This window comes from Streptomyces sp. KL109B, from assembly GCF_030766935.1.
In the GTDB taxonomy this organism is placed as follows: Bacteria; Actinomycetota; Actinomycetes; order Streptomycetales; family Streptomycetaceae; genus Streptomyces.
This window is the reverse complement of the sequence record NZ_JASERL010000018.1, coordinates 111310-224070: the sequence shown is the minus strand read 5'-3', so window position 1 is coordinate 224070 and position 112761 is coordinate 111310. Positions and strand designations below refer to the sequence as shown.

Genomic DNA, 112761 nt, shown 5'->3' with positions numbered 1-112761 from the left:
CGCAGTGGTGGGCGCGGGCCGTGGAGTGCCAGTCAGGTCGTGCTGACGTTGGTCGGGGTGGTTGTCGCGGGGGTGTTCCTTTCGCCGTTGGCGTGGGCCCTGTTCACCTCGCTCAAGTCGGAGACCGAGGCGGTGGCCGTGCCGACGCACTGGCTGCCGGAGGTGTGGACCGGGCAGGCGTGGCGGGCCCTCTTCGAGACCGGGAACATCACCAACTGGTTCGTGAACTCCGTGGTGGTGTCGGTGTGTGTGACGGCCGTCGTGCTGGTCGTCGCGGCGCTCGCCGGGTACGGGTTCGCGCGGACGGAGTTCCGGGGCAAGGGGGCCCTCATGGGGGTGGTGATGGCGGGGTTGATGATCTCGCCGGCCGTGCTCGGGGTGCCGTTGTTCACCACGGTGCAGCAGATGGGGATGGTCGACACGTACTGGGGGATGATCCTGCCGCAGTGCGCTCCGGCCGCCATGGTCTACATCCTCTACAAGTTCTTCCAGGGGATTCCGCGGGAGTTGGAGGAGGCCGCGTTCATCGACGGGGCGGGGCGGTGGCGGGTGTTCTTCACCGTGGTCGTCCCGTTGTCGCGGCCTTCGCTGGCGGCGGTCGGGATCTTCACCTTCATCAGCTCGTGGAACAACTTCCTGTGGCCGTACATGGTGACGAACAACCCGGACCTGATGACGATGCCGAACGGGATCGCGACGGTCATGAACTCCTACGGGATCCAGTGGGCGCAGCTGATGGCCGGGGGCCTGATGGCGGGGTTGCCGCTGATCGTGGTCTTCGTCTTCTTCCAACGGCAGATCGTGGCGGGCGTCGCCCACACGGGCCTGGCCGGCCAGTAATCGCCGCAGGGGCTTGAAATGCCCACCTGTCCTGAGGAGTGCACCAGTTGAAGGTCAGATTCGTGGCGGCCGCCGTAGGCGTACTGCTGGCCGCGTTACCCACCACCGCGCAGGCCGCCGAGGCCTACCCCGATCCCCAACCCATCACGGGCCAACAGATCATCCACGACCCCACCGTCATCAAGCTCAAGGACGGCCGCTACGTCGCCTACTCCACGGGTGGTGTGATCGGCGCCCGGCTGTCATCGAACCGCGTCGACTGGACGGATGAGGGGAACGCCTTCGCCGAGCCGCCCAGTTGGTGGTTCGAGTACAACGACACCGGCGACCCGTGGGCGCCCGACATCTCGTACCGGGACGGCAGGTACTGGCTGTACTACGCCGTGTCCTCATGGGGGACGAATCATTCGGCGATCGGGGTGGCGACGTCCACCTCCGGGCTTCCGGGGACGTGGACCGACCACGGCAAGGTGTTCTCGTCCGAGACGACCGACACCTGGAACGCCATCGACCCGGCCGTCGTCCGCGCCGACGGCCGGCTCTGGATGAGTTTCGGGTCGTACTGGAGCGGGATCCGGATGATCGAGATCGATCCCCGTACGGGGAAGGCCATTCGCGGCGCCACCGTTCATCACCTCGCCACCCGGCCCGACGCCCCGTACGCCGTCGAGGGCCCGGCCGTCACCAAGCACGGCCGCTACTACTACCTCCTCGCCTCCTACGACACCTGCTGCGCCGGCGTGAACTCCACGTACAAGATCCGCGTCGGGCGGTCGACCTCGGTCACCGGGCCGTACGTCGACAAGGACGGCAAGCCGCTGCTGGACGGCGGCGGGAGCCTGCTGCTCGCCGGGCACGGCCGGTACGTCGGCACCGGTGGCGAGTCCGTCTTCCGGGACCGGGGGCGCGACGTCCTCGCGTACCACTACTACGACGCCGATGACGCCGGCACCCCCAAGCTCGGCCTGAACGAGCTGAGTTGGGGCAAGGACGGCTGGCCCTCCCTGCGGGCCCCGCGGCCGTGACGACCACCCCCACCGAAAGGACCACCTTGCGCACCGCACGCTTCACCCTCGACCCCGCCTTCTCCGTCGGCCCGGTCAACCCCCGTATCTTCGGCTCGTTCGTGGAACACCTCGGCCGCTGCGTCTACACCGGCATCTACGAGCCGGGGCACGAGCACGCCGACGAGGCCGGGCTGCGGACCGATGTGCTGGAGCTCGTACGGGAGTTGGGGGTCACGGCCGTCCGGTACCCCGGAGGGAACTTCGTGTCCGGGTACAAGTGGGAGGACTCGGTCGGGCCAGTCGATGAGCGGCCCGCCCGCCTCGACCTCGCCTGGCGCACCACGGAGTCGAACCGCTTCGGCCTCTCCGAGTACATCGACTTCCTGCGCAAGATCGGCCCGCAGGCCGAGCCGATGATGGCCGTGAACCTCGGCACGCGCGGCGTCGCGGAGGCGATAGAGCTTCAGGAGTACGCGAACCATCCCGCCGGGACCGCGCTCTCCGACCTCCGCGTCGCGCACGGCGACAAGGAACCCTTCGGGATCCGGCTGTGGTGCCTCGGCAACGAGATGGACGGGCCCTGGCAGACCGGGCACAAGACGGCCGAGGAGTACGGGCGGATCGCCGCCGAGACGGCGCGGGCCATGCGGCAGATCGACCCGGGCGTGGAACTCGTCGCGTGCGGCAGCTCCGGGCAGTCGATGCCGACGTTCGCCGAGTGGGAGGCGAAGGTCCTGGCCGAGACGTACGAGCTGGTCGACCACATCTCCCTGCACGCCTACTACGAGGAGCACGACGGCGACCGGGACTCCTTCCTCGCCTCGGCCGTCGACATGGAGTCGTTCATCGAGAACGTGGTGGCCACGTGCGACCACGTGGGGGCGCGGCTCAAGTCGTCGAAGAAGATCAATCTCTCCTTCGACGAGTGGAACGTCTGGTACATGTCGCGGTCGGAGGCTCATGTCGCGGCTCTCGACTGGCCCGAGGCGCCGCGCCTGTTGGAGGACGTCTACTCGGTCACCGACGCCGTCGTCTTCGGCTCGCTGCTCATCGCGCTGCTGCGGCACGCGGACCGCGTCACGGTCGCGTGCCTCGCCCAACTCGTCAACGTCATCGCCCCGATCATGACCGAGCCGGGCGGCCCGGCCTGGCGGCAGACGACGTTCTACCCGTTCGCGGCGGCGTCGAAGTACGGGCGGGGCGAGGTCCTCGACGTACGGGTGTCAGGACCCACGTACGACACGCGGCGCCATGGCACGGCCGACCTGCTGCACGCCACGGCGGTCCGCGCCGAGGACGGCACGGTCACGGTGTTCGCGGTGAACCGCAGCCAGAGCGACCCCCTTTCGCTTGAAGTGCGCCTGAACGGAATGGAGTTGGGGAAGGTCGTCGAGCACAGTGCGTTGTCCGACGCCGATCCCGACGCGCGCAATACGCTCGCGGAGCCGGAGCGGGTCGTTCCGCATTCGGTGGCGGGCACGGCCGTGGAAGGCGGAACGCTAAAGGCTTCGCTCGAACCGCTCTCGTGGAATGTCATCCGGCTTGCGTGAGTGTCGAGTTGATCGCGAAGTTGTGAAAAAGCTGCGACGGAATGGGGGAAATTCCGGGACTGAATTCCGGGGATAAAGCAAAGGGGGCGTGGTTGTCATCGGCCGAACCGGCCGATGACAACCACGCCCCCGTGGCGGTGTTACCCGAAGTTACTTGCCGAGCTCGTTGTCGAGGTTCTCGAAGGAGTCGGCGGCCTTCTCCAGGTACTGCGCGAGGCCGTCGAGACCCTCGTTGGTCTTCGACATGCCCTGCTTGAACTCCTCGAAGTCGTGGCCGAACTTCTTCGAAGCCTGCCTGGTCACGAAGCCGTTCTCGAGCAGGCCGTCGATGTAGCTCTTCAGGTCGTGGAGCTTCTCCTCGATCCGCTCCTTCTCGCGGTTCATCTTCTTCGCGGCGGACCGCATGTCCTCATAAGTGACCGCTACGTCCCTGCCCATGGCAGCTCCCCTTCCCTCCGTGAGCGCACTCATTCAGCACGCCGCCAGCACCCTAGTGGGTATGCGCAATTGGCGCACTCGTGTGCCCTGAATGCACACATCAACTGCCCTAAAGCTGGACATTGTTGATGAGCGTCGTGCGCGTGCACCTTGTTTCTCGGACGGATAGTCTCTTCTGCTTGAAGAGGCATTCCGATGAGGAGCGTAAGTGCGTTTGAAGCTGACTGTCGTCGACCCGTATGCGAACGCCAGCCAGGACCTCGTGCTCGATGTCGACCCGGAGGCCCGTATCGACACCGTGGCCCACGAGTTGGCCGCACGGGTGCGAGGCGGGTACGGGCAGGGTTCGCTCGCCGGGCAGCCGGCACCCACGCTCCACATCGACAGCCAACCGGTGAACCCCGCCCACACCGTGGCCAGTTCGCCGCTGCGCGACGGCGTCGTGGTGAGCCTCGACGACCCCGCGGGCAGCCTGCCGGGCGAGCAGCCGGGCGTCATCGAGGTCCGGGTCTCCGGCGGCCCCGACGCGGGCGCCGTGTACCGGCTCGGCATCGGGCGGTACGACATCGGGGCCGGGGCCGGCTGCCAACTGCGGTTCCAGGACCCGAGGTTGCCCGAGCGCGCGCTGACGCTCTACGTGGTGTCCGCCGAGGACCTCCGGCTCAGCGTGCACGGCGGCTGGCTGGACGGCGCGGCGGCGGGGCAGCCGAGCGACAAGCTGCGCGTCGACGACAAGCCGTACGAGGGCCAGCAGTTGCGGGTCGGCTCCCAGGTCGTCGTCGGCGACACCCTCCTCGACATCGCCGCGTACACGCCGCCGGACGCCGCCCTCAAGTGGTCCGACGACGGCAGCGCGCTCGACTACAACCGCCCGCCGCGGCTGCGCGCGCCCGAACGCACCACCAAGTTCCGGCTCCCGGCGCCGCCGAAGGAGTACGAGGGCCGCCCGCTGCCCTGGCTGATGGCGGCGTCGCCGCTGGTCATGGGCGTCACCATGGCGCTGGTCATGGGCCGCACGACGTACCTGCTCATGGCGGCCTTCAGCCCGCTGATCATGATCGGCAACTACTTCTGGGACAAGAAGCACGGGCGTAAGAACCACGACAAGCAGGTCAAGGAGTACGAGGAGCACAAGGCGCGGATCGAGCGCGACGCGCAGGAGGCGCTCGTCCTGGAGCGCGGCGACCGCGGCCTCGACCACCCCGACCCCGGCACCGTATGGGCACACGCCACCGGGCCGCGCACCCGCCTGTGGGAGCGGCGCCGCAGCGACGCCGACCACCTGCTGCTGCGCGTCGGCACCGGCCGGCTGCCCTCCGCCGTCGTCCTCGACGACCCCGAGCAGGACGACCACCGCCGCCAGGTCACCTGGGAGATCGCGGACACCCCCGTCACCCTGCACCTGGGGAAGCTCGGCGTCATCGGCTTCGCGGGACCCGAGGAGAGCGCGCGCAGCATGGCGTGCTGGGCGGTGACGCAGGCCGCCGCCCTGCACAGCCCGCTCGACGTCCAGTTCTACGTGTTCACCGAGTCGCACACCCGGGACAGTTGGGGCTGGCTGCGCTGGCTGCCGCACGCCAAGCCGACCGCGCAGGACGCCAACGTACTCATCGGCAACGACGCCGAGACCGTCGGCGCCCGCATCGGCGAACTCACCCAGATCCTGGAGGCCCGCCAGAAGGCGGCCAAGGACAACAAGGGGCAGGCGGGCTTCGCCGACCCCGACATCGTCGTGGTCTGGGACGGCTCGCGCCGGCTGCGCTCCATGCCGGGCGTCGTACGCCTCCTCGCCGAGGGTCCCGCCGTGTCCATGTACGCGATCTGCCTCGACGCCGAGGAACGCTTCCTGCCCGGCGAGTGCAAGGGCATCGTGATCGCGGAACCGCGCGACGCCCGGCACGTGAGGCACGAGAAGCAGGTCGGCGGCGGCGCGAACAACGCCGTCGAGGTGCTGCGCCAGGCCGCCGAGGACGAGCAGCGCAAGCGCGCGGCGGCGGAAGGCGGCGGCGGGCGCCGCAAGAAGAAGGGCAAGCAGCAGGCCGTCGGCGCCTCCTCGCCCGAACTCACCAACACCGCCGCCGTGATGCTCTCCCTGGAGAACCAGGGCGGCGTCCCCTCGCCCGCCACCCCGACGGCCGCCGAGCAGGTCGACCCGCGCGTGCTGCGGCTTCGCGTGCAGCAGGCCGGCGAGTCCAAGATCCTCGGCGTCCGCCCCGACTTCGTCTCCCCGGCCTGGTGCGAGCGCGTGGCCCGCTCCCTCGCCCCGCTGCGCGACATCAGCGGCGAGGCCACGGACAGCGCGCTGCCCGACGCCGCCCGGCTCCTCGACGTGATGCAGATGGAGCCGCCGACGGCGCAGGCGGTCGTGGGCCGCTGGCAGTCCGGCGGCCAGTCGACGCTCGCCATGGTCGGTGAGTCGTACGACGGACCGTTCGGCATCGACATCCGCAAGGACGGCCCGCACGGCCTGATCGCCGGTACGACGGGCTCCGGCAAGTCGGAACTCCTCCAGACGATCGTCGCGGCGCTCGCCGTGGCGAACACGCCGCAGAACATGACCTTCGTACTCGTCGACTACAAGGGCGGCAGCGCGTTCAAGGACTGCGTGCACCTGCCGCACACCGTCGGCATGGTCACCGACCTCGACGCGCACCTCGTCGAGCGCGCCCTGGAGTCACTCGGCGCCGAACTGCACCGCCGCGAGCACATGCTGGCGCAGGCCGGGGCGAAGGACATCGAGGACTACCAGGACCTGGTCCGCCGCAACCCGCAGACCATGGCCCCGCTGCCCCGACTCCTGCTCGTCATCGACGAGTTCGCGTCGATGGTCCGCGACCTCCCGGACTTCGTCACGGGCCTGGTCAACATCGCCCAGCGCGGCCGTTCCCTCGGCATCCACCTGATGCTGGCGACGCAGCGCCCCTCGGGCGTCGTATCGCCCGAGATCCGCGCGAACACGAACCTCCGCATCGCGCTCCGCGTCACGGACGGCGGCGAATCGTCGGACGTCATCGACTCGCCCGAGGCCGGCAACATCTCCAAGAACAACCCGGGCCGCGCGTACGTCCGCACGGGCGCCGCCTCGCTCATCCCCTTCCAGTCCGGCCGCGTCGGAGGCCGCCGCCCCGGCACGGTCGACCCGGCGACGCTCGCCCCGTGGGCGGGGGAGCTCGACTGGACCTCGCTCGGCCGGGGCGCGCTCGCGAAGCCCGCGGCGGCCAAGGGCGAGGAAGAGGAGATCACCGACCTGAAGGTGCTTGTCGACGCGATCCGCGAGGCCAACGGCTACCTGGGCATCCCGCAGCAGCACAGCCCGTGGCTGCCCGCCCTCACCGAGACGGTGCTCCCGCAGGACCTCCCGCAGGTGCGCCCCCTCGGCCCGCTGCCCGCGGCGGTCTACGGCATCGAGGACCTGCCCGCGAGCCAGTCCCGCCGCCCCGTCGCGGTCGACTTCGCGACCTTCGGCCACCTGCTCATCGCGGGCGCCCCGCGCAGCGGCCGCTCCCAGACCCTGCGCACGATCGCGGGCTCGCTCGCCATGAACCTCTCCACCTGCGACGTCCACATGTACGGCATCGACTGCGGCAACGGCGCCCTCAACGCCCTGTCGAAGCTGCCGCACTGCGGGGCCGTGGTGGGCCGCAACCAGAGCGAGCGCGCGATCCGCCTGATCCGCCGCCTCTCCTCCGAGGTGACACGCCGTCAGGAGCTGCTCGCCCAGGACGGCTACGCCGACATCGGCGAACAGCGCGCCGCGGTCCGCCAGATCCACCGGCTCCCGCACATCGTGCTCTTCCTCGACCGCTGGGAGGGCTGGGTCACGTCGCTCGGCGAGCTGGAACACGGCGAGCTGACCGACGAGCTGCTGACGCTGATGCGCGAGGGCGCGAGCGTGGGCGTCCACCTGATCATCACGGGCGACCGCCAACTCCTCACCGGCCGCATTGCGTCGTTGACGGAGGACAAGGTGGCCCTCCGCCTCGCGGACCGCACGGACTTCTCCATGCTCGGCATCAACAGCCGCAAGGTCCCCGACGACATCCCGCCGGGCCGCGCCTTCCGCAACGAGACCGGCCGGGAGATCCAGTTCGCCCTCCTGAACGAGGACGCCAGCGGCCAGGGCCAGAGCGCTGCGCTCGCCGCGATCGGCGACATGGCGACGCCGCGCGACGCGAACGTGCCGAAGACCCTGCGCCCCTTCCGCGTCGACTCGCTGCCCAGCCGCATCTCCTTCGACCAGGCGTGGCAGCACGTCGACGGGCAGGCCGCCGCGTCCCCGCTGTGGGGCCTGGTCGGCGTCGGCGGCGACGACCTCACGGCCTTCGGCCCCGACCTGGCGTACGGACTGCCGGGCTTCGTGGTGGCGGGCCCGGCGAAGTCCGGCCGCTCCACGGTCCTGATGAACATGGCGCGTACGTACCTGGGCCGCGGCACCCGCGTCGTGGTGTGCGCCCCGCGCATGTCGCCGCTCCGCGAACTGGCGGGCATGCAGGGCGTGTTGGCGATGTTCACCGGCAACGACATCGACGAGGACGAACTCCAGGAGGCCGTGTCGACGGCATCCCGGGAGAACCCGGTCGCCATCCTCGTCGACGACGCCGAGGCCCTGGAGGACTGCGACGCCGAGGACGAGTTCAAGCGCCTCATCGCCTCCGGCGCCGACCGCGGCATCGGCATCGTCGTCGCCGGCGACGAGGACGACGTCTGCTCCGGCTTCAGCGGCTGGCAGGTCGACCTGAAGAAGTCCCGCCGCGGCCTGCTCCTCTCCCCCCAGGACACCTCCAGCGGCGACCTCGTCGGCATCCGCCTCACACGCAGCGCGGTCGGCGGCCCGGTGAACCCGGGCAAGGGGCTGCTGCACCTCGGCAGCGGGGAGGCGTTCGCGGTGACGGTGCCGGTGGGGTAGCGCCGACGCGGGTGAATTGCGCGTAACGAGGTCGCGGCCGTTGGTGAGTTGGGGCGCGGCCCTGGTCGGGTGCTGCGTGGGATTCCCGTCCCCGGACTCCGCACTGTGACGCAAAACCGCAAAGGTGTTGCGGTTTTGCGTCACAGTGCGGAGTCATCCGCCTGGCCAGGAAGACGAATCCGTACATGTTGCCTCAGCGGGCACGGAGAGGATCCACGCATGAGCCGCCCTTCGAGCCGCACGAGCCGAAAGGGGACCACCAAACAGAACGCTCCGTTCCTGGGCTGTCTGGCACTGATTCCGGTGGCGCTATGGGTCGGTGACGATCTGTGGGCGCTGTCCCGGTTCTGGCCGGCCGGCGACATCGGATTCGGTGCCACCGTCGGCGTACTGCTGCCGATCGCCGTCACGAACGCCAAGCGCGCCTTCCGGCGGGCCCGTTCGGCCGAAGGCGAGAGTGAGAGCAAGGGCCGTGGCCCGTCCGTCGGGGTAGGCGTCGCGTGCACGGCCGTGGCCGTGATGTGCGGGCTGGCCGTCGCGCGGACGATCCCCGGAGGGCGCTCCTCAAGGCGGATCTGCTCCGGCGAGTGGGCGCCGTGCTGGGTGCCCGAGCATTATCCGGCGGGCACATTGACGGCCATCGTCAGTGCCGTCGCGATGGCGGTCCTCGTGACCTGGGGCCGGAAATGGATCCAGAAGTCGCGTACGCTCCTGCGGCGGCCGGCGCCGAAGCCGGCGCGTCGAGGCTAGGTTTCCGCAGGAACGCAGAGCCAGGCAGGCCTCACAAACCCCACACCACACCGCGACACTCCGGTTACTGCGCGTGTGATCGGATGACGGTGGCGGGGGAGCGCCCCCTGAAGACACATGACCCACGGGAGCGCGGCATGAGTATTTCGTACGGGCTCGACTTCGCTGATGAGGATTTGTTGGACGCGTGGCTCGCGGTCCCGATCCTTGAGGGGAGAGGGGCAGGGCGGACGCGGCGGAAGTGGGCGAAGACCGTCTCCGCGTTGCACTGCGCTCTGCTCTCCGGTGCGGAGGGGCGCAGCAAGGCGCAGGTGAAGGAGTACGCGCGCGTGCTGGAGCGGATATCCGAGCAGTTTCCGCAGCGGATCCCCATGCAGCACCTGTTCGCGTATGCGCCGGACTTGGACAGGACCCCGTTGCCGTTCTTCTTCTACGCGGTGGAATCCGCGGGGCCGGTGGAACCGGTCCTGGATGCGTTGGTGCAGCGCAACGAACCCGGCGCCATGCAGGATCCGCACATCGTGGACTTCAGTACGGAAAGCCTCGGCAGGGGCTTGCGGTCCGTTCGCCGGTTCGTGCACAAGGCGAGCGGGGCACCGGGCATTTCCGTCAACTATGGGTGGCGGGTCGATTCGCTCGGCATCGACCTGTCCTTGCGTACCGTCAGCGACGAAATCGACTGGGTGTCCGCGAACATCGGCGCCTTCGACGCGTTTGTCCGCAACTTGCGATTGGTGCGACAGGGCGCCGGTGCCGTCGTCTGAGGACACGTACATGCGCACGTACAGCTATAGGAATCAGGGTGGGGGAGCGTGCAGAACACATCGGTGCACGGCGGCGGTGCGTTGAGCGGGCCCGGCGGGCGGTCGGTGTGGAAGCGGGCGCGGCGGCGGGTGACTTTCGCGTGTGCCGGGTGGGCAGTTGGGCTGTTTGTGGTGCCCGTGGCCGTGCAGGCGGCTGTGGAGCCGGCCGCGGGAGCCGGGCCGGCCTGGGGTGTGGCGGGGGCCGTCCTGGTGTGTGCGTTGGTCGGGGTGTGCGCGGCGGCGTTCCGCGATGTTCAGCAGCGGAGGATGCGGCCGGTCCTGACCGCGTACGAGTGGCAGGAAGTCCCCGCCGACACGTCCAAGCGGCACAAGGCCGCCGTCAAGCACGCCGCCGCCCACTTCACGCTTCCCGACCCGGACCACCCGGAGCGCCGCGTCGGTGTCATCGCGCGCCGCGCCCCCACGATGTGGCTGTCGTGGAAGCGCACCCTGGAGGGCGCCAGGAGGGACGGGTTCTGGTTCGCGGGTGACCCTCGCTTCGGCGGCGTGATCGCACCCCGCCACCGCCCCCACCTCCTGCTCATGGTCCGCCCCAAGCGGGACGACGCGTTCCTGACCAGCGCCGAGCGCCCGGACGACGTCAGCGAACAGGCCTGGCAGCGGGCTGTGCGGGCGAAGGTGAGTCGGCCCGTCGAGGCGACTTGGACGATGTGACCGCGCCAACAACGTCGGGCGTCCCGGGCTCGACTCAGAGCGCGACGCGCAGGCAAACCGGGGGCCCGGCTTGCACGGACCCTGGATCGAATTCGCCGTCGGCGACGGCGACTTGGTGTCATCGGCGGCAACTCCGGCCCCCACCCGCGGCAACCAACAGGTGCACCCCCCTCAGGCACCCCTTCAGGCACCCCCCCGTTGGAAAGGCCCCGCCATGTCCAAGCACCGCAGCACCGCACTCCAACGCAACCGTCGCCGCCTCGTCGCCCTCGCCACGGGTGGCGCCGCCGCGGCCGCGCTCGGCGTGCTCCCCGTCGTCCTGCCGTCGGCCGGCGCCGCCGAGACCGGGCCCGTCGGGTACGGCGCGGGCGCGACCGGCGGCGGGAACGCGACGCCCACCACCGTGACCTCGCTCGCCGCGTTCGAGGACGCCGTGGCGGGGGACGAGGCGAAGGTCGTGAAGGTGGAGGGAAGCCTCGCCCTCGACGGGCAGGTGGACATCGGCTCCAACACCACCGTCCTGGGGGTGGGTTCGGCGTCCGGGATCACCGGCGGCGGGCTCCGGATCAAGGAGGCCACGAACGTCGTCGTCCAGAACCTCAACATCAGCAAGCCCCTCGCCCCTTCCGACGGGATCACCATCCAGGGGGCGAAGGACGTGTGGATCGATCACAACTCCTTCGCCGCCGACCGCGAGCACGACAAGGACCACTACGACGGGCTCCTCGACATCACGCACGGTTCGGACGACGTCACCGTCTCCTGGAACACCTTCAAGGACCACTTCAAGGGCTCACTCGTCGGCCACAGCGACGACAACGCCGCCGAGGACACCGGCAAGCTGCACGTCACGTACCACCACAACCACTTCGCCGACGTGTACTCGCGCATCCCGTCCCTGCGCTTCGGCACCGGCCACTTCTACGACAACTACGTCCAGGGCGCCGACACCGCCGTGCACGCACGGATGGGCGCGCGGATGCTCGTCGAGAACAATGTCTTCCGGGACACCAAGGTGGCCGTGACGACGAGTCGTAGCAGTGACGAGGACGGATACGCCAAGCTCAGCGGGAACGACCTCGGCGGCGCCGCCACCGAGGTCTCGCAGGAGGGCGACTTCACGAAGGCGCCCTACGACTACACCTTGGCCCCCGCCTCCGATGTCGTCTCGTCCGTCACCGACGGCGCGGGCGCCGGCAAGCTCTGAGCGCCGCCGCCCCGAGCCACGACCGACGAACGGCGCCGGCCGCGCAGCGTCACCGCCACCCCCACCGCCGCGAACACCGCGCACGTCAGCAGCAGCGGCGTACCCGAGACCCCCCACATCGCCAGGCCCGACCCGGCCAGCAGCGTCACCAGCGCCCACCGCAGCGCCGGGCCGGAGATCCGGGTCGAGAGGAGGGCGCCGCCCACGACGCCCGGGATCGCGCCGATCAGCAGCGCGCCCGCCATGCCGAAGGCGACGTCGCCGAAGAGGACGTGGCCGAGGGCCGCCGCCGCGACGACCGGGATGGCCTGGACGAGGTCGGTGCCGACCAGGTGGTTCGCCTTCAGGCGCGGGTGCGCCAGCATCAGCATCACGATGATCAGCGAGCCGGAGCCGACGGATGTCATGCCGACGATGAAGCCGCCGATCAGGCCGATGGCGAGGGTGGCCAGGGGGCGCACTGCCACGTGCGCGTCCTCCGCCTCCTCCGCACCCGTGCCGCGCCGCCCGTCCAGCCACATCCGGCCCAGCATCCCGAGGACCGCGAGGACGAGCGCGCCCCCGATGACGTACTTCACGCGTTCCTGGAGTTGCTCCCCGTCACCGAGCAGCCCCAGGCAGAGCGCGCCGAGCACCGCCGCGGGCATCGCCGTCGGCAGCAGCCACCGCACGATGTCCCAGCGCACGGTGCCCGCCCGCTGGTGCACCGCCGCGCCGAACGGCTTCATGAGGACGGACGTGGCCAGGTCGCTGCCGATCGCGGCCGTCGGGTTCACGCCGAACAGCATCACCATGATCGGCGTCATCAGGGCGCCACCGCCCATACCGGTGAGGCCCACCGCCACACCGACGAAGGCGCCCGCGACGACTATCGCCCATGAGAAGTCCATGACGGCGACTGTACGCACCATCCCTATGGGAAAGGTAGGGATAACGTGTGCGTCCCAGATGCTGGAAGATCCACGCCTGTCCACCACAATGGCCGCATGAGGATCTCCGCCCGCGCCGACTACGCCGTACGTGCCTGCCTGGAACTCGCCGTCCACGCCGAGGGGTACGGGGCGCCGATCAAGGCCGAGGCCGTCGCCGCGGCCCAGGAGATTCCGCACAAGTTCCTGGAGGGCATCCTCAGCGACCTGCGGCGTGGCTGCATCGTGGTCAGCAAGCGGGGCGGGAACGGCGGCTATCTGCTGGCGCGGCCCGCCGACGAGATCACCGTCGCCGATGTCGTACGCGCCGTCGAGGGCCCCATCGTCTCCGTGCGCGGCGAGCGGCCCAACGCGCTCAGCTACACAGGACCCGCCGAACCGCTGCTCCCGCTGTGGGTGGCGCTGCGCGCCAATGTGCGCAAGATCCTGGAGGGCGTCACGCTCGCCGACCTCGCGCACGACCGGCTGCCGGAGCCGGTGAAGGAGCTGGCCGAGGACCCCGCCGCCTGGCGCAACCCGTAACCCCCGACAGGCCCCCACGTCCCAGACCCCCACGTCCCAACCCCGCACGCCGGCCGGTCGTCGGCAAACCCCACCGTCACTCCCTCCGGCTCCAACGAGCGCCATCGACCCGAATTCGCCGACCGGGCCCTACGTCGACAAGGGCGGCGTACGGATGACGGAGAACGGCGGCACCGTGGTGCTCGCCACCCGAAAGCGGGGAGAGCACGAGCGGCCGGGACCCCGCGGGGCCCCGGCCGCTCACGCGCTCACACCGGTGTCACACGCCGAACGAGTGCACCGTCGTCGTCCGGTACGTCTCGCCAGGACGCAGCACCGTCGAAGGGAACGACGGCTGGTTCGGGGAGTCCGGGAAGTGCTGGGTCTCCAGGGCGAGGCCGTCGCCCTGCCGGTACGTGCGCCCCGACTGGCCGGTGAGCGTGCCGTCGAGGAAGTTGCCCGAGTAGAACTGCAGGCCCGGCTGGTCCGTGGCGATCTTCAAAGAGCGGCCCGACGACGGGTCGCGGAGCGTCGCCACGAGGACCGGCTTCGCCGTGATGCCCTTGTCCATCACCCAGTTGTGGTCGAAGCCCTTGGCGAGGATCTGCTGCGGGTGGGCCGCGCGGATGTCACGCCCGATGGGCTTCGCCTTGCGGAAGTCGAACGGCGTGCCCGCGACCTTCGCCAGCTCCCCGGTCGGGATGAGGCCCGCGTCGGTGGGCGTGTAGCGGGAGGCGGCGAGCATCAGCTCGTGGTCGTAGATGGTGCCGCTGCCCTCGCCCGCGAGGTTGTAGTAGGTGTGGTTGGTGAGGTTCACGACGGTGGGCTTGTCGGTCGTGGCCTCGTAGTCGATGCGCCAGTCGCCGCCCGCCGTGAGCGTGTACGTGATCTTCGTCTGCAGCGTGCCGGGGTAGCCCATCTCGCCGTCGACAGAGGTGTAGTGCAGATGCAGGCCGACGTCCGGGCCGGAGGTGAACGGCTCGATGTCCCAGACCCGTTTGTCGAAGCCCTTGGCGCCGCCGTGCAGGGAGTTCTCGCCGTCGTTGACGGAGAGCTGGTAGTCCTTGCCGTCGAGGGTGAACTTCCCCTTGGCGATGCGGTTGCCGTAGCGGCCGATGCTGGCACCGAAGAACGTGGTCCCGGCGACGTACTCCTCGATCGTGTCGTAGCCGAGGGACACATTCACGTACTTGCCGTGGCGGTCCGGGAGTTCGAGCGACTGGACGGTGCCGCCGTAGTTGAGGACCTTGAGGCGGGTGCCGCCGTTCTCCAGGGACCAGCGGTAGATCTTGGTGCCGTCGGCGAGCTTGCCGAAGGGTTCCTTCACGGGCTTCCGTCCTCCGGACGCGGATGCGGACGAGGATGCGTGTGCTGTGCCTCCGAGCGCCGTCGCTGCCACACCGGCTGCGGCGGCGGAGGCCATGACCGTACGTCTGCTCAGTTCCATCTGTGCGGCTCCCTAAGAAGACTTACGAAGAGGACTTACGAAGAAGACCTACGAACCGGACTTGCGCTTGTTCCACACGTCGAAGCCGACCGCGGCGAGCAGGGCCAGGCCCTTGATCACCGACTGCCAGTCGGAGCCGACGCCGAGCAGGTTCATGCCGTTGTTGAGCACGCCGAGGACGAGGCCGCCGATGATCGCGCCGAGGATCGTGCCGACGCCGCCGCTCATGGAGGCGCCGCCGATGAACGACGCGGCGATCGCCTCGAGTTCGAAGTTGAGGCCCGCCTTCGGCGAGGCCGCGTTCAGCCGGGCGGCGACGACCAGACCGGCCAGGGCCGCGAGCACGCCCATGTTCAGGAAGACGTAGAAGGTGACCTTCTTGTCCTTCACGCCGGACAGCTTCGCCGCCGGGAGGTTGCCGCCGATCGCGTAGATGTGCCGGCCGAAGATCGAGTTGCGCATGACGTAGCCGTAGCCGACCACCAGGGCGCCGAGGATGATCAGCACGATCGGGGTGCCCTTGTAGCTGGAGAGCAGCAGCGTCACGACGGCGATCGCCGCGACGATCGCTACCAGCTTGAGCACGAACAGGTTGAAGGGCACCACGTCGAGCGAGAACTCGCGCTGCCTGCGCCGGTCGCGCAGCTCCTGCCAGACGACGGCGGCGGCGAGCAGGACGCCGAACAGCAGCGTCAGGTTGTGGTAGTTGGTGTTCGGGCCGACCGCGGGCAGGAAGCCGTTGCCGATCTTCTGGAGGCCGTCCGGGAACGGGCCGAGGGTCTGCCCCTCAAGCAGGATCTCGGTGAGCCCGCGCCACACCAGCATGCCCGCCAGGGTCACGATGAACGACGGTATGCCGCCGTACGCGATGAGCCAGCCCTGGATCGAGCCCGCGATGCCGCCCATCACCAGGCACAGCACGACGGCGAGCTGCCACGACATGTTGTGACTGACCGTCAGAACGGCGGCCGACGAGCCGACGAACGCGGTCAACGAGCCGACGGACAGGTCGATATGGCCCGCGATGATCACCAGCATCATGCCGATCGCGAGGATCAGGATGTAGCTGTTCTGGAGGACCAGGTTCGAGACGTTGCGCGGCAGGATCAGGTCGCCGTCCGTCCACACGGCGAAGACGGCGACCAGCAGGCCGAGCGCGATCAGCATCCCGTACTGGCGCATATTGCGCCGCATGCCGTCGACGACGAGTTGGAGCAGACCGCCTCCGGCCGCGGACCCGCCGGCCTTGCGCGGTGGCGGCGGTGGCGCGGCCGCCGGGATCTTGTCCGTCACGTTCGTGCTCATCGCGCTACCTCTTTGTCCTTCGTCATCAGGCGCATCAGCGATTCCTGCGTCGCCTCGGCGCGCGGCAGCTCGCCGGTGAGGCGGCCCGCGGCCATCGTGTAGATGCGGTCGCACATGCCGAGCAGCTCGGGCAGCTCGGAGGAGATGAAGACGACCGCCTTGCCCTCGGCGGCCAGCTTGTCGATGACCGTGTAGATCTCGTACTTGGCGCCGACGTCGATGCCGCGCGTCGGCTCGTCGAGGATCAGCACATCGGGACCCGCGAAGATCCACTTGCTGAGGACGACCTTCTGCTGGTTGCCGCCCGACAGCTTGCCCGCCGGTTCGAAGACCGTCGGGGCCTTGATGTTCATCGACTTGCGGTAGCCCTCGGCGACCTGCCGCTCCTCGTGCTCGTCGACGACCCCGCGCCTGGCGACCTTGCCGAGGGCGCTCATCGTGATGTTGCGGCCGATGGTGTCGATGAGGTTGAGGCCGTAGTGCTTGCGGTCCTCGGTGACGTACGCGATCCCGTGGCCGACGGCGTCGGCGACGTGCCGGGTGCTGATCTCCGCGCCGTCCTTCAGGACCACGCCGCCCGCGTATCTGCCGTACGTCCGCCCGAAGACGTTCATCGCCAGCTCGGTGCGGCCCGCGCCCATCAGGCCCGCGATGCCGACGATCTCGCCGCGGCGCACGGTGAGCGAGACGTCGTCGACGACCTTGCGCTCCCGGTCGATGGGGTGGTGCACCGTCCAGTTGCGGATCTCCATGGCGGGCGCGGCGCCCGCCTCCGGGTGGTGCGGGGTGCGGTCGGGGAACCGGTTGTCGAGGTCGCGGCCGACCATGCCGGAGATGATCCGGTCCTCGGTGGTCTCCGGGGCCCGTACGTCGAGGGTCTCGACGGTGCGCCCGTCGCGCAGGATCGTCACCGAGTCGGCGACCTTGCGGATCTCGTTCAGCTTGTGCGAGATGATGATCGAGGTGATGCCCTGGTCCTTCAGCTCCAGGATCAGATCGAGGAGCGTGTCGGAGTCCTCGTCGTTCAGCGAGGCCGTCGGCTCGTCGAGGATCAGCAGCTTCACTTCCTTGGCGAGCGCCTTGGCGATCTCCACGAGCTGCTGCTTGCCCACCCCGATGTCGGCGACGCGGGTGTTGGGGTTCTCGTTCAGGCCCACCCTGCGCAGCTGCCGCGTCGCGTGGCCGAGCGTCTCGTGCCAGTTGATGAAGCCGCGGCTCGCGTGCTCGTTGCCGAGGAACATGTTCTCGGCGATCGACAGGAACGGCACGAGCGCCAGCTCCTGGTGGATGATGACGATGCCGCGCTTCTCGGACGCGTTGATGTCCTTGAACGCGCAGTGCTCCCCGTCGAAGAGGATGTCCCCCTCGTAACTTCCGTGCGGGTGGACGCCGGAGAGCACCTTCATGAGGGTGGACTTTCCGGCGCCGTTCTCCCCGCAGATGGCGTGGACCTCGCCGGGACGGACGCTCAGGGAGACGTCCGACAGCGCCTTGACGCCGGGAAAGGTCTTGACGATCGAGCGCATTTCCAGGACGGGTCCCGCCATGGTCGTGCCCTTCTCTGAGATCTCTGGGACGTGTACCGGTACCTGTCCGGGTTACTTCAGGCCCAGGTCGGACTTGGTGTAGTAGCCGCTGTCGATGAGCGTCTTCTCGTAGTTGGTCTTGTCGACGCTGACCGGGGTGAGCAGGTACGAGGGCACGACCTTGGCACCGTTGTCATACGTCTTCGTGTCGTTGACCTTGGGCTTCTTGTCGTTCAGCACGTCGTCGACCATGTCCACCGAGACCTCGGCGAGCTTGCGGGTGTCCTTGTAGACCGTCGCGTACTGCTGGCCCGCGATGATCGACTTCACGGAGGCGACCTCGGCGTCCTGACCGGAGACCACCGGCAGCGGCTTGGCCTTCGTGCCGTAGTCGTCGGACTTCAGGGCGGACAGGATGCCGATGGAGATGCCGTCGTACGGCGAGAGCACCGCGTCGACCTTGTTGGTGCCCTTGTACGTGGAGGTGAGGATGTCGTCCATGCGCTTCTGCGCGGTGGCGCCGTCCCAGCGCAGCGTGGTGACCTGGTTGAGCTTGGTCTGCCCGGACTTCACGACCAGCTGCTTCTTGTCGATGTACGGCTTGAGCACGGACATCGCGCCGTTGAAGAAGTACTTGGTGTTGTTGTCGTCGTTGGAACCGGCGAACAGCTCCAGGTTGAACGGGCCCTTCTTGCCCGCGTCGAGCCCCAGCTTCTTCACGATGGCGCCGGCCTGCAGCTCGCCGACCTTCTCGTTGTCGAACGTCGCGTAGTAGTCGACGTTCTTCGAGTCGAGGATCAGCCGGTCGTACGCGATGACCGGGATGTTCGCGTCCTTGGCTTCCTGGAGGACGTTGTTGAGGGACTTGTTGTCGATCGCGGCGATGATCAGGGCGGAGACGCCCTGCGTGATCATGTTCTCGATCTGCGAGACCTGCTGGTCGGGGTCGTCCTCGCCGAACGCCAGCTTGGTCTTGTACCCCTTCGCCTTCAGCGACTTGACGACGTTGTTGCCGTCGGCGATCCACCGCTCGGAGGACTTCGTCGGCATCGCGATGCCGACGGTGGAGCCCTTCGCGCTCTTCTTCTCGTCCTTGCTTCCGCCCTCACTGTTCTGGCCGCACGCGGACAGGGTGAGCGCGAGGGAGGCGGAGGCGGCTATCGCGGTGAGAACGGCTCGGCGGTTTCGCATGGTCATCATCCTTGATGTGTGAGTGCACAAAAGCGGGTGGTGCGAAGTCCGTTGCGCGGGGTCGGTGCGAAGTCCCGTGCGCGGCCCGGAGGTTGACCGGGGTAGACCGAGTGGAGATGCGTTGGATTCTGCGCGGCCCTGTCCAGTTCTGGGAAGTTGCGTGCGCGGAACGTTATTCGCCCGTGTCGAACCGGCTCAGCGTCCCGGGCAGCCGCGAGCCCAACGGAGACATCCCGCCGTCGGCCCCGTGCCGTGCCAGCAGATCGAGCGCGAGCCGCCCCCGGCGCACCCGCTCGCGGGCGGTGTCCAGGGTGACGTCGCGCAGCTGGGCCCCGTACGGATAGATCGCCGGCGCCTTCGCGAGCCCGAACTTCAGGTACAACGGGGCGCCGCGCCTGATGAGTTCGGCGATCTCGTACATCCGGACATAGCCCCCGAGGTCGTCCGGCGCCTCGACGTACATGTCCATCGGCGCGGCGGACACCCTCCGGATCTCGGTGAGATGCGCGAGCGTGAGATCGCTCGGCACGTTCAGCGAGTCGGCCCCGAGCCGCTCGTACACGGCGTACGAGGCCGGGTTCACGGGCCCGACGAGCGCGGACACCTTGAGGGTGGTGTCGGCGGGAATGACGCCCTTGGCGCGCGCCCGGTGCAGCGTCCACAGCACCCCCTCGTCGGCGACGAGCAGGCACTTGACGCCCAACTCGGTTGCCCGCACGGCGTCTTCGACGCACCCGGCGACGGCGTCGTGCCCCCGCGCCCGCAGCCCGGCCCCGCCCGAGTCGGTCCGCACGGAGGCGCCGGTGTCCCAGGTGCCGCGCGGCCCGGTGAACAGGCACAGCTCGATGTCCCGCTCGGCGGTCGCCTCGACCATCTCCACGATCTCGGCGTCCCGCAGCATCCAGATGCCGCTGCCCTGGCTGATCCGGTGGATCGGCACGTCGAGCCGGGACGACTCCTTGAGCACGGTGGCGAGCGCCTCCGGCCCTTCGACCGAAGGGATCTCGGTACGCCAGGTGCCGCCGTCGGGAAACGTGTGGGGCGAGGCGTCGGCGGGGTCGGGCTCGGGGGCGCCGAGGCCGAGCGAGGACAGGGCGGGTTCGCCGGGACGGCGGGGTGAGTAGTCGCTCACGGTGTTCCTTTTCGGATCGTTCGACATTTCGGATGAGGTTCGGTCCATGGGAGCCCCTGCGGCGATTGAGCAGCGGGGCCCGGGGCAGAGCCCCGAGGCGTCACCCCCGGCGCGGAGCGCCATTTCGGGAAGGGGCGGGGCTTGGGGGAAAGGCCCGCCGCAGGCGCCCACTTACGGCCGCAACAACACCTTCCCCACGGCTGGATCACCCGCCCCCACCCACTCGATGGCCTCGGCGAACCGCCCCAACGGCACCTCGTGCGTCACCAGCGGCACCGGATCCAACAGCCCCGCCCCGAACATCCGCACCGCATGCGCCCAGGCGTCCGGCGCGGCCCCGAACACGGTCCGCACCTCCACCTGCCGCACCACCAGATCCGTGGGATCGAGCCCCTCCGCCGCCCCGGCCGCCGGAATCCCGGTGAGCACGAGCCGCCCGCCCCGCCGCACCATCGCCGCGGACGTACGCGCCGCGGACGCGGACCCGGCCGTCTCGATCACGACGTCGAGATCGTCCGGCAGCACATCGGTACGCAGCAGAAACTCGCTCGCCCCGAACCGCCGTGCCAGAGCGGCCCGTTCGCCCCGCGTCCCCACGCACACCAGCTGTGCCGGAGACGCCGCCGCGAGGAACTGCACCGCGAACATCCCGAGCGTCCCGGTCCCCACCACCCCCACCCGCTGCCCCGGCAGGGCCTCCGCCTTCAACGCGGCGGCGGCGATGCACGCGGCGGGTTCGAGCAGCGCGGCGGCGGTGAGGTCGGCGTCGTCGGGCAGCGTGTGCAGGAGCCGCGCGGGCAGCGTCAACGTCGTGGCCATGGCGCCGGGTTGAGTGAACCCGGTCTCCTCGTAGCCGTGCGTGCACAGCGTCGTCTCACCGGCGTGGCACCGCTCGCACACCTGGCAGTTCCGGAAGCCCTCGCCGACGACCTTCCGGCCGACCAGCGCCTCCGGCACCGCGTCGCCGACCGCCTCCACGACGCCGGACCACTCGTGGCCCGGCGTCAGCGGGTAACGCACGTACCCCTCGGGCCTGTTGCCCTGGTAGACCTCGCGGTCGCTGCCGCAGATCCCCACGGCGTGCACCCGCACCCGCGCCTCGCCGGGGCCGGGCGCCACGGGCTCGTGCGGCACGACCCGGTGCCGCCCCGGCGCGTCGACGACGACGGCGGAACCAGCGGCAGCGGAACCAGCGGCGGCGGAACCCGCGACGGCGGAACTCACGTCGCGGCCTTGGTCGCCGATGGGTCGCGCTTCTCCCAGCCCTCGGCCCACAGGTCGAACCGGGCCTGCTGCTGCGGGAATTCGGCGGCGGCGTCGACATCGAGCTCGACCCCGAGCCCCGGCTCGTGCGACAGCTCGAAGCACCCCGTCTCCGGGTCGACCTTCGGCGCCCCCTTCACCACCTTCTTGATCTCGGCGTCCGCGAAGTCGTTGAAGTGCTCCAGAATCTTGAAGTTGGGCGAGGTGAAGCCCACTTGGAGCGACGCGGCCGTAAGAACAGGCCCACCCACATTGTGCGGCGCGACCAGCATGTAGTGCGTCTCCGCCGTGGCCGCCAGCTTCCGCGTCTCCCAAATGCCGCCGATATGGCCGACGTCGGGCTGCAGAATGTCCACGGCCTGGCTCTCGAACAGCTCCCGGAACTCGATCCGGTCGTGGATCCGCTCACCGGTCGCCACCGGCATCTCCACCTTCGCGGCCACCTTCTCCAGCGCCTTGAGGTTCTCCGGCGGCACCGGCTCCTCCAGCCACGCGGGCCGGAACGGCGCGAGGTCCTTGGCCAGCCGGACGGCGGTCGCGGGGGAGAAGCGCCCGTGCATCTCCAGCATCAGCTCGGCGTCGGGCCCGATGGCGTCGCGCACCGCCTCGATCAACGACACGGCGTACAGGGACTGTTCGTGGTCCAGCTCGAAGTGCCCGGTGCCGAACGGGTCGATCTTCAGCGCCTTGTACCCGCGCTCCATCACCGCCTGCGCGGCCTTGTGGTACGCCTCCGGCGTGCGCTCGGTCGTGTACCAGCCGTTCGCGTACGCCTTGACCCTGTCGGTCACCTTCCCGCCGAGCAGCTGCCACACCGGTACGCCGAGGGCCTTGCCCTTGATGTCCCAGCAGGCCATCTCGATCACCGCGATGCCGGACATGACGATCTCGCCGGCCCGCCCGTAGTCGCCGTACTTCATTCGCCGTACGAGATCCTCGACGGCGAACGGATCGGAGCCGACAATGTGGTTGGCCTCGGCCTCGTGCAAGTACCCGATGAGCGCGTCGGTGTGTCCCAGCATCCGGGTCTCACCGACACCTGTGAGTCCTTCGTCGGTGTGCACCTGTACGTAGGTCAGGTTCCGCCACGGAGTCCCGACCACATGTGTGCTGATTCCCGTGATCCGCAAGGCAGTTGCCCCCTGTGCTGTTCGAAATTTCGTCCCACGTTCGAAATGCTGGCGAGACAGTAAGTCGGGCCCACAGGGGTGTCAATGGGTCTGCACCAGTCGGCGAACGGTCGGCGAACGGTCGACCCAGGTCATGTTCCGTACAGAAGTTTCACAGGACAGGCTTTTCCCTCCATCGGTCCGCCGCCTAGCCTCCGTTGGTCATGGACGATTACTGCCATCCATGCCGCAGACACCTCAACGGCGCCCTGGCCTGCCCGGGTTGCGGCACCCCGGTCGCCGCCGTGCGCGCGCACGGGGAGTGGATCGCCGCTCAGGAGGCGGAGGTTGACGAGACGTCAGGCGGAGCCGCCGCGCCGGTACGGACCCGTCGCCGACGCACCTCGCACCGTTCCGCGCGCCCCCGGCGGCGCGGCCGGGTGCTGCTCGGCGTGGCCGGTCTCGCGGTCGCCGTGACCGGCATCGGGCTCGGCGTCGACGCGGTCCTCGGCGACCCCCCGGACAGCGCCACCACTCGGGCGGCACCGGACACGTCCGCCGCCGCGACGCGCGACGCCGACCCCGCATCCCCGTCCGCCACGGCCGAGCGCTCCACCCCACCGGCGTCCCGCGCCTCGCGTACGTCACCGGCCCCCGCCCCGACGTCGCCGCGGCCGGACCGCACGCGGGGCTCCACACCGGAGGACGCCGCCGCGACCCACCACCGGCCGACGCCGGCCCCGGCCACCTCCGAAGGCCGTACGTCCCCGAGCTCCCGCCCGACGCCCGCACCGACCCGCTCGGCCTCCACCACGCCCACCGCGCAACCGAGCCCGTCCGAGACGTGCGAGCGCCTGCTGTGGTGGTGCACCTAGGCCCTTTCACCGGACCGGACCGGAGTGGGCCGGATCGGACCGGACCGACGCGAACCGGATCGGACCGGAGTGGACCGGACCGGCCTCAGTCGACCCCGAGCATCCGCCGCAACATGTCCCGGAACAGCACCCGCTCCTCCTGCGAAAGCCCCGCCAGCGGCTCCCGCGCGAAGTCGAGCGACTCGCGCAGGGCCCGCGCGATCCGCCGCCCCTCCGTAGTCGTGGCGGCTACCTTCACCCGCCGGTCGCCCGGCGAGGGCTGCCGCTCCACGAGGCCCCGGCCCTCCAGGCGGTCCACGATCCCCGTCACGTTCGACGGCTCGCACTTCAGGCGCTGCGCCACCTGCCGCATCGGCAGCGGTTCGAGCGAGAGCAGCCCGAGCACCCGCGCCTGCGCCCCGGTCAGTCCGTGCCGCGAGGCGACCTCCTCGTACTCCTGGTGATAGCGCGCGACGATCTCCCCGATCAGCTCGACGACCTCAAGGGTGAGCGGATCGGTGCGGGGGGTACGCGTAGCGGCCATGCTCACCAGCGTACCCAGTTGCTTGACATCATGAAATATTCAGGAGCATGGTTGTTTCAGGTACTGAAGTATTTTCGCTGATGCTTCGGCCTGGCGCTTCCACCCTCTCGACAAAGGATCAACCGCATGACCGCCGACACCCCCCAGATCCCCGCCACCGGCCGCGAGTGGGCCCTGATCAGCCGCCCCGTCGGCTGGCCCAAGCCCGAGGACTTCGAGCTGCGCGAGGCCCCGGTGGCCGAGCCGGGCCCCGGCCAGGTCCTGGTCAAGAACCTGTACGTCTCCGTGGACCCGTACATGCGCGGCCGCATGTCGGCGGCGAAGTCGTACGTCGCCCCGTACGAGCTGGGCAAGGCCATGCAGGCCGGCGCCGTCGGCGTCGTGCTCGCCTCGAACGACGAGGGCGTGGCCGTCGGCGACCACGTGCTGCACTTCTTCGGCTGGCGCGAGTACGCGACGTTCGACGCGAAGCAGGCCGTGAAGGTCGACCCGGACGCCGCGCCCCTGTCCACGTACCTCGGTGTCCTCGGCATGACCGGCCTGACCGCGTACGCGGGCCTGCTGCGCACCCTCTCCTTCAAGGAGGGCGACAGTGTCTTCGTGTCCGGTGCGGCGGGCGCGGTCGGCGGCCAGGTCGGCCAGATCGCCAAGCTCAAGGGCGCCTCGCGGGTCATCGGCTCGGCCGGATCGGACGAGAAGGTCAAGCTGCTCCTGGAGGAGTACGGCTTCGACGCCGCCTTCAACTACAAGACGGGCGACGTCCACACGCAGCTGAAGGAGGCCGCCCCCGACGGCATCGACGTCTACTTCGACAACGTCGGCGGTGACCACCTGGAGGCCGCCATCGCGCGCCTCAACCGCGACGGCCGCATCGCCATCTGCGGCGCCATCTCCGTCTACAACAACACGGAGCCGGCCCCCGGCCCGCGCAACCTCTCCCGCCTGATCCAGACCCGCGGCCGCATCGAGGGCTTCCTCGTCGGCGACCACTACGACCTGCAGCCGCAGTTCGTGCAGGAGGTCGGCGCGTGGGTGCGCTCCGGTGAGCTGAAGTACCGCGAGACGGTCGTCGAGGGCATCGAGAACAACCTGGAGGCGTTCATGGGCGTTCTGCGCGGCGACAACACCGGAAAGATGGTCGTGAAGCTCTGAGGCTTCTGAGGCTTTCGCCGGGGGAGTGGCCCGGGTGGGGTGACCCCCGCCACACCGGTTGATTCCATGATTCGGTAACCTCGTTCCGCAAACCGAAAGTCGGCTTAACAGCCACGTGCGCGAAACGAGGGAGCCGGTCATGGCCATCACGCAGTCCGACGTCGTCTACACCGCCACCGCCACCGCCGAGAACGGCCGCGACGGCCGCGTCTCCACCAGCGACGGCAAGCTCGACCTCGTCGTCAACCCGCCGAAGGAGCAGGGAGGTTCGGGCGAGGGCACCAACCCCGAGCAGCTCTTCGCCGCCGGTTACAGCGCCTGCTTCCAGGGCGCGCTCGCCGTCGTCGCCCGCCAGGAGGGCGCCGACGTGTCCGGTTCGACCGTCACGGCCAACGTCGGCATCGGCAAGAACGACGACGGCTTCGGCATCATCGTCGAGATCTCCGCCGCCATCCCGAACGTGGACGCGGCCACCGCCAAGTCCCTGGTCGAGAAGGCCCACCAGGTCTGCCCGTACTCCAAGGCGACCCGCGGCAACATCACGGTCACGCTCTCCGCCTGAGCTTGTTCCGATGTCGGGCCCGTCCCGTAGGGTTGCGCCATGCGTGATCTCGGGGCGGGCTTCGGCTATCTGATGAAGGGGCAGCGTTGGGTTGCCCAGCACGGCAAGAAGTACGGGTGGAGCCTGCTGCCAGGCCTGATCACCCTCGTCCTGTACGCGGCGGCGCTGGTCTGCCTCGGGGTCTGGGGCGACGACTTCATCACCTGGACCACCCCGTTCGCCGACGACTGGACGTCCCCGTGGCAGGGCCTGTTCCGCGGCTTCCTCACGGCCGTCCTGTTCGCGCTCGCGCTGCTGCTCGCGGTGCTGACCTTCACCGCGGTGACCCTGCTGATCGGCCAGCCGTTCTACGAGTCGCTGTCGGAGGACGTCGACCGCGCCGAGAGCGGTGGGCACGCCCCCGAGTCCGGCCTCTCGATCGGGCGTGAACTGTGGATCTCGGCGCGTGACAGCCTCCGGCTGCTCGTGCGCGCCGCCCTGTGGGGCATCCTCCTCTTCGCCCTCGGGTTCATCCCCTTCGTCGGCCAGACCGTGATCCCGGTCATCGGCTTCTTCGTCACCGGGTACTTCCTCACGGAGGAGTTGACGTCGGTGGCGTGGCAGCGCCGCAATCGCGAAGTCCGCGAGCGCCTCGCCGTGCTGCGCTCCCGCAAGGGCCTCGCGTGGGGCTTCGGCACGCCGCTCGCGCTCGTGTTCCTGGTGCCGTTCGTCGCGGTGTTCCTGATGCCGGGGGCGGTGGCGGGCGCGACCCTGATGGTCCGCGAACTGGAGGGCGAGGCGGGGGAGCCGTCGGAGCCGGCGTCCGCGCAGGGCCCGGGTGGCGTACAGGCGCAGGGCGTCGCGCAGGGTCCGGGTGCGGCGGCGCAGTGGCCGGGACCGTACGGGCAGAGTCAGCCGGCGCAGTGGCCCAACGCGTATGGCCAGGGGCAGGGGCAGGGCCAGGGCCCGGGGTACGGCCAGGGCCAGGACCACGGCCCCCGCTGGACCAACTAGCCTTCCCCGCCCAACCCCCGCTGGACCAACTAGCCCTCCCCGCCCAGCAGTTCCAGGAAGTCACGCACCGCGCCCGGCATGTCCACGGCCTCCGGGTCGAGCAGCCACTGGTACTGCAACCCGTCCAACACGGCGACCAGCAGCGGCGCCGCCCGCTCAGGCGTGAGCCCGCCCGGCAGCCGCTCCCCGTACTCGGCGCGCAGCACCTCGGCCATCGACTCCCGCACGCCCACATAGCGCTGCGTGAAGAACTCCCGCGCCGGATGCCCCTCGGTCACCGACTCACCCAGCAGTGCCGAGAAGGTCTGCACGATCCCGGGCCGCATCGCGTTGTACTCGACCAGCGAGCCCAGCAGATCGAGCCGCCACTGACTGCTCGGCACGGCGTCCCACTGGTCGCGCTCCTCAAGGACGGCGACCAGCAGCGCCTCCTTCGTGGGGAAGTGGTGCAGCAGCCCCTGCTGCGTCAGCCCCACGCGCTCGGCGACCGCCGCCAGGCTCGCGCCCCGGTACCCGCGCTCGGCGATCACTTCGAGCGCCGCCCGCAGGATCTCGGCCCGACGCTCGTGGCTCCTGGCGGTCCTCACGGCCCTGGTGCTGCTCATGCGGTCACCGTACGGCACGTCCAGGACGCCACCGCACACGTCGTATAACGGCCAAGTAACGGAACCTACCGCCCGATCGGCCCCGGGTGCAGGATGGAGGCGCCCAGGCTTCGACGAGGAGGTACCGGCATGGCACGGCAGGCGGACGCAGGTCAGGGACGGATACGGCGCGAGGGCGAGGCCGACCGGGCGCGCGAGGCGGTGGTCGAGGCCGCGCTCGGCAAGCTCGACCTCGACACCAAGACCCGCATGCTCGGCGGCCAGGACATGTGGTCCCTGCCCGCGGTCCCGGAGATCGGCCTCGCGTCCCTCGTCATGTCCGACGGCCCGATCGGCGTACGCGGCGTGCGCTGGAGCGCCGACGACCCGTCGATCGCGCTGCCGTCCCCGACCGCGCTCGGCGCCACCTGGGACCCCGAACTCGCCCGCCGCGCCGGGGTGTTGCTGGCGCAGGAGGCCCGCCGCAAGGGCGTCCACGTGCTGCTCGCCCCGACCGTGAACCTGCACCGCTCCCCGCTCGGCGGCCGCCACTTCGAGACGTACAGCGAGGACCCGTACCTCGCCGGGCTCATCGGCAGCGGCTACGTACAGGGCGTGCAGTCCGGCGGCGTCGGCACGACCATGAAGCACTACGTCGCGAACGACGCCGAGACCGACCGCTTCACGGTCAACAACCTCGTCTCCGAACGCGCCCTGCGCGAGCTCTACTTGGCCCCCTTCGAGGCCATCGTCGCCAACGCCCGCCCGTGGGGCGTCATGACCGCCTACAACGCGGTCAACGGCACCTCCATGACCGAACACCACCACCTCGTCAACGAGATCCTGCGCGACGAGTGGGGCTTCGACGGCTTCAACGTCTCCGACTGGATGGCGGCCCGCTCCACCGTCGGGGACATCAAGGGCGGCCTGGACGCGGCGATGCCGGGCCCGCGGACGGTGTACGGCGCCGCGCTGGCGGCGGCCGTCCGCTCCGGCGAGGTCGACGAGTCCGAGGTCGACGCGGCGGTACGCAACGTACTGCGCCTCGCGGCGCGGGTCGGAGCCCTTGAGGGCGCGCAGCCCGCCGTTTCCCCCGCCGAACTGCCCGCGGAGGTCGACGGCGAATCCCTGGCCCGCGAGACGGCCCACCGCTCCTTCGTCCTCCTGCGCAACTCCGGCGTCCTGCCGCTGCGTTCGGACACCCGCGTCGCCCTCATAGGCGCCGCCGCCCGCGACGCCCGGATCCTCGGCGGCGGCTCCGCCACCGTCTTCCCGCCCCGGATCGTCTCGCCGCTCGACGGCCTGAGCGCCGCGCTGCCCTCCCTGACCTACGACGTCGGCGCCGACCCGAGCGACGAACTCGCCGTCGCCGACAAGGGGTTCACCCTCCGCGCGGTCTGCCGCGCCGCCGACGGCACCGTCCTCGGCGAGGCCGCGCTCCCCAACGGCCAGGTCCAATGGCTCGGCGCCGACCTCCCCTCCGGAGTCACCCACGAGGCGCTCCACAGCATCGAGGTGACCGGCACCTTCACCCCGCGCGAGAGCGGCGACCACGCCTTCGGAACCCGCGGCCTCGGCGCCTACACCCTCACCGTCGACGGCACGGTCCTGTACGAGGGCGTGCAGGCCATGGGCCCGGAGTCCGACCCCTTCGAGGCGTTCTTCGGTGCCCCGGCGGAACGCGGCACGGTGTCCCTGACCGAGGGGCAGCCCGTCTCGGTCTCCCTCCTCCACAGCCCCGACAAGTCCCTCGCCACCCCGCTGCCCGCCGTCGTCTTCAGCCTCGTCCACCTCGACCCGCGCCGCGACGAGGACACCCTGCTCGCCGAGGCCGTCGCCGCCGCGCGCGAGGCCGAGGTCGCCGTCGTGGTGGTCGCCACGACGGACCGCGTCGAGTCCGAGGGCTTCGACCGCACCGACCTCCGCCTCCCCGGCCGCCAGGACGACCTGGTACGCGCGGTGGCCGCCGCCAACCCGAACACCGTGGTCGTCGTCAACTCCGGCTCCCCGGTGGAACTGCCGTGGCGCGAGGAGGTGGCGGCCGTCCTCCTGTCCTGGTTCCCCGGCCAGGAGGGCGGCGCGGCCCTCGCCGACGTACTCACCGGAGCCGAGGAACCGGGCGGCCGCCTCCCCACCACCTGGGGCTCCCTCGCCGACGCCCCGGTCACCCAGGTCGTCCCGACCGACGGCGAACTCCCGTACACCGAGGACACCTTCATCGGCTACCGCGCCTGGGAGAAGTCCGGCGCCACCCCCGCCTACCCCTTCGGCCACGGCCTCGGCTACACCGACTGGACCTACGAGTCCCTCGAAGTCCACGGCACCACGGCCACGGTCCACATCCGCAACACGGGCCCCCGCCCCGGCCGCGAGGTCATCCAGCTCTACCTCGCCCCGACCGCCCCCGACCCCTCCCGCCCACCCCGCTGGCTCGCCGCCTTCGCAACGGTCACCGCGGCCCCCGGCGAACGTGTCTCGACCACCCTCGACATCCCCCGCCGCGCCTTCGAAACCTGGGACCCGACCACCCACACCTGGACCCCGGCCCCGGGCCCGTACGAGCTCCTGTCAGGCCGCTCCCTCACCAACATCCACCTCTCAACCCCTTGCGCGGGCCCACATTCCAGCCCCTCCGCCACCCCCTCAAGCCCGTCCGGACCACATTCAAGCCTCTCCGGCGATTGAGGAGCGGGGTCCGGGGCAGAGCCCCGCGCCGTCAACCCCGGTTCCCGAACCAATAAACCGTCTCCGACCGATACACCTCACCCGGCCGCAACACCGTCGACGGAAACCCACCCTGATTCGGCGAATCCGGGAAGTGCTGCGTCTCCAACGCCACCCCATCGCCGGAGGCAAACGGCAACCCCTCGCCGAAGTGATCCGAGGTGTACAGCTGAACCCCCGGCTCACTCGTCGCCACCCTCAACACCCGCCCCGACGCGGTATCCCACAACTCGGCCACCTCAACGGCAACCTCCCCCACCCCCTTGTCCAACACATAGTTGTGGTCGTACCCCGCCCCCACCTTCCGGCTCTCCCGGAAGTCGAACCTCGTCCCCTCCACATCCACCAACTCCCCGGTCGGAATGAGCCCCTCGTCGACCGCGGTCACCCGCCCCGCGTCGATCCGCAACTCATGCCCACCGACCGCACTCCCGGAAGCCGCCCCACCCAGATTCCAGTACGTGTGGTTCGTCAGGTTCACCACCGTCGGCGCGTCGGTGACGGCCTCGTACGAGATGCGCAGCGCCCCACCCGCCTCCAGCTCATACGTCACCGAGACCTCGACCCGCCCCGGGAACCCCTCCTCACCGTGCGGCGACACCCGGCTCAACCGCACCCCGTACTCGCCGACGCCCTCCGCGTCCCACACCCGCTTGTCGAAGCCGCACTCGCCGCCGTGCAGGGAGTTCGCCCCGTTGTTCCGCGCGAGGTGGTAGATCCGGTCGTCGAGCGGGAACCGCCCGCCCGCGATCCGGTTCGCGTACCGCCCGACCACCGCGCCCAGATACGGCTCCGGGTGCGCCAGATACCCGTCCAGATCGGCGAACCCGAGCACCACGTCGGCCACGGCCCCGTCCCGGTCGGGCACCTCCACCGACTGCAGGATCCCGCCGTACGTCAGGACACGTACCCGCACCCCGTCCCGTTCCAGGGTCCAGCGGTGGACGGGGGAGCGGTCGTGGTCGGGCAGATTGCCGAAGAGTTCGCAGCGCATGATCGGGACCCTACGCCCGCCCTCTCCCGCGGCTACTTCGCGGTCACCCCGCGATACGCGAGCGCGGCCAGCCTGGCCTGCCCGTTCACGCTCGGGTGGAACCAGTCCCACTCGCTCAACTGCGCCTGCCCGAACTTGTACCCGAACACCGCCCCGCCGTCGTAGCGGCACTTCTTGTCCTTCGCGCAGACCTCGCGCAGCACCTCGTTGTACGCCACCACGCGCGCCTGCACGGAGTTCCGCCGCTCGGTGGCCGCGGCGTCCAGGTCGTCCGGGTCGGCCAGCATCGACGCGCAGATGCCGAGCTTCCACACCTGCTTGCCCAGCGGATTGGCCCGCCCCTGCGACCAGAGCCGCTTCAGGTCCGGCACGCTCAGCACGTACACCTGCGCCTTGGGTGCGGTGCGCCGCAACTGCCGCAGCGCCTCCTGGAAGTCGGCCCGGAAGTCCGCGACGGGCGTCATCCCGGCGACCGACGGCCGGCACGCGTCGTTCGAACCGGCCATGACAGTCACGAGATCCGGCTTCTCCGCCGCCGCCCGGCTCATCTGCCCCGGCAGGTCGGCCATCCGCGCCCCCGTCTGCGCATGGTTCCAACTGTGCGTCTTGGCGCGCCCCTTACCGAGCAACCGCACCGCGAGACTCTTGACCGACTTGTGCGTCCCCGTCGCCCACGACACCTCGGGGCAGTCGGAGAGCACCGAGCACGCGTCGAACCCCCGCGTGATCGAGTCACCCACCGCGGCAACCGACCGCGGGCTCGTGTCCCACGTCGGAGTGGGCTTCGGCGACGGCTTCGCGCTCGCGGAACCCGAAGGGCCACGGGAGTTGTCGCCCGAGGCGTCACACGCGGCGAGCGAGGCGACACCGAGCGAGGCCGCCACCGCGGCGGCGACGGCACCCCGAACGGCGAACGTCCGCACCCCACGCACCCGCATCAGCCCTCCCTGTCCATCGCCCAGTCTGACGTCGCCTACGCACGGCGGGTTGCGTCCCGCCGGGTGAAAGGTCGGTGTTTGTGGGCCTCGGGACCGACAGTACGTCACACTCCTTGCACCGCTGCGCGATAGCCTCGCCCCGGGATCCTCGGTCGACCCACTGGGGCCCCGCTGTACCGGTTCCGCTAAATTACAACACGTCAGATGTGTCCCTTTTTGTCTGGACCTTGTCGTTCCGGGCAACGGGGAAGAAGGCTCGGCACGGGCGCGAGGCCGCTGGGGAAGGCGAACCTCGACCCACACTGGAGGTCCCGGTGACGACACGTGGAGTTCTGTACGTGCACTCCGCTCCGCGCGCGCTGTGCCCGCACGTCGAATGGGCGGTCGCGGGCGTACTCGGCGCGCGCGTCAGCCTCGACTGGATCAGGCAGCCCGCGGCGCCCGGCACGTGGAGATCGGAGTTCTCCTGGCGCGGCGAGGTGGGCACGGCCGCGAAACTGGCCTCCGCGCTGCGCGGTTGGCAACTGCTGCGCTTCGAGGTGACGGCCGAGCCCTGCGCCGCCGCCGAGGGCGAGCGCTACAGCGCCACCCCCGAACTCGGCATCTTCCACGCCATCACCGGAATCCACGGCGACATCCTCATCCCTGAGGACCGCCTGCGCGCCGCCCTGACCCGCTCCAAGGCCGGCGAGACCGACCTCGAAGCCGAACTCGCCAAACTCCTCGGCAAGCCCTGGGACGACGAACTGGAACCCTTCCGCTACGCAGGCGAGGGCGCCCCCGTGAGGTGGCTCCACCAGGTGGTGTAACTCTTCGGCGGGGCGCGGGGGGAAGCTTCGGGGACGCGGGGAACTGCGCAGTTTTTTTTGGGGGGGGCGCGGGGAACTGCGCAAACCACAGCGGACCCGCACCCGCGAGCGGCAATCACGGAACACGCAACCAGGCGCAAAACGGAGTGGGCCCGCCCAGGAACCCCGGGGCGGACCCACTCCCACGTTCAGCGGAGCGTCAGGACGCGTCAGACCGTGCGGAAGGCCAACACCACGTTGTGCCCACCGAAGCCGAACGAATCGTTCAGCGCGGCGATCCGCCCGTCGACCGGCAGCTTCCGCGCCTCGCCACGAACGATGTCCGCGGTCGACTCGGCCTCCGGGTCGATCTCGTCGACGTTGATGGTCGGCGGAGCAAGCCGGTTGTACAGCGCGAGCACCGACGCCACGGACTCGACGCCACCGGCGCCACCGAGCAGATGCCCGGTCATCGACTTCGTACCGGAGACGGCGATGTGGTCGGTGTCGTCACCGAACACCTTGCGCAGCGCCTTCAGCTCGGCGATGTCACCGGCCGGCGTCGACGTCGCGTGCGCGTTCGCGTGCACGATCTCCGACGGGTCCAGGTCGGTGTTGTCCAGCAGGTTCTGCAGGGCGGCGGAGATGCCGCGGCCCCCGGGCTCCGGCTGCACGATGTCGTGGCTGTCGGCGGAGATGCCCTGGCCGACCGCCTCGACGTAGACCCGCGCGCCACGCTTGGCGGCGTGCTCGGCGGACTCGAGCACCAGCACACCGGCGCCCTCACCGAGGACGAAGCCGTCCCGGCCGACGTCGAAGGGGCGCGAGGCACCCTGCGGGTCGTCGTTGTTCTTGGACATCGCCATCATGTTGCCGAACGCGGCGATGGGCAGCGGGTGGATGGCCGCCTCCGTGCCACCGCAGACGACGACGTCGGCACGCCCTGTGCGGATCATCTCGATGCCGTAGCCGATGGCCTCGGCGCCCGAGGCGCAGGCGGAGACCGGCGTGTGCACACCCGCGCGGGCGTTCACGGCCAGGCCCACGTTGGCCGAAGGGCCGTTGGGCATCAGCATCGGCACGGTGTGCGGGGAGACGCGGCGTACGCCCTTCTCCTTCAGCACGTCGTACTGGTCGAGGAGCGTGGTCACGCCCCCGATACCGGACGCGATGACGGCGCCAAGACGGTCCGGGTCGACGGACGAGTCGTCGCCCGCCTTGTCGGTGAAACCGGCGTCGGCCCATGCCTCCTTGGCGGCGATCAGCGCGAACTGCGCGGAGCGGTCCAGCTTGCGGGCCTGCGGGCGGGGGATGACCTCGCCCGGCTCCACGGCCACCGGAGCCGCGATGCGAACCGCCTGGTCGGCGGCCCACTCCTGCTCGAGGGGCTTGACGCCGGAACGTCCGGCGACCAGTCCCTCCCAGGTGGATGTCGCGTCGCCACCCAGCGGTGTGGTTGCGCCGATACCGGTGACGACCACGGTGCGATTGGTCGAGCTCACAGGAATTCTTTCTCCAACGGATGCGAGGGATTCAGCGGCGCCACCGCCGGGTGGCGGAGCGACTGTGACCTTGAGGTCCGGAGCCGGTGGCTCAGGCCTGGTGGTCGAGGATGTACTTCGTGGCGTCGCCGACGGTCTTGAGGTTCTTGACGTCGTCGTCCGGGATCTTCACGTCGAAGCGCTCTTCGGCGGCGACGACGACCTCGACCATGGACAGCGAGTCGACGTCCAGGTCATCGGTGAAGGACTTGTCCAGCTGGACGTCCTCGGTGGGGATCCCGGCGATCTCGTTCACGATCTCGGCGAGACCGGCGACGATCTCTTCCTGAGTGGCGGCCATTGTGGCGCTCCTTCGGTGTGTATCCAGAGGGTGTGGCGGCACCTTCCCGGATCCGAAGATCCGGACAGGATGCCTAGGGGAGGGTAACGACCGTGGCGGCGTACACGAGACCCGCCCCGAAGCCGATGACGAGCGCGGTGTCGCCGCTCTTCGCCTCGCCGGTCGCCAGAAGCCGCTCCATCGCGAGCGGAATCGAGGCGGCCGACGTGTTGCCGGTGGTGCGGACGTCACGGGCGACCGTGACGTGCTCCGGCAGTTTCAGAGTCTTCACCATCGAGTCGATGATCCGCTCGTTGGCCTGGTGGGGAATGAAGACATCCAGGTCGTCCGGGGTGATCCCGGCCGCGTCCAGCGCCTGCTGGGCGACCTTCGCCATCTCGAACACGGCCCAGCGGAACACCGCCTGGCCCTCCTGCGTGATCGCAGGGAACTTGACGTTGCCCTGGGAGTCCAGCGGCAGCCGCGAGACATCCCCGAGCCGGAACTCGTTCCACGGAACGGTCTGCTTGATCGTGCCGGCCTTGTCGCCCTCGGAACCCCACACGGTCGGGCCGATCGCGGGCTCCTGCGACGGGCCGACGATCACGGCACCGGCACCGTCACCGAACAGGAAGGCCGTCGCCCGGTCCTCCAGGTCGGTCAGGTCGGACAGCCGCTCCACGCCGATGACCAGCACGTACTCCGCGCTGCCCTCGACGATCATGCCCTTGGCGAGAGTCAGCCCGTAACCGAAACCGGCACAGCCCGCGGAGATGTCGAACGCGGCCGCCTTGTCCGTGCCGAGCTTGTCCGCGATCTCCGTCGCGATGGCCGGCGTCTGCGCGAAGTGCGAGACGGTCGACACAACCACGGCACCGACCTGCTCCGGCTGGATGCCCGCGTCGGCGATGGCCTTGCCGGACGCCTCGACCGACATCATCGCCACGGTCTCCTCGTCACTGGCCCAGTGACGGGTGGCGATGCCGGAGCGCGAGCGGATCCACTCGTCGGACGAGTCGATCTTCTCGAGGATCACCTCGTTCGGCACGACCCGCGTCGGGCGGTAACCGCCGACACCGAGAACGCGCGCGTACGGGGCACCCTTGCTGGGCTTGATCTTCGACATGCTGCTCGGATCTCCTTGTCAGGCCGTGGCTGCTGCGGCTTCTTCGGCGATCAGGGCGCGGGCTGCGTCGAGGTCGTCGGGGGTCTTCAGGGCGAGAGTCTTGACGCCGGGCAGAGCGCGCTTGGCGATCCCGGTGAGGGTGCCGCCCGGGCACACCTCGATCAGTGAGGTCACGCCGAGCTCCTGGAACGTCTCCATGCACAGGTCCCAGCGGACGGGGTTCGCGACCTGGCCGACCAGGCGGGAGACCACCTCGGCGCCGGACGCGACGGCCTTGCCGTCCTTGTTCGAGACGTACGTGACCGCGGGATCGGCCGGAGCCAGCTCCTTCGCGGCCTCCTCCAGCTTCGCCACGGCGGGCGCCATGTGCCGGGTGTGGAACGCGCCCGCCACCTTCAGCGGCACCACGCGGCGCACGCCCTCGGGCTTGTCGGCCTCGAGCGCGGCCAGCTCCTCCAGGGTGCCGGCGGCCACGATCTGACCCGCGCCGTTCACATTCGCCGGCGTCAGACCCAGCTTCTCCAGGTGCGGGACGGTGACCTCGGGGTCGCCGCCGAGCAGCGCCGACATGCCCGTCTGCGTGATCGTCGCGGCCTCGGCCATCGCCACACCGCGGGTGCGCACGAGCTTCAGCGCGGTGGACTCGTCGATCACCCCCGCGAACGTAGCGGCGGTGATCTCACCGACGCTGTGCCCCGCCACCGCGCCCGGCGCGACATCGCCGAGGGCGGCGGCCGAGAGCAGCCCGGCCGCGACAAGGAGCGGCTGGGCCACGGCCGTGTCACGGATCGCGTCCGCGTCGGCCTGCGTGCCGTAGTGGGCAAGGTCGAGGCCGATGGCGTCGGACCACGCGGCAAGGCGGTCCGTGGCACCGGGGAGTTCGAGCCAGGGGGTCAGGAAGCCGGGCGTCTGGGCGCCTTGGCCGGGAGCGACGAGTACGAGCACTCTCACACTCTCTCTTGGGGACGGGTCGGGCCGCCCGTGGGGACAGGGACGAAGAACCGAAGGGGGAATTGTAGGCCCCCGACAAAAGCCTACGACTGGGGATCGGCCTCGGCCAGACGCCCCAGGATCAGGGCGATGCGCAAGGTGAACGCCGAGCGGACATCCGAGGGCGACCAGCCGGTGACGTCGGTCACACGTCGAAGCCGGTAGCGGACGGTATTCGGATGCACGAAGAGCATCCGGGCCGCGCCCTCCAAGCTGCTTGCCTGTTCCAGGTAGACGCTGAGTGTCTCCAGGAGCGCCGAGCCGGCCTCTTCGAGCGGTCTGTAGATCTCCTCCACCAACTGGTCTCGCGCGGCGGGGTCCGAGGCGATCGCGCGCTCCGGAAGCAGATCGTCCGCCAGCACCGGACGCGGAGCGTCCTGCCAGGCCCCGCACGCCTTGAGCCCGGCGGCCGCCGCCTGTGCGGACCTGGTGGCGGCGAGCAGGTCCGGCACCACGGGACCGGCGACCACAGGACCCGCGGCGAACGGCCCGATCAGCGACTTCGCCACGGCCAGCGGATTGTCGCTGCCACCCGCGATCACGACGAGCCGATTGCCGAGCACCCCGGTCAGGACCTGCAGCTTGGCGTGCCGGGAAGCCCGCCGGATCGCCTCCACCGTCAGCTCACTGTCCCCGTCTGGCGCCGTACCGAGCACCACGCACACGTGCTCGGGGGAGTTCCAGCCGAGCGCCGCGGCCCGGCTGACCGCCCCTTCGTCGGCCTCCCCGGACAGCACGGCGTTCACCACGAGCGACTCGAGCCGCGCGTCCCACGCGCCCCGCGCCTCCGCCGCCTGCGCGTACACCTGCGCGGTCGCGAACGCGATCTCCCGCGCGTACACGAGCAGCGCCTCCCGCAGCACGCTCTCGTCGCCCGGCGCCGCCACCTCGTCGATGGCGGACTCCATGACCTCGATCGTGGTGCGCACCATCTCCACGGTCTGGCGCAGCGTGATCGCCCGGGTCAACTCCCGCGGCGCCGTGCCGAACACATCCGTCGAGATCGCCTGCGGGGCGTCCGGGTGCCGGAACCACTCGGTGAACGCCGCGATGCCCGCCTGCGCCACCAGGCCGATCCACGACCGGTTCTCCGGAGGCATCGCCCGGTACCAGGGCAACGTCTCGTCCATGCGCGTGATCGCCTGCGCGGCGAGTGCCCCGGAGGATTTCTCCAGGCGCTTCAGGGTCGCCGAGTGCGGGTGAGGATCCGCGTGACCGCCTTGGTGGTCCGCTGGTTCGTTCGCTGAGGGCTGCTCTGATTCCGATTGGGGCACGGGGACAAGACTGCCTTATCGGGACGCCTCAGCGGAGTGGAGGGTCCGAGGTGAGCCGGTCGCAAGGCCGAAAACGCGGGCTACCGTGTACCGCGTGATTGATGTACGCCGCTCCGGCGACCGCTATGTCGGCGGCGAACCCGAGGCGGGGATCGAATCCCGCCACGCGTTCTCCTTCGGCCCGCACTACGACCCGGACAACCTGCGCTTCGGCGAGATCCTCGCCTGCAACGAGGAACGCCTCGCGCCCGGCGCCGGCTTCGACGAACACCCGCACAGCCACACGGAGATCGTCACCTGGGTCGTCACCGGCGAACTCACCCACCGCGACTCCACCGGCCACGAATCCGTGGTCCACCCCGGCGACGTACAGCGCCTCAGCTCCGGCGGCGGCGTCCGCCACGTCGAACGCAACGACGGCGCCGAGCCCCTCACCTTCATCCAGATGTGGCTCGCCCCTCGCGACCCGGGCGGCGACCCCGTGTACGAGGTGGTGCACGGCATCGCGGACTCGACCCCGTACGACGTCCCCGCGGCGGGCGCCATGCTGCACGTCCGGCGCCTCGCGTCGGGCGAGCGCGGCGAGGTACCGACCGCCCCGCATGTCTACGTCCACGTGGTGCACGGCGAAGTACGGCTCGCGGACACGGAGTTGACCGCCGGGGACGCCGCCCGCGTCACCGCGGAGAGCGGCCTCGAGGTACTGGCGGCGACGCAGGCGCAGCTGCTGATCTGGGAGATGGGCGGGTAATCGCAACGGTGCCCCCGAGGAAGGGACGGCACCATCGTGCGAGCCGCCGCAGTGCGGGCCGCCACCGTGTGAGCCGCCGCAGTGCGGGCCGCCGCCGTGGTGGGTGGCCTGAGCCGGAGGCCCCGGCCGCCCGAGCCCGGGTCCGGGCCTGCGGTCAGATCTCCGCGAGCACCGCGTCGGTGAACGCCGGCCACACCTCGACCGCCCACGGCCCGAACGCCCGGTCCGTCAGCGCCACACCGGCCACCCCCGCATCCGGGTCCACCCAAAGGAACGTGCCCGACTGCCCGAAGTGCCCGAACGTCCGCGGCGACGACGAACCGCCCGTCCAGTGCGGCGACTTGTGGTCCCGGATCTCGAACCCGAGCCCCCAGTCGTTCGGGTTCTGGTGCCCGTACCCCGGAAGCACTCCCTTCGTGCCCGGGTACTGCACCGTCATCGCCTCGGCCACGGTCCGCGGGTCGAGCAGCCGCGGCGCCTGCACCTCCGCGGCGAATCGCACCAGGTCGTCCACCGTCGACACCCCGTCCTTGGCGGGCGAACCGTCGAGCGCCGTCGCGGTCATCCCCAGCGGTTCGAGCACCGCCTGGCGCAGGTACTCGCCGAACGGGATGTCCGTCGCCTTCGCGATGTGGTCCCCGAGCACCTCGAATCCCGCGTTCGAGTACAGCCGCCGGGTCCCCGGCTCCGACGTCGTCTTGTGCTCGTCGAAGGCGAGCCCACTGGTGTGCGCGAGGAGGTGCCGGACCGTCGCGCCCTCGGGGCCCGCCGGCTCATCGAGCTCGATCGCCCCTTCCTCGTACGCCACCAGCGCCGCGTAGGCCGCGAGCGGCTTGGTGACCGAGGCCAGCGGGAAACGGTGGGCCGTGGGTCCATGGGTCCCCAGCACCGTGCCGTCCGCACGGACGACGGCTGCGGCGGCGGTCGGTACCGGCCAGTTCTCGATCAACGCGAGGCTCTGCATGCGTACGAGCCTAATTCCTCGCCGAAGACGTCAGAGCGTCAGCCTCATCGCGGGCGCGGGAGTGCGGGCGAAGCCGAGGGAGGAGTACAACGGCTCGCCCTCGGTGGACGCGTGCAGATCGACCCGGCGGACCTCACGCTCCTCGAACCAGGCGAGCAGCGCCTCCATACAGGCCCGCGAGTAGCCGCGACGCCGGTACGCGGGATCGGTGCAGACATTGAAGACGTGCCCCGAAGTCCCCTCGGGGTTGCCGGGACTGCCCAGGCTGAGGTTGATCGTGCCCGTCGCGCAGGCCGCGAGCGTGCCGGGAACGTCCGGCGCGTCGACCACGAACACCGCCAACGGGCCGCCTCCGTCGGCCAGATGAGACCGTAGGGTCTTCGCCGCATGCGGCTGCCACTCCACGTCGTCACTGGGTCTCATCGCATCCAGCATGATCTTGCGCAGGCGGACCAGTTCCTCGGCGTCGGCGGGCGTGGCGCGGCGTACGACAGTCATGGCTCCGCACCGTAACCGGGCCGTCCGCGAGGCGTCGTCCCGATTTCTTCTGCCGTGCTTGCTTGGAGTGCACTCCAAGGTTCTAGCGTGGGGGCCATGACGGTGATGGAGACCACGCCCCGCTCCCGTGCGGCGACCAGGAAGACCCACAGCTGTGCCTCGGCGCCACCCCCGCACCCCCGCCCCGAAGGCCAGGATCACTACACCATCAGCGAGGTCGTCGCCCTCACCGGACTGACCGCTCACACCTTGCGCTGGTACGAGCGGATCGGCCTGATGCCCGACGTCGACCGCTCGCACACCGGGCAACGCCGCTACAGCAACCGTGACCTGGACTGGCTGGCACTCGTCGGCAAGCTCCGGCTCACCGGGATGCCGGTGGCCGACATGGTGCGCTACGCCGAGCTGGTGCGTCGGGGCGAGGAGACCTTCCACGAGCGAAGGGAACTGCTCGAGGCGACCCGCCGCGACGTCCTGAACCGGATGGCCGAACTGCAGGACACCCTGGCCGTACTGGACTACAAGATCGACATCTATGCGGGCGCCCGACCGGCGCCGGAGAGGGCGTGAACCGCATGAGCAGCACGGAGCGGACGCCACGGCAGGGCGAGCAGCGGCGCATTTCCACTGTTGAGTTGGGAAACAACGGGCCCGTGGTGGGCATTCAGGGCCTCGGCTGCATGGGCATGAGCTGGGCCTACGGACCGACGGACGCCGACGAGGCACGGGCCACCCTGGAGCGGGCCCTTGAACTCGGCGTCACCTTGTACGACACCGCCGACGCCTACGGTGCCGGTGAGAACGAGAAGTTCCTCTCTCCTTTCGTCAAGGCGCATCGGGACGAGATCGTCCTGGCGACCAAGTTCGCCATCGGGTCCGATCCGAGCGACCCGTACAAGCGCGTCATCACTAACGACCCCGCCTACATCAGGACCTGCATCGACTCCAGCCTCGGGCGCCTGGGCATCGACTCGGTCGACCTGTACTACATGCATCGCCGCGATCCGAAGGTGCCGATCGAGGAATCGGTCGGCGCGATGGCCGAACTCGTCGCCGCCGGCAAGGTCAAGCACCTCGGTCTGAGCGAGGTCACCGCCGCTGAACTGCGCGCCGCCCAGGCCGTCCATCCGATCGCGGCCGTCCAGTCCGAGTGGTCGCTGTTCAGCCGTGACATCGAACGCTCGGTCGTGCCCGCCGCCGCGGAACTCGGCGTCGCACTCGTCCCGTACTCCCCGCTCGGCCGCGGCTTCCTGACCGGAGCCTTCGTCTCCGCCGACAAGGAACTCGCCGCCGACGACTTCCGACGCCAACAGCCCCGGTTCACCGGGGACAACGCCGCGACCAACGCGGCTCTGCTGGAGCCGGTCCGGCAGGTCGCCGAGGCCCATGGCGCCTCACTCGGCCAGGTCGCCCTGGCCTGGGTGCAGCAGCGCGCTCAGGCCTTCGGCCTCGGTGTCGTCCCGATCCCCGGCACCCGCAAGCGCACGCGCGTCGAGGAGAACACCGCGGCGACGCACATCGTGCTCACCGAGGAGGAACTGGCGCTCCTCGAACCGATCGCCTCCAAGGTCTCGGGCGACCGCTACGCGGACATGACCTTCACCTCGGCGGGCCGCGAATAGCCAGTACGCCACCGGCGCCACCTTCAGCGCCGGTGTGCGTCACGCCAGCCCCAGTGCGAACACCGCGAACCCGGCGGCGAGCAGTCCGGCCAGCGCCCGCCGCGCCCGACTCGCCCGCTTCCACGGTGACTCGAAGCCCCGCGCGTAGCGGCCTATCAGGATCAGCAGCGCCGCGAACAGCGGTAGCCACGCGAGGCGTATCGCTATCCAGGCGAGCACGTCCGGCGCCGTGGTGAGTCCGGGTATCGCGCCGGCGAACGAGCCGGGTATCGCCGCCGCGAGCAGCGCGGTCTGGTGCCAGCAAAGGATCGTCATCGCCGACAGGTTGATGACCACGACCGGTGCCCACAGAGCGGGGCGGCGCAGCAGCTTGCCGATCCGGTCCCGCAGCAGTATCGCCGCGCCGCTCTGTGCGGCCGCCAGGGCGAGGACCAACAGCGAAGGCGGATGCGAGTTCGTCCTCGCCTCGCCGGGCACCCCGACCATCGACGCCGGGTAGTGGAAGAGCACCAAGAGGGCCGCGAACAGCGCCGTACCGCCGACGAGCAGCACCCAGGCGACGCGCTTGCCGAGCCTCTTCTCACCCCAGCAGACACCGAGTTGGTAGGCGAACAGCCAGCCCGGCAGAAGATTGAGCAGGCTCAGCCACGATGGCATGGCCGAGGCGAAGGGGCCGTAGCGGAGGAAGTCGACGAGGGCGACGGACCCGATCAACGGAGCCGCGGACCAGGCACCGAGCCGGTGCGCCGCCTTGATGCACCACGGTGTGAGCGCGGTGATCACGGTGTAGATGCCGACGAACCACAGCGGCTGTATCACCAGGGTGGAAGCCGTGCGCAAGGTCGCCATCGGCACGCCGAGGGCATTCAGCAAGGGGGCCATCGCGGCCCAGACCGCGGTCACGCCCAGCACCGGGCGGCCCAGACGGGCAAGCCTGCCGCGCAGCCAACCGGCCGTCGACGTGCCCCGCTCACGTGCCCGCCGGTACGACAGGACCGACGCGTACCCGCCGACGAGGAAGAAGACCCCGAGCATCTGCAGAACCCAGCTGAGCGGCGCGAAGAAACCGAAGCTGCTCAGCGGGCTCGCATTGTGCAGGGCGCCCTGGGAGTCCAGCGTGAAACCCGCGAGCAGCCAGTGACCGGTGGGCACGGCGAGCAGCGCCAGCGCCCGCAACCCGTCCACCGCCCGATCCCGGTGGGCCGGGGTTTTCGCGTCGATCGAGGCGATGGCCGAGGACACGGAGGCGCGCAGAGAAGTGGCGGTCATGATGCCGCTCCCGTGGCGATGTCGGCGAAGGCGCGCAGCGAATCCGTGCCCGGCGCGAAGTAGCCCGTGTGTCCCTGAGCGTGTTCGGCGGGCACGCGCCGGGCTCCGAAGTCCGGATCCGTCGGATCGGTGCCGTGTCCCAGGCCGAACAGCTCGACGTTCGGCACCTTCGAGATCCAGTCGCTGTCGTTCCGCGCCGCCCACACCCTGGCGTGGGTGTGCAGCCCGGCCACCGTGTCGGCACGCAGCCCGGGCGAACCGAGGGCCACCAGGTCCGACGCGGGAAGCCGGGAGGCGGCGATCCCGCACACCACGGACCCGTAGCTGTGGCAGAAGACCGTCGGACTCGGGGCACCGGCCGCGGTGAGGCCCTGCACGAAGCGGGCCAGCCTGGGGGCTCCCGCCTCGGCGAGCCGACCGGTGGCCGCGTCCGGGCCCAGCCCCACCGGCGTGGTGTAGCCGACCCACGCCACCGTTGCCGTCTGTCCGCTCGTCGCCCGATGCAGGGAGCGCGCCATCCCGGCGGGCGTCCCGTAGACGTCCTTGGCCCGGTCGAATGTGCCCAGGTCGATGTCGGAGCCCGGCACGATCACGGAGACATGACGTGCCGTGTCCAAGTCGCCGTACACCTCGGCGACTTGACCCCGACCGCGAGGATCGAAGGTGAGTATCCGCCGCCCCTGCTCAAGCAGTTGGGAGCAGCGGTCGGCGCGCGCACGCGCCGAGTCCCGCTGTCGCTCGGTAAGTCCGGGGTCCTTGGCTTCGGCGCGAGCACGGGCCTGCTCCATCCGCAGAGAGATCGCGTTCGCCTCGTACCGCAGGGCGATCGGGGCCCCGTCCAGGTTGCCGACGACCGAGGGATGCCGCGCGACCAGCTCGTGCTGATCCGCACCGGTCAACCCGCGGAAAAAGGCGGCTACTTGGGCGGGTTCCGTCGTCGCGGGATCGGGAAGTCGGCCGCCCAGTGAATCGTCCGCGCGCCACGAAGCGGTGCCCGGGGGAGGGCCGGTGAGCGGGCGCTGCTCATGGCCCGATGCCCAACCCGCCGTGCCGGACACGGCGATTGCCGTGAGCGCCGCGGTTGCCACGGCGCGCCGGCCGCGTTGTTTCCAAGAGCTCAGGCCCATCGCCCGTCTCCCCTCCGTCCAGTGGTGTGACGAGGGGAAGGTAGAAGGACGGACGCGGCCTGCACGTCACACTGCGGAGCCAACTCGCCCTTGATACCTGGGTATCCGCGACTGATACCTCAGTAGGGGGTCGGAGGCCTCAAGCGCGGCGATTCACTGTTCGCCGGGCGAGACAAGACCGGATTCGTACGCGAAGATCACGGCCTGCGCACGGTCACGCAACCCCAACTTCGCCAGCACCCGGCCGATGTGGGTCTTCACCGTCTGCTCGGCCAGCACCAGCTTCTCCGCGATCTCCTGGTTCGACAGGCCGCGCGCGATCAGCTCGAGGACCTCCGACTCACGCGGCGTCAGGCTCTTCAACAGCGGGGAGTGCTTCTTGCGCTGCGCGGGACGGGTCTTGGCGAAGTCCGCGATGAGGCGCTTGGTGACGGTCGGTGCGAGGAGTGCCTCACCGGCAGCGATCACACGCACCGCGGCGATCAGATCGGCCGGCGGCGCGTCCTTGAGCAGAAAGCCGGAGGCCCCCGCCCGCAGCGCGGCGTACACATAGTCGTCGACGTCGAACGTCGTCAGCATCAGGACCTTCGGCCTGTGCACCACACCGGGCGGTGGGTCCAGCAACTCCTGCGTCGCGGCCAGCCCGTCCATCTCGGGCATCCGCACGTCCATGAGGACCACATCGGGATGCGTGGAGCGGCTCACCTGGACGCCCTCCCTGCCGTCAGGGGCCTCACCCACGACGTCGATGTCGCTCTGCGCGTTCAGCAGCGCGGCGAAACCCGCCCGCACCATGCTCTGGTCGTCCACGATGATCACGCGGATGGTCATGCGTGCCGAATTCCTTTACACCGTCGGGGAGTCGGGCACGGTCAACGGGAGCCGGGCCGCGACACGGAAACCACCGTCGGGCAGCGGTCCCACGTCCAGCGTGCCGCCGACCAACCGTACGCGTTCGTTCATGCCTATCAGCCCGTGTCCGGTGCCGGGGGAGGATTCGACGGGCGACAGCGGTTCGGTGGCCGGCCCGTTGACCACGACCACCAGCAAGGCGTCGTCGTCGAGGCTGACCGAGATCTCGGTCCGGGCACCCGGAGCGTGCCGCACCACGTTCGCCAGAGCCTCCTGCACGATGCGGTACGCGGAGAGGTCCACCGCCGGTGGCACGTCGGCCAGTTCACCGACGAGGGCCAGCTCCAGATGGGACAGGCTGGCAGGGACCCCGCCCCGTATGGTCGCCTCGACCAGCTGGTTCACATGGGCGAGTCCGGGCTGCGGCATCAGGTCACCCTGCTTCTCCTCGCTGCGCAGGACCGCGAGGAGACGCCGCATCTCGGTCAGCGACTGGCGCGCACCCTCCGCGATCGACTCGAACTCCTCGCATGCCTCGTCGGGCAGGTCCTGCAGGCGGTAGGGCGCAGAGTCGGCCTGCACGGTGATCACCGACATGTGGTGTGCGACGACGTCGTGCAGCTCGCGCGCGATTCTGGCGCGCTCCTCGAGCAGGGTCCGGCGGGTCCGCTCGGCCTCGCTGATCGTCTCCTGTGCGACGAGCTTGCGTCTCGTCTCACCACGCTCCCGCAGCAGGGCGCCCAGGAGCAGCACCCCTCCGCTCAGGACGATGAGGAGCACGGTCGTGTTCTGACTGGTTTCGTCGGAGAACAGGCCGAGCGCGATGCTCGCGCCGACGGTGACCAGCCAGATCCCGACGAGAGTGCGACGGCTCTCCCGCAGGGACAGCGCGATGCACAGCACCAGGTAGGCCACGATCACCATGGCGGTCCACGGCGACGGATTGTGCGCGTCCCCTTGGAAGAGGGGGATCGTGCCCAGCACATCCGCGGTGATCATGATGCACCAGGCGGCCAGTGGGCGGCTCACCGCGAGGACCAGGGGAGCGGACTGTGCCACGCCGATCGCGCCGGCGAGGCCGCCGCCGACCCCATAGTCGTTCGACAGGATCTGGGTCGTGGTCGGAATCAGCGCCGCGGTGAAACCCAGCGCGACAAAGTAGGGCAACAGCCGCATCCAGCGGCGGGGAGCCTGTGCCAGCAGGGGGTCCGAGCGGTCGTCGCCCACGGCCGCCATGAGCGTCTCCCCGGCCCAGGCCATTCGATCGCCCAGCCGCCGCACCGCTCCGGTCACGTGTCGGGAGCCCGTCCGGCCGGATTCTTCGTCCGGTGGGCGGGGCGTGGGCCGCGGGGAGGTCGGTGCAGTGCTCATGGCCAGTTCAGCGTATGCATCCGGGGCCGATCGCGCCGTCATACCGGAGTGCTCAACCGCACCTCATACCCAGGTATTACGGATCCGGCTTCCGGGCGCGGCCCGGTGCCGGACACCGCGGTCGGCGGTCACAGTTGCGCGAGCAGCTCGGCCTTCTTCGTCGTGAACTCGGCATCCGTCACCAGGCCCGCCTGGTGCAGCTCACCGAGGTGCCGGATGCGGTCGGCGATGTCCGCGGGATCGCGCCTGGCTGCCGCCGTCGAGTCGGCGCACAAGGTACTGGCCTGCGGCGGCGCGGGACCGGACGCACGTACGGCCGCCAGCACCGAGGCGGCGAACGGCAGTGACTCGTGCACCGGGCCGTAGCCGAGCCCGAACACGACAGCGGCCGGATCCTGGTCGGCCTGTCCCGGCTGCTCCCCGGCGGCCTCACGGGGCAGGAGTCGCAGATGTCCCTCGAAGAGTTCGGGCGAGCGCCATTCGACGCCGCTCAGGTCCGCTATCGGGAACGTCTTGTCCCCGGCCTTCCACTTCGCAGACGAGGCGCCGGTCCAGAACCAGCGGAAGGCCACCGAGGTTCCGTCGAAAGAGGCCTTTCCGTCGTAGGCCTTGAACTGGCGCGGCGGCTCAGGGGCAGCCACCAGATAGCTCTCCGGGCGCACGCCCTCGTGGTCGGTGAGCCGCTCGCGCAACTCGTCCGCGTAGTACTCGCCGAGCGTCTCCCGCTCAGCGGGCAGCACGAGGCGGTACGGGTCGCTGCCTTCCTTGAGCTGGCCCGCCGCAGCGTCCATCAGTGGATCCGCGCCCGGTCTCGGCACCGCGTGCAGCACGACGGTCCCGCGTTTTCCGGGCGTCAGGGCCACCGCCGCGATCGCTTCCAGTGGGATGCGGCGTTCGCCCAGCGCCTGAAGGAGCTTGGGCGTGCGGATCCCCCGTTCGAAGCGGATGAGCACGGAGTCGGACTCGAACTCCCAGGCGGCATGAAATCCGGCCAGTACGTCACCCATGTGGCTCATCGTAGGCGGAGCGCGCGTCTCCGTCGCCTATCGCGTCAGACCGCGGTTCCACCACTTTCTACGCGCGTCAGGCGGAGACGTTGCCGGAAAAACCGCCCAGGCACCCCTCGCCCCCGCCCGCACAGTGGACCGTCTTGTACGAGCCAGTGCCGATGTCGGCGAAGTTGGCGAGGCTCTCGGTACCGGGCACGAAGTAACCGGTGTGGCCCTTGGAGCCATCCGCTGCCATGACGCGCGCGCCGAAGGCGGAGGAGACGGGGTCCGCTCCGTGGCCGAGACCGCCCACCTCCATGTAGGGAATGTCCTGGATCCAGTCGTCCCTGTCGCGGGTGGCCCACACGCGCGCGTGCGTGTTCAGACCGGCGGCGCTCTGGGCGCGCATACCGGGGCTGCCCGCCACCGCGATGTCGCTGACCCGGTCGGGCAGGCGGTGCGCCGCGACGCCGCACACCACGGAGCCGTAGCTGTGGCAGTACAGGGCGACGGAGGAACGGCCGGGCAGCGCGCGCAGCATGGCGTTGAGCCGTACCGCACCCTCCTCGGCGCGCATCGCCGTGGCGGCGTCCACGCCCAGGCCGGCCGGAGCGGTGTAGTCGGCCCACGCGATGACCGCGGTACGTGTGTGCGGGCTCGCGCTGTGTTCAGCGCCGTACAGGGAGCGCGCCATGCCTACGGGGGCCGAGTACTGGCGGGATGTGCGCTCGAAGGTGAGCACGTTCGTGTCGACGCCCGGCACTACGACGGACACCCGCTGGGCCTTGTCGAGGTTGCCGAAGACCTCGGCGACCCGGCCGGCGCCCAGCGGATCGAAGGAGAGGATCTTGCGGTCGGGCTTCGACAGCGACGCGAAGCGTTTCATGCGCTTCTTCGCGTCGGCGTGACCGACGGACGACAGACGGTTGTCGTACATGCGTCTGTGCTCGACCTGACGGGCCTGGTCGAGCGCGATGCGGTTGGCGCGGTAACGCAGCTCTACAGGAGCGCCGTTCATGTTGCCGACCGCGAGCGGATACCGGTCGGCGAGCTCACCGCGCTGGTGTGCGCTCAGTGAGCTGAAGAAGTGCGCGAGTCGGGTGGGGGAGCCGTTCGGCGCGGGCAGGGCATGTCCGTTCATCCGGCCGTGCTCCCAAGCGGTGAGCGCGGTCTGGAGCGGCGATGTGACGCCTCGCTGATGGCGCACCGCGGTCCAGCCGGTGGTGGCCAGCATGACGAACACGACGACCAGCGCAAGCAGTGCGCGCCAGACGTTGAGTTGGGGAGAGGTATCGAAGGAAGTCACTGCGGGACACCCTAGGAGAAGCGCATGGGGCACCGTGAATGAGGTGAGGCGGATCACGTTTCCCAGGGTGTATTTGGGTAAAACCGGACGTACTTGCAGCGATGGCCTCACTCTGTGTGAGGGAGGCCGCGGTGCCATTGCCCGGCCAGCGAGGGTCTCAAGTGGTCGAGGTAGGACTCGGTGAGGAGGCGGATGGACTCGACGCTCGCGTCCTCGCCCGCGCTCCACAGGCGTCCGGTCATCCGCATGACGCCACCGAACGCGGCCACGGCCACGCGCGGGCGCGGATCATGGTCCACGTCGAGCCCTTCGCGTTCGGCGACCACGCGCGCGAGTTCTTCCTCCAGTTCGACGGAGCGGCGCAGGTGGGCGGAGAGCAGGGCGGGGGTGGACTCGATCATCTGGTAGGTGCGCATGTGGAGTTCGAGCGGTACGACCTCCTCCACGACGCGGCTCATCGCGTCCCAGGTGCCGAGCACGGTCCGCCGCAGAGCCTCGAACGGGTTCTCTTCCAGGGGGCGTTCGCGCAGCGCGGCGACGAAGCGTTCCTCCACCATCTGCTGCACAGCGAGCGCGGCCTCTTCCTTGTTCGCGAAGTACCGGAAGAACGTGCGTTGGGACACCTCGCAGGTCTCGACGATCTCGTCGACCGTCGTACGGTCGAACCCCTGGGTCGTGAAGAGCTCAAGTGCGGCTCGCAGCAAGGAGTTTCGGGTGCGTTGCTTCTTGAGTTCACGCAGGTTGATTCGATCCGTCATGGTCCTCTTTCTCGCTGTTTGTGCAGCTCACCATAGTGTGAGCGACGTGACAGTTACCGACTTGTGAAATGGTTCGTCAACTGTCAGTCGCTGTCATTAGCCTCGAACGCATGACTAGTCAGACCACTGTCGACAAGGCGGATCGGATTCCGGAGCCCGAGCCCGTCCCGACACCGGCCAAGGGGCTGCGCGGTCACCCCTGGTTGACACTTTTCTCCGTCGCGATCGGCGTCATGATGGTCGCCCTCGACGGCACCATCGTCGCCATCGCCAACCCGACTATTAAGAACGACCTCGGCGCGACCTTCGCCGACGTCCAGTGGATCACCAACGGCTACTTCCTCGCCCTCGCGGTCACGCTGATCACCGCGGGCAAGCTCGGTGACCGGTTCGGCCACCGGCAGACCTTCCTCATCGGCGTCGTCGGCTTCGCCGCCGCGTCGGGGGCCATCGGCCTGTCCGACAGCATCGCCCTCGTCATTACGTTCCGCGTGTTCCAGGGCCTGTTCGGCGCGCTGTTGATGCCGGCCGCGCTCGGCCTGCTGCGTGCCACGTTCCCCGCCGAGAAGCTGAACATGGCGATCGGTATCTGGGGCATGGTCATCGGCGCCTCGACCGCGGGCGGCCCGATCGTCGGTGGGCTGCTCGTCGAGCATGTCAGCTGGCAGTCGGTCTTCTTCATCAACGTCCCCATCGGCGTACTCGCCCTGGTCCTGGGGCTGTTCATCCTCCTGGACCACCGTGCCGAGAACGCGCCGCGGTCCTTTGACCTCCTCGGCATCGTGCTGCTGTCCGGCGCGATGTTCTGCCTGGTCTGGGCGCTCATCAAGGCCCCGACGTGGGGCTGGGGCGACGGCATGACCTGGGCGTTCATCGCTGGTTCGGTGCTGTGTTTCGCGGTGTTCGCGCTCTGGGAGACCCGCGTCGCCGAACCGCTCATCCCACTCGCCCTGTTCCGCTCAGTGCCGCTGTCGGCCGGTGTGGTCCTGATGGTGCTCATGGCCATCGCGTTCATGGGCGGACTGTTCTTCGTCACGTTCTACTTGCAGAACGTGCACGGCATGAGCCCGGTCGACAGCGGTATGCATCTGCTTCCGCTGACCGGCATGATGATCGTCGGCTCTCCGCTGGCGGGAGCGATGATCACCAAGGTCGGGCCCCGCATCCCGCTCGCCGGCGGCATGACGCTCACCGCCGCCGCCATGTACGGCATGTCCACGCTGGAGCCGGGAACGGGCAGCGGCGTCATGTCCATCTGGTTCGCCCTGCTGGGGCTGGGCCTCGCGCCCGTGATGGTGGGAGCCACGGAAGTCATCGTGGGCAACGCCCCGTTGGAGCTGTCCGGCGTGGCCGGTGGACTCCAGCAGGCGGCGATGCAGATCGGCGGCAGCCTCGGCACCGCCGTGCTCGGTGCCGTCATGGCGTCGAAGGTCGACAGCGACCTCGCCGGGAACTGGAAGGACGCCGAACTCCCGCCGCTCACGTCCGGCCAGCTGGGACAGGCGTCGGAGGCCGTCCAGGTCGGCGTCGCGCCGGTGCCGCCGGGCGCCCCGGACGCGCTCGCCGCGAAGATCACGGGCGTCGCACAGGACACCTTCATGTCGGGCATGGGCATGGCGTGCCTGGTCGCCGCGGGGGTCGCCGTCGTCGCCATCCTCGTCGCGCTGCTCACCAAGCGCGGCGAGAACGCGGAGGCGGGAGCGGGCGCGGCGCACATCTGACGGCCGGGCACGGCAGTGGGAACCGCCCCCTAGGGGACGGGCCCTGATGCCGAAACCGCTCTTGTGAGGGAAGCCCCCGAGGAACCATCCGGGGGCTTTCGCTTATCCGGGTGACGTCCCACGCCAACCCTTCCCCGAACCAGATCTTCCGGGCCAAAGTGTCATTCACGCGACCGGTCGCGAACGCAACTGGTCGACATGACACGGGGGTTGAAGCACATGCGTATGTACATGACCACGGCTGCCGCCGCGACCGCACTCGCCGCGGTCGCACTCACGCCAGGCCTCGCCACCGCGGCGGCGCCACCGACGCTGAGCGACTGCGCGGCGGGAGAGCTGTGTCTATGGGGCAAGGGCGGATTCAAGGGATCCCGCCACGCCTATGAACTGGCCGACATCGACATCGAGAGCTGCACCGCGCTGCCGGAGGGGAGCAGCGCGGCGTCCCTCGCCAACCGCACCGGCCGCCCCGTCACCACCTACCAGTCCGCGACCTGCGCGGAGACCGGCGAGTTCCAGACCTACCCCGGCAGCGGTACCTGGGAGCCCGAATCCCCTTACCGGGCACGGGCGTTCAAGGTCTGGGAGAGATAGCGGCCCGGGGCGACCACCGATAAGAACAGTGGTGCGCCCGCGCACGATAGACCGCGGAAAGCGGGGGTACCCGAAGCATCGCCCGAGTCCGGACTAACTCAGGGAGTGATGATGGCGGGCTTCGGACACACCACGCGCAAGCACCCCCGCTCACGTGGCCGCGCACGGTCACGGACCGGGCCGGACCGCGCGTCGCTCGGAATCATCGGCCTCATCTGCGCGATCGTCGGCCTCCTCACTCTGGGGATCGTGCTCGGGCCCGTCGCCGTTGTCTGCGGCTGGCTGGCCATGGGCCGTCGATGGACCGGCACACAGTCGATGCCGGCCCTGGTCGCGGTCGTGCTCGGCGCGATCGACACGCTGCTCGCGATCGTCTGGCTGACCTCGGCAGTCGGCCCGCTCGCGGGCGGAGCGTTCTGAGCGCGAACCACTGACCTTCCGAGAGGTCAACTCCACACGGCTCCGGGCGTGTTCCCGGGGCCGTCCGTGGCCGCTTCCGCACCGGGGCGCGGCACACCCGCACCGGGATCCCGCACACCCGCACCGGGGCGTGGCACACCTGCATCGGGATCCCGCACACCCGCACCGGGACCCATCACACGCGCACCCGGCCGGATACTCGCAGACGCCGCAGACGCCGCAGACGCCGCAGACGCCGCAGACGCCGCAGACGCCGCAGACGCCTGTGCCGCAGAGGCCGCCGCGGGGTGCCGTGTCAGCACCGCCACCTGCGCCTGCAGGGCCCGAACCTCCTGCGTGAGCGCCTCGATCGCCTCCGTCTGGCGACGCTCCTGGGCGTCGTCCTTCTCGAACCGGGAGATGAACCATGCCGCGATATTCGCGGTGACCACACCGAGCAGCGCGATGCCGGACAGCATCAGACCGACCGCGAGCAGCCTTCCCGCGCCCGTCGTGGGGGCGTGATCGCCGTAACCGACCGTCGTCATCGTGGTGAACGACCACCAGACGGCGTCGCCCAGGGTCTTGATGTTGCCGTTCGCCGCGTCCCGCTCCACCGAGAGCACCGCGAGCGAACCGAACATCAGCAGGCCCACCACGGCGCCGGCGACGTACGTCGTCAACCGCACCTGGTCCGCCATCCGGGCCCGCCGCCCCACCAGGAGCAGCGTCGACACCACACGCAGCAGCCGCAAGGGCTGCACCAGAGGGAGCACCACGGCGAGGAGGTCGAGTCGGTGCGAGCGCACGAAAAGCCCACGGTCCGGGGCGAGGAAGAGACGGACGACGTAGTCGAGGGCGAACGCGCCCCACACCACCCACTCCACGACGGCACACGCATCGATCAGCCCGCGCGCGGCGTTCGGACGGACGATCGGAACGGTGTAGGCGGCGGCGAAGACCAGGGCGAGGGCGAACAGCGGACGCTGTGTGTGCTGTTCCCAACGGGCCTGTGCCGGTTGCTCCTTCATGCGGGCATCGTAGGAAATGCCGGAGGGCGGCGGGGCCGAAGCCCGCACCGCCCTCCGCCGAGATGTCGGTCAGGCGTCGCCGCCGGCCGCGCCGGGATCGGCCGCCGAGACGTCGAGCAGCTGGTAGCGGTCGATCGCCTGCTTGAGGACCGAGCTGTCGACCTTGCCCTCCCGTGCCAACTCCGTGAGCACACCGACCACCACCGACTGGGCGTCGATGTGGAAGTAGCGGCGCGCGGCGCCCCGGGTGTCCGCGAAGCCGAAGCCGTCCGCACCCAGCGACTGGTACGTGCCGGGCACCCAGCGCGCGATCTGGTCGGGGACGGAGCGCATCCAGTCGGAGACCGCGATGAACGGCCCCTGCGCGCCGGACAGCTTCTGCGTGACGTAGGGCGTGCGCTGCTCCTCTTCTGGGTGCAGCAGGTTGTGGCGCTCTACGTCCACTGCCTCGCGGCGCAGTTCGTTCCACGACGTCGCGGACCAGACGTCGGCCCGTACGTTCCACTCCTCGGCGAGGATCCGCTGTGCCTCCAGCGCCCACGGGACGGCGACGCCCGACGCCATGATCTGGGCGGGGATCGTGCCCGAAGTCCCGGTGCTGATGCGGTGGATGCCCTTGAGGATGCCCTCGACGTCGACATCGGCCGGTTCGGCGGGGTGCTGGATCGGCTCGTTGTAGACGGTGAGGTAGTAGAAGACGTCCTCGCCCGCCTTGCCGTCGGCGGTCGGGCCGTACATCCGGCGCAGACCGTCCTTGACGATGTGCGCGATCTCGTAGGCGTACGCCGGGTCGTAGGCGACGCAGGCGGGGTTGGTCGAGGCGAGCAGCTGAGAGTGGCCGTCGGCGTGCTGGAGGCCTTCGCCGGTCAGAGTCGTACGGCCGGCGGTGGCGCCCAGGACGAAGCCGCGCGCCAACTGGTCGCCCATCTGCCAGAACTGGTCGCCGGTGCGCTGGAATCCGAACATCGAGTAGAAGACGTAGACCGGGATCAGCGGCTCGCCGTGCGTCGCGTAGGCAGAGCCCGCGGCGATCAAGGAGGCCGTGCAGCCCGCTTCCGAGATGCCGTCGTGCAGCATCTGGCCGGTCGGCGACTCCTTGTAGGCGAGCAGGAGTTCACGGTCGACGGACTCGTACTGCTGGCCGAGCGGGTTGTAGATCTTCGCGCTCGGGAAGAAGGAGTCCATGCCGAAGGTGCGGTACTCGTCGGGGGCGATCAGCACGAAGCGCTTGCCGATCTCCTTGTCCCGCATCAGGTCCTTGAGCAGCCGGACGAAGGCCATCGTGGTGGCGATCGACTGCTGCCCGGAGCCCTTCTTGACGCCCGCGTACGCCTTGTCGTCCGGGAGCTGAAGGGGCTTCGCGCGCACGACGCGGGTCGGGACGTACCCGTCCAGCGCCCTGCGGCGGTCGTGCATGTACTGGATCTCCTCGGAGTCCCGGCCGGGGTGGTAGTACGGCGGGGCGCCGCTCTCCAACTGGGCGTCGGTGATCGGGATGTGCAGCCGGTCGCGGAAGCCCTTGAGGTCGTCGACCGTCAGCTTCTTCATCTGGTGCGTGGCGTTGCGGCCCTCGAAGTTCGGGCCGAGGGTCCAGCCCTTGACCGTCTGCGCCAGGATGACCGTCGGCTGTCCCTTGTGTTCGCGGGCGGCCGTGAACGCGGCGTAGATCTTCTTGTGGTCGTGACCGCCGCGGCCCAGGTGCTGGATCTCCTTGTCGGTCATGTTCTCGACCATCGCGCGCAGGCGGTGGTCGTCGCCGAAGAAGTGCTCGCGGATGTAGTCGCCGGTCTCCGTGGCGTAGGTCTGGAACTGGCCGTCGGGCGTCGTGTTCAGCCGGTTGACCAGGACGCCGTCGCGATCCTGGGCGAGCAGCGGGTCCCAACTGCGGTCCCAGACCAGCTTGATGACGTTCCAGCCGGCGCCGCGGAACTGGGACTCGAGCTCCTGGACGATCTTTCCGTTGCCGCGCACCGGGCCGTCGAGGCGCTGCAGGTTGCAGTTGACGACGAAGGTGAGGTTGTCGAGGCCCTCGCGGGCGGCGATGGAGAGCTGGCCGAGGGACTCGGGCTCGTCCATCTCGCCGTCGCCGAGGAAGGCCCACACCTGGGACTTGGAGGTGTCGGCGATGCCGCGGGCCTCCATGTAGCGGTTCATCCGGGCCTGGAAGATCGCGCCGAGCGGGCCGAGGCCCATGGAGACGGTGGGGAACTCCCAGAAGTCCGGCATGAGGCGCGGGTGCGGGTACGAGGAAAGGCCGTTGGGCGACTTCGACTTCTCCTGGCGGAAGCCGTCGAGCTGCTCCTCGCTGAGCCGGTCCAGGAGATAGGCGCGGGCGTAGATGCCGGGGGAGGCGTGGCCCTGGAAGAAGATCTGGTCGCCGCCGTCGCCCTCGTCCTTGCCGCGGAAGAAGTGGTTGAAGCCCACGTCGTAAAGGGACGCGGAGGAGGCGAAGGTGGCGATGTGGCCGCCGACGCCGATCCCGGGGCGTTGGGCACGGGAGACCATCACCGCGGCGTTCCACCGCGTCGCGTTGAGGACCTTGCGCTCGATGTCCTCGTTGCCGGGGAAGAAGGGCTCGTCCTTGGTGGCGATCGTGTTGATGTAGTCCGTGCTGCGCATCTCGGGCACGGCCACGCGCTTCTCGCGGGCCCGCTCGATGAGCCGGAGCATCAGGTACCGGGCCCGCTCGCGGCCGCGTTCGTCGATTGCGGCGTCAAGAGAGTCGAGCCACTCCTGGGTCTCTTCGGGATCGAAGTCCGGGACCTGGCTGGGAAGACCGCCAATGATGATCGGGTTGCGATCGGATCCGGAAACCACGCTGTTCCTTCACTGTCGGTGATGCCACTGTTCCACTGTTGGGTACGCCGTTGTCCATCGTGTACCTCGAATTCGGAATCGTCATCTCTACCGAGAGGTAATTCGAGGTCCGGCCCGTATCCCGCCAGCGCTTGCGATCGAACCGCCACGATACGCCCATTTCGCCCATGTGTTCCGCTGAGGTGTTCGACTCGGGTTGCGATCGGCGCTCGGGCAGTGCGGGCAAAGCTGACAGATCGCTGTGGCATACATCACTGGCCAGCGGGGATCCTTGACAGGAGTTGCGGTGACACGGCCTGGAAAGTCACCGTTTCGGCGGTCTCGACGGCCGGGTACTTGCGCGATCCGTCGCGCACGTGTGGACTACGGCCAATGCTTCGCGCGTACGCGAGGCTGTAGACAACTTCGTAAACACGATCAGGAGGCAATCCGTGAGCGCGACCGCGGACCACGCGGAAACGAACCTTGCCGTGAGGCTCGGTTTCCAGCCCGACCAGGTGGTCCAGGAGATCGGCTACGACGACGACGTCGATCAGGAGCTCCGAGAGACCATCGAGGCAGCCATCGGCTCCGAGCTCGTCGACGAGGACTACGACGACGTGGCTGACGCCGTGGTGCTCTGGTTCCGTGAGGACGACGGGGACCTTACTGATGCACTGGTGGACGCCATCGCTTACATGGAGGAAGGCGGCTCCATTCTGCTTCTGACGCCGAAGACCGGCCGGGACGGCTACGTCCAGCCCAGCGAGATCGGCGAGGCCGCCACTACGGCGGGTCTGACCGCGAGCAAGAGCGTCAGTGCGGGCAAGGACTGGACCGGCAGCCGTCTTGCCACGCCCAAGGCAGCCGCCAAGAAGCGATAGCAGTCCCGGCGGAACGGGAACCCGACGTGAGGGCCCTCGCAGGTGCGCCACCGCGCCCGCGAGGGCCCTCGCGCATGTCCGGGCGCCGCTCCCGCGGCTCTCCGCGCGGCCCCGCGGCTGTCGCGTCTGTCCGCCGTGCCCACCTGCGCGGCAGCGCCCGTACGCGGCCAACTAGGCTGAAGCCACCCGAACAGCCCCACCGAAGGGAAGCTTCACCATGGCGATCGAGGTCGACACCTTGGCTCCGGAGATCGAGCTCAAGAACCAGCACGGCGAGACCGTGAAGCTCTCGGACTTCCGCGGCGAGAAGAACGTGGTGCTGCTCTTCTACCCGTTCGCTTTCACCGGGGTGTGCACCGGGGAGCTGTGCGCGCTGCGCGACGAGCTGCCGAAGTTCGTCAACGACGACGTGCAGCTGCTCGCCGTATCGAACGACTCCCCGTTCTCGCTGCGCGTCTTCGCCGAGCAGGAGGGCCTGGAGTACCCGCTGCTGAGCGACTTCTGGCCGCACGGCGAGGCCTCGCGCGCCTACGGCGTCTTCGACGAGGAGAAGGGCTGCGCGGTGCGCGGCACCTTCATCATCGACAAGGAGGGCGTCGTCCGCTGGACCGTTGTCAACGGCCTGCCCGACGCCCGTGACCTGAACGAGTACGTCAAGGCCATCGACGCCCTGTAGGGCGAGCTGCCGAAAGACGGCCTGTCGAGGGACGACACCCTGCGGGATCCCTCGCCGGGGGCGGGAACCCCTTACTAGGATCCAGACGTTGATCCGATACCAGAGCAGTACGGGGGCTCCCCGCCCCTAGAGACCATAGGGAGGATTCGTGGGAGTCAGCCTCAGCAAGGGCGGCAACGTATCGCTGAGCAAGGAGGCCCCGGGCCTCACGGCCGTGGTCGTGGGTCTCGGTTGGGATGTCCGCACCACCACCGGTACGGACTTCGACCTCGACGCCAGCGCCATCCTGACGAACGCCGAGGGCAAGGTCCGCAACGACCAGGACTTCGTGTTCTTCAACAACCTGAAGAGCGCGGACGGCTCGGTCGAGCACACCGGCGACAACCTCACCGGCGAGGGCGAGGGCGACGACGAGCAGGTCAAGGTCGACCTCGCGTCGGTCCCTGCCGATGTCGACAAGATCGTGTTCCCGGTGTCGATCTACGACGCCGAGAGCCGTCAGCAGTCCTTCGGTCAGGTGCGCAACGCGTTCATCCGCGTCGTGAACCAGACGGGCGGCGCCGAGATCGCCCGTTACGACCTCTCCGAGGACGCGTCCACCGAGACCGCCATGGTCTTCGGTGAGCTGTACCGCAACGGGGCGGAGTGGAAGTTCCGCGCCGTCGGCCAGGGCTACGCCTCGGGTCTGCGCGGCATCGCGCAGGACTTCGGCGTCAACGTCTGAGCCGAAGCACCGCACGAAGCACCGCACCACGCGCATCCGTCCGGCGCCGCACTCTCCCAGTGCGGCGCCGGATGTGCTCGACCACAGCAGCGCCAGAGCAGCACCAGCCAGACATCGGGGAGGATCACCATCATGGGCGTCACACTCGCCAAGGGGGGCAACGTCTCCCTCTCCAAGGCCGCACCGAACCTCACGCAGGTCCTGGTCGGGCTCGGATGGGACGCGCGCTCCACCACCGGAGCCGACTTCGACCTCGATGCCAGCGCGCTGCTCTGCAGCGGTGGCCGGGTCATGGGCGACGAGTGGTTCATCTTCTACAACCAGCTCAAGAGCCCCGACGGTTCGGTCGAGCACACCGGGGACAACCTCACCGGCGAGGGTGAGGGCGACGACGAATCGATTCTGGTCGACCTCTCCACGGTGCCGGCCGACTGCGACAAGATCATTTTCCCGGTCTCCATCCATGACGCGGACAACCGCGGCCAGACCTTCGGCCAAGTGAGCAACGCGTTCATCCGGGTCGTGAACCAGGCGGACGGGCAGGAACTGGCCCGTTACGACCTGTCCGAGGACGCTTCGACCGAAACGGCCATGATCTTTGGCGAGGTGTACCGATACGGAGGAGAGTGGAAGTTCCGGGCGGTCGGCCAGGGGTACGCGTCCGGGCTTCGGGGCATCGCTCTAGACTTCGGGGTCAATGTTTCGTAAAGCCGTGCGCGGAGCGGGGGAGCCCCGTACAACCAGCACGGGGAAACCCGTTCACATGATGGGGTAGCCAGTGGTTCTGAAAACCTTCGGCTGGTCGTTCGCGATCACCGTGCTCGGCTTGATCGCCGCAGTGTTCTACGGAGGCTGGCAGGCCTTCGGGGTCGTCTTGATTCTGGCGATCATGGAAGTGTCGCTGTCCTTCGACAACGCGGTGGTCAACGCCGGAATCCTGAAGAAGATGAATGCCTTCTGGCAGAAGATCTTCCTCACGATCGGTGTGGTCATCGCCGTCTTCGGTATGCGGCTCATCTTCCCCGTCGTGATCGTCGCCATCAGCGCCAAGCTGGGGCCGGTCGAGGCCGTGGACCTCGCGTTCAACCAGCCCGACCGCTATCAGCAGCTGGTCACGGACGCGCACCCGTCCATCGCCGCCTTTGGCGGAATGTTCCTGCTGATGATCTTCCTCGACTTCATCTTCGAGGAGCGCGACATCAAGTGGCTGGGCTGGCTGGAGCGCCCGCTCGCCAAGCTCGGCAAGGTCGACATGCTGTCGGTCTGCATCGCCCTGATCGTGCTGCTCGTCGCCTCCCTGACCGTCGCGCTCAACGCGCATCAACACGGCGGCGTACATGTGGACAAGCAGGCGACCGTGCTGCTCGCGGGTGTCGCGGGACTCATCACGTACCTCGTCGTGAACGGCCTCTCCAGCTTCTTCGAGCACCGCATCGAGGAAGAGGAGGAGCGTGAGCACGAGGAGGAGGAGCGGGCCAAGCGCGAGGGCAAGAAGCAGTCCGCGGTGCTGCTCGCCGGCAAGGCCGCGTTCTTCATGTTCCTCTACCTCGAGGTCCTGGACGCGTCCTTCTCCTTCGACGGCGTGATCAGCGCCTTCGCCATCACCAACGACATCGTGATGATGGCGCTCGGCCTCGGCATCGGAGCCATGTACGTCCGTTCGCTCACGGTCTATCTGGTCCGCCAGGGCACCCTGGACGACTACGTGTACCTGGAGCACGGCGCGCACTACGCGATCGGCGCGCTCGCCGCGATCCTCCTGGTCACCATCCAGTACGAGGTCAGCGAGCTCATCACGGGTCTGATCGGCGTCTTCCTGATCGCCTGGTCCTTCCTGTCCTCGGTGCGGCGCAACAAGCGGATCGCCGCGGAAGAGGGCGGCGGCTCCGGGAGTTCGGACGACAAGGCAGAGGTTTCGTCCGGAGTTTGACGCCGGCGCGAGGCTTCGAGCCCGCGTGGCTCGCGCGGGTTTGACCCCTGGGGCATTCCTGGAACGCTGTGAGCGGGGCGGTCGTACGAGGACGAGTCCTTGAACGACCGCCCCTTCGGCATGAACGGCGGCACTTGGGGCACTTGGGGGCGGTATGTCCTTCTGGGACAGGCTATGGCGCGGCAACGCCGCGCAGTTCGAGTTCGATTCGGGCAGCGCGGCGACCAACGCCATCGAACTCACCAAGCGGCATCCGGTCGTCTCGCTCTCCAAGCAGGGCGCGGCCACCGGCAATCTCCGCATCAACCTGTCGTGGCAGATGCGGACTTCGGACATCGGCGGTCCCAAACGGAACAGCCTGATGCGGCATCCGTTCAGCATGTTCAAGCCCGAGGCGGTGCAGGCGCACAGCCAGTCGATGGTCAATGTGGACCTGGACCTCGGCTGCCTGTACGAGCTGAAGGACGGCGAGAAGGGGGTCGTACAGCCGCTCGGCAGTTTCTTCGGCGCGCTCAATGAGCCGCCGTACGTGAAGCTCAGCGGCGACGACCGGTTCGGCTCGGCGTCCGGTGAGACGATCTACGTCAATCTCGATCGCCGCGACGACATCAAGCGTCTGCTGGTGTTCGTCTACATCTACGACCAGACGCCGGCGTTCGACCGTACGCACGCCGGTGTGACGCTGTATCCGAGCAACGGCCCCCGCATCGAGATCAACCTCGACGAGCGGGCCCCGCAGGCCCGCTCGTGCGCCGTGGTCTCCATCGAGAATGTGAAGGGCGACTTCGTCGTACGGCGCGAGGTGCGCTTCGTGTACGGGTTCCAGGCGGAGCTCGACCGGCTGTACGGGTGGGGCCTGCAGTGGGGCCGCGGTTACAAGACCACCACGGGCCGGTGAGCCACCGGCCGATGACCTACTGGCCGATGAACTGCGGGCCCTGCGGCGGGAGTTTGAAGGCCGGGTCCGGCCACGCCGTCACCGGCTGCGGGTACCCGTACGCGGGCGCCTGCTGCTGGGTGGCGGCCGCGGGCGGATAGCCGTACGCGGGCGGCTGCTGGGGCGGCAGCGGGAACGAGGTCGCCGCGACCGGTGCCGCCTCGGGCATCGGCCCGGGGGACTGCGTGGGCGCGGCGGGCTCGGCGGCCGGGAGCGGTGCGACGCGCGCGGTCTCGGCCTCGGGGTCCGTGACGGGAGTGGCATCCGGCTCGGCGGACGACTCGTCGACCGAGATGCCGAAGTCCGTGGCGAGGCCCACCAGACCGTTCGAATACCCCTCGCCGACCGCGCGCAGCCGCCAGCCGTCGCCGCGCCGGTACAGCTCGCCGCAGATCAGCGCGGTCTCGGCGCCGGTCTCCGGCTTGATGTCGAAGTACGCGACCGGTTCGGCGGCCTCGGCCCCGGCCCCGGCGTCGTACAGGGAAAGCCGCAGCGAGCGCACGGTCTCGAACGGGGTGGCGTCCGGGTCGGTGGAGGCCGTCACGAGGATGCGGCTGATCTCCGCGGGGACGCCCGAGAGGTCGGCCTGGACGGTGTCCGTCATGCCGTCGGCGACACGCTTCTGGCCGAGCCGCCAGACCTTCCCCGAGGGGTGGCGCGGCTGGTTGTAGAAGACGAAGTCCTCGTCGTCGCGGACCCGGCCCTCCGGCGTGAGCAACAGCGCCGAAGCGTCCACGGTCGGCACGCCCTGCCCCGGTGACCAGTGGAGCACGGCGCGCACCGCTGTGGCTTCGAGCGGGACGTTCGCCCCCTTGAGCATCGCGTGCGTCATGCGGTCATCCTGCCTCGCCGGTCCTGGGCACGACAACGCGGGGTACCAAGATCGACGGCCGTCGCGCGCGGCCGGAAAACACCGCACGACATGCGCCAGTTACCAGAACTTCATGGCGGGCGGGAACCTTTGACACACCCTTGTACGTACTATTACCGGCCACATCATTTCGGAAGGCCTGGCACGACGGGGGAATCTTATGCGTCATTTCGGGCACATCGCCCCTGAGGTGCGGGAGCGACTCTTCCACGAGGAGCCGCGGGACTTCACCGCGGACTCCCCGCCCCGCATGCTCGCGGCGGGGCTCGGGGCGACGCTCTACAGCCCCGCGACCCGGCCGCGGCTCGCGGACGACGTGCTCAAGCAGGCTGGGCGCGGCGTCGTCTCCATGGTGCTGTGCCTGGAGGACTCGATCCACGACTCCGAGGTGCCGGACGCCGAGGCCAACCTGGTGCGACAGTTCCCCGAGCTCGCGCGCAGGGTCGCCGCCGGGGCCGAGCCGCCGCTGCTCTTCATTCGTGTACGAAACCCGGAGCAGATCACCGATCTGGTGGCGCGGCTCGGCAGCTCCGTGGAACTGCTGTCCGGATTCGTACTGCCCAAGTTCACCGAGGAGCGGGGTGTTCCGTTCCTGGAGGCCCTCACGGCCGCCGAAGCGGCCACCGGGCGTCGACTTTTCGCCATGCCGGTCCTGGAGTCGCCCGACCTGCTGTACCTGGAGACGCGCGCCGAGACCCTGGCCGGCATCGGCCGCACCGTCGACAAGTACCGCGACCGCGTCCTCGCGCTGCGCCTCGGCGTCACGGACTTCTGCTCGGCGTACGGGCTGCGCAGGCCGCCCGACATGACGGCGTACGACGTCCAGATCGTCGCCTCCGTCATCGCCGACGTGGTCAATCTGCTGGGCCGGGCGGACGGCACCGGGTTCACGGTGACCGGGCCCGTCTGGGAGTACTTCCGCCACCAGGAGCGGATGTTCAAGCCGCAGCTGCGCCGCAGCCCCTTCCTTGAGGGGCGCGCCGACGACCTGCGGCAGGCCCTGATCAGGCACGACATGGACGGACTGCTCCGCGAGATCGAGCTCGACCGGGCCAACGGACTGCTCGGCAAGACCTGCATCCACCCCACGCACGTACTGCCCGTGCACGCGCTCTCCGTAGTGAGCCACGAGGAGTACAGCGACGCCCGCGACATAGTGCGGCCCGAGCGGGGCGGCGGCGGTGTGCTGAGGTCGGCGTACACGAACAAGATGAACGAGGTGAAGCCGCACCGCGCGTGGGCCGAGCGGACGCTGCGGCGCGCGGAGGCGTTCGGGGTGGCGCGGGAGGATGTGGGGTTCGTGGAGTTGTTGACAGCCGGGATTCCCGGATGACGGCCGGGGAATTCCGGCCGCCCGTAGATGTCGCGGGTTCCGTAGAGGTGAGGGGTTCTGCAGCGGTGAGAGGTGCGGTGGACGTGGTGTGGTCGGGGGAGTGGGTCGCCGAGCGGCTCGGGGTCGAGCTGACCGGGGACCGGGAGCTGCCCGAGCTCCTCGGGCTCGCGCTGCGCCGCAACCCCAAGCGCGCGCACCTGCTGGTGTCGAACGTGCTGGGCAAGCACGTCCCGCAGCGCCCCTCCGTGGTGTGGCGCTCCGGTCGCGAACTCGGCGTACGGGTACGGGAGTTGATCGGCGACGAGGCGGCGCGCCGCGCGGTCGTACTCGGCTACGCCGAGACGGCGACGGGGCTCGGCCACTCGGTCGCCGACGGCCTCGCCCTCGCGCCCTACCTGCACTCCACGCGCCGCCCCATCGAAGGCGTGGCCCGCGCGGGCGGCTTCGAGGAGTCCCACTCGCACGCCACCTCCCACCTGCTGCTGCCCGAGAACCCCGAACTGCTCGCAGGGGACGGCCCGTTGGTCCTGGTCGACGACGAGTTCTCCACCGGGAACACGGTCCTGAACACCATCCGCGCGCTGCACGAGCTGCACGCGCGCGAGCACTACGTCATCGTCGCGCTCGTCGACCTGCGCTCGCCCGGCGACCAGGGGCGGCTCGAGGAGTTCGCCCGCGAGATAGGAGCCCGCGTCGACCTGGTGGTCGCGGCGCGCGGCGCGGTGCGGCTGCCGGACGGGGTCCTGGAGAAGGGGCAGGCGCTCGTCGCGGCGCACGAGGCCGGTGGCGTCCCCGCGCCCCGGAGCGAGCGCGGCGAGACGGTGCGGGTGGCCGACCTCGGCTGGCCGGAAGGGATACCGGACGGCGGACGGCACGGCTTCACGCCCGAGCACCGCGAGCGCCTCGACGCGGCGCTGCCCGGCATGGCCGCGCGCCTCGCCCCGCACCTCGGTACGGGACGCGTACTCGTCCTCGGCAACGAGGAGTTGATGTACGCGCCACTGCGCCTCGCCACGGAACTGGAGGCGACGGGGGCCGACGTGTCGTACTCCACCACGACACGCTCGCCCGTCCTCGCGGTCGACGACCCCGGCTACGCGATCCGCAGCCGCCTCGTGTTCCCCGCGCACGACACGCCGGCGGACGGGCCGGGGGAGCGGTACGCGTACAACGTCGCGGGCGGCGGCTTCGACACCGTCGTCGTCGTGCTCGACTCGGTGGGCGACACGGCCGAACTCGCGAGTCCGGGCGGGCTGTTGGAGCGGGTGGCCGAGCATGCGGCGCGGGTGGTCGTGGTGGTGGTGCCCTCGTACGTGCCCTCGTACGTGCCGTCATGCGTGCCGTCATGCGTGCCGCCACACGTGACGCCATACGTGGCGTCGAGCGTGCCGCCCCGTGCCCGGCCGCGCACCCCCTCGTACGTATCTCAGGAGAGGTCGTCCATGTCGTTGCCCGAGCCGCTGCGCGGCCCCGCCTTCTCCTCGTACGCGCCCGACGAGGTCGGCTGGCTGCTGCAGGACCTCTCGGACGTCACGCTTGAGGCGCCCACGGAGGAGCGCGAGGAGGCGATCCAGAGCGGGGGCGCGCACTACGCCGAGTCGCTGCCGGTCGAGTACCAACCCAGCGCGCAGTACCAGGAGTTGTTCCACGCCGCGCTCGAGGCGTCGGCCGGGCGGATCGCCCATGCCGTGGGAGTGGTGACCGAGACGGTGCTCGCCGAGCGGTCGCCGCGCCCGGTGCTCGTGTCGCTCGCGCGCGCGGGCACGCCCGTGGGCGTGCTGATGCGGCGCTGGGCGCTGCGGCGGCACGGGCTCGAACTGCCGCACTACGCGGTGTCGATCGTGCGCGGCCGGGGGATCGACGCGAACGCGCTGCGCTGGCTCGCCGCGCACCACGACCCGGCGGATGTGGTGTTCGTCGACGGGTGGACCGGGAAGGGCGCGATCACGCGGGAGCTCGCGGCGGCGGTGGAGGCCGCCGGTTTCGAGGGCTTCGATCCGGAGATCGCGGTGCTCGCCGACCCGGGGTCGTGCGTGCGGACGTACGGGACGCGCGAGGACTTCCTCATACCCTCGGCCTGCCTCAACTCCACGGTGTCCGGGCTGATTTCGCGGACGGTGCTGCGCTCCGACCTGGTCGGGCCCGACGACTTCCACGGCGCGAAGTTCTACTCCGAGCTGGCCGGTTCGGACGTCTCCGGGCGGTTCCTCGACGCGGTGGAGGAGCGGTTCGGGGAGGTGGCGGACGCGGTGGACGCGCAGGTCAAGGAGGTGCAGGGGGTCGATCGCACGCCCACGTGGGAAGGGTGGGCGGCCGTCGAGCGGATCAGTACGGAGTACGGGATCCACGACGTGAACCTCGTGAAGCCGGGCGTCGGGGAGACGACGCGGGTGCTGCTGCGGCGCGTCCCGTGGAAGATCCTGGCGCGGGCGGACGTCTGGGAGGGGCGCCGCGCAGCGACTCGATCAAGGTCGGTGGCGGGAGACGGGCGGGGGGACCTCGACCATGTGCGGCTGCTGGCCGAGCAGCGCGGGGTGCCGGTGGAGGTGGTGGACGAACTGCCGTACAGCTGCGTGGGGTTGATCCACCCGAAGTTCACGAGGGGTGCGACGGGTGTCGACGGGAAGACGGTGGCGGCGAAGTGAACGACGCACCTGTGGTCGTCGCGAGCGATCTCGACCGTACGCTCATCTACTCCGCAGGCGCGCTCGGCCTGACCATGCCCGATGCCGAGGCGCCGCGGCTGCTGTGCGTCGAGGTGTACGAGGGCAGACCGCTGTCGTACGTCACTGAGGACGCCGCCGAGTTGTTGGTGGAGCTGGGGCGGCGTGCGGTGTTCGTGCCGACGACGACGCGGACGCGGGAGCAGTACGGGCGGGTGCGGTTGCCGGGGCCCGCGCCCACGTACGCGATCTGTGCGAACGGGGGGCACCTGTTGGTCGACGGCGTGTCGGACCCGGAGTGGCGGCGTGCGGTCGGGGAGCGGATCGAGGCGGAGTGTGCGCCGCTCGGCGAGGTGCGGGAGCGGATGGTGGCGTCGGCGGATCCGGCGTGGCTGCTCAAGGAGCGGGTCGCGGAGGACCTGTTCGCGTATCTGGTGGTCGACCGGGGGGCGCTGCCGGATAGGTGGGTCAAGGAGCTCGGGGAGTGGGCCGACGGGGTCGGGTGGGGGGTCTCGCTCCAGGGGCGCAAGGTGTACGCCGTGCCGAAGCCGTTGACCAAGGGGGCGGCGGTCGCGGAGGTCGCGCGCAGGGTTGGGGCGGGGTTGACGTTGGGGGCGGGGGATTCGTTGCTGGACGCGGATCTGTTGCTCGCGGTGGAGCGGGGATGGCGGCCGGGGCACGGTGAGCTGGCGGACGTGGGGTGGGCTGCGCCCGGCGTGACGGTTCTGGGGGAGCGGGGAGTTTTGGCGGGGGAGGCGGTGTTGCGGGGGTTCCTCGGGTCGGTCTGAGCGCGACCGGGCCGGGACCGCGCCGTGGCTGGGGCCGCCGTCTCCATTGCGCGGCACCGTGCGCCGCCCTTCCGGCGTTTGAGGAGCGGAGCCCCGGGGCGTGGGGTCAGGAACTGGTGTCGGGGGCGTGGCGGGCGCGCCAGTACGGGTTGTCGTGCGGCAGCGAACCGCTGACGCGGCCGTACATGCCGAAGAACATCAGGAGCAGGCCGACGGCGAAGCTGAAGAGGACGTTCTGGATGCGGAAGGCCAGGAAGTTGAGGCCGGTGTCCAGCAGGGCCAGGTTCACGAAGCCGCTGAGGATGAAGAGGACGCCCAGCGTCATATTGAGCGTCGACGCGAAGTTGCCGCCGATCAGCATTCCGGCGAACAGGAGCAGGCCGACGCAGATGGACAGCACGCTCAGCGCGCCGTTCGTGTTCAGGCCCGCGACGGTGTCGCCACCGGTGTCGAAGAAGCCGACCTTGTCGATGAGCCCGAGGACGCCGAAGGCGAGCAGGACGAGCCCCATCAGGCCCGCCCCGGTGCGGTACACCTTGCTCAGGCGGCGGTCGAGGGGGAGATGCTCGTCGAGCGTGACGTGGTGTCGCCGGGTTCCGGAACCGGATCCGGGGTGGAGTACGTGCGTGGACATGATCGCCTCGCCTCCTTGCACGTAAGCCGTACGTGCCCACAGCGGTACGTGCCCGTGCGTAGATTCACGTACGTACTTCAAGGATCCGCCCGTCGGCCGCCGAGTGCCAACGTCAGCCGCCGCCCCGGTCCTCCCGGATCTGCGTGACGACTCGGGCCACGGTCCGCCGCACGCCCTCCGTCTCCGTCAGGAAGTGCCAGTAGTCGGGGTGCCGGCCCTCCAGGCCCGCGACGGCGCGGTCGAGGCGGGCGACCGACTCGTCGAGGGGGCGGGCATGCCGCGGGTCAGGGGTGGAGCGGCCCGCCATGGCGAGACGCTGGGCGTCCCGGATCGCGAACCGGGTGCGGTCGATCTCGGCGCGCGGGTCCTTGGACACGGCGTTCAGGCGCTGCAGCCGGTCGGAGGCCGCCGAGACCGACTCGTCCGTCGAGTTCAGCAGGGCGCGGACCGTGGAGAGCAGCGCCGTCGCGTTCGGCCAGTCCTGGCTCTCGCGGGCCGAGCGCGCCTCGGCGAGCTTGGACTCCGCCTGCCGCACGTTCCGCGCCGCCGTCTCCGGTACGGACTGGAGGTCCTGCCAGCACGCGGCGGTGAACCGGCGCCGCAGCTCGCTCAGCACCGGATCGACCTGCCCCGCCCGCGTCTGCAGCGCCTGCGCGCGCGTGCGCAGGGAGACGAGCCGGCGGTCGATCTCCGCCGCCCGCTCCGGCAGCCGCTCGGCCTCGGCCCGCACCCGCTCGGCATCCCGCGCGACCCGCTCCGCGCGCTCCAGCGTCTCCGGTACGCCGTGCTGCCCCGCCCCCTGGTTCAGCCGGGTCAGCTCGGGGCCGAGGGCGGCGAGCCGGGCCGCCAGCTCGTCGGCCTTCAGCCCCGACTCGCGTACGGAGTCGAGCGCGGTCGTCGCGGCGAGCAGCGCCTGCCGGGCGCGCTCCACGGACGGCGCGAGCCGGGCCAGTTGGGTCTCCGCCTTGCCGAGCAGCGGCCCTATGCCCTGCGCGAAGCGGTCCAGGTCCTGCTTGACCTGCGTCAACTGCTCCTTCGCCTGCCGCAGTTCGGCATGGGCGCGGGCGGCGGCCGACGCCTCCAGGTCGTCCCGGTCCAGGTCGTGGGCGTCGACGGCGCCGATGTACTGCCCGCTGACCTCGTCGATACGGCGGCCGAGCCCCGCGAAGTCGTCGACGGCGCGGCGGGCCGCGGGGGAGTCGTCGACCGCGGTGATCGTCTCGATGGAGATGCGCAGGTCACGCTGGGCCGTGTCCAGCTCGTAGAAGGCCGCGGCCGCGTCGTCCTTGGCGGCCTGCGCTTGCGCGCGCTGCGACTCTGCGCGGCCCCCGAACCACCGCCGGGTGCCTCCGGCGTTGAACGCGGACGTGAGCGTGGCCGTGAGGAGCGGGAGCGGGAGGGCGACGAGCGTCAGGGTGTCCTTGAGGGCGCGGCCGAAGTCCGGGGCGGGGCGCCGCCGGGAGGTCGGAGCGGGGCGCCGGGAAGTGGGGGCGGACGACTGACGCGGGTTCCTCGTGGTCGTCGTCGCCGTCACTAACCTCTCCCGCGCTGTCCGTGCCGTCATCAGCCCTGCCCGGTCCATTCTCCCACCGGTTAATGACGAACACACGGGTCCATTAGTTCGCGGTTCGGCGGGCGACTTTCGCCCGGCGGGAACGGGTTTGCGGAGCACGGGCATCGGCAAGGTACGCTGTCCACTCATCCTGGCCACACGCCGGGATCACGGGCGCGTAGCTCAGGGGTAGAGCGTCTGCCTTACAAGCAGAATGTCGGCGGTTCGAAACCGTCCGCGCCCACCGTGACGGAACGAAGGCCTCCAGGCGATCGAGTCGACCAAGTCGACCAAGTCGATCAAACCTGGGGGTCTTCGTCGTTCCCGGGCTCGTCGTGTACGTGCTTGAGTCGTGCGCGGGCCCGCACCGTGTCGCCGCCCGTCAGCTCGGACCAGTACCGGTGGCACGTCACGAACACGGCCAGTTCCAGCTCGCGCCTGCGGAGCTTCTCCACCTCCGCCTGATCGTCCTCGCTCCAGCCGGGCGAGGCGGCGCGCTCCATCTTGCGCCAGCCCTGGGTGTCTATGACGGCGTCGTGGGGCTCGACCGACCATGGGAGCCGCTTGAGCAGGGCGAGGAGCTCGGCCCTGATCTGATGCAGCTCGGCCTGGCCGGCGAGGAGGTCGCTGGGGAAATCGAATTCGGAGTCGGAATCATCGATCGCTGCCACCCGCCAATGGTACGTCTGTTCGAATTCAAGGTGCGAGCAACTTCGGGTAGTTCACGCGAACGTGTGGTCGAGGGATGTGGTCGAGGGGTGTGGTCGACCGTCGGGTGCGGGGAGGGGAACGGCGGCAGACTGGAGGCATGTGCCGCAGCATCAAGACCCTCCGCCCGCCCGCGCTCCCCGAAGAGGCCACCGAGGACGAGATCAGGGCCGCGGCCCTGCAGTACGTACGGAAGGTGTCCGGGTTCCGGGCGCCGGCCGCGCACAACCGTGAGGTGTTCGAGCGGGCCGTGGACGACATCGCCCGCGCGACCGCCGAGCTGCTCGACGGCCTGGAGGTGCGCGGGCACCCCAAGCCCGCGCGGGAGTCGGCTCAGGCCTCCTGAGCCGCGGGCACCGGTCTGCGCATCACGTACGCCGCCACCGCGCCCGCACCCACCAGGGCGAGCACCGAGACGACGGTGGAGAGCCAGCTCGCGCCGAGCCACTGTGCGCCGAAGTAGCCGAGCGCCACGCTGTACGCGGCCCAGGCCACGCCCGCGGCGGCGGACCAGGGCAGGAACTCGCGGACCCGCCGGTGCGCCGTGCCCGCCGCGAAGGAGACGACCGAGCGGCCCGCGGGCGCGAACCGGGCGATGATCACGAGCACCCCGCCGCTGGAGCGCGCGAGCGCCCCGCCGAGGCGTTCCTGCGCGGTGCTCAGGCGCCGGGAACGGGCGAGGGCGCGGTCCAGACGGTCGCCGCCGCGCCACGCGAGCCGGTAGGCGAACAGGTCGCCGAGGACCGAGGCCGTCGCGGCGCAGAGGGTGAGGGCGAGCAGGTCCGGGAGGTTGGGGTGGGGCACGTCGCCGGTGGCGGCGGCGCCGCCCGCGGTCGCGGTGGCCGCGGCGATCACGAGGAAGCCGCTGGGCAGCACGGGCACGAACACGTCGAAGAGCACGGAGAGCGCCACGATCGCGTAGATCCACGAGCTGTCGGCCAGTGACCCGAAGACACTCTGCAGCACTGTTCGCTTCGCCTACTCCCGTACGGACCGTTCCTTCCGACAGGAGCGGCTGACATGACAGCTCTACAGCGTACGCCTCAGGAGTGACGGAAGTGGTGAAAGGGGCACGGTTGTTCCTGATCTCACGTTGTCGCGTGTTCATCCCGTGATCGGGCGAACACGTCCCGTACGAACAAGCCAGTACGAGACGGGTCGTGTGACCCCGAGTGAACGGAGAAAACGGAAATGGTGGCAGGAATGGTGACCGGCGCCATGGCGGCGGCCGTGCTCGCGGCGGGTGGGGGCGCGGGCAGCGCGGCGGACTGTTACTGGATGCGGGCGGAGGGGCAGTTCGCGCCGCCCGGCGCGCTCGTCCCGTCGTCGGCGATCACGTACGACAACGGCCTCGTGCCCCCGGCGTCGTCGATCGAGGTGGCGCAGCACGGCAGCGAGTCCGGGATGACCGTGCGCATGCGGGTCAGGGGGCTGGTGCCGGGCCACACGTACGGCGCGCACGTGCATCAGAAACCGTGCGGCGTCGACCCGGAGGCGGCGGGCGGGCACTACCAGAACGTCGTGGACCCGGAGCGGGAGAACGCCGAGAACGAGATCTGGCTCGACTTCACCGCCGACGCGGACGGCGACGGCGCGGCGAAGGTCCGCAAGCCGTGGGGGCTGCGGCCAGGCGGCGCCGGATCCGTCGTGATCCACGACAAGCCGGGCGGGTCGGGCGACCGGGTGGCGTGCTTCACGGTGCCGTTCGCCTCGCCTGCGTGAGCGCGTGCCCGTACGCGTACGGCGGCGGCCCGCACCCCGGGAGTGGGGTGCGGGCCGCCGCCGTTACGGGTGCTGTGGGGGTGAGGGGGGTGGGGAGATGGGGGGGCTGTTCAGGCCGGGACGGTCTCGCTGGTCCGGGTGGTCTCCTCGGGCTGCTCCGAGCGTTCGCCGCGTCCGGCGAAGAGGCGGTCGAGGCCGAGGGCGCCGGAGCCGGTGAAGACGAGCAGCAGCATCGTCCAGCAGAACAGCGCGGCGGGCTCGCCGCCGTTCTGGATCGGGAACAGTGCCTCGGGCTGGTGCATCTTGAAGTACGCGTACGCCATCGAGCCCGACGCGATGAAGGCGGCGAAGCGGGTGCCGAGGCCGAGCAGCACGAGGCCGCCGCCGACGAGCTGGATCACGGCCGCGTACCAGGCGGGCCAGGCGCCGGTCTGGACGGTGTCGCCGCCCATCGTGCCGCCGAGGACGCCGAAGAGCGAGGCGGCGCCGTGGCAGGCGAAGAGCAGGCCGATGACGATGCGGAACAGACCTATGGCATAGGGCTGGGCGCGGTTCAGACGACCAGTCATGGTGGGGCTCCTTCGGTCGGTGGGGACGGAACCGAGAGCACCGGCGCCGAGGAGCGCCTTCGTCGCCGCTGTCGCCACCGGTGTGGGGCGCCACAGATTAGGGGAACCTAATTAGTGCTTGCAAGTTCAACATCCGGCCATGATTCCACTCGTTCCCGAGGGCTAGACCAGTGGCGCCCAAGGCGGCACGGGCCACCGCGTCGGCGTCGGAGAGGGTGACCGAGTCGACGCCCGGCCGGGCCCCCGCCGCGGTCACCCAGTGCACCCCCTCGGTGGGCACGCCGAACGCGAACCGCCGTGCGTGCGCCCGGCCCTGACGACCGATCAGACGGTACGGGCGCGGGGTGACGTCGAGGCCTCCGGTCTCGTGCCCGTCGACGGTGTGCGGCCGGGCGGCGCCGGTCTTGAGGAGGTGTTCGAGCAGGTCGTCGGCGGTCCTGCGGACGTCGGGCTCGGGCAGCCGGGCCTCGACGAGTGTGGTGACGCTCACGGTCGAACCCGGTACGTCGGGCGAGTGCGCGACGAAACGACCGGCCCGCGCGTCCGCCGCCACCTCCATGCGCGGCCCTACGACGGTCAGCGCGCCGGCCTCGATCAGCGCGGTCAGTTCCTCGATACGTCGCCGGGGCGGGCCGATCGACAGGAACGCGTTCAGCGGGGTGTACCAGCGGTCGAGGTGGTCGCGGCGCGAGGTGCCGGTCAGGCCGCCGTGGTCGACGACGAGCCGCAGTTCGTTGCGGAGGTCGCGCAGCACGTCGAGGGCGGCTTTCACGGGGCCGTTCACATTGCCGAGCGCGGCGTGCGCGGCGTCCTCGCGAAGGTGGCCGAGAAGCCAGGTGCGCCAGGCGGTGGGGGAGGTGTACGGGCGGCCGGAGGCGGGGCGGGAAACGTGGTCCCAGGACCAGTGGAGATTCTCCGGGATGCCGAAGTCCCGTAGTACGGCTGCCTCTTCGGGGGACCGGTGGGGTGCGTCGAGGAAACGCTCGCGGAAGGCGTGGGGGTGGGAGGGGGAGGGGGAGGGGGTAAGGGCTTCGGGGTGGTCGGGGGTGGTGGTTCTGAGGAGTGTCTCGTAGTAGACCGTTTCGACCTCCTTCGCGACCAGGGGCCATATGTCGGCGAGGAAGTCGGGGGCGTCGCCGGAGTCGGCGCGTTTACGGAAGCGGGATATCAACTCGTCGGTGAGTACGGCGGGTTGGTGGCGGCCGTACGCGCCCTTGGCGTTGTCGCCGCGTGCCTGGTGCGGGACGCCGCGGCGTGAACCCGCGTACAGGCGGGGCTCGTTGCCCGACGGGATGTAGCGCAGGCCGCCGTTCGGCGCGGGGGTGTAGCGGCCGCCCCGGCCCTCCGTCAACAGGGCCATGTGGTCGAAGAAGTTGAGGCCGAGGCCGCGCAGGAGGACGGGTTCGCCGGGGGCGATGGGGGTCAGGTCGAGGTCGGCCGGGTTGGCGGGCGGGAGGTGGCGCAGGCCGTGCCGGCGGGCGTGGTCGGTGAGCGCGCGTTCGGCCGGGGTGGGGACCGTGGGGAGGTGGCCCTGGGTGAGGACGACGGCGTGCAGGCCGGTGAGGTGGTGGCCGTCGGAGAGGGTGAGGGTCTGGTGGGCTTGATGGTCGCCCTCGGAGTCGTCGAGGCGGATGGCGCGGGTGGGGTGGGTGACGACTTCCACGGAGGGCGGGGCGGTGGTGACGGTTTCGGTGAACACCCAGCGCAGGTAGCGGCCGTACTGGGCGCGGGTCGGATAGGCGTCGGGGCCGAGCGGGGTGTCGTGGCGCTTGGCCCACTCGTAGAGGCTCGGGCCGGGGTGGATCGGGCCGGAGCAGTCGACGCTGTCGTCGGTGTAGAGGGTGACCTGCGAGGCGACCGTGTTCATGAGGAGTTCCGGCGCCTGGTCCGTGCGCCAGACGCTGCCCGCGCCGGGTGGGTGGGGGTCGATCACGTGGACCGTGAGCCGGGTACCGGGAGGCAGGAGCTCGTCCGCCGAGGCGGTGAGGCGTTCCAGGACGCTGGTGCCGCGGGGGCCTGCGCCGACGATGGCGACGGCGAGGGTGGGTTCGGCGTGGGGGACGGCGGGCAAGGTGGGACTCCCGTGGCATGTGGGGCTGCTGGGAAGCGGATGGTGGGGCTCATCATGCCGTTTCCCTGCCGGGAGTGGTGCAGACCAGTGGGGGTGTGGTCCGTTTCACCCGGGTGTGCCGGGGTGGGCTGTGCCGTGGCCGGCGCCCATCGTCATGGGCGCGTGGCACCGGGGGCCGCCTTGCCCACCCTGCCGCCCCAGGCGGCAGATTGCCCAAGGCGCGTGGCGTCGGCCGTCAGGGGTGAGGAGCCGGGGTATTTCGAGCCTCTGCGGCGATTGAGCAGCGGGGGCCGGGGCGGAGCCCCGTGGTGTGGGGGTGGTGGGGCGTAATGGGAGGGCGGGTTATGTGAGGTGGCGGGAGGCCGTGCGGGTCAGGCCGCGCTGTGCGTCCGCCTGGTCGAGGGTCAGGGAGGCGTCGCGGGCGCGCAGGGTCAGCGTCATGAGTTGGTTGCCGAACCACGGGCCACCGGTCCGACGCCAGCCGATGCGCGGCGCGGCAGCGCGCCCGTGGCGGGCGAAGCGGCGGCCGAGGGCGCGTCCGAAGCGGCTCCAGCCGAAGCGGAAGCCGAGGCGTATGGAGGCTGGGACGGAGTTGTGGACGGGGGAGCAGGTGAGCTGGAGGACGCGGGCGCTCGGGGCCGCGTCGGTCACCGGCCACGTGGGCTCGGCGACGTACGCGTGGTGCACGTCGCCGGAGAGGACCGAGATGGTCGCCGGCGCCGCGTCGCCCGACCCCGCCTCGGCGATCAGGTCGGCGAGCGCCGCGAACGACGACGGGAACGCCGCCCAGTGCTCCAGGTCCGCCCTGCGCCGCAGATCCTCCCCGAACCGCGCCCACCGCGGCCCCCGTTCCCCCCGGCACAGCGCCGCGTTCCACCCCTCCGCGTCATGGATGAGGTGCGGCAGCAGCCACGGCAGGGACGTGCCGATGAGGAGGTGGTCGTACGTGCCGTGGTCCGCCAACGCCTGCTCGCGCAGCCACTTCGCCTCGTCGGGCGCGAGCATCGCCCGGTGCTGCTCGTCCAGGACGCGGGCCGCCCGCGTGTCCACCATCAGCAGCCGTACGCGCCCGAAGTCCCGGCGGTAGCTCCACCGGACCGAGGACGGGTCCTCGTCGGCGCGTGCGGCGAACTCGCGGAGCGCGTCCGTGCCGTCGGGCGTCGCGCGCACCGCCGCGTACACCGGGTCAGTGGCCAGCGCCGCCGGGGAGAGGTTGCCTATGTGCTGGTGCACCCAGTACGACATCAGGCCGCTCAGCAGCCGCTCGCGCCACCACGGAAGCGCGCGCATGTCCGCGAGCCACGCGGCGCTGGTGTTCCAGTCGTCGATGAGGTCGTGATCGTCGAAGATCATGCAGCTGGGGACCGTGGAGAGCAGCCAGCGGACCTCCGGGTCGAGCCACGACTCGTAGTAGAGGTGCGTGTATTCCTGGTAGTCGGCGACCTCGGTGCCCGGCGGGTCGGACAGGTCGCGGCGGCGGGCCAGCCACGCCCGCGTCGCCGGTGAGGTCTCGTCCGCGTACACCTGGTCGCCGAGGAGTACGAGGACGTCGGGGCGCTCGGCGGCCGGGTCGGCGGCGATGCGGGCGGCCAGGGTGTCGAGGGCGTCAGGCCCGACCGGGTCGTGCTCGTCGGCGGGCGGCGCGGCCCAGCGGCAGGAGCCGAAGGTGACCCGGACCGGGTCCCCGGCCTCGTACGACGGGGTCCGGATGGTGCTCGGCGGGTACGGGGAGTCCGGCAGCGGCCAGACCGGCGGGGCGTCGCCGTCGCCGCCGAGCCGGATCTCGTACGTGGTCTCCGTGCCGGGAGTGAGGCCCGTGACCGGGATCAGTGCGTAGTGGTGCCCGTCGACCTGGAACGTGGGCGCGCTGCCCGCCGCGCCGTCCGCGCACCGCACCTGCGCGACGCAGGGACGGCTCGCCTCGACCCAGACGGTCGCCGTCTCCTCGTCCACGTACCGCAGCAGTGGTCCAAGGCGCAGCCTCGCCACGTGATCGCCTCCGCTCGTGTCCCCGACGTTCCGGCCCCGTACGGTACGGAACGTCGGAGGTGGGCGGGACGGTTCCGGCGAGCGGATTCGGCAGGCCCGGGATTCAGCAGCCGCTGAGCCCCGACTGGATCGCCGACTTCTCCGCCGGGTCGACGCTGAGGTCGTAGTGGTGCTTCACCTGGACCCACATCCGCAGGTACGTGCAGGTGTACGCGGAGCGCGAGGGCATCCACTCGGCCGGGTCCTGGTCGCCCTTGGACTGGTTGACGTTGTCGGTGACCGCGATGAGCTGCGGGCGGGTGAGGTCGTTGGCGAAGCCCTGGCGCTCGTCGTTGGTCCAGGAGCTCGCGCCCGACTTCCACGCCTCGGACAGCGGGACGATGTGGTCGATGTCGACGTCGGCGGACGCCGTCCAGGTCTCGCCGTCGTACTCCGAGTACCAACTGCCGGACGTCGCCGCGCAGTTGGAGTCCGTCTCGACGTCCTTGCCGTCGCGCTTGAGGACTTCCTCGCGGGTGTTGCACGCCCCGGACTGGGTGATCCAGTGCGGGAACTTCTCGCGGCTGTAGCCGTCGGACGAGCCCTCCGCCTTCTCCGTCAGCTCGGAGAGGTACGTGCGGGCGGTGGAGGCGCTGATGGGGGTGGGTGGGGACGCCTGGGCGGACGGGGTGGTGAGCAGCAGGCCGACGGCGGTGGCGCCGGCGGCGGCCGCGGCGACCCAGGCTCGACGCGCGTAGACCGGGCGTATGCGGTGCGAGGGTGCGGTGGGGCGCATGTGAACTCCCTTGAGGTGGGGTGGAGTTACGAGGCACGTGCCGTGTGGCAGGGGCGCGTCAATATGGTGGCGGGCTTGGGGGTGGCCCACAAGTGGGCCGGGCGAAACGGGAGTTGGTGGGAAGAGGGCGCGTAGAAGAACGCCGAGATTTTTGGCGGAGCGCTGATCGGTGCGGGTCTCGCGTCCGTACTCTCCGGTATCCCTCGTTGATGCCCGTTGATGACTGGAGGCACCATGCGGCTCTCGCGTTCCACGGCCGGAAACCTCTTCGTGGTCGGCTCGTTGGCCGTGACCGTCTCGGCGCTGGCCTATCCGGCCCTGCTCGGCGTGGAGTCGACGTCCACCGCGCAGACGCGCGTCGTCGCCAACACCCGCTGGGGCCCGCTCACCGAGGCCGACCGGGACTTCGTGGTCAAGGTCAGGTCGGCGGGGCTCTGGGAATTCCCGCTGGGCCAGGAGGTGTTGAAGCGGGGGACGAGGCCGGAGGTGAAGGAGGCCGGGCGGCATCTGATCGTCGGGCACGCGCTGCTCGACGCGAGCTGCCGCAGGATCTCGCAGGAGATGGACATCGCCCTGCCCAACCAACCCACCCCGCAGCAACAGCAGTTCGTGGCGACCGTGCAGTCCAAGCGCGGCACCGAGTTCGACTCCACGGCCTCGAACATCATGCGGGTGACGCACGGGCAGATCTTCCCCGCCGTCAGCGCTGTTCGGGCCACCACGCAGAACACCGAGATACGGCGGCTCGCGAACGAGGCCAATGACGTCGTGCGGGACCACATGGAGGTGCTGGAGAAGACCGGCCTGGTCAATATGGATCAGGCGCTCGCCGAGCAGACCGGGCCGCCGAAGGTTCCGAAGGGGCAGATGACGCCGCCCGCGCCGCAGCCGGGGGTGCCGCAGGTGGCGTTGGTCGCGCCGCCGGGGCTGCCGAATCCGTATACGAAGACGTTTCCGTCGTCGCCGGCGACGACCCGCTGAGGGGTGGCTGAGGGGTAGGTGGGGGGCGGGTGGCGATCTGCGGGTGAGTTTTTGTATCGTGGAGGAACAAAGTGGCGCCCGCCCGTTCAACCCTGACCAGCGGGCGGGGCCGCCTTGTTTCTTCCTTTCTCGTTCTCGCCTCGTCTCCGCAGGTCTGGAGTCCACCGATGGCCACTGTTCTCAAGGCGCGCGCACTCCTCCTCGACATGGACGGCACGCTCGTCAACTCCGATGCCGTCGTCGAGCGGATCTGGCGGCGCTGGGCCGCCGAGCACGGATTCGACGCCGAGGAGGTCCTCGCCGTCGCGCACGGCCGCCAGGCGCACGCCACGCTTGCCGAGCTGTTGCCCGAGCGGCCGATGGCAGAGAACTACGCGGACAACGCGCGGATGCTCGCCGAGGAGACGGTCGATGTGGAGGGGGTCGTCGCCGTGCCCGGCGCCGGGCGGTTCCTTGAGGCGATCGTCGAGGGTGGGGTCGCGCATGCGCTGGTGACCTCGGCCGACCTCGCGCTGTCCAAGGCGCGGATGGGGGCGGCGGGGTTGGAGTATCCGGCGGTGCGGGTGACGGCGGAGAACGTGGGGGCGAGCAAGCCGGATCCTGAGGGGTTCTTGAAGGGGGCCGCGGAGTTGGGAGTTGATCCGGCGGATTGCGTGGTGTTCGAGGACTCGGGGGCGGGAATCGCGGCGGGGTGCTCCGCGGGGATGCGGGTTGTGGGGGTTGGGCCCAGGGCCCATGGGCACGGGGCGACTGTGTGTGTGGCGGATCTTTCGGCGGTACGGGTTGAGGTTCTTGGTGGGGGTGGGGTTGCGCTGTATGTGGGGTGAGGGTTGTTGCCCCTGGCCACAGGGGTTTGCGTAGGGGGCGGGTTTCGGTCTTGCGTGGCTGGGCGCGCAGTTCCCCGCGCCCCTTTGGCTACCCGTCTTGCGGGAGTCGTTAGTTTCCCGTCTCTCGTTCCAGGGCTGTGCGGGTCGCGGGGCCGTATTCGCCGCGTTTGTCGTCTTGGATGCCGCGGGACATCTGGTAGGTGCTGACCGCGGTTTCGGTGGGGCTGTTGAAGTGGCCGTTGGTGTCGCCCGCGTAGATGCTGAGGCGCTTGAGGCGGTACTGGAGTTCGGTGACCTCGTGGCCGCGGTCGCCCCTGCGCAGGGTCGGCGGGGGCGTGGGGGTGGAGGACGCCGAGCGGGTGGGGGACGACGGGGGGCGGGACGGTTCGCGCTTCTGGGGTTTGGTGCTGGGCTTGGTGTGCGTCGGGGTGGGGGACACCGAGGCCGTGCGGGACGGGGTGGGTGTGGGTGTGGGGGTGGGGGACGGGGAGTGTTTCGTCGACGAGGGGGAGACCGAGCGGGTGGGACTCGGCGGGGCGGGGGTCAGGGCCGTCGCCGTGGCGGCCGTGTTGTCCGAGGCCGAGGCGTCGTCGTCGCCCGGGGACGAGATCAGGACCGTCACGAGGGTCGCCACGCTCAGTACGCCCGTGACCGCCGCGAGCAGCAGGATGCGGCCCCCTCGGGACGGCTTGTCCGGGGCCGGGCCCGCGCCGTCGTCGGCCTCCTGCGCGGTGAGGCGGGGCGGCGGCGGATACGCGTACGGGTCGGCGGCCCGCGGCGGGGCCGGCTGGGACGGTTCCGAGAGGGAGACGTAGGGGCGGACCCGCAGCGGGGCAAAGGCCTCCGCCTCTTCCGCCTCTTCCGCCTCTTCCGGCTCGCAGGCGCAGGACAGCGCGCCGTCGGGAGCCTCATCGGCCCCGCACTGCGGACACGTACGACGATCGTCGCTCACTGCTGGAAAACCCCCTCCGAGCGGCTCCGGCCCCCCGCCGGCGCGCCGCAGACGCATTATGCAGACCCGCGGGGCCCGGCCGCAGCGCGGCTCCCATAAACGCTCGTCAGCACCCGTGTGCGCACCGTGACCGGGCGCGGCCGGGAAAAACATCCGGTGCCGCATGACTCAACAGGCCAAACCTGGTCACACCTACCAGGATGGGAAGTACCAAGCACCCGGCGCCGTCCGCGCCGGGGTGGCTTCGGAGGTGGCCATGAGCAGCGAGGACATCGAGGCCGTAGGGCCGGGAGACAGCGGTCGCGCGGCGCCCACCGCGCCCAAGGAGAACGCCAAGTCGGGCGGCGTGCTCGTCTCGATCGGCGCGCTGCTGCTCGGCATGCTGCTCGCCTCGCTCGACCAGACGATCGTCTCGACGGCCCTGCCGACCATCGTCAGCGACCTCGGCGGCCTGGAGCACCTGTCGTGGGTCGTCACCGCGTACATGCTCGCCGCGACGGCCGCGACCCCGCTGTGGGGCAAGCTCGGCGACCAGTACGGGCGCAAGAAGCTCTTCCAACTCGCCATCCTGATCTTCCTGGTGGGTTCGGCGCTGTGCGGACTCTCGCAGAACATGGGGCAGTTGATCGGGTTCCGTGCGCTGCAGGGGCTCGGCGGCGGCGGGTTGATGGTGCTGTCGATGGCGATCGTCGGCGACATCGTCTCGCCGCGTGAGCGAGGGAAGTACCAGGGTCTTTTCGGTGCCGTCTTCGGGGCGACGAGTGTGCTCGGGCCGCTGCTCGGCGGGCTCTTCACGGAGCATCTGAGCTGGCGCTGGGTCTTCTACGTCAATCTGCCGATCGGCGTCGTGGCTCTCCTCGTGATCGCCGCGGCGTTGCACATTCCGGTGCGCTCGACCAAGCACCGCATCGACTATCTCGGCACGTTCCTCGTCGCGTCCGTCGCCACGTGTCTCGTCCTGGTCGCCTCGCTCGGCGGCACCACGTGGGCCTGGGGCTCGCCGCAGATCATCGGGCTCGCGGTCCTGGGCTTCGTACTCGGAGTGGCTTTTGTGTTCGTGGAGTTCAGGGCCGTGGAGCCGGTGCTGCCGATGCATCTGTTCCGGGTCCGGACGTTCACGCTGTCGGCGATCATCAGCTTCGTCATCGGCTTCGCGATGTTCGGCGCGATGACCTACCTGCCGACGTTCCTCCAGGTCGTACAGGGCGTCACACCGACCATGTCGGGTGTGCACATGCTGCCGATGGTCTTCGGCATCCTGCTGTCGACCACCGTGTCCGGGCAGGTCGTCAGCCGCACCGGGCGCTGGAAGATGTTCCCGGTCGCCGGCACCGCCATCACCATGATCGGGCTGCTGCTCCTGCACAACATGGACGAGCACACGGCCACCGGCGTGATGAGCCTGTACTTCTTCGTCTTCGGCGCGGGGCTCGGCCTCGTCATGCAGGTCCTTGTGCTGATCGTGCAGAACGCCGTCCCGTACGAGGACCTGGGCGTGGCCACCTCCGGTGCGACGTTCTTCCGTTCCATCGGTGCCTCGTTCGGTGTCGCGATCTTCGGCACGATCTTCGCGAACCAGCTCGGCAGCAGGCTCGGCGACGCCCTCGCCGGACAGCAGCTGCCGCCGGGCGTCACCCCCGACTCGCTCGGCGCCGACCCGCGCGGCATCGCCGAGCTCCCGGCGAACGTGCAGGCGCCCGTCATCCACGCCTACTCCACGTCCATCACGGACGTCTTCCTGTACGCGGTCCCGATCACGCTGCTCGCCTTCGCGCTCGCCCTGCTGCTGCACGAGGACCCGCTGCGCGGCTCCGTCACCGCGCCCGACGTGACCGAGACGCTCGCCAGCAACCCCGTCGAGCGCTCCTCGTACGACGAGGCGGCGCGCGCCCTTTCGACGCTCGGCAGCCGTGAGGGGCGGCGCGCGGTGTACGAGAAGATCACCGAGCGGGCGGGCTACGACCTGCTGCCCGCGGCGAGTTGGCTGGTGCTGCGCACCCACCGCAACGGGTGGGCGGAGCCCGGTGTGCTCGCCGAGTACACCGCGATCCCGCTGCCGGTGATCCTCGACGCGGCGCGGCAGGTCGAGGGGCGGCGCCTCGCCGTGCGGGAGGGCCCCGATCTCGTCCTCACCGACGAGGGCCGCGTCGTCGCGGAACGCCTCGCGCAGGCCCGCGAGGAGTCCCTCGCCGAACTGCTCGGCGACTGGTGGGGCCCCGACCGCTCCCGCGACCTCGTCCAGCTCGTCACCGACCTCAACACTGAGATGTGCGGCTCCGACGCGGAGCGGCCGCACGCGGGGGCCGCGGCGGCGCCTGCGGCGTCCGGGGCGTCAACGGCTTCCTGAACCAGTGCTCGGCGTACGTGTCGGCGTTGTGCGGCGCCGTCTCCACGTAGCCGAGCCGTGCGTACAGGGCGCGCGCCTCCACCAGGTCACCGCGAGTGTCGAGGCGGACGGCGGTGGCGCCGAGCGCGCGGGCCGCGTCCTCGGCGGCGGACACGAGGAGCGCGGCGCCGCCCGTGCCGCGCAGCTCCTCGCGTACGTAGACCCGCGTGAGCTCGGCCGTGACCGCGTCCACCATCCGTACGCCCGCCGTCCCCGCGGGCTCACCCGCGTACCGGCCGAGCATCAACCGGCCGTGTGGCGGCGTCAGTTCGCTCCCCGACTCGGCGGCGATCTCCCGCTCCAGCTCGGCCGGGTCCGTGGCGTGCCCCTCGTGCAGCAGATACCAGCGGTCGCTCATCTCCGTGTAGTACGCGCGCCAGAGTTCGGCCGCGGCGGGGGAGTCGTACGGCTCGGGGGAGACGGTCCACGTGGTGGTGTTCATGGGACATGGTGGGGCCGGTGGGGTGTGTGGACGCAAGCGGAATTCGCCGTGGCCGGTACCGGTCTGTTTCAGCCCGCCCGGCCGGGCAACCCGGCCCGCAACAGCCACAGTTGAGGGAAGGCAGTCATGTCCACAGGCGTGATCATCGCTCTGATCGTGGTGGGGGTCGTGGTCGTCGGCGCGGCGGGCCTCTTCGCCGCGCGCACCGCGCCCAGCGGCGGACGCGGCCTGAAGCGCCGGTTCGGGCCCGAGTACGAGCGGGCCGTGACGCGGCACGACGGCGACACGAAGGCCGCCGAACGGGAGCTGGCCGACCGCGTGAAGCGGCACGGCGCGCTGCGTGAGCGGCCCCTGGACCCGGTCGCCCGCGAGCGCTATCTGACGCGCTGGGCCGACGCCCAGGAACGGTTCGTCGAGTCCCCCGACGTCGCCGTCGCCGAGGCCGACATGCTCCTCGCCGAGCTGGCGCACGAGCGCGGCTTCCCGGACGGCGGCCACTACGAGGAGCAGCTCGACGCGCTCTCCGTCCACCACGGATCGCACGTGCACGGCTACCGGCGCGTGCACCGCGCCGCGCACGCCCGCGCCGGACGGGCCGAGGAGAGCCACGCGGGTACGGAGGAGCTGCGCGAGGCGATGGTCGAGGCGCGCCCCCTCTTCGACGAGCTCGTCGGCCCGGACCGCGCCGCACCCCGCGGCACCTCGCCCACGCACCACCACCAGCGGCACGGCGTCTTCAAGGGGCGCCTGGCGAAGGGGAGTTGACGGCCATGACCGAGACCGAGCGGGCCGAGATCGAGCGGGCCGAGATCGAGCGGGCCGAGACCGAGCAGGCCGAGATCGAGCGGGCCGAGGCCGACGGGGTCGACAAGGGGATCGCGACGCCTCCGACGCCCCCGACGGCCGCACCCGCGCGCACCGAACTCGTTCCGGCGGATGAACGCGCCGCGCTCGAAAAGCGGCTGCGGCACGCGCTCACCGGCTTCGTCGACGAGCCGCGCGCCGCCGTCGAGGAGGCCGACCACGTCCTGGAGGACCTGGCGGCCCGCCTCACCGAAACCCTCGCGGGACACCGCCGCACCCTGCGTACGTCCTGGCAGGACCCCACCGAGGGGCCCGAGGACACCGAGCGGCTCCGCCTCGCGCTGCGCGACTACCGGGAGACGGCGGAGCGGCTGCTGCGGATCTGAGGGACCTGAGGGATCTGAGCGGGGAACCTACGTACCTGTACCTACGCGCTCTTCGGCGCGGCCTGCTGCACGACCTCGAACGACCACACCGTGGACCCGCTCGCGGCCGGCTTCGGACGCTCGCCGTCGCCCTGGGTTCCCTGGGTGCCCTGGTGGGCCGCCTTCATGGGGCCCTCCATCCAGGCCTGGAACGACTCCTCGTCGCGCCAGCGCGTGTAGACGAGGTACTGGTCGGTGCCCTCGATCGGGCGCAGCAGCTCGAACCACTCGAAGCCGTCGGAGTTCTCGACGGTGCCGGCGCGCGAACCGAAGCGCTTTTCGAGGACTTCCCGCTGCTCTTCGGGAACGGTGAGGGCGTTGATCTTCACGATGCTCATGCGTCCATCGTGCCTCAGCGACCCCTCAGGCCGACCCGCGCCCCTCCCGCCACTCCCGCACGATCTCCTCGATCTCGTCCGCCGTGTACGGCTTCAGGCCGAGCGGCGGTCCAGGCGGCGGCTTGAACATCATGTCGCGGATCTTGTCGTTGAGTTCGGCCAGCGTCTGCCGCACGGCCCGCTCCGACGGCACCTTCGGCAGCGCGGCCAGGGTGTCCTCGGCCTCCTTGCGCAGCGCCAGCGAGGGCGGCAGGACCGAGATGCCCTCGCGGGCCAGCTTCTCCTTGATCCACCAGTTCTCGTCGTACGAGGAGTGCGAGGACGGCGCGAGGGGCTTGCCCTCGCCCGGCAGCGCGGAGAAGTCGCCGCGTCGTTCGGCGTCACGGATCTGCTTGTCGACGAATGACTCGAAACTGACTCCGGGCGGTTTGCGTTCGGTCATGACACAAGTGTCCCAGAGCGGATCGGGGCGCTCTAGGCTGCGAGCCACGAGGGCGCGAGGCGCGAACGCTGGGGGGCGGGGTGCTCGAACTGACCATGGCCGTCACGGCCGGTGGCGACACGGGGGAGACGGCCGCGATGAGCATGGCCGAGGCCGGGAGCGAGCCCGGGGCGGTGCTGCGGGTCGGGCGTGACGCGAGCGTGTGCCGGCTCGTGATTCCGCAGGACTGGCTGTTCGTGTCGCGGGTGCACCTGGAGTTCCGGTGCGGGCCCGACGGCGCGTGGAGCGTGTTCTGGCTGCGCGGCTCGCAGGACGATCCGGCCTCCGAGGTGCGGGTGCGGTTCGGGGAGCACAAGCCGGGGACGACGGGGCGGCCCGTCGCGTACGGAGGTGTGGTGGCGTTGCCGCGCGGCTCGTCCGGCGAGGTGCTCGTGGCCGACAGGGGCGGGCCGCGCAGCGTGCACGTCGGCTTCTGTCACGAACTCACGTAAGCCACGCAGGTCACGCAGGTCACGCAGGTCACGCAGGTCACGAACTCACGTAGGCCACCGCGAAGCCGTCGTGGCCCTTCGCGCCCACCGTCTGGATCGCCGTCGCGTCGAGCCTCGGGTGGTCCGCGAGGAGTTGGAGGGCGGCGCGGGTGCCGACGACGTCGCCCGCGGTGGAGTCGGCGTCGGTGACGCGGCCGTCGCGCACCACGTTGTCGACGACGAGCACGCTGCCGGGGTGCGTCATGCGCAGCGCCCACTCCACGTAGCGCGGGTTGTTGACCTTGTCCGCGTCGATGAAGACCAGGTCGAAGTCGGCGCCCTCGTCGGCAAGGCCCGGCAGCGAGTCGAGCGCGGCGCCCACCCGTACCTCGACGACCTTGTCCAGGCCCGCGCGGGTGATGTTGGCGCGGGCCACCTCGGCGTGCCGGTCGCTGTACTCCAGGGTGATCAGCGAGCCGTCTGCGGGGAGCGCGCGGGCCAGCCAGATCGTGCTGTAGCCGCCGAGCGTGCCGATCTCCAGGACGCGCCGCGCGCCCTGGATGCGGGCGATGAGGTGGAGCAGTTTCCCGTGCGTCGCCGAGACGTTGATGCCGGGCAGGCCCGCCGCCGCGCTGTCGTCGAGCGCCGCGGCGAGGGTCTCGTCGGCGGGGGCGAGGAGGCCGGAGAGATAGGCGTCGACGGCGGCCGGTTGACGTTCTTCGGGGTCAGTCGTCATGGCCGTCAGCGTAAGCAGGGCCGGAGCGATACGTCCTGCGTTTCGCTCCGGCCCTGATCACTTGCGTACGGGTGTTGCCCACACCTCGCGTACGGGTGTCGCTACACGGCGGGCGGCGAGCCCGGCAGCGGCCTGCCCGAGGACTCCTTCATGCGCCACACCGCGATGGCACCGATGACGGCCGCGGCCATCATGTAGTACGCGGGGATCATGAGGTTGCCCGTGGCCGCGATGAGGGAGGCGACGACCAGCGGCGTCGTACCACCGAACAGCGAGACGGAGAGGTTGAAGCTGACGGCGAGCGAGCCGTAGCGGACCTTCGTGTCGAACAGCGCGGGCAGCGTCGACGGCATCGACGACGTGAAGCCGACGAGCAGCAGGCCGAGCGCGGCGAGGCCGAGCGCGATCGCCCACGTGGAGCCCGCCTGGATCAGCAGCATGGCCGGGACGGAAAGGAGCACGAAGCCGGCGCAGGCGGTGCCGATCACCCAGCGGTGGCCGAAGCGGTCGTTGGCGAGGCCCGCCGGGAGCTGGACGGCCATCATCAGCAGCATCACGCAGATGAGGATGATCGTGCCGTGCGTGGCGTCGTAGTGCAGCTGCTCGCTGAGGAACGTCGGCATGTACGACAGCAGCATGTAGTCGGTGACGTTGAAGACCAGGACCAGCGCGATGCACAGGAACATGGGCTTGGCGTTGCCGACGAACATCTCGCGGAGCTTCGGCTTCGGAGCGGACTTCTCCTTGGCCTCGGCCTCCTCGGCCAGCTTCTTGAACGCCGGGGTCTCCTCCAGCTTCATCCGGACGTACAGGCCGACCAGGCCGATCGGGCCCGCGACGAGGAACGGGATGCGCCAGCCCCAGTCGTACAGGGCGTCGGTGGCGAGCGACGTGGTGAGCGCCGTCGCGAGCGCGGCACCGGCGACGTAACCGGCGTTCGTGCCGAGCTCAAGGAACGAGCCGAAGAAGCCGCGGCGCTTGTCCGGCGCGTACTCGGCGATGAACGTGCAGGCGCCGCCGTACTCACCGCCGGCCGAGAAGCCCTGCACCATGCGGGCCACGATCAGCAGCACGGGGGCCCAGATGCCGATGGAGGCGTGCGACGGGATCAGGCCGATCGCGAAGGTGCCCGCCGACATCATGATCATGGTGATGGCGAGGACGCGCTGACGGCCGATGCGGTCGCCGAGCGGGCCGAAGAAGGCGCCGCCGATGGGGCGCACGAGGAAGGCGGCGGCGAAGGTGCCGAGCGTCGACAGGACCTGCGCGGTGCTGGACGCCGAGGGGAAGAAGACGTGCCCCAGCGTCGCGGTCATGTAGCCGTAGACGCCGAAGTCGAACCACTCCATCGCGTTTCCGAGGGCCGCCGCCTTGACCGCGCGCTTGACCAGCGCGGGGTCGGTGGTGGTCGGCTCGGCTGAGCTGCGGTCCTTCGCGAGTGCGGCGGACCGGCCGGTACTGGGGGCGATGGAAGTGGCGCTGGACACGGGTCCTTCGCCTTCCTTTCGTGGGGGACAAGGGGAAGGGCCGTCCACGCGGAACGGCCCGACGCATCGACCATAGGGGCGCCCGCACCCGTAACGGGTAGTGTTCAGTTAACTGCGTTCAGCGAGGAAACCGCCTCCGGCCTGGGGAAACGTCGAAGTCTTCGCACGGTGCTGATGCAAATCTTTGTGATCTATGTCGCGGAACCGGGCCGGTGAAGGTCGGGACGAAGTGGCCGAAGACACTGTCATTCGGTCAAATCCCGGTGGACAGCCAGGTGATGGCGCGGTTGCCTGCGTCTCATAGGGAGTGCGGGTGAATGTCTGGTAACCGGCCGGGTTGGGCGGGAGGTCCGAAAGGCGTGGCGAATGCGCAGCATCGAGGAGGAGCGCCGGGCCCCGCGGATTCGGTGACGGGACGGCTCGGCGTCCTGCTCGCCGGACTGTGGCTGATCGCGGCCGTGCTCGGCGCGCGTCAACTCATGGTGGTGCTGAGCGCCCCTCCGGGGGAGCGGCTCACCGACCTGGAGACATGGATCGGGCCCGAAGGGGTGCTGCACGTCAGCGGCTCCCTGTACGACGCGCCGGACCGGTTCACCGGCACCCCGTTCGCCGGGCTCGTCCTCAAACCGTTGGCGCGCGCCGCCGAGCAGGCCCTCGGCTGGGGCTGGACGTTCGGCTCGCTGGCCCTCGTCGTCGCGCTCGGCGTGGTCGCCGCGCGCGCCCTGCCACCACCCGTCTCCCGCCGTACGTCGCTGCTGGCGGCGCCCGTCGCGATCAGCCTGCTCATGCTGTCGCTGCCGGTCCGCAACACCTTCACCCTCGGCCAGACCAGCATCCTGCCCGTCCTCCTCGTCCTGCTCGGCTGCTTCGCGGTGCGCGGGCAGACCGCCTCCGGCGTCCTCGTCGGAGTCGCCGCCGCGCTCCAGCCGACCGTGCTGCTGTTCGCGCCGCTCCTCTGGTTCACCGGCCGCAGACGCGCCGCCGCCGCGACGGGCGTCACCTTCGCCGCGGGCACCGCGGTCGCCTGGCTCGCGATGCCGCACGACTCCTTCACGTACTGGGTGCACCACCTGGCGGGCACCGGCCTCGCCTCCGACCCGGCGGCGACCGCCAACCAGTCGCTGCACGGCATGCTGCTGCGCCTCGGCCTCGAAGGGCCCCTGGAGATCGCCCTGTTCCTCCTCCTCGGCGCCGCCGTCGCCGCACTCGGGCTGCGCCGCTCCATCGCGTACGCGCGCGACGGGCAACTGCTGCTCGCCGTCGCGATCACCGGCTGCGTCGCGGTCGCGGTGTCCCCGACGACCTGGCAGCACCAGTTGCTGTGGGTGCTGCTCGCGGTCGTCGGCCGGGTGGGCGCCAAGGCGGCCGACCGGCCGGTGTGGCCGATCGCCGTCGTCCTCGTGATGACGCTGCCGACGAAGGCGGTGCTGCCGAACCTGCCCGTTCTCGCACCGGTACGGGACAACCTCATCCTGCTCGCCGTCCTCGCCGCGGCCTGCGCCGTCCCCTTCCTCAAGCGCTCCGACCCGGCCTACCGCTCGGCGCTGCCCACGGTCTACCCGGACCCCGTCCCCGCCCGCTGGTCGTGGGTGCCGCTGCTGCCGGTGTGGCGGCGCGCGCTCGCCCGCCCGAACCTGCTGCTCGAACTGCTCCTCATCCGCGTCGGCTACTCCGCGTACCAGCAGGTCAGGCTCGTCGCGCGCGGCGGCAGGCCGCGCGCGGAGGAGCACGGGGCGCAGGTGCACGCGGTCGAGCGGTTCCTGCACATCGACATCGAGCACTGGGCGAACCATGCGGTGGTCCCGGTGGGATGGCTGCGCGATTTCTTCGACTTCTACTACACGTCCTTTCACTTTGTGGTGCCGCTGGCCGTCCTCGCCGTCCTCTACGTGCGTCGCCCCGCGGACTACCGCTGGGCCCGCGCCTCACTCGGCTTCGCCACCGTCCTCGCCCTCGTCGGCTTCTGGCTGTACCCGCTCGCGCCGCCACGGCTGATGCCGACGCTCGGCTTCATCGACACGGTCCACGGCGTGCAGGACTTCTCGAAGCCGGACTACGGGACGCTCACCGCAGTCACCAACCAGTACGCGGCGATGCCCTCGCTGCACTTCGGCTGGTCCCTGTGGTGCGGCGTCGTCATCGTGCTGCTCGCCCCGAAGTGGTGGATGAAGGCGCTCGGCCTCGTCCACCCGCTGTGCACCGTGTCCGCGATCGTGGCGACGGGGAACCACTGGGTGCTTGACGCGGTGGGCGGGGCGGTGGTGGTGGGGGCCGGGTTCGGGCTCACGTATCTGTTGTCGGGGCCGCGGTCGGTGGTGGCGGCGCGGCCGGCGCCGGTGGGGGAGGCGGAAGGTGCGGGTCAGGGCAGGTGGGGGTCGCGGGGGAGCGTTCCGGAGCGGTGAGGCGGGCAGTGGCCGGGGCGGGCGTAGAGCGCGACGCGCGCCCCGTGGACCGCCAGGACGCGGCAGCGTTGGAAGCGGTCGCGTAGGACGGACCGCTTCACGGCCTCCCGGTCCACCGCGTCGAGCGGCTGCCCCGCCGGGTCCATGAGCGCCACCACCCGCGGCTCCCGCTCCAGGGCCCGCCGGATCCGCGCGGCCGACGCCTCCTCGCCCTGCAAGGTGCCGGACGCGACGGGGGTGCGGGCGAGGGCGACGTCCCGCAGCGCCCCGTACTGGCGGGGGTAGGACATGGCCCATTCGCGGCGCCGCGCGGGTAAGTAGAGGACGGCGTCGCCGGGGCGTGCCACCTCGCGTACGGCGCGGGATATCGCGACGACGTCGTCGAGCCGGCTCTCCGGGGAGCGCGCCGGGGGCGAACCGAGCCACGGCACGGCCCCGATCGCGGCGACCACGGCGAGCGCCGCCAGATCCCGCGCGGCGTCCCTGCGCACCGCCGGCACCGCCCCGATGAGCCGGTCCGCACCGGCGCCGATCAACAGGGCGAGCCCCACCCACCCGTACAGCACATACCGATCGACGTAATACGGCTTCACCAGCGAGACGACCAGCAGGAGCCCACCCGGCACCGCGAGCAGCGGCAGCGCCACCGCCACCGCCGAGAACTCCCGCCGCCGCCCGCCCGCGAGCCGGAACAGCAGCACCCCGGCCCCGCAGGCACCCACGTGGACCGCCCACTCCGCGCCGCTCGGCCGCCCCAACCACACCAATTGCGCCCCCGATTGACGCGCACTGAGCACCGCAAGCGGCGCCACGACAAGCAACACCCCCGCCACGCACCGCCCCCAGGCCACGCGCGCGTACCCGACACCACCGAGCCACAGCGACACTCCGTGCGCCATCAGCACGAGCACGGCGAACTCGTGCAGCACGACCGCCCCCACGAGCAGCCCGCCGTACGCCACCCACCAGCGCGCCCCACCACCTTGAACCGCCCGCACATACGCGTACGTCGCCGCCACGACGCAGGCGCACACGATCGCGTACGACCGGCCCTCCTGCGCGTAGAACCGCACGAGTGGGGTGAGCGCGAAGGCGGCCCCGGCGAGCAGTCCGGCGCGCGGCCCGCACATCCGGGTGGCGAGCAGCGCGACGAGCCCCGCGGCCACGGCCGTCGCGAGCACCGACGGCAGCCGCAGCGCGACGAGGCCGCCCTCCCAGCCGGAGAACACCAGGCGCATAAGGCCGTAGTACGCCCCGTGCACGGCGTCGATGTGCCCGGCCGTCCGCCAGATGTCACCGGCGTCGCGGTGCGCCATCTGGTACGTGACGGACTCGTCGCGCCACATGCTGTCGTGGCGGGTCAGCCCCCACAGTCCGAGGCCGAGCGAGAGCAGCGCGGGGCCGAGGCAGACGCCCCACCGGGCGACCCACGGGGCGGGCCCCCGGTCGCGCCGGGGGCCCTTCTGGTCACCCAAGTCGCCCTGGGAAACGCCGTGTTGGTTCTGTTCTCGAACGTACTCTCGGGCCACAAAGGCCTCATCCTGGCATCAAGGCCGAGAGGAGGCCACCGTTCCGTGTGCCTGCTGCGTGCCTGCTGCGTGCCTGCTACGCCGGGGCGACCTGAAGTTCCTTGACGCCGTTCAGCCAGGCCGCGCGCAGCCGGCGGGGGTCGCCCGCGAGGCGCAGGTCGGGCACGGCGTCGGCGAGCGCGTTGAAGATCAGGTCGATCTCCAGGATCGCGAGGGACTTGCCGAGGCAGAAGTGCGGTCCGCCGCCGCCGAAGCCGAGGTGCGGGTTCGGGTCGCGGGTGATGTCGAAGGTGTCCGGGTTCTCGAAGACCTCCGGGTCGTGATTGGCGGAGGAGTAGAAGAGCCCGACCCGGTCGCCCGCCTTGATCTTCCGGCCGCCCAGCTCGGTGTCCTGGGTGGCGGTCCGCTGGAAGGAGACGACGGGGGTCGCCCAGCGCACGATCTCCTCGGCGGTGGTGCTCGGCCGCTCCCGCTTGTAGAGCTCCCACTGGTCGGGGTGGGTGAGGAAGGCGTGCATGCCGTGGGTGATGGCGTTGCGGGTCGTCTCGTTGCCCGCGACGGCGAGCAGGATCACGAAGAAGCCGAACTCGTCGGAGGAGAGATTGCCGTCGTCCTCGGCCGCGACCAGCTGGGTCACGATGTCCTGGGCCGGACACTTCTTGCGGTCGGCCGCGAGGTTCATCGCGTAGCCGACGATCTCCATGGCGGCCTCGGCGCCGATCTCCTCGGTGATCGCGTACTCCGGGTCGTCGTACGCCACCATCTTGTTGGACCAGTCGAAGACCTTGGCGCGGTCCTTCTGCTCGATGCCGATGAGCTCGGCGATGGCCTGCAGCGGCAGCTCCACGGCGACATTCGTGACGAAGTCGAACGAGCCGCCCGGGCCCGCCTGTTGGACCGCCTTGGCGACGATGTCGCGGGCCCGGTTCCTGAGCTTCTCCTCCAGGGACCGGATGGCGCGCGGCGTGAACCCGCGCTGCACGATCTGGCGCACGCGCGTGTGCTCGGGCGGGTCCATGTTGAGCATGATCATCTTCTGTACGTCGATCTGGTCGCGCTCGATCGACGAATTGAAGCGGATCACGGCGGTGTTGGTGTTGGACGAGTAGAGCTCCGGGTGCGTGGAGACGTATTTGACGTCCGCGTGGCGGGTCACGGCCCAGTAACCGGAGTCGTCGAAGCCGGAAATGCCGGTCTCCTGCTCGATCCAGCGGACCGGTTCGGCCTGCCGGAGTTCGGCGAACTCCGGGTGCGGTATGCGGTGTTGGAGGAGGTCGGGATCGGTGAAGTCGAACCCGTCGGGCAGCGCGGGGCACGGCATGGGGTCACTCCCGTGGTGGTCTCACGAGCGGTCTGACGAGCCGTCAGTTATGGCTTGGAAGGTAATAACGGGTTCTAGAAGTAGCAAGGCCCGCGTCCGTGTTGGTTCGGTGCGATGTGCGTGCACGCCCCTTGCGTACCGGGGGTAATGGCCCTGAGACTGCAAGCAGAACTGGTACGCGTTCTAGTTTCGTGCGCGCCTCGCATGCCGGGGGAGTCTGTCCAGTTCTGATCGTGCTGGTCCGGGAATCCTGGAGAGGACGTAGGTCATGGCAGCCGAGCCCGTCATCGTCGAAGCCGTACGCACCCCGATCGGCAAGCGCGGCGGCGCGCTGGCCAACCTTCATCCCGCCTATCTGCTGGGCGAGACGTACCGCGAACTCCTCGGCCGCACCGGCATTCAGCCGGACTGCGTCGAGCAGATCGTCGGCGGTACGGTCACGCACGCGGGCGAGCAGTCCATGAACCCGGCGCGTACGGCGTGGCTCACGATGGGCCTGCCGTACGAGACGGCCGCGACGACGGTCGACTGCCAGTGCGGGTCCTCGCAGCAGGCCTCGCACATGACCGCGAACATGATCGCGGCGGGTGTGATCGACGTGGGCATCAGCTGTGGCGTCGAGGCGATGTCACGGGTGCCGCTGGGGTCGGGGTCGAAGCACGGGCCCGGTAAGCCGTTCCCGGACGAGTGGAACGTGGATCTGCCGAACCAGTTCGAGGCCGCCGAACGCATCGCGCGCAAGCGGGAGTTGAGCCGGGAGAACGTCGACTCGCTGGGCCTGATATCCCAGGAGCGGGCCGCCACCGCCTGGGCGGAGGAGCGCTTCAAGCGGGAGACCTTCGCGGTGCAGGTGCCCACGACGGAGGCGGAGCAGGCGGCGGGGCAGGGCATGTGGCGGCTGGTCGACCGCGACGAGGGTCTGCGCGACACGACCATGGAGGGCCTCGCCGGGCTCAAGCCGGTCATGCCGACCGCCGTGCACACGGCGGGCAACTCCTCGCAGATCTCCGACGGGGCGTCCGCGATCATGTGGGCGTCGAAGCGGATGGCGCGGGCGCTGAAGCTGAAGCCGAGGGCGCGGATCGTGGCGCAGGCGTTGGTCGGGGCGGACCCGCACTACCACCTCGACGGGCCGGTCGATGCGACGCGGGCGGTGCTCGGTAAGGCGGGCATGTCGCTGAAGGACATCGACGTCGTCGAGATCAACGAGGCGTTCGCCTCCGTGGTGTTGAGCTGGGCGCAGGTCTTCGAGCAGGACCTGGAGAAGGTCAACGTCAACGGTGGTGCGATTGCCCTTGGCCACCCGGTGGGCGCCACGGGGGCGCGGTTGATCACGACTGCGTTGCACGAACTCGAGCGCAGGGACAAGGAGTTCGCGCTCATCACGATGTGCGCGGGCGGGGCGCTGTCGACCGGGACGATCATCCAGCGGTTGTAGGGCGTGACCCTTGCCGATCAAGCCTCCGCGGCGATTGAGCGGCGGGGTCCGGGGCAGCGCCCCGATCTTTTCAGCCTCTGCGGCGTTTGAGCAGCGGGGTTTGGGCAGCGGGGTTTGGGGCGGAGCCCCAAGGCCTCGGCCCCGGACCCCGCTGCTCAATCGCCGCAGGGGCTTGATCTACCCACCCGCACCGCAGGGGCTGGAAATGGGGCGGAACCGGAGACCGGTCGGGCGCCGGAGGCGGTTTAGTACCAGCCGTTGGCCTGCCAGTGGTCCCACGCGCCGCACGCGCTGCCGTAGCGGTCGTTCATGTACTTGACGCCCCACTCGATCTGCGTGGCCGGGTTCGACTTCCAGTCGGAGCCGGCGGACGCCATCTTGTTGGCGGGCAGCGCCTGCACCAGGCCGTACGCACCGGTGGACGCGTTCGTCGCGTTCGGGTTCCAGCCGCTCTCGTGGGACACGATCTTGTCGAAGCAGCTGAACTGGGCCGAGTTCGAGATCTTCTGCTGGGCGATGGCCTTCGCCGAGCCCGACGTCGACGCGGCCTGGGCCGGGGCCGAAGCGAAGAGGAAGCCGGTTGTGGCGGCGGCGAGGGTGACGCCGGCGATGGCCTTCTTCGGAGTGGCGATGCGGCGCAGGAGCGTGGCGGACAAAACGGAAACCTTCCGTGGGGGGCAGGGGGTGCAGGGCGTGGTGCCGTGCGGTTGCTCCACAGAAACAGGCCGGGCAGGGCGAAAGCAATGTGTGCATTTACTAAGGGAAGTCAGACTGTGTAAGGAATGGGTTAAATGTCCGTTGTGAGGGTCGGGGAGGGGGAGGTGCGGGACTACGGTCCCGGTTAGTACGTGACGTGGGTCATGTGGGGGGCTTCACGCCCGCCGGCCGTCGAATGTGACCTGCGCCTCGAAGGCGGCCCGCCGCGTCGCCCGGCGCAGCGCCTTGAGGACGGCGCCGCCGACGACCAGCGTCAGGACGACCGTGAGCGCGGCACGCCCCAGGTCCCAGCCGAGCGAGGTCGCCGTGCAGTAGGCGAGGAAGCGGGCCAGGTTCTCGTGCAGCGCGGCGTCCGGCTGGTACGCCACGGAGGAGGCCAGCGCGTTCATGAACGGCCAGCCCGCGAGGTTCATGATCGTGCCGTACGCGAACGCGGCGAGGAAGCCGTACGCGGCGAGCATGAGCCGTTCGGCCCGGCCGCGCAGGGCGTGCGGCCCCGGCAGCAGCCCCGCGCCCATCGTGAACCAGCCCATCGACAGCATCTGGAACGGCATCCACGGCCCCACGCCCCCGGTCAGCAGCGCCGAGGCGAACATGCTGAGCGAGCCGAGTACGAAGCCGAAGCCGGGGCCGAGGACCCGGCCGCTCAGCACCATAAGGAAGAACATCGGCTCGATGCCGGCCGTGCCCGCACCGATCGGGCGCAGCGCCGCCCCGGCCGCCGCGAGCACGCCGAGCATCGCCACCGCCTTCGGGCCCATGCCGGACTCCGAGATCGTGGCGGCGACCACCGCCACGAGGAGGACGAGCAGCGCGGCGAAGAGCCAGGGCGCGTCCTGCGCGTGCGCGTTCACCTCGGAGCCGGGCCCTGTGATCAGGGGCCAGCCGATGCCGACCACGCCGACCGCGCTGACCAGGAGCAGCGCGGCGATGGAGCGGGGGCCGAGGCGGACGGGGTTCGCGCGGCCCGTGTGGGGTGGCGTCATCGGTGCGGGTGCCGTCATGACAGGGCCGCCTGGACTTCGGAGACCGTGAGCCAGCGCTGCGGCGCCAGGATCTTCGCGACCTGCGGGGCGAAGGACGGGGACGACGTGACGATGTCCGGGGTGGGGCCGTCCGCGACGATCTCGCCCTCGGCGAGGATCGCCACGCGGTGCGTCAGCTCGGCCGCCAGTTCCACGTCGTGCGTCGCCATGACGATGGCGTGGCCGCGGGATGCGAGTCCGCGCAGGATCGTGACCAGGCGGGACTTCGCGGCGTAGTCGAGGCCGCGGGTCGGCTCGTCGAGGAGGAGCAGCGGCGGGGCCGCGGTCAGGACGATCGCGAGGGCGAGGGTGAGGCGCTGTCCCTCGGAGAGGTCGCGGGGGTGGGTGTCGTCGGCGATGCCGGGGAGGAGGTCGGTGAGGAGGGCGCGGCAGGTGCCGGGGGTGGCGGACGCGTCCTTGTCGGCCGCCGCGCATTCGGCGGCGACCGTGTCCGCGCAGAGGAGGTCGCGGGGTTCCTGGGGGACGAGGCCGACCTTGCGGATGAGGTCGGCGGGGGTGGTCTTGTGGGGGGTGGCTTCGCCGACCTTGGCGGTGCCGGAGGTGGGCTTGATGAGGCCGACGAGGGTGGAGAGGAGGGTGGATTTGCCGGCGCCGTTGCGGCCCATGAGGGCGAGGACCTCGCCGGTCGTGACCGTGAGGGTGATGTGGCGGAGGGCCTCGATGCGGCCTCTGCGGACGCCCAGGTTTCTTGTTTCGGCTAGAGGTGTTGCGGTCGCGGGGCTCCGCCCCGGGCCCCGCTGCTCAATCGCCGCAGGGGCTTGATTGGGCGGAACCGTCGCAGGGGCATGAGGAGCGGGACGCTCGGCCGGGGCTTGATTGGCCAGTTGTTGTCTCAAGGTGGAGGCCGCTCGGCGGGCGTTTCGCACCGTCAGGGGGAGTGGGTCCCAGCCTGCCAAGCGGCCCAGGCCCACCACTGGGGGGTAGACCGGGGAGACGGCCATGATCTCGGAAGGGGGGCCCACCAGGAGCGGTTCGGACGCGCCCGGCAGCAGTGCCACCTGGTCCGCGTACTGGATGACGCGTTCCAGGCGGTGTTCGGCCATGAGGACGGTGGTGCCGAGGTCGTGGACCAGGCGTTGGAGGACGGAGAGGACCTCTTCCGCGGCGGCCGGGTCGAGGGCCGATGTCGGTTCGTCGAGGACGAGGACCTGGGGGTGCGGGGTGAGGACGGAGCCGATCGCGACGCGTTGTTGCTGGCCGCCGGAGAGGGTGGAGATGGGGCGGTTCCGGAGGTCGGCGAGGCCGAGGAGGTCGAGGGTTTCCTCGACGCGGCGGCGCATGACCTGGGGGCTCAGGCCCAGGGACTCCATGCCGTACGCGAGTTCGTCCTCCACCGTGTCCGTCACGAAGTGGGCGAGCGGGTCCTGGCCCACCGTGCCGACGACATCGGCGAGTTCGCGCGGCTTGTGGGTGCGGGTGTCGCGGCCCGCCACCGTGACGCGCCCGGCCAGCGTGCCCCCGGTGAAGTGCGGGACGAGCCCGCTCACCGCTCCGAGGAGTGTTGATTTGCCGACGCCGGACGGGCCGGCCAGCAGGACCAACTCGCCCTCGGGTACGTGGAGGTGGATGCCGTGGACGGTGGGGGACGGCGCGCCGTCGTACGTCACGGAGACGTCCTCGAAGCGGATCATGACGACGACGCCTCCGTCGGCTTGTCGGGAACGGGTGCGATGAAGGCCGGGAGCAGGCCGAGGAGGATGCCCGCCGCAGGCCACAGCGGAAGGGTCGGGGCCGAGAGGGGGACGACCGGGGGCTGGAGCGCCGCCGGGTCGTGGGCGCCGGTCCAGATCATGAGCGCCGCCGCCGTCGCCCCGGACGCCGCCACCAGCCAGGCCCGTACGCCCCACACGTCGGGGCGGTAGCGGGTGCGGACCGTGCGGCGGCCGCCGAGCCAGAGGCCGCCGAGGGCCGCCGCGACCCCCGCGAGCAGCACCGGCAGGCCGTATCCCGAACCCGAGGAGGCGAGCAGTCCGTACGTTCCCGCGCACACGCCGACCAGGCCGCCCAGCGTGAGCGCCGCCGTGGTTCTGCGGACGGCGGGCGGCACCTCGGCGGTGCGGCCGTAGCCGCGTGCGTCCATGGCCGCGGCGAGTGCGACCGAGCGTTCCAACGCGCCCTCCAGGACCGGGAGTCCGACCTGGAGGAGGCCCCGCAGACCGCTGTCCGGGCGGCCGCGAAGGCGGCGCGCCGCGCGCAGCCTGCGGACGTCCGCGACCAGGTTCGGGGCGAACGTCATCGCGACGACGACCGCGACCCCGGCCTCGTACAGCGCGCCAGGAAGCGACTTGAGGAGCCGGGACGGGGAAGCGAGGGCGTTGGCGGCGCCGACGCAGATGAGGAGGGTGGCCAGCTTCAGGCCGTCGTAGAGGGCGAAGATCAGGCCTTCCAGCGTCACCGGGCCGCCGATGCGGACCCCCTGCGCCCAGTCCGGGAGCGGGACTTCGGGGAGCGTGACCAGGAGGTGGGTGCCGGGGATCGCCGAGCCGAGGAGCGTCGCGAAGACCAGGCGGATGCCGAGCACGGCCAACGCCAGCTTCACGAACGCCCCGTACGAACGCGCCCACGGCGCCTCGGTGCGGCGCGCCGCCACCACGTACCCGGCGACGCCGATCAGCAGCGCGAGCAGCAGCGGGTTCGTGGTGCGGGACGCGGCCGTGCCGAGGCCGAGCGCCCAGACCCACCAGGCGCCCGGGTGCAGGGAGTTGGAGCGGTGGGCCCGAGGGGCGGCCAGCGTACGAGCGGACACGGGGTCAGCCGCGGCGGCGGCGCGCCTGCACGACCGCCGCGACACCGAGCACGGCGACCACGGCGACACCGGCGATGAGGCCGACGGAGGGGCCGCCGCCGGAGTCCGAGTCCGAGTCCGAGTCCGAGTCCGAAGCCGAGTCCGAGCCGGAGTCCTGTGAGGCCGGCTTCGAGGGATTGGACGACGACACCTGTTCGCCGCAGCCCGACTTCGGATAGCCGGAGATCGCGCACAGCATCGCGCTGCTGTCGTAGCGCAGCGGCTTGGCGACGGAGGCGAGCGCGTCGGCGCTCGTCGCGTCCTCGTCGACCTGGGCGCACGCGGTGCGCGGCTTCGGCGGGGTCTCGCCCGACGGGGCGTCGGCGGCCGTGCCGGGGTCGATGACGAGCGCGATCCGCTTCTGACCGCTCTTGGCGGACGTATCGGAGCAGACGGCGTCGAAGTCGGCGGCGCCGCGCGGCTGCTTGGCGTCCTTCGAGTCCTCGCTCACCGCGAACCGGAAGCCCTGGACGTCGCCGTCGGACGGCTTGGTCTGGGAGGGGCCCGAGGTCGCGTACGTCCATGCGTTCCGGGAGCCGTCGTGCTCCCAGAACGACCAGTAGCGGTAGCCGGCGGCCTGCGCCGGGGCGACGCTGACGGCGAGCAGCGAGACAGTCGAGACCGTCGAGACCAGTGCGACCAACAGGCCGAGCGCGAGCCCGGCGGGCCTGCGGGCCGTCACGGCTGCTGCTTCTTGCGGCCGCTGAACAGGAAGCCCGCGCCCACGGCCGCGATGAACATCACGCCGATGATCCACCAGTTGGGGCCGTCACCGCCGTCGTCCTTCTTCTCGTCGGAGGCGGACGCCTTGGTGGAGGCGGGGTCCGGGCCCGTCTTGTTCAGGGCGGCGACGAGGTCCGTGCCGCCGAAGTCGCGCGGGTCGTTGCCGGTCGCGTGCGCGGCGAAGATCAGCTCGGCGTAGGCGGCGGGGCCGGTCTGCGCGGCCCAGTCCTTGGCGTTCTTCTCCAGCCAGGTGTACGGGTCCTTCGTGTACTTGGTGCCCTCCGCCGCGGCGACGGCGGCGATCGCGTCGGCGGTGTTGCCGTAGTCGGGCTGGTCGGCGGCGCCTGCCAGCTGGGACTTCAGGTACAGGCGGGGCTGGAGCTGGTTCTGGAGGTAGACGGCGGCGTTGTGGGCCACGGAGTCCGCACCCTTGCCGTCCTCGCAGGTGTACGAGTCCGGGGCCGTGCCCTTGTCCGGGGCGAAGCCCGTGCCGAGGGCGCCGAGCACTCCGGCGGCGGTGGCGTCGGCGTTCGCTTCGAGCTTGCCCTTCTTGTCCGGCTGGTAGGCGAGGGCGCCGCCGTCCTTGCCCTTCGAGCAGGGCAGGGCGAGGTCGGCGAGGGCGTCGGTGCCCGAGTTGCCCGGTCCCGACTTCACCTCGGCGGGCTTCTCGCCGGCCTCGGCGAGCGCGCCGATGGCGACGGACGTGGAGTTCGCGTCGCTGGCCATGCCGGGGCTGTAGCCCCAGCCGCCGTCCCCGTTCTGGTTCTTCTTCAGCCAGTCGACGCCCTTGGCGACCTCGCCGTCCCGGCCGCCGACGGCGGCGAGGGCCTGGACTGCGGCGGCGGTGCTGTTGCTGTCGATCTTCGCCTTCTTGTCGCAGGCCTTGCCCGGTTCGGCGCGGAACGCGGCGAAGCCGCCGTTCTCGCACTGCTGGCCCGCCAGCCAGTCGACGGCTTTCGCGGACGGCTTCACGCCCACGGTGTCCTGCGCCACGAAGGCGAGGGACTGGCGCCAGACGCCGTCGTACGTGGGGTCGCCCTTGCCGTAGAGGCCGGAGGGGACGACCACCTTCGGAGAAGGCTTGGGGGAGGCACCGTCCGCGAACGCGGTCTGCGCGCTCACGGCGCCGATCGCGACGGTCGCGGCGACGAGCGCGGCGCTGCGGCGAATGTTCATGGTGGCGCGGGTGCCTCTCCCTGTGGGGAGCGGGGCGGCCACGGCACACGGGGGTGCCGGGCGGCTCCGGCTCCGTATTCCTCGACGGTCCTGAGCCGAGCGCGTACGTATGAGGCATTCCGGCTGTCACGGTTGCGGGTCAGCGCCGGGTTTGCACCGGCTTCCCCTCGTACGTACGTACTGACGACCTCCTTACTGTACCCGGCGACGTGGTTGCGGCCCGGGGCTCTGCCCCGGACCCCGCTCCGCAATCGCCGGAGGGGCTTGATCAGCCGATGTTGACCGGGCCGTCGTCCCCGCCCCCGCGCGGAGCGGCCACATAGCGTTCGATCGCGGAGCTGACGCCGCCGTCTCCGTCCTCGCCGCCGAGGTTCTTGCGGACCGAGTCCAGGATGGTGAGGCCCTGGCCGACCAGGCCCGCCGCGATCTCGCCGAGGCCGTCCGCGCCGTTGAGGACGTTGACGTTCGCGCCGGAGAGGCCGGCGGAGGCCTCCTTCACGATCTGGGGGAGCTGGTCGATGAGCATGCGGTCGAGGGCGACGCGGTCGTAGGAGGCCGCGGCCTCCGCCTGGATCTTCATGCGCTCGGCCTCGGCGAGGGCGAGCACGCGGATGCGTTCCGCGTCGGCCTGGGCGGGCTTGACGACCTCGGCGATGAGCTGCTTCTCGCGCAGATCGGCCTGTTTCAGGGCCAGTTCGGTCTGGGCCGCCAGGACTTCCTGCTGGGCGTGGGCGAGCGCCAGCGGACCCGCCTGATCGGCCTGCGCCTTGGCGCGGTCGACCTCGGCGTTGTACTCGGCCTGCACGATCGCGGTCTGTCGCGCGTACTCGGCCTGCTTGCGGGTCGCCGCCTGCTCGGCCTCCGCCGAGGCCTGCGTGGCCTGCGCCTGGGCGATCTGGGCCTGCCGTTGGATGGCGGCCTTGTGCGGGCGGGACATCGCCTCGATGTAACCGGTCTGGCCGTCGTCGATGGACTGGATCTGCAGCGAGTCCACGTGCAGGCCGATCTTCGCCATCTCGGCCTTCGACGTGTCGAGGACCTCCGTGGCGAGCTTCTGACGCTCGGTCACGATCTCCTCGACCGTCATCGAGCCGATGATCGAGCGCAGGTGACCGGCGAAGATCCGGCCGGTCAGGACCGACATCTGGTCCTGGTCGGAGAGGAAGCGCTGACCGGCGTTGACGATCGACTCGTGGTCGTTGCCGACCTTGAACGCGATGACCGCGCGCACGGTGAGGGCGATGCCCTGCCGGGTCACGCACTTCTCGACGACCTCCGCCTCGCTCATCGCGAGCGACAGGAAGCGGGTCTTGCGCAGTACAGGGAGCACGAACTTCCCGTGCCCGGTGACGACGCGGAACGGCGCTCCCCCAAGTCCCCGCCTGCCGCCCGAGATCAGCATCGCCTCGTCGGGTGCGGGAACGCGATATCCGAACATGCCTGTACGTCTCCTTAGCGGGCGTCGCCGCCTTCTTCGCCGGAGGAGAGCAGAGGGTCGGACCAGGCCATGACCACGACCTGGCGGTAGCCGCGGGATTCGATCACGAGCACGGTGGCGCCCCGTGCCAGGGGCTCGTCGGAGTACGCGAGAAAGGTCTCGGTTCCGCCCCTGACCTGCACCAACACCTCACCCGGACCGTCGGCCCCACGTGTGCCGACGACCAGCTTCCCCGTACGGCCGACCACAGCCTCGTCCGGCGTCATCGGCGGGCGCCCCCTTGTCGTTCCAGCTCGTGCGAGCTCTTGGGGCCTGAAGATACGCCCGTGTGGGCGGCTCTTCCATCAGGGCGCGGCAAAGATCCTCCGGAGGCGTGAGTCCCGTTTCGCGGTACCGGTGTTGCGGTCGCGGGGCGCTGCCCCGGGCCCCGCTCCTCAATCGCCGGAGGGGCTTGAATTGCCGCACTGGTGTTGCGGTTGCGGGGCGCTGCCCCGGGCCCCGCTCCTCAATCGCCGGAGGGGCTTGAATTGCCGCACTGGTGTTGCGGTTGCGGGGCGCTGCCCCGGGCCCCGCGCCTCAAGCGCCGGAGGGGCTTGATGGGGTCAGTCGTTGGAGGGGCTTGGATTGGTTGCCTGGTAGGTGGCTGGGGTGGTGCCCGGGAGCTGTTCTGCGCGGCCTGATTTCTCCAGGTGGCGGAGGTGGGCTTCCGCTTCGGAGACCGCGATGGTCCGGGAGCCGTAGGGGATTTGGGCCCAGGGGCGGTTCCACTCCATGCGTTCGGCGAGCTGCCAGGGGGTGAGCGGGGTGGAGAGGAGGGTGAGGAGGTCGGTGAGGCGGGCCTCGTGGTGGGTGAGGAGGTCGCGGACCCGGGCGGGGGTGTCGGCGAAGGGGTGCTGGTGGGCCGGGAGGACCTCGGCGGGGTCGAGGCGGCCCACGCGTTCGAGGGAGTCGAGGTAGTCGCCGAGCGGGTCCGTCACGGTGGCGTCGTCCGGGTCCTCGTACAGGCCGATGTGCGGAGTGATACCGGGCAGCACGTGGTCGCCGGAGAAGAGGCGGCCGTGGCCGGAGAGGCCCGCCGGGTGGTCCTCCTCCAAGTGCAGGCAGACGTGGCCGGGGGTGTGGCCCGGCGTCCAGATCGCGCGCAGCCTGCGGCCCGGCAGGTCGAGGAGGTCGCCGGGGGTGATGGTGCGGTCGGGCAACGCCGGGGCGAAGCCGGGGAGTTCGCGCGGCTTGCCGGAGTCGCGGGCCGCGATGAGCGGGGCGATGTGCTCCTCGGGGGCGCCCGCCGCGACCAGCTTCCGCACCATGTACGCGTACCAGCGCGCCGGCTTGTTCTCGCGCGTGCGCCGCACCACCGCCGCGTCCGCCTCGTGCATCGCGATCCAGGCGCCGGACGCCTCCCGCACCTTCGCCGAAAGCCCGTGGTGGTCCGGGTGGTGATGGGTGATCAGAACACCGGTGAGGTCGGAGACGCTCGTGCCGCAGGCGGCGAGGCCGGCCGTCAGCGTGTCCCAGGACGTCGGGTCGTCCCAGCCGGTGTCGACGAGGACGGGGCCCGCGTCCGTGTCGACCAGGTAGACGAGGGTGTAGCCGAGCGGGTTGTCGGGGATCGGCACGCGGATGCTGTGCACACCGCCGCGGTGATCGGTCACCTGCGCCGTCTGCGCCGCCCCTGTCGTCCCTGCCGCCTCTGTCATCGGGCTCCCTCCGCCGAGCCGGCCGATCCAGCCGAACTTCCGCCACTGTACGGGAACTTGTAGAACTCGTTTCAATGGTCGCCCGAGCGAACCTTGCGGCACCCCGTGGGGCCCCGTGGGACCCCGCAGAACCCTTCCGGATCACAACTAGAACTGGTATCAGTTCTGAAACACCGTCAGAATTGTCGTGCGTGAGGATGCCAGCCATGACCGAGCTCGTGGAACACGGACAGCTGTTCATCGGCGGGGAGTTGACCGACCCGCTCGGCAAGGACGTCATCGAGGTCGTCTCGCCGCACACCGGCGAGGTCTTCGGCCGGGTGCCGCACGCCGCGCCCGCCGACGTCGACCGCGCCGTCGCCGCCGCCCGCCGCGCCTTCGAGGAGGGCCCCTGGCCGCGGATGAGCCTCGACGAGCGCATCGAGGTCATCACCAAGATCAAGGACGCCTTCGCGGTCCGGCACGAGGAGATCGCCCGCGTCATCAGCCAGGAGAACGGCACCCCTTACACCTCCAGTGTCATGGTGCAGGCGCTCGCCGCGATGATGGTCTGGGACTCCGCGATCAACATCGCGCGCGACTTCACGTACGAGGAGACGCGCGACGGAGCCCTCGGCAAACTCCTCGTACGCCGCGAGCCGGTGGGCGTCGTCGCGGCCGTGGTCCCGTGGAACGTCCCGCAGTTCACCGCCGCCGCGAAGCTCGCGCCCGCGCTGCTCGCGGGGAACCCGGTGATCCTCAAGACCTCGCCGGAGACGCCCCTCGACGCGTACCTCCTCGCCGAGATGGCCGTCGAGGCAGGGCTCCCGGAGGGCGTGCTCTCGATCCTTCCCGCCGACCGCGAGGTCAGCGAGTACCTGGTCGGGCACCCGGGGGTGGACAAGGTCTCCTTCACGGGGTCGGTCCCCGCGGGCAAGCGGGTCATGGAGGTCGCCTCGCGCAACCTCACCCGCGTCACCCTCGAACTCGGCGGCAAGTCCGCGGCGGTCGTCCTGGAGGACGCCGACGCGCAGGCCGCCGTCTCCGGCATCGTCCCCTTCGCCTGGATGATCAACGGGCAGGCGTGCGTCGCGCAGACCCGCATCCTCGTCCCGCGTTCGCGCTACGACGAGTTCGCCGACGCCTTCGCCGGTGCGGCCCGTGCGCTGAAGGTCGGCGACCCGCTCGACCCGACCACCGAGGTCGGCCCGCTCGTCGCCAAGCGCCAGCAGCAGCGCTCCCTCGACTACATCCGCATCGGCCAGGAGGAGGGCGCCAAGATCCTCACGGGCGGCGGGATCCCGAAGGGCTTCGAGCAGGGCTGGTACGTCGAGCCGACGCTCTTCGGCGACGTCGACAACTCCATGCGTATCGCCCGCGAGGAGATCTTCGGCCCGGTGATCTGCCTGCTGCCGTACGGCGACGAGTCCGAGGCCATCAAGATCGCCAACGACTCCGACTACGGCCTCAGCGGCAGCGTATGGACGGCCGACACGGCGCACGGGGTCGACGTCGCGCGGCAGGTGCGTACGGGCACGTACAGCGTGAACACGTTCAGCCTCGACATGCTCGGGCCCTTCGGTGGCTACAAGAACTCCGGTCTGGGGCGGGAGTTCGGGCCCGAGGGGTACGGGGAGTACTTCGAGCACAAGATGATCCACCTGCCCGCGGGCTACGAACCGGAGGCGAGCTGACCATGGGTGACCGCTGGCATGTCGAGGTCGACCGGAGTGTGTGCATCGGCTCGGCGATGTGTGTGAACACCGCGCCGGACGAGTTCCGGCTCGACAGCGCGAGGCAATCGCATCCGACGGAGGCGGAGGCCGACGCGAACGAGAGGATTCTCGCGGCGGCGGAGGGCTGCCCAGTAGAGGCCATCACGCTCACGCTGGCCGCTACGGACGAGGTCGTCTTCCCCCCGGAGGACTGACGGTTCCGCCCATTCGAGCCTCCGCCCGTTCAAGCCTCCGCGGCGATTGAGCGGCGGGGTCCGGGGCAGCGCCCCGGGAGCGCAGCCCCGTCCGGGGCCGAGGCCTTGGGGCTCCGCCCCAAACCCCGCTGCTCAAACGCCGCTGCTCAAACGCCGCAGGGGCTGAAAAGATCGGGGCGCTGCCCCGGACCCCGCCGCTCAATCGCCGCAGGGGCTTGAATTGCCCGCCGGAGGGGTGGTCAAGGTGATGAGGCGGCAGACCATTTCGATGTCGATCTTGACCTGGGCGATGGAGGCGCGACCGGAGAGCCAGGTGATGAGGGCGGAGTGCCACGTGTGCTCGATGACCCGGACCGCCGAGAGTTGCTCGGGGGACGGGTCGTCGAGGCCCATCGCGTCGAGAATGATCGCCGTGGTCTGCCGCGAGACCTGGTCCACCTCGGGGCTCACGCTCCGGTCCGCGAAGGTCAGCGCCCGCACCATGGCATCCGCGAGATGAGGCTCCCGTTGCAGCGCGCGGAACGCCCGCATCAACGTCTCCGCCACCCGCTCCGCCGGCCCCTCCCCGGCCGGCGGCCGCTTCCGCACCGTGGTGTGCATGTGCTGGAGCTGGTCCTGCATGGTGGCGACGAGGAGGTGCACCTTGCTGGGGAAGTAGCGGTACAGCGTGCCGAGCGCGACCTGGGACGACTCGGCGACCTCCCGCATCTGTACCGCGTCGAACCCGCCGCGCGCCGCGAGCTGCGCGCTCGCGTGCAGGATGCGGCGGCGTCGGGCCTCCTGACGCTCGGTGAGCGCCGGGGTCGAGCGGGTGGTGGTTCTGGCGTCCGGAGCTGTCATCAGAAGCTTTCCGTGTCCCGTGGAGCCCGCCGTGGCGTGAATCACCTGATCCACCCCTTACGGCCCGGCTACCAGCCGGTAGATTCGATGCTCTTGAACGATCAAGTCTGAAACTTGTTCTAGATTAGCGTCCCCACGTAGTGTCCACGGGCAAGCAGGAAGAAGGGTGGCCTGGAGTGACCGCGGAGTCGTTGCGTATCGCTCTCCTCACGTACAAAGGCAACCCGTTCTGTGGTGGTCAGGGCGTATATGTCCGACACCTCTCGCGCGAACTCGCGCGACTCGGGCACCGGGTGGAGGTCATCGGCTCCCAGCCGTACCCCGTGCTCGACGAGGGGGAGGGCCTGGAGGGGCTGTCCCTCACCGAGCTGCCGAGCCTCGACCTGTACCGCAGCCCCGACCCCTTTCGTACACCCAAGCGCGACGAGTACCGCGACTGGGTCGACGCCCTTGAGGTCGGCACCATGTGGACCGGCGGCTTTCCGGAGCCGCTGACGTTCTCGCTGCGCGCCCGCCGCCATCTGCGGGCCAGACGCGGCGAGTTCGACGTCGTGCACGACAACCAGACGCTCGGGTACGGGCTCCTCGGCGACATCGGCGCGCCGCTCGTCACCACCGTCCACCACCCGATCACCGTGGACCGGCAGTTGGAGATCGACGCCGCCGAGAACTGGCGGGGACGGATGTCCAAGCGGCGCTGGTACGCGTTCACGCGCATGCAGAAGCGGGTCGCGCGGCGGCTGCCGTCCGTGGTCACCGTCTCCGGTACGTCCCGCGACGAGATCGTCGAGCACCTCGGCGTACGGCCCGGACGCATCAACGTCGTGCACATCGGCGCCGACACCGACCTCTTCTCGCCGAATCCGGCGGTCCCCGAGGTGCCGGGGCGGATCGTCACCACCTCCAGCGCCGACGTCCCCCTCAAGGGGCTCGTCTATCTCGTCGAGGCCCTCGCCAAGGTGCGGGCCGAGCAGCCCGACGCGCATCTCGTCGTCGTCGGCAAGCGGCCCGAGGAGGGCCCGGTCGCGCAGGCCGTCGCGCGCTACGGGCTCGAAGGCGCCGTCGAGTTCGTGAAGGGGATCAGTGACGCGGAGCTCGTCGACCTCGTGAGGTCGGCGCAGGTCGCCTGCGTGCCCTCGCTCTACGAGGGGTTCTCGCTGCCCGCCGCAGAGGCCATGGCCACCGGCACCCCGCTCGTCGCCACCACCGGCGGCGCCATCCCCGAGGTCGCGGGGCGCGACGGCGAGACCTGCCTGGCCGTGCCGACCGGCGACGCGGGCGCGCTCGCCGGGGCGCTCGGCCGGCTGCTCGGCGACCGTGAGCTGCGCGCCCGGCTCGGCGCGGACGGCCGTGCCCGGGTCCTGGAGCGCTTCACGTGGGCGCGCGCCGCGCAGGGCACCGCCGAGCTGTACCGCGAGGCGATGGGGGCCGCGCCGCGGTCAACCCGCCCGACCAGCAACACAGTTGTCACCGAGAACCCCCAGGAAAGCAGGGCCACGTGCTGACCGTCGACTTCACCCGTTTCCCGCTCGCCGCGGGCGACCGCGTCCTCGACCTCGGGTGCGGGGCCGGCCGGCACGCCTTCGAGTGCTACCGGCGCGGGGCGCGGGTCGTCGCTCTCGACCAGAACAAGGAAGAGATCGCCGAGGTCGCCAAGTGGTTCGCCGCGATGGAGGAGGCGGGGGAGGCCCCCGCCGGTGCCACCGCGACCGCCATGGAGGGTGACGCGCTCCAACTCCCCTTCCCCGACGAGTCGTTCGACGTCGTCATCATCAGTGAGGTGATGGAGCACATCCCCGACGACAAGGGCGTGCTCGCGGAGATGGTCAGGGTGCTCAAGCCGGGCGGGCGGATCGCCGTCACCGTGCCGCGCTACGGGCCCGAGAAGGTGTGCTGGGCGCTGTCCGACGAGTACCACGAGGTCGAGGGCGGCCACATCCGCATCTACAAGGCCGACGAGCTCCTCGGCCGGATGCGGGAAGCCGGGCTCAAGCCGTACGGCACCCACCACGCGCACGCGCTGCACGCCCCGTACTGGTGGCTCAAGTGCGCCTTCGGCGTCGACAACGAGAATGCCCTGCCGGTGAAGGCGTACCACAAGCTCCTGGTCTGGGACATCATGAAGAAGCCCGCCCTCACCCGGGTCGCGGAAGGGCTCCTCAACCCGGTCGTCGGCAAGAGCTTCGTCGCCTACGCCACCAAGCCGCACCTCCCGAAGACCGATGGAGTCGACGGGGTCGCCGGGGCCGCTGAGTGAGCAGCCCGGAGCGGACCGAACTCCTCGTACTCCCCGGCGTGCTGACGGTCGATCAGGCCGCGCAGACCGTCGCCGGGATCCTCGCCGTGCAGCGCCCCGACGGCGCCATCCCGTGGTTCCGCGGCCACCACCTCGACCCGTGGGACCACACCGAGGCCGCCATGGCCCTCGACGTGGCCGGCGAGCACGAGGCAGCCGCCCGCGCCTACGAGTGGCTGGCCCGGCACCAGAACGAGGACGGCTCCTGGTACGCCGCCTACCACGACGGCGACCCGCACGACGTCACGGACCGCGGCCGCGAGTCCAACTTCGTCGCGTACATAGCGGTCGGCGTCTGGCACCACTACCTCTCCACCGGCGACGACACCTTCCTCGACGCCATGTGGCCGACCGTGTGCGCGGCGACGGAGTTCATCCTCCGCCTCCAGCAGCCCGGCGGCCAGATCGGCTGGAAGCGCGAGGCCGACGGCACACCCGTCGACGACGCGCTCCTCACCGGCAGTTCGTCCATCCACCACGCGCTGCGCTGCGCGCTCGCCATCGCCGAGGAGCGCGAAGAGCCGCAGCCCGACTGGGAGTTGGCGCTCGGCTCGCTCAGGCACGCGATCCGCAGCCACCCCGAGCGGTTCCTCGACAAGAACCGCTACTCGATGGACTGGTACTACCCGATCCTCGGCGGCGCCCTGCGCGGGCCCGAGGCCAAGGAGCGCATCCAGGCCGACTGGGACAAGTTCGTCGTCCCCGGCCTCGGCGTGCGCTGCGTCGTCCCCAACCCGTGGGTCACGGGCGGCGAGAGCGCCGAACTCGCCCTCGCGCTCTGGGCGGTGGGCGAGTCCGACTGGGCTCTTGAGATCCTCCAGCACATCCAGCACCTGCGGGACCCGAGGACGGGCCTGTACTGGACGGGCTATGTCTTCGACGACAAGGCCGTCTGGCCGGAGGAGCTGACGACGTGGACCGCGGGCTCCGTCCTCCTCGCGGTGGCGGCCCTCGGCGGCGACGAGGCCACGTGCTCCGTGTTCGGCGGGGAGATGCTGCCGACGGGCGTGGAGCCGGACTGCTGCACGTGACCGGTCGGGCGGCTCAGTAGCGGCTCAGTACCTGCGCAAGCGGCTCAGTACCTGCGCAGCCGGTTCGCGACCGCGTGCCCGACGAAGAGATAGACGACCGCCGCGAGGCCGTAACCGGCGACCACGCGCGCCCAGCTCGCGTCGAACGTGAACAGGTCGTGCGACCACGCGGCGAGCCACGCGGACACGTCATGGACGAACTGAACCAGGTCGTTGCCCCGGTTCGCGTCCAACAGATACATCAGGATCCACAGGCCGATGACCAGTGCCAGTACATCGGCGACGATCGCCACGATCCGGGCGGCCTCGTTGGTCCCTCGGTAATGCCGATTCGCAGACATGTCGATCCGGGTTTCCCCGCCGACCCCGGCGAAACCCGTACGGGCTTGCTCAAGTGGCACATGCGAAGCGGCCGGGTCACGCTGCCACGAGTGCCACTTCAGCCACGGAGGTAGTCGGTGGTAACCCGTTCCCCTCTTTCCGTACGACTTTCCGTACGACGCCTGCTCACGGCCCTGCTGCTGTGCGGCGCGCTGCTCGCGGGCACGACCGCGTGCGGCTCCGACAGCGACTCGGCGTCCGCGACGAAGGCGACGTCGAGCGCGAGCGCCACGACGAAGGCCGAGAAGCAGAAGTTCGCCAAGACCCGGTTCGCGGCGAACGCGGGGCTCGCGGCCGGGGCCACCTACCAGTGGATCGTGAAGCCGTACCGCGCGGGCAAGTTCAAGGCGGGCGCGGACGGCCGCAGGTTCGCGCTCATCAAGGCGGGCCTCGCGGGCGCGTTCACGTACAACAGGCTGAAGGCCGCGACGAGGAACGCCGAGGGCGATCCGACGCTCTCCAAGGCGGTCGGCCCGCTGTCGGCCGGCATCGCCTCCCTCAAGGGCCTGTCGACGAAGCTCCGCAAGGGCGAGGGTCTCGGCGACGTGACGTCGTCCTTCGACGACGTCATCAACAACGTCAAGGACGCGGGCAGGAGCGCGGGCGCCGAGGTGACGAACAAGGTCCCCTCGGCCTCCCAACTGTCCAGCGGTTCCTAGGAGTTCAGTTCCTAGGAGTTCAGCTCCGCCAGTACGCGCATCGTGTGCGGGTCCGGGGACAGGACCAGCAGGTCGGTCACCGGGCCCTTGCGCCACAACTCCAGGCGCTCCGCGATCCGTTCGCGCGGGCCGACGAGCGAGATCTCGTCGGCGAACGCGTCCGGCACGGCGAGCACCGCCTCCTCCCGCCGCCCCTCGGCGAACAGGTCCTGGATGTGCCGGGCCTCGGCCTCGTATCCCATCCGCGCCATCAGATCGGCGTGGAAGTTCTTGGTCGCGTGGCCCATGCCGCCGATGTAGAAGCCGAGCATCGCCTTCACCGGCAGCAGCCCCTCGGCGACGTCGTCGCACACCTTCGCCCGCGCCATCGGCGCCACCGTGAAGCCTTCCGGCAGCTCGGTGAGCGACGCCTCGTACACATCGGTCCGCGTCGGCGACCAGTACAGCGGCAGCCAGCCGTCCGCGATCCGCGTGGTCTGCGCGATGTTCTTCGGCCCCTCGGCGCCGAGCAGGATGGGCAGGTCGGCGCGGAGCGGGTGCGTGATGGGCTTGAGCGCCTTGCCGAGCCCGGTGCCGTCCTCCCCGCGGTACGGATGCGCGTGGAAGCGCCCGTCGACCTCGACGGGCCCCTCGCGGCGCAGCACCTGCCGTACGACATCCACGTACTCGCGGGTGGCGGTGAGCGGGGAGCGCGGGAACGGGCGCCCGTACCAGCCCTCCACGACCTGCGGCCCGGAAAGCCCCATGCCCAGCATCATGCGCCCGCCCGACAGATGGTCGAGGGTCAGCGCGTGCATCGCCGTCGTCGTGGGGGAGCGGGCCGCCATCTGCGCGATCGCCGTGCCGAGCCGGATCCGCGAGGTGTGCGCGGCGAACCAGGTGAGCGGGGTGAACGCGTCGCTGCCCCAGGACTCCGCCGTCCATACGGAGTCGTAGCCCAACTCCTCGGCGTCGCGCACGAGTTGAAGGTGATCGGGGTTCGGTCCGCGTCCCCAGTAGCCGAGTGCGATTCCGAGCCGCATGCGCGCCCCCTGTCCCGTGAACTCATGAACTCATGAACTCGCGATCTGACGGCATGTCAGATCGCGTGCGCGACTGTACGCGAAAGGCCCCGCACCCGGAAGACGGGTGCGGGGCCTTGAATCCCGTAACGGCGAGCGGTCGGGTCAGCCGCGCTGGATGCCGCTCGTGTCCTGGAGGACGCCGCGACGGCCGTCCTGGGTCTGGGCGACGAGGCCGGGGCCGCGCTGCTCGACCGCCAAGTACCAGGTGCCGGGCGCCAGTTCGGCGATCGGGGCCTGCGAGCCGTCCTCCGCGTACAGCGGGCGCGGCACCGGCACGGCGAACCAGAACGGCGAGAAGTCCGCGGCCGGCGGCTGCGCGGCGGCCTGCGGAGCCGGGGCACCGGCCTGCTGCGGCTGACCGCCGTAGGGCTGCTGCTGACCGGGGCCGGGCTGCTGCGCGCCGTACGGCTGCTGCTGGCCGGGCTGCTGCTGGGCGCCGGGGTAGCCGTAGCCCTGCGGCGGCTGGGCGCCGTACGGCTGCGGCTGCTGCGGGCGCGGGGCGCCGAGGAGGGAGGCCTTGAGGGCCGGGACCAGCGGCGTGGCGATCGCGGCGACGGCCATGATCAGGGTCGCGACGAGGCTGAGGATGATGCCGATGCCGGCGCTCGGACCGTCGGAGGCACCACTGCCTCCGTTGTCGGCGCCACCCAGCGGGTCGAAGACGTTGCCGAGCGCCGCCCACGCGGCCAGCACCGTGGCCGCGATGCCGAACTGGCCGAGGTCGATCCCCGCGACCTTGCGCGGCTGCGGCGTACCGCGGCTGATCACGATGAGCACGGCGCCGATGATGCCCGCGAGCACCACGCTCATGAGAAGCGGGCCGCTCTCCCAGGAGTTCGGGTACTCGACGCTGTCGGGCGCCCCGTCGACGGAGTAGATATCGAGGAACGAGGCGATCAACAGCAATACCGCTGCTCCGATCACCACGCCGTCGCCTCGAGTGAGGGAGCGGATATTCACTGCAAATCCTTCGTCAGTCGTCAGTCGTCAGTCGTCGGTCAGTTGTCTGGCCATCGGGTGGAGGCGGCGCAATGCGCAGGGGTGGCCCCACATCGTACGGAGGACACTATCGCCCGGGTCCGGGGAGTGTCTGCCGAGATCCACAGGGTGACAGTTACCCGCGCAGGAAACTCACGATTCCCTCAGAGATGCCCTGGGCCGCCTTCTGCCGCCACGAACCGGACGTGAATCGCGCCACGTCCTTCGAGTCCCGCATGTTGCC

General features: G+C 70.4%; 106 protein-coding genes, 1 tRNA gene and 1 riboswitch (2 of these 108 cut by a window edge). Of the genes, 47 read left to right on the top strand and 60 right to left on the bottom strand.

Annotation, left to right across the window (positions count from 1 at the left end):
* The 3 genes in view from RBJ65_RS40735 to RBJ65_RS40725 are tightly spaced (at most 47 nt apart) and all read left to right on the top strand, a layout consistent with a single transcriptional unit that may run on beyond the window.
* Positions 1-840: the 3' portion of a carbohydrate ABC transporter permease gene (locus RBJ65_RS40735; protein ID WP_306320759.1), read on the top strand. 42 nt of this gene lie to the left of the window's left edge; the window shows 840 of its 882 coding nt (coding positions 43-882); the start codon falls outside the window, past its left edge; it ends in the stop codon at positions 838-840.
* 47 nt (positions 841-887) lie between these two features.
* Positions 888-1865 carry an arabinan endo-1,5-alpha-L-arabinosidase gene (locus RBJ65_RS40730; RefSeq protein ID WP_306320760.1) on the top strand — a complete coding sequence of 326 codons (978 nt, stop codon included), beginning with the start codon at positions 888-890 and terminating at the stop codon, positions 1863-1865.
* A 26-nt stretch (positions 1866-1891) separates the two neighbouring features.
* On the top strand, positions 1892-3397 hold the full coding sequence (locus RBJ65_RS40725) for an alpha-N-arabinofuranosidase (protein WP_306320761.1): 1506 nt from the start codon (positions 1892-1894) through the stop codon (positions 3395-3397).
* A 150-nt stretch (positions 3398-3547) separates the two neighbouring features.
* Here RBJ65_RS40725 and RBJ65_RS40720 read toward each other — a convergent pair whose 3' ends face one another.
* Positions 3548-3835 carry a WXG100 family type VII secretion target gene (locus RBJ65_RS40720; protein ID WP_306320762.1) on the bottom strand — a complete coding sequence of 96 codons (288 nt, stop codon included), beginning with the start codon at positions 3833-3835 and terminating at the stop codon, positions 3548-3550.
* Between the two features lie 208 nt (positions 3836-4043).
* Here RBJ65_RS40720 and RBJ65_RS40715 point away from each other — a divergent pair, with 208 nt between their 5' ends.
* The 5 genes from RBJ65_RS40715 to RBJ65_RS40695 all read left to right on the top strand — a co-directional run bounded on the left by RBJ65_RS40715 (position 4044) and on the right by RBJ65_RS40695 (position 12176).
* The gene (locus tag RBJ65_RS40715) at positions 4044-8741 is read left to right on the top strand and encodes an FtsK/SpoIIIE domain-containing protein (RefSeq protein WP_306320763.1); all 4698 of its coding nucleotides are present in this window, start codon (positions 4044-4046) and stop codon (positions 8739-8741) included.
* A 219-nt stretch (positions 8742-8960) separates the two neighbouring features.
* A complete protein-coding gene (locus tag RBJ65_RS40710; RefSeq protein WP_306320764.1) occupies positions 8961-9491 on the top strand; it encodes a hypothetical protein in 531 nt (176 codons plus the stop codon).
* Between the two features lie 137 nt (positions 9492-9628).
* Entirely contained in the window at positions 9629-10255 is a 627-nt protein-coding gene (locus RBJ65_RS40705) for a hypothetical protein (protein ID WP_306320765.1), read from the top strand.
* A 48-nt stretch (positions 10256-10303) separates the two neighbouring features.
* Positions 10304-10969, top strand: coding sequence for a hypothetical protein (locus RBJ65_RS40700; RefSeq protein WP_306320766.1), 666 nt, complete (start codon positions 10304-10306; stop codon positions 10967-10969).
* 214 nt (positions 10970-11183) lie between these two features.
* Positions 11184-12176, top strand: coding sequence for a polysaccharide lyase family 1 protein (locus tag RBJ65_RS40695; RefSeq protein WP_306320767.1), 993 nt, complete (start codon positions 11184-11186; stop codon positions 12174-12176).
* Here RBJ65_RS40695 and RBJ65_RS40690 read toward each other — a convergent pair.
* Complete coding sequence (locus RBJ65_RS40690; RefSeq protein ID WP_306320768.1) at positions 12107-13066, bottom strand: sulfite exporter TauE/SafE family protein; 960 nt, start codon at positions 13064-13066, stop codon at positions 12107-12109. The two genes, RBJ65_RS40695 and RBJ65_RS40690, sit on opposite strands and share 70 nt — an antisense overlap.
* A gap of 96 nt (positions 13067-13162) precedes the next feature.
* Here RBJ65_RS40690 and RBJ65_RS40685 point away from each other — a divergent pair, with 96 nt between their 5' ends.
* Positions 13163-13627, top strand: coding sequence for an Rrf2 family transcriptional regulator (locus RBJ65_RS40685; protein ID WP_306320769.1), 465 nt, complete (start codon positions 13163-13165; stop codon positions 13625-13627).
* Positions 13628-13886: 259 nt separating this feature from the next.
* Here the strand turns inward: RBJ65_RS40685 and RBJ65_RS40680 are convergent, their stop codons facing one another.
* The 7 genes from RBJ65_RS40680 to RBJ65_RS40650 form a co-directional block, all read right to left on the bottom strand.
* Positions 13887-15053, bottom strand: coding sequence for an aldose epimerase family protein (locus tag RBJ65_RS40680; RefSeq protein WP_306320770.1), 1167 nt, complete (start codon positions 15051-15053; stop codon positions 13887-13889).
* A 48-nt stretch (positions 15054-15101) separates the two neighbouring features.
* The gene (gene mmsB, locus RBJ65_RS40675) at positions 15102-16358 is read right to left on the bottom strand and encodes a multiple monosaccharide ABC transporter permease (RefSeq protein WP_306320771.1); all 1257 of its coding nucleotides are present in this window, start codon (positions 16356-16358) and stop codon (positions 15102-15104) included.
* Positions 16355-17905: a multiple monosaccharide ABC transporter ATP-binding protein gene (mmsA, locus tag RBJ65_RS40670; RefSeq protein ID WP_306320772.1), complete on the bottom strand. Its 1551-nt coding sequence runs from the start codon at positions 17903-17905 to the stop codon at positions 16355-16357. The genes mmsB and mmsA overlap by 4 nt, the downstream gene beginning before the upstream one ends.
* 51 nt (positions 17906-17956) lie before the next feature.
* A complete protein-coding gene (gene chvE / locus RBJ65_RS40665) occupies positions 17957-19075 on the bottom strand; it encodes a multiple monosaccharide ABC transporter substrate-binding protein (RefSeq protein WP_372341340.1) in 1119 nt (372 codons plus the stop codon).
* Positions 19076-19247: 172 nt separating this feature from the next.
* On the bottom strand, positions 19248-20207 hold the full coding sequence (locus tag RBJ65_RS40660) for a hypothetical protein (protein WP_306320773.1): 960 nt from the start codon (positions 20205-20207) through the stop codon (positions 19248-19250).
* A 171-nt stretch (positions 20208-20378) separates the two neighbouring features.
* Positions 20379-21431 carry a zinc-binding dehydrogenase gene (locus RBJ65_RS40655; protein ID WP_306320774.1) on the bottom strand — a complete coding sequence of 351 codons (1053 nt, stop codon included), beginning with the start codon at positions 21429-21431 and terminating at the stop codon, positions 20379-20381.
* Entirely contained in the window at positions 21428-22600 is a 1173-nt protein-coding gene (locus RBJ65_RS40650) for a mandelate racemase/muconate lactonizing enzyme family protein (protein ID WP_306320775.1), read from the bottom strand. Before RBJ65_RS40650 ends, RBJ65_RS40655 begins: the two co-directional genes overlap by 4 nt.
* 203 nt (positions 22601-22803) lie before the next feature.
* Here RBJ65_RS40650 and RBJ65_RS40645 point away from each other — a divergent pair, with 203 nt between their 5' ends.
* Positions 22804-23454 (top strand): hypothetical protein, encoded by a 651-nt coding sequence (locus tag RBJ65_RS40645; RefSeq protein ID WP_306320776.1) that lies wholly within the window; start codon positions 22804-22806, stop codon positions 23452-23454.
* A gap of 85 nt (positions 23455-23539) precedes the next feature.
* Here the strand turns inward: RBJ65_RS40645 and RBJ65_RS40640 are convergent, their stop codons facing one another.
* On the bottom strand, positions 23540-23977 hold the full coding sequence (locus tag RBJ65_RS40640; RefSeq protein WP_306320777.1) for a MarR family winged helix-turn-helix transcriptional regulator: 438 nt from the start codon (positions 23975-23977) through the stop codon (positions 23540-23542).
* A 126-nt stretch (positions 23978-24103) separates the two neighbouring features.
* On the opposite strand from RBJ65_RS40640, the gene RBJ65_RS40635 reads away from it, so the two are divergent.
* From RBJ65_RS40635 to RBJ65_RS40625, 3 genes are all read left to right on the top strand, one after another.
* On the top strand, positions 24104-25129 hold the full coding sequence (locus RBJ65_RS40635) for an NADP-dependent oxidoreductase (RefSeq protein ID WP_306320778.1): 1026 nt from the start codon (positions 24104-24106) through the stop codon (positions 25127-25129).
* Between the two features lie 139 nt (positions 25130-25268).
* Positions 25269-25691 (top strand): organic hydroperoxide resistance protein, encoded by a 423-nt coding sequence (locus tag RBJ65_RS40630; protein ID WP_306320779.1) that lies wholly within the window; start codon positions 25269-25271, stop codon positions 25689-25691.
* Positions 25692-25730: 39 nt separating this feature from the next.
* Positions 25731-26684: an EI24 domain-containing protein gene (locus RBJ65_RS40625; RefSeq protein WP_306320780.1), complete on the top strand. Its 954-nt coding sequence runs from the start codon at positions 25731-25733 to the stop codon at positions 26682-26684.
* Between the two features lie 29 nt (positions 26685-26713).
* Here RBJ65_RS40625 and RBJ65_RS40620 read toward each other — a convergent pair whose 3' ends face one another.
* A complete protein-coding gene (locus RBJ65_RS40620; RefSeq protein ID WP_306320781.1) occupies positions 26714-27307 on the bottom strand; it encodes a TetR/AcrR family transcriptional regulator in 594 nt (197 codons plus the stop codon).
* A gap of 111 nt (positions 27308-27418) precedes the next feature.
* Between RBJ65_RS40620 and RBJ65_RS40615 the strand changes: the two genes are divergently transcribed.
* Positions 27419-29953 carry a beta-glucosidase gene (locus RBJ65_RS40615; protein ID WP_306320782.1) on the top strand — a complete coding sequence of 845 codons (2535 nt, stop codon included), beginning with the start codon at positions 27419-27421 and terminating at the stop codon, positions 29951-29953.
* A gap of 31 nt (positions 29954-29984) precedes the next feature.
* Here RBJ65_RS40615 and RBJ65_RS40610 read toward each other — a convergent pair whose 3' ends face one another.
* Positions 29985-30986: an aldose epimerase family protein gene (locus RBJ65_RS40610; RefSeq protein WP_306320783.1), complete on the bottom strand. Its 1002-nt coding sequence runs from the start codon at positions 30984-30986 to the stop codon at positions 29985-29987.
* A 32-nt stretch (positions 30987-31018) separates the two neighbouring features.
* Positions 31019-31924, bottom strand: a complete 906-nt coding sequence (locus RBJ65_RS40605; RefSeq protein WP_306320784.1) for an SGNH/GDSL hydrolase family protein — start codon at positions 31922-31924, stop codon at positions 31019-31021.
* A 314-nt stretch (positions 31925-32238) separates the two neighbouring features.
* On the opposite strand from RBJ65_RS40605, the gene RBJ65_RS40600 reads away from it, so the two are divergent.
* Entirely contained in the window at positions 32239-32733 is a 495-nt protein-coding gene (locus RBJ65_RS40600; RefSeq protein ID WP_306320785.1) for a DUF3145 domain-containing protein, read from the top strand.
* Between the two features lie 209 nt (positions 32734-32942).
* On the opposite strand, the gene RBJ65_RS40595 is transcribed toward RBJ65_RS40600, so the two are convergent.
* The 5 genes from RBJ65_RS40595 to RBJ65_RS40575 all read right to left on the bottom strand — a co-directional run bounded on the left by RBJ65_RS40595 (position 32943) and on the right by RBJ65_RS40575 (position 37923).
* Positions 32943-34214: a beta-ketoacyl synthase gene (locus tag RBJ65_RS40595; protein WP_306320786.1), complete on the bottom strand. Its 1272-nt coding sequence runs from the start codon at positions 34212-34214 to the stop codon at positions 32943-32945.
* A gap of 91 nt (positions 34215-34305) precedes the next feature.
* The gene (locus RBJ65_RS40590; protein ID WP_018530896.1) at positions 34306-34554 is read right to left on the bottom strand and encodes an acyl carrier protein; all 249 of its coding nucleotides are present in this window, start codon (positions 34552-34554) and stop codon (positions 34306-34308) included.
* Between the two features lie 73 nt (positions 34555-34627).
* Positions 34628-35659 carry a ketoacyl-ACP synthase III gene (locus RBJ65_RS40585; protein ID WP_306320787.1) on the bottom strand — a complete coding sequence of 344 codons (1032 nt, stop codon included), beginning with the start codon at positions 35657-35659 and terminating at the stop codon, positions 34628-34630.
* A gap of 18 nt (positions 35660-35677) precedes the next feature.
* Positions 35678-36604, bottom strand: coding sequence for an ACP S-malonyltransferase (locus tag RBJ65_RS40580; RefSeq protein ID WP_306320788.1), 927 nt, complete (start codon positions 36602-36604; stop codon positions 35678-35680).
* Between the two features lie 89 nt (positions 36605-36693).
* Positions 36694-37923, bottom strand: a complete 1230-nt coding sequence (locus RBJ65_RS40575) for a CdaR family transcriptional regulator (protein ID WP_306320789.1) — start codon at positions 37921-37923, stop codon at positions 36694-36696.
* Positions 37924-38008: 85 nt separating this feature from the next.
* Here RBJ65_RS40575 and RBJ65_RS40570 point away from each other — a divergent pair, with 85 nt between their 5' ends.
* Positions 38009-38674, top strand: coding sequence for a pirin family protein (locus RBJ65_RS40570; RefSeq protein WP_306320790.1), 666 nt, complete (start codon positions 38009-38011; stop codon positions 38672-38674).
* A gap of 154 nt (positions 38675-38828) precedes the next feature.
* On the opposite strand, the gene RBJ65_RS40565 is transcribed toward RBJ65_RS40570, so the two are convergent.
* Both RBJ65_RS40565 and RBJ65_RS40560 read right to left on the bottom strand, forming a co-directional pair.
* Positions 38829-39638 carry a serine hydrolase gene (locus RBJ65_RS40565; protein WP_306320791.1) on the bottom strand — a complete coding sequence of 270 codons (810 nt, stop codon included), beginning with the start codon at positions 39636-39638 and terminating at the stop codon, positions 38829-38831.
* Between the two features lie 30 nt (positions 39639-39668).
* Positions 39669-40136, bottom strand: coding sequence for a GNAT family N-acetyltransferase (locus tag RBJ65_RS40560; protein WP_306320792.1), 468 nt, complete (start codon positions 40134-40136; stop codon positions 39669-39671).
* Between the two features lie 96 nt (positions 40137-40232).
* Here RBJ65_RS40560 and RBJ65_RS40555 point away from each other — a divergent pair, with 96 nt between their 5' ends.
* Entirely contained in the window at positions 40233-40706 is a 474-nt protein-coding gene (locus RBJ65_RS40555; RefSeq protein WP_306320793.1) for a MerR family transcriptional regulator, read from the top strand.
* A 5-nt stretch (positions 40707-40711) separates the two neighbouring features.
* The gene (locus RBJ65_RS40550; RefSeq protein WP_372341341.1) at positions 40712-41758 is read left to right on the top strand and encodes an aldo/keto reductase; all 1047 of its coding nucleotides are present in this window, start codon (positions 40712-40714) and stop codon (positions 41756-41758) included.
* Positions 41759-41797: 39 nt separating this feature from the next.
* Here the strand turns inward: RBJ65_RS40550 and RBJ65_RS40545 are convergent, their stop codons facing one another.
* The 7 genes from RBJ65_RS40545 to RBJ65_RS40515 all read right to left on the bottom strand — a co-directional run bounded on the left by RBJ65_RS40545 (position 41798) and on the right by RBJ65_RS40515 (position 49430).
* Positions 41798-43027 (bottom strand): acyltransferase, encoded by a 1230-nt coding sequence (locus tag RBJ65_RS40545; protein ID WP_306320794.1) that lies wholly within the window; start codon positions 43025-43027, stop codon positions 41798-41800.
* A complete protein-coding gene (locus RBJ65_RS40540; RefSeq protein ID WP_306320795.1) occupies positions 43024-44154 on the bottom strand; it encodes an alpha/beta hydrolase in 1131 nt (376 codons plus the stop codon). Before RBJ65_RS40540 ends, RBJ65_RS40545 begins: the two co-directional genes overlap by 4 nt.
* Before the next feature lie 153 nt (positions 44155-44307).
* Positions 44308-44985 carry a response regulator transcription factor gene (locus tag RBJ65_RS40535; protein ID WP_306320796.1) on the bottom strand — a complete coding sequence of 226 codons (678 nt, stop codon included), beginning with the start codon at positions 44983-44985 and terminating at the stop codon, positions 44308-44310.
* Positions 44986-45000: 15 nt separating this feature from the next.
* Positions 45001-46377, bottom strand: coding sequence for a sensor histidine kinase (locus RBJ65_RS40530; protein WP_372341342.1), 1377 nt, complete (start codon positions 46375-46377; stop codon positions 45001-45003).
* 128 nt (positions 46378-46505) lie between these two features.
* Complete coding sequence (locus RBJ65_RS40525; protein WP_306320798.1) at positions 46506-47384, bottom strand: DUF4429 domain-containing protein; 879 nt, start codon at positions 47382-47384, stop codon at positions 46506-46508.
* 76 nt (positions 47385-47460) lie between these two features.
* Positions 47461-48672, bottom strand: coding sequence for an alpha/beta hydrolase (locus RBJ65_RS40520; protein ID WP_306320799.1), 1212 nt, complete (start codon positions 48670-48672; stop codon positions 47461-47463).
* 107 nt (positions 48673-48779) lie between these two features.
* Positions 48780-49430, bottom strand: a complete 651-nt coding sequence (locus tag RBJ65_RS40515; protein ID WP_306320800.1) for a TetR/AcrR family transcriptional regulator — start codon at positions 49428-49430, stop codon at positions 48780-48782.
* 110 nt (positions 49431-49540) lie between these two features.
* Between RBJ65_RS40515 and RBJ65_RS40510 the strand changes: the two genes are divergently transcribed.
* From RBJ65_RS40510 to RBJ65_RS40500, 3 genes are all read left to right on the top strand, one after another.
* Positions 49541-51151, top strand: a complete 1611-nt coding sequence (locus RBJ65_RS40510; protein WP_306320801.1) for an MFS transporter — start codon at positions 49541-49543, stop codon at positions 51149-51151.
* A gap of 219 nt (positions 51152-51370) precedes the next feature.
* Positions 51371-51745, top strand: a complete 375-nt coding sequence (locus RBJ65_RS40505; protein WP_306320802.1) for a peptidase inhibitor family I36 protein — start codon at positions 51371-51373, stop codon at positions 51743-51745.
* A 111-nt stretch (positions 51746-51856) separates the two neighbouring features.
* Positions 51857-52165, top strand: coding sequence for a small hydrophobic protein (locus tag RBJ65_RS40500; protein WP_306320803.1), 309 nt, complete (start codon positions 51857-51859; stop codon positions 52163-52165).
* Between the two features lie 26 nt (positions 52166-52191).
* Here the strand turns inward: RBJ65_RS40500 and RBJ65_RS40495 are convergent, their stop codons facing one another.
* Together RBJ65_RS40495 and aceE are read right to left on the bottom strand one after the other, a co-directional pair.
* Positions 52192-53175 (bottom strand): potassium channel family protein, encoded by a 984-nt coding sequence (locus RBJ65_RS40495; RefSeq protein WP_306320804.1) that lies wholly within the window; start codon positions 53173-53175, stop codon positions 52192-52194.
* 69 nt (positions 53176-53244) lie between these two features.
* The gene (gene aceE, locus RBJ65_RS40490; RefSeq protein ID WP_306320805.1) at positions 53245-55992 is read right to left on the bottom strand and encodes a pyruvate dehydrogenase (acetyl-transferring), homodimeric type; all 2748 of its coding nucleotides are present in this window, start codon (positions 55990-55992) and stop codon (positions 53245-53247) included.
* A 431-nt stretch (positions 55993-56423) separates the two neighbouring features.
* Here aceE and RBJ65_RS40485 point away from each other — a divergent pair, with 431 nt between their 5' ends.
* The 6 genes from RBJ65_RS40485 to RBJ65_RS40460 all read left to right on the top strand — a co-directional run bounded on the left by RBJ65_RS40485 (position 56424) and on the right by RBJ65_RS40460 (position 61083).
* Positions 56424-56855, top strand: coding sequence for a DUF3052 domain-containing protein (locus RBJ65_RS40485; protein WP_306320806.1), 432 nt, complete (start codon positions 56424-56426; stop codon positions 56853-56855).
* Between the two features lie 217 nt (positions 56856-57072).
* A complete protein-coding gene (locus RBJ65_RS40480; RefSeq protein WP_306320807.1) occupies positions 57073-57531 on the top strand; it encodes a peroxiredoxin in 459 nt (152 codons plus the stop codon).
* 148 nt (positions 57532-57679) lie between these two features.
* Positions 57680-58255 (top strand): TerD family protein, encoded by a 576-nt coding sequence (locus RBJ65_RS40475; RefSeq protein WP_306320808.1) that lies wholly within the window; start codon positions 57680-57682, stop codon positions 58253-58255.
* A 132-nt stretch (positions 58256-58387) separates the two neighbouring features.
* Positions 58388-58963 (top strand): TerD family protein, encoded by a 576-nt coding sequence (locus tag RBJ65_RS40470; RefSeq protein WP_306320809.1) that lies wholly within the window; start codon positions 58388-58390, stop codon positions 58961-58963.
* A gap of 70 nt (positions 58964-59033) precedes the next feature.
* Entirely contained in the window at positions 59034-60185 is a 1152-nt protein-coding gene (locus RBJ65_RS40465; RefSeq protein WP_306320810.1) for a DUF475 domain-containing protein, read from the top strand.
* Positions 60186-60339: 154 nt separating this feature from the next.
* Positions 60340-61083, top strand: a complete 744-nt coding sequence (locus RBJ65_RS40460; RefSeq protein WP_306320811.1) for a Tellurium resistance — start codon at positions 60340-60342, stop codon at positions 61081-61083.
* Positions 61084-61099: 16 nt separating this feature from the next.
* Here the strand turns inward: RBJ65_RS40460 and RBJ65_RS40455 are convergent, their stop codons facing one another.
* Positions 61100-61954 (bottom strand): TerD family protein, encoded by an 855-nt coding sequence (locus tag RBJ65_RS40455; RefSeq protein ID WP_306320812.1) that lies wholly within the window; start codon positions 61952-61954, stop codon positions 61100-61102.
* Between the two features lie 199 nt (positions 61955-62153).
* Between RBJ65_RS40455 and RBJ65_RS40450 the strand changes: the two genes are divergently transcribed.
* The 3 genes from RBJ65_RS40450 to RBJ65_RS40440 all read left to right on the top strand — a co-directional run bounded on the left by RBJ65_RS40450 (position 62154) and on the right by RBJ65_RS40440 (position 66777).
* Positions 62154-63326: an HpcH/HpaI aldolase/citrate lyase family protein gene (locus tag RBJ65_RS40450; RefSeq protein ID WP_306320813.1), complete on the top strand. Its 1173-nt coding sequence runs from the start codon at positions 62154-62156 to the stop codon at positions 63324-63326.
* A gap of 83 nt (positions 63327-63409) precedes the next feature.
* Positions 63410-65971, top strand: coding sequence for a phosphoribosyltransferase (locus RBJ65_RS40445; RefSeq protein WP_306320906.1), 2562 nt, complete (start codon positions 63410-63412; stop codon positions 65969-65971).
* Positions 65972-66045: 74 nt separating this feature from the next.
* Positions 66046-66777: an HAD family hydrolase gene (locus tag RBJ65_RS40440; RefSeq protein WP_306320907.1), complete on the top strand. Its 732-nt coding sequence runs from the start codon at positions 66046-66048 to the stop codon at positions 66775-66777.
* 106 nt (positions 66778-66883) lie between these two features.
* On the opposite strand, the gene RBJ65_RS40435 is transcribed toward RBJ65_RS40440, so the two are convergent.
* Together RBJ65_RS40435 and RBJ65_RS40430 are read right to left on the bottom strand one after the other, a co-directional pair.
* The gene (locus tag RBJ65_RS40435) at positions 66884-67411 is read right to left on the bottom strand and encodes a DUF4383 domain-containing protein (RefSeq protein WP_306320814.1); all 528 of its coding nucleotides are present in this window, start codon (positions 67409-67411) and stop codon (positions 66884-66886) included.
* 112 nt (positions 67412-67523) lie between these two features.
* A complete protein-coding gene (locus RBJ65_RS40430; protein WP_372341350.1) occupies positions 67524-68975 on the bottom strand; it encodes a hypothetical protein in 1452 nt (483 codons plus the stop codon).
* Positions 68976-69135: 160 nt separating this feature from the next.
* Between RBJ65_RS40430 and RBJ65_RS40425 the strand changes: the two genes are divergently transcribed.
* Positions 69136-69207 (top strand) — tRNA-Val (locus RBJ65_RS40425).
* 55 nt (positions 69208-69262) lie between these two features.
* On the opposite strand, the gene RBJ65_RS40420 is transcribed toward RBJ65_RS40425, so the two are convergent.
* The gene (locus tag RBJ65_RS40420; RefSeq protein ID WP_306320815.1) at positions 69263-69634 is read right to left on the bottom strand and encodes a hypothetical protein; all 372 of its coding nucleotides are present in this window, start codon (positions 69632-69634) and stop codon (positions 69263-69265) included.
* Between the two features lie 137 nt (positions 69635-69771).
* On the opposite strand from RBJ65_RS40420, the gene RBJ65_RS40415 reads away from it, so the two are divergent.
* Complete coding sequence (locus tag RBJ65_RS40415) at positions 69772-70017, top strand: DUF2277 domain-containing protein (RefSeq protein ID WP_306320816.1); 246 nt, start codon at positions 69772-69774, stop codon at positions 70015-70017.
* Here RBJ65_RS40415 and RBJ65_RS40410 read toward each other — a convergent pair.
* A complete protein-coding gene (locus RBJ65_RS40410; protein WP_306320817.1) occupies positions 70005-70637 on the bottom strand; it encodes a DedA family protein in 633 nt (210 codons plus the stop codon). The genes RBJ65_RS40415 and RBJ65_RS40410 overlap by 13 nt on opposite strands.
* A 225-nt stretch (positions 70638-70862) precedes the next feature.
* On the opposite strand from RBJ65_RS40410, the gene RBJ65_RS40405 reads away from it, so the two are divergent.
* On the top strand, positions 70863-71393 hold the full coding sequence (locus tag RBJ65_RS40405) for a superoxide dismutase family protein (protein ID WP_306320818.1): 531 nt from the start codon (positions 70863-70865) through the stop codon (positions 71391-71393).
* Positions 71394-71503: 110 nt separating this feature from the next.
* On the opposite strand, the gene RBJ65_RS40400 is transcribed toward RBJ65_RS40405, so the two are convergent.
* From RBJ65_RS40400 to RBJ65_RS40385, 4 genes are all read right to left on the bottom strand, one after another.
* Positions 71504-71962 carry a DoxX family protein gene (locus tag RBJ65_RS40400; protein WP_306320819.1) on the bottom strand — a complete coding sequence of 153 codons (459 nt, stop codon included), beginning with the start codon at positions 71960-71962 and terminating at the stop codon, positions 71504-71506.
* A 97-nt stretch (positions 71963-72059) separates the two neighbouring features.
* Positions 72060-74033 (bottom strand): FAD/NAD(P)-binding domain-containing protein, encoded by a 1974-nt coding sequence (locus RBJ65_RS40395; protein WP_306320820.1) that lies wholly within the window; start codon positions 74031-74033, stop codon positions 72060-72062.
* A gap of 342 nt (positions 74034-74375) precedes the next feature.
* Positions 74376-76022, bottom strand: coding sequence for an alkaline phosphatase D family protein (locus tag RBJ65_RS40390; RefSeq protein ID WP_306320821.1), 1647 nt, complete (start codon positions 76020-76022; stop codon positions 74376-74378).
* A 103-nt stretch (positions 76023-76125) separates the two neighbouring features.
* Positions 76126-76770, bottom strand: coding sequence for an HNH endonuclease family protein (locus RBJ65_RS40385; protein WP_306320909.1), 645 nt, complete (start codon positions 76768-76770; stop codon positions 76126-76128).
* A 261-nt stretch (positions 76771-77031) separates the two neighbouring features.
* Here RBJ65_RS40385 and RBJ65_RS40380 point away from each other — a divergent pair, with 261 nt between their 5' ends.
* The gene (locus tag RBJ65_RS40380) at positions 77032-77778 is read left to right on the top strand and encodes a DUF4142 domain-containing protein (RefSeq protein ID WP_306320822.1); all 747 of its coding nucleotides are present in this window, start codon (positions 77032-77034) and stop codon (positions 77776-77778) included.
* Positions 77779-77945: 167 nt separating this feature from the next.
* Positions 77946-78605: an HAD-IA family hydrolase gene (locus RBJ65_RS40375; RefSeq protein WP_306320823.1), complete on the top strand. Its 660-nt coding sequence runs from the start codon at positions 77946-77948 to the stop codon at positions 78603-78605.
* 109 nt (positions 78606-78714) lie between these two features.
* On the opposite strand, the gene RBJ65_RS40370 is transcribed toward RBJ65_RS40375, so the two are convergent.
* Complete coding sequence (locus RBJ65_RS40370; RefSeq protein ID WP_306320824.1) at positions 78715-79557, bottom strand: peptidoglycan-binding protein; 843 nt, start codon at positions 79555-79557, stop codon at positions 78715-78717.
* Positions 79558-79813: 256 nt separating this feature from the next.
* On the opposite strand from RBJ65_RS40370, the gene RBJ65_RS40365 reads away from it, so the two are divergent.
* Positions 79814-81904: an MDR family MFS transporter gene (locus tag RBJ65_RS40365; RefSeq protein WP_306320825.1), complete on the top strand. Its 2091-nt coding sequence runs from the start codon at positions 79814-79816 to the stop codon at positions 81902-81904.
* Here RBJ65_RS40365 and RBJ65_RS40360 read toward each other — a convergent pair.
* Positions 81813-82385 (bottom strand): GNAT family N-acetyltransferase, encoded by a 573-nt coding sequence (locus tag RBJ65_RS40360; protein WP_306320826.1) that lies wholly within the window; start codon positions 82383-82385, stop codon positions 81813-81815. The genes RBJ65_RS40365 and RBJ65_RS40360 overlap by 92 nt on opposite strands.
* A 126-nt stretch (positions 82386-82511) precedes the next feature.
* Between RBJ65_RS40360 and RBJ65_RS40355 the strand changes: the two genes are divergently transcribed.
* Both RBJ65_RS40355 and RBJ65_RS42220 read left to right on the top strand, forming a co-directional pair.
* A complete protein-coding gene (locus RBJ65_RS40355) occupies positions 82512-83150 on the top strand; it encodes a hypothetical protein (RefSeq protein ID WP_306320827.1) in 639 nt (212 codons plus the stop codon).
* 5 nt (positions 83151-83155) lie between these two features.
* Positions 83156-83575 carry a hypothetical protein gene (locus tag RBJ65_RS42220; RefSeq protein WP_372341343.1) on the top strand — a complete coding sequence of 140 codons (420 nt, stop codon included), beginning with the start codon at positions 83156-83158 and terminating at the stop codon, positions 83573-83575.
* Positions 83576-83616: 41 nt separating this feature from the next.
* Here the strand turns inward: RBJ65_RS42220 and RBJ65_RS40345 are convergent, their stop codons facing one another.
* The gene (locus RBJ65_RS40345) at positions 83617-83952 is read right to left on the bottom strand and encodes an antibiotic biosynthesis monooxygenase (RefSeq protein WP_306320828.1); all 336 of its coding nucleotides are present in this window, start codon (positions 83950-83952) and stop codon (positions 83617-83619) included.
* 25 nt (positions 83953-83977) lie between these two features.
* The gene (locus RBJ65_RS40340) at positions 83978-84394 is read right to left on the bottom strand and encodes a DUF1992 domain-containing protein (RefSeq protein ID WP_306320829.1); all 417 of its coding nucleotides are present in this window, start codon (positions 84392-84394) and stop codon (positions 83978-83980) included.
* 80 nt (positions 84395-84474) lie between these two features.
* Between RBJ65_RS40340 and RBJ65_RS40335 the strand changes: the two genes are divergently transcribed.
* The gene (locus RBJ65_RS40335) at positions 84475-84885 is read left to right on the top strand and encodes an FHA domain-containing protein (RefSeq protein ID WP_306320830.1); all 411 of its coding nucleotides are present in this window, start codon (positions 84475-84477) and stop codon (positions 84883-84885) included.
* Between the two features lie 37 nt (positions 84886-84922).
* Here the strand turns inward: RBJ65_RS40335 and RBJ65_RS40330 are convergent, their stop codons facing one another.
* On the bottom strand, positions 84923-85600 hold the full coding sequence (locus RBJ65_RS40330; protein WP_306320831.1) for an O-methyltransferase: 678 nt from the start codon (positions 85598-85600) through the stop codon (positions 84923-84925).
* 101 nt (positions 85601-85701) lie between these two features.
* Positions 85702-87087: an MFS transporter gene (locus RBJ65_RS40325; protein ID WP_306320832.1), complete on the bottom strand. Its 1386-nt coding sequence runs from the start codon at positions 87085-87087 to the stop codon at positions 85702-85704.
* 359 nt (positions 87088-87446) lie between these two features.
* Here RBJ65_RS40325 and RBJ65_RS40320 point away from each other — a divergent pair, with 359 nt between their 5' ends.
* A complete protein-coding gene (locus RBJ65_RS40320; protein ID WP_372341344.1) occupies positions 87447-89489 on the top strand; it encodes a bifunctional glycosyltransferase 87/phosphatase PAP2 family protein in 2043 nt (680 codons plus the stop codon).
* On the opposite strand, the gene RBJ65_RS40315 is transcribed toward RBJ65_RS40320, so the two are convergent.
* Entirely contained in the window at positions 89447-90964 is a 1518-nt protein-coding gene (locus tag RBJ65_RS40315; protein WP_306320833.1) for a glycosyltransferase family 39 protein, read from the bottom strand. The genes RBJ65_RS40320 and RBJ65_RS40315 overlap by 43 nt on opposite strands.
* Before the next feature lie 130 nt (positions 90965-91094).
* Positions 91095-92339 (bottom strand): cytochrome P450, encoded by a 1245-nt coding sequence (locus RBJ65_RS40310; RefSeq protein WP_306320834.1) that lies wholly within the window; start codon positions 92337-92339, stop codon positions 91095-91097.
* Positions 92340-92607: 268 nt separating this feature from the next.
* Between RBJ65_RS40310 and RBJ65_RS40305 the strand changes: the two genes are divergently transcribed.
* A complete protein-coding gene (locus RBJ65_RS40305; RefSeq protein WP_306320835.1) occupies positions 92608-93777 on the top strand; it encodes a steroid 3-ketoacyl-CoA thiolase in 1170 nt (389 codons plus the stop codon).
* 245 nt (positions 93778-94022) lie between these two features.
* Here RBJ65_RS40305 and RBJ65_RS40300 read toward each other — a convergent pair whose 3' ends face one another.
* The 9 genes from RBJ65_RS40300 to RBJ65_RS40260 all read right to left on the bottom strand — a co-directional run bounded on the left by RBJ65_RS40300 (position 94023) and on the right by RBJ65_RS40260 (position 103359).
* The gene (locus RBJ65_RS40300) at positions 94023-94433 is read right to left on the bottom strand and encodes a transglycosylase SLT domain-containing protein (RefSeq protein ID WP_306320836.1); all 411 of its coding nucleotides are present in this window, start codon (positions 94431-94433) and stop codon (positions 94023-94025) included.
* A 216-nt stretch (positions 94434-94649) separates the two neighbouring features.
* Positions 94650-95498, bottom strand: coding sequence for an ECF transporter S component (locus RBJ65_RS40295; protein ID WP_372341345.1), 849 nt, complete (start codon positions 95496-95498; stop codon positions 94650-94652).
* Positions 95495-97171 (bottom strand): ABC transporter ATP-binding protein, encoded by a 1677-nt coding sequence (locus tag RBJ65_RS40290; protein ID WP_306320837.1) that lies wholly within the window; start codon positions 97169-97171, stop codon positions 95495-95497. Before RBJ65_RS40290 ends, RBJ65_RS40295 begins: the two co-directional genes overlap by 4 nt.
* Positions 97168-98286, bottom strand: a complete 1119-nt coding sequence (locus RBJ65_RS40285) for an energy-coupling factor transporter transmembrane component T (protein WP_306320838.1) — start codon at positions 98284-98286, stop codon at positions 97168-97170. The genes RBJ65_RS40290 and RBJ65_RS40285 overlap by 4 nt, the downstream gene beginning before the upstream one ends.
* A gap of 4 nt (positions 98287-98290) precedes the next feature.
* Entirely contained in the window at positions 98291-99007 is a 717-nt protein-coding gene (locus RBJ65_RS40280; protein ID WP_306320839.1) for an SCO2322 family protein, read from the bottom strand.
* Positions 99004-100224, bottom strand: a complete 1221-nt coding sequence (locus RBJ65_RS40275) for a prenyltransferase/squalene oxidase repeat-containing protein (protein WP_306320840.1) — start codon at positions 100222-100224, stop codon at positions 99004-99006. Before RBJ65_RS40275 ends, RBJ65_RS40280 begins: the two co-directional genes overlap by 4 nt.
* A 113-nt stretch (positions 100225-100337) precedes the next feature.
* Positions 100338-100390, bottom strand: a riboswitch (cobalamin riboswitch).
* A 102-nt stretch (positions 100391-100492) separates the two neighbouring features.
* Positions 100493-101662, bottom strand: a complete 1170-nt coding sequence (locus RBJ65_RS40270; RefSeq protein WP_306320841.1) for a flotillin family protein — start codon at positions 101660-101662, stop codon at positions 100493-100495.
* 14 nt (positions 101663-101676) lie between these two features.
* A complete protein-coding gene (locus RBJ65_RS40265) occupies positions 101677-101928 on the bottom strand; it encodes a hypothetical protein (protein WP_306320842.1) in 252 nt (83 codons plus the stop codon).
* Positions 101929-102264: 336 nt separating this feature from the next.
* Positions 102265-103359, bottom strand: a complete 1095-nt coding sequence (locus RBJ65_RS40260; RefSeq protein WP_306320843.1) for an MBL fold metallo-hydrolase — start codon at positions 103357-103359, stop codon at positions 102265-102267.
* 206 nt (positions 103360-103565) lie between these two features.
* Between RBJ65_RS40260 and RBJ65_RS40255 the strand changes: the two genes are divergently transcribed.
* Positions 103566-105032 carry an aldehyde dehydrogenase gene (locus RBJ65_RS40255; RefSeq protein ID WP_306320844.1) on the top strand — a complete coding sequence of 489 codons (1467 nt, stop codon included), beginning with the start codon at positions 103566-103568 and terminating at the stop codon, positions 105030-105032.
* A 2-nt stretch (positions 105033-105034) separates the two neighbouring features.
* Positions 105035-105268 (top strand): ferredoxin, encoded by a 234-nt coding sequence (locus RBJ65_RS40250; RefSeq protein WP_306320845.1) that lies wholly within the window; start codon positions 105035-105037, stop codon positions 105266-105268.
* Between the two features lie 198 nt (positions 105269-105466).
* Here the strand turns inward: RBJ65_RS40250 and RBJ65_RS40245 are convergent, their stop codons facing one another.
* A complete protein-coding gene (locus RBJ65_RS40245) occupies positions 105467-106108 on the bottom strand; it encodes a TetR family transcriptional regulator (protein WP_306320846.1) in 642 nt (213 codons plus the stop codon).
* Between the two features lie 176 nt (positions 106109-106284).
* Here RBJ65_RS40245 and RBJ65_RS40240 point away from each other — a divergent pair, with 176 nt between their 5' ends.
* The 3 genes from RBJ65_RS40240 to RBJ65_RS40230 are packed head-to-tail and all read left to right on the top strand — an operon-like array spanning position 106285 to position 109435.
* Positions 106285-107613: a glycosyltransferase family 4 protein gene (locus RBJ65_RS40240; protein ID WP_306320847.1), complete on the top strand. Its 1329-nt coding sequence runs from the start codon at positions 106285-106287 to the stop codon at positions 107611-107613.
* Positions 107607-108365 carry a class I SAM-dependent methyltransferase gene (locus tag RBJ65_RS40235; RefSeq protein WP_306320848.1) on the top strand — a complete coding sequence of 253 codons (759 nt, stop codon included), beginning with the start codon at positions 107607-107609 and terminating at the stop codon, positions 108363-108365. The genes RBJ65_RS40240 and RBJ65_RS40235 overlap by 7 nt, the downstream gene beginning before the upstream one ends.
* The gene (locus tag RBJ65_RS40230; protein ID WP_306320849.1) at positions 108362-109435 is read left to right on the top strand and encodes a prenyltransferase/squalene oxidase repeat-containing protein; all 1074 of its coding nucleotides are present in this window, start codon (positions 108362-108364) and stop codon (positions 109433-109435) included. The genes RBJ65_RS40235 and RBJ65_RS40230 overlap by 4 nt, the downstream gene beginning before the upstream one ends.
* A 44-nt stretch (positions 109436-109479) precedes the next feature.
* Here RBJ65_RS40230 and RBJ65_RS40225 read toward each other — a convergent pair whose 3' ends face one another.
* On the bottom strand, positions 109480-109776 hold the full coding sequence (locus tag RBJ65_RS40225) for a hypothetical protein (protein WP_306320850.1): 297 nt from the start codon (positions 109774-109776) through the stop codon (positions 109480-109482).
* A gap of 117 nt (positions 109777-109893) precedes the next feature.
* On the opposite strand from RBJ65_RS40225, the gene RBJ65_RS40220 reads away from it, so the two are divergent.
* On the top strand, positions 109894-110475 hold the full coding sequence (locus RBJ65_RS40220; protein WP_306320851.1) for a hypothetical protein: 582 nt from the start codon (positions 109894-109896) through the stop codon (positions 110473-110475).
* Between the two features lie 11 nt (positions 110476-110486).
* On the opposite strand, the gene RBJ65_RS40215 is transcribed toward RBJ65_RS40220, so the two are convergent.
* The 3 genes from RBJ65_RS40215 to RBJ65_RS40205 all read right to left on the bottom strand — a co-directional run.
* The gene (locus tag RBJ65_RS40215; protein WP_306320852.1) at positions 110487-111497 is read right to left on the bottom strand and encodes an LLM class F420-dependent oxidoreductase; all 1011 of its coding nucleotides are present in this window, start codon (positions 111495-111497) and stop codon (positions 110487-110489) included.
* A gap of 144 nt (positions 111498-111641) precedes the next feature.
* Entirely contained in the window at positions 111642-112499 is an 858-nt protein-coding gene (locus tag RBJ65_RS40210; protein WP_306320853.1) for a DUF5336 domain-containing protein, read from the bottom strand.
* Between the two features lie 154 nt (positions 112500-112653).
* Positions 112654-112761 carry the final stretch of an N-acetylmuramoyl-L-alanine amidase gene (locus RBJ65_RS40205; protein ID WP_372341346.1) on the bottom strand. It continues 927 nt past the right edge of the window, so the window shows 108 of its 1035 coding nt (coding positions 928-1035); its start codon lies beyond the right edge, outside the window; it ends in the stop codon at positions 112654-112656.

Coding starts and splice junctions, on each gene's coding strand:
- RBJ65_RS40720 (WP_306320762.1), bottom strand. CDS start 3,835: ATGGGCAGGGACGTAGCGGTCACTTATGAGGACATGCGGTCCGCCGCG.
- RBJ65_RS40710 (WP_306320764.1), top strand. CDS start 8,961: ATGAGCCGCCCTTCGAGCCGCACGAGCCGAAAGGGGACCACCAAACAG.
- RBJ65_RS40705 (WP_306320765.1), top strand. CDS start 9,629: ATGAGTATTTCGTACGGGCTCGACTTCGCTGATGAGGATTTGTTGGAC.
- RBJ65_RS40695 (WP_306320767.1), top strand. CDS start 11,184: ATGTCCAAGCACCGCAGCACCGCACTCCAACGCAACCGTCGCCGCCTC.
- RBJ65_RS40690 (WP_306320768.1), bottom strand. CDS start 13,066: ATGGACTTCTCATGGGCGATAGTCGTCGCGGGCGCCTTCGTCGGTGTG.
- RBJ65_RS40685 (WP_306320769.1), top strand. CDS start 13,163: ATGAGGATCTCCGCCCGCGCCGACTACGCCGTACGTGCCTGCCTGGAA.
- RBJ65_RS40680 (WP_306320770.1), bottom strand. CDS start 15,053: ATGGAACTGAGCAGACGTACGGTCATGGCCTCCGCCGCCGCAGCCGGT.
- mmsB (WP_306320771.1), bottom strand. CDS start 16,358: ATGAGCACGAACGTGACGGACAAGATCCCGGCGGCCGCGCCACCGCCG.
- mmsA (WP_306320772.1), bottom strand. CDS start 17,905: ATGGCGGGACCCGTCCTGGAAATGCGCTCGATCGTCAAGACCTTTCCC.
- chvE (WP_372341340.1), bottom strand. CDS start 19,075: ATGCGAAACCGCCGAGCCGTTCTCACCGCGATAGCCGCCTCCGCCTCC.
- RBJ65_RS40645 (WP_306320776.1), top strand. CDS start 22,804: ATGGACGATTACTGCCATCCATGCCGCAGACACCTCAACGGCGCCCTG.
- RBJ65_RS40640 (WP_306320777.1), bottom strand. CDS start 23,977: ATGGCCGCTACGCGTACCCCCCGCACCGATCCGCTCACCCTTGAGGTC.
- RBJ65_RS40635 (WP_306320778.1), top strand. CDS start 24,104: ATGACCGCCGACACCCCCCAGATCCCCGCCACCGGCCGCGAGTGGGCC.
- RBJ65_RS40630 (WP_306320779.1), top strand. CDS start 25,269: ATGGCCATCACGCAGTCCGACGTCGTCTACACCGCCACCGCCACCGCC.
- RBJ65_RS40625 (WP_306320780.1), top strand. CDS start 25,731: ATGCGTGATCTCGGGGCGGGCTTCGGCTATCTGATGAAGGGGCAGCGT.
- RBJ65_RS40615 (WP_306320782.1), top strand. CDS start 27,419: ATGGCACGGCAGGCGGACGCAGGTCAGGGACGGATACGGCGCGAGGGC.
- RBJ65_RS40610 (WP_306320783.1), bottom strand. CDS start 30,986: ATGCGCTGCGAACTCTTCGGCAATCTGCCCGACCACGACCGCTCCCCC.
- RBJ65_RS40605 (WP_306320784.1), bottom strand. CDS start 31,924: ATGCGGGTGCGTGGGGTGCGGACGTTCGCCGTTCGGGGTGCCGTCGCC.
- RBJ65_RS40590 (WP_018530896.1), bottom strand. CDS start 34,554: ATGGCCGCCACTCAGGAAGAGATCGTCGCCGGTCTCGCCGAGATCGTG.
- RBJ65_RS40585 (WP_306320787.1), bottom strand. CDS start 35,659: ATGTCGAAGATCAAGCCCAGCAAGGGTGCCCCGTACGCGCGCGTTCTC.
- RBJ65_RS40565 (WP_306320791.1), bottom strand. CDS start 39,638: ATGCAGAGCCTCGCGTTGATCGAGAACTGGCCGGTACCGACCGCCGCC.
- RBJ65_RS40560 (WP_306320792.1), bottom strand. CDS start 40,136: ATGACTGTCGTACGCCGCGCCACGCCCGCCGACGCCGAGGAACTGGTC.
- RBJ65_RS40555 (WP_306320793.1), top strand. CDS start 40,233: ATGACGGTGATGGAGACCACGCCCCGCTCCCGTGCGGCGACCAGGAAG.
- RBJ65_RS40550 (WP_372341341.1), top strand. CDS start 40,712: ATGAGCAGCACGGAGCGGACGCCACGGCAGGGCGAGCAGCGGCGCATT.
- RBJ65_RS40545 (WP_306320794.1), bottom strand. CDS start 43,027: ATGACCGCCACTTCTCTGCGCGCCTCCGTGTCCTCGGCCATCGCCTCG.
- RBJ65_RS40540 (WP_306320795.1), bottom strand. CDS start 44,154: ATGGGCCTGAGCTCTTGGAAACAACGCGGCCGGCGCGCCGTGGCAACC.
- RBJ65_RS40535 (WP_306320796.1), bottom strand. CDS start 44,985: ATGACCATCCGCGTGATCATCGTGGACGACCAGAGCATGGTGCGGGCG.
- RBJ65_RS40530 (WP_372341342.1), bottom strand. CDS start 46,377: ATGAGCACTGCACCGACCTCCCCGCGGCCCACGCCCCGCCCACCGGAC.
- RBJ65_RS40525 (WP_306320798.1), bottom strand. CDS start 47,384: ATGGGTGACGTACTGGCCGGATTTCATGCCGCCTGGGAGTTCGAGTCC.
- RBJ65_RS40515 (WP_306320800.1), bottom strand. CDS start 49,430: ATGACGGATCGAATCAACCTGCGTGAACTCAAGAAGCAACGCACCCGA.
- RBJ65_RS40510 (WP_306320801.1), top strand. CDS start 49,541: ATGACTAGTCAGACCACTGTCGACAAGGCGGATCGGATTCCGGAGCCC.
- RBJ65_RS40505 (WP_306320802.1), top strand. CDS start 51,371: ATGCGTATGTACATGACCACGGCTGCCGCCGCGACCGCACTCGCCGCG.
- RBJ65_RS40500 (WP_306320803.1), top strand. CDS start 51,857: ATGGCGGGCTTCGGACACACCACGCGCAAGCACCCCCGCTCACGTGGC.
- RBJ65_RS40495 (WP_306320804.1), bottom strand. CDS start 53,175: ATGAAGGAGCAACCGGCACAGGCCCGTTGGGAACAGCACACACAGCGT.
- RBJ65_RS40480 (WP_306320807.1), top strand. CDS start 57,073: ATGGCGATCGAGGTCGACACCTTGGCTCCGGAGATCGAGCTCAAGAAC.
- RBJ65_RS40470 (WP_306320809.1), top strand. CDS start 58,388: ATGGGCGTCACACTCGCCAAGGGGGGCAACGTCTCCCTCTCCAAGGCC.
- RBJ65_RS40460 (WP_306320811.1), top strand. CDS start 60,340: ATGTCCTTCTGGGACAGGCTATGGCGCGGCAACGCCGCGCAGTTCGAG.
- RBJ65_RS40455 (WP_306320812.1), bottom strand. CDS start 61,954: ATGACGCACGCGATGCTCAAGGGGGCGAACGTCCCGCTCGAAGCCACA.
- RBJ65_RS40450 (WP_306320813.1), top strand. CDS start 62,154: ATGCGTCATTTCGGGCACATCGCCCCTGAGGTGCGGGAGCGACTCTTC.
- RBJ65_RS40440 (WP_306320907.1), top strand. CDS start 66,046: ATGCCCGATGCCGAGGCGCCGCGGCTGCTGTGCGTCGAGGTGTACGAG.
- RBJ65_RS40435 (WP_306320814.1), bottom strand. CDS start 67,411: ATGTCCACGCACGTACTCCACCCCGGATCCGGTTCCGGAACCCGGCGA.
- RBJ65_RS40430 (WP_372341350.1), bottom strand. CDS start 68,975: ATGACGGCACGGACAGCGCGGGAGAGGTTAGTGACGGCGACGACGACC.
- RBJ65_RS40415 (WP_306320816.1), top strand. CDS start 69,772: ATGTGCCGCAGCATCAAGACCCTCCGCCCGCCCGCGCTCCCCGAAGAG.
- RBJ65_RS40405 (WP_306320818.1), top strand. CDS start 70,863: ATGGTGGCAGGAATGGTGACCGGCGCCATGGCGGCGGCCGTGCTCGCG.
- RBJ65_RS40400 (WP_306320819.1), bottom strand. CDS start 71,962: ATGACTGGTCGTCTGAACCGCGCCCAGCCCTATGCCATAGGTCTGTTC.
- RBJ65_RS40380 (WP_306320822.1), top strand. CDS start 77,032: ATGCGGCTCTCGCGTTCCACGGCCGGAAACCTCTTCGTGGTCGGCTCG.
- RBJ65_RS40375 (WP_306320823.1), top strand. CDS start 77,946: ATGGCCACTGTTCTCAAGGCGCGCGCACTCCTCCTCGACATGGACGGC.
- RBJ65_RS40365 (WP_306320825.1), top strand. CDS start 79,814: ATGAGCAGCGAGGACATCGAGGCCGTAGGGCCGGGAGACAGCGGTCGC.
- RBJ65_RS40360 (WP_306320826.1), bottom strand. CDS start 82,385: ATGAACACCACCACGTGGACCGTCTCCCCCGAGCCGTACGACTCCCCC.
- RBJ65_RS40355 (WP_306320827.1), top strand. CDS start 82,512: ATGTCCACAGGCGTGATCATCGCTCTGATCGTGGTGGGGGTCGTGGTC.
- RBJ65_RS42220 (WP_372341343.1), top strand. CDS start 83,156: ATGACCGAGACCGAGCGGGCCGAGATCGAGCGGGCCGAGATCGAGCGG.
- RBJ65_RS40345 (WP_306320828.1), bottom strand. CDS start 83,952: ATGAGCATCGTGAAGATCAACGCCCTCACCGTTCCCGAAGAGCAGCGG.
- RBJ65_RS40340 (WP_306320829.1), bottom strand. CDS start 84,394: ATGACCGAACGCAAACCGCCCGGAGTCAGTTTCGAGTCATTCGTCGAC.
- RBJ65_RS40330 (WP_306320831.1), bottom strand. CDS start 85,600: ATGACGACTGACCCCGAAGAACGTCAACCGGCCGCCGTCGACGCCTAT.
- RBJ65_RS40310 (WP_306320834.1), bottom strand. CDS start 92,339: ATGCCGTGCCCCGCGCTGCCCGACGGGTTCGACTTCACCGATCCCGAC.
- RBJ65_RS40305 (WP_306320835.1), top strand. CDS start 92,608: ATGGCAGCCGAGCCCGTCATCGTCGAAGCCGTACGCACCCCGATCGGC.
- RBJ65_RS40295 (WP_372341345.1), bottom strand. CDS start 95,498: ATGACGGCACCCGCACCGATGACGCCACCCCACACGGGCCGCGCGAAC.
- RBJ65_RS40290 (WP_306320837.1), bottom strand. CDS start 97,171: ATGATCCGCTTCGAGGACGTCTCCGTGACGTACGACGGCGCGCCGTCC.
- RBJ65_RS40275 (WP_306320840.1), bottom strand. CDS start 100,224: ATGAACATTCGCCGCAGCGCCGCGCTCGTCGCCGCGACCGTCGCGATC.
- RBJ65_RS40270 (WP_306320841.1), bottom strand. CDS start 101,662: ATGTTCGGATATCGCGTTCCCGCACCCGACGAGGCGATGCTGATCTCG.
- RBJ65_RS40265 (WP_306320842.1), bottom strand. CDS start 101,928: ATGACGCCGGACGAGGCTGTGGTCGGCCGTACGGGGAAGCTGGTCGTC.
- RBJ65_RS40260 (WP_306320843.1), bottom strand. CDS start 103,359: ATGACAGAGGCGGCAGGGACGACAGGGGCGGCGCAGACGGCGCAGGTG.
- RBJ65_RS40255 (WP_306320844.1), top strand. CDS start 103,566: ATGACCGAGCTCGTGGAACACGGACAGCTGTTCATCGGCGGGGAGTTG.
- RBJ65_RS40250 (WP_306320845.1), top strand. CDS start 105,035: ATGGGTGACCGCTGGCATGTCGAGGTCGACCGGAGTGTGTGCATCGGC.
- RBJ65_RS40245 (WP_306320846.1), bottom strand. CDS start 106,108: ATGACAGCTCCGGACGCCAGAACCACCACCCGCTCGACCCCGGCGCTC.
- RBJ65_RS40225 (WP_306320850.1), bottom strand. CDS start 109,776: ATGTCTGCGAATCGGCATTACCGAGGGACCAACGAGGCCGCCCGGATC.
- RBJ65_RS40215 (WP_306320852.1), bottom strand. CDS start 111,497: ATGCGGCTCGGAATCGCACTCGGCTACTGGGGACGCGGACCGAACCCC.